We start from the raw sequence: 111,990 nt of genomic DNA on the forward strand, positions 1-111,990 counted from the left end.
GTTAGCGGATTTCGACGTTCCGGGAGCCTGCAAGCTTGGCGTGGAGCATTTCCATGAGCTCGGGGACGACCTCCCATGATCGGGCGAGCAGTTCTTCAGCCTGGGGGGTGAGGAGAGCACTGCGATCTTCGTCACTTATCATCGTGGTGCAGTGGCCGAGGATAGCGGTAATGGCGATGCCGATTTCGGGCTGAGCAAAGAACGGCTTCCAGTCGTCCAAGCTGAGTTGCATTCCGACGTAGAAGCCGTCGGCAAAGTCTTCGATCAGCACTTCACCTTCGTCGGTCCGCAAGAAGAGCGGTGCGTAGCGCCGGGGCCCTCCGGAGAGTGTGGCACCGATTTCGTTATAACGCTGGAAAAGCGTGTTGCGCGCGGATGCCTCGATCGTTCCTTCGTCTGCCCACGTGACCCGCTCGCCCAGGATCGGCTTGAGCCAATCTTCTGGCGGGATAAACCGGGGAGAGACAACGAGCGCAGCAAGGTAGCCGTCGATCATCGACAGGCCGGCTGCTGGCGGGTCAAGGCTGGCCAGCCAGTTCGCCAGCTGCTCGCGCGTCAGAACGCGGGCGCGGCGGGGACTAGCCGGGCGCTTCATGCGCGGACGATTGCTCATGCTGCCGAAAGTCCTTGAGCCATGCGCTCGTGCTGCCAGGCCGGTACCCAGTTCCATGCAAGCATGCAGCTGAGTTCGTTGTTCTTCACCTGCCCGGTGACGATGCGGGTCAGCACGTCGTTCAGCCACGTGTAGGGATCAAGGCCATTGAGACGAGCAGTCTGCAAAAGCGAGGCGAGGATTGCCCAGGTCTGGGCACCGCCATCACTTCCTGCAAACAGGCTCGACTTGCGCCCTTGGGCAATGCTTCGCATGCCGCGCTCGACGGTGTTGGTATCGACCTCGAGCCTGCCGTCCTCGATAAAGCGGTTCAGTCCCTGCCAATGCGCGAGCGTGTAGCGCATGGCTTTTGCAAGATTGGACTTTGGCGACAGATGGGGAAGCATCTCGTCGATCTCGGCCTTGATGCGCGCCATCGGCGCGCTGCTCTCGAATTGGCGAACCTGTTGCCGCTCCTGGGCGGTGAGGCCTTTGATGCGTGCTTCGACAGCGTAAACTTCGCCAATCGCAGCGATGATCCGCTCAGCCAGGGGGGAAGGAGACTTGCGCCAGGCATCGACGAATTTGCGACGAGCATGAGCCAGGCAGAATGCCAGATTGATCCTCTCGCGCGTCGGACCGGAGCGAGCCAAGGCCTGATAGGCATCATAGCCGTCCACCTGAATGGTCCCAGTATAGCTGCCAAGCTGCTCGCGTGCCTCGGCATGACCGCGCCCACGGGCATGGACATAGACGACGGCAGGACGAGCGGGTCCCCGCCACGGCCGGTCATCACAGGCGTGAGCCCAGAACTGCGTGTTCTTGACGCGTCTTCGGCCTTTCTCCTGGATTGGCATCCGGGTCTCGTCACAGAAGATCCGGGGCTGGCTGTGAATGTAGGCCAGCAGCATCTGATAGAGTGGTCGTAGCCACCAACTGAGCTTGCGCATCCATCGGCTCGGCGTGGAGCGGTCAAGCACGACGCCTTGACCGGCCAGCATCTGCAGTTGCCGATTAAGCGGAATGGACCAGGCAAACCGCGCGGTCGCCATCCAGGCAAGCGTCGAGGTCGTTACCATGGAGCCCGGGATAGCACGCGCTGGCATTGGTGCCTGGGTCACGCCTTCATGACACTTGCGGCAGCCGTAACGGGGACGGATGGTCCGGATAACCCGAACGATTGCCGGGACCCAGTCGAGCGCTTCGCTGGCATCCTCGCCGATGCGATGCAGTGTGCCCTGACAACAGGAGCATTCCAGGCTTGCAGGTTCGATTAAGGTCTCGATGCGCTCGAGGTGCACCGGCAATGCGCGTTCGCCCCGTTTACGCCGGGCCCTCGCAATGGGCACGACAACCGATCCGGCAGATGCCTCATCATCGTTGGCAGGAGAAGCCGCGTCAGAGGCAACAAGTGGCCCGAAGTCCTGGAGGTCAAGCAGTCCTTGGTCGCCGAACAGGGCGCTGGACCGTTCCGACCGAGTGCCAAAGGCTTGCTGCGCAACGCCTTTGAGAAGAGCGCGCAACTGCTCGTTCTCCGCCTGAAGTGCACGCACCAACGCCGCGAGTTTCTCCGGGTCCCGGGGCAGATCAGTGGCGCTGGAGGACATGCTCCTGCATAGCACAGATGCCTGGCATATCCGAACAAAAAGCCCGGGAATCAGCCATAAATCAGGGGCCTTCGCACCTCGGTAGCCGGCAATCCCGTCCAGTCCAGACCAGACAACAGCGCGGCACATTGCGGACCGCTCAGCACGATCGTTCCGTCCTGGATCGGCGGCCAGCAAAACCGCCCACGGTCCAGAACCTTGGCTGCCATGACGGCCCCTGTTCCATCATGACGGACCAGCCTGATCTTGTCCGCGCTCTTGTTGCGGAATACGAAGACGTCGCCTGCGCATGCCTCGTGGCCGAGAACATGGGTCACCAAGCCCATCAGTCGATTGATGCCGGCTCGAAAGTCGATCGGTCGCGTTGCGACGAAGATCTTCACAGAACCATCGATTGGAATCATCCGCGGATCGCCGCCAACACATTGCGCAGGCTCACGACATCAACGGCTCCGCTAACCCTGACGGTCACGTCGCGGATTATCAGTTCGAGCGCACCGGTTGGGTTTGTCGGCACTACGGTCCTCGGCGCAGGCGAGGTCCCCGTCGATGCCAGTGACACAGGCACGAAGCGCATCTCTTCCACAGCACCGACTGCCCGAGCCTGTCGCCGCCAATAGTGCAGCAATCCCAGCCCCACGCCATTGTCGCGAGCAACCTGCGACACCGTCCTGTCAGGCATGAAGCTCTCAGCGAGAATGCGTTCGCGTTCTTCGTCCGACCAGCGCTCGTAGCGCTTCCGTTCGCCATTTGCACAGATCCGCAAACCTGAGTTTGAACTGTGCGACGCACAGGTCAAATCACCCGTCAAACTGCTATCCAAAGCCACCCGCACCGCTCCCTTGTCAAACGACGAGAGCGTAGACGATCACATCAGCGCCAAAAACGTGGGGCCCGTGCAACGGTTACTCTGAACCAGAACGACCGCGGTCGCCAACTTTGCCGGGAAGCAATCGCTCAACCTTCTCCCACTGCTCATCGCTCAATCCATGTCGATCCAATCCAGCTCTCCCTTCGCCAGTCTTGAATCCGATCTCGCAAAAAAGGGAATCCCCTAAATGTCCACAGGCCTTAATTCACGCCACGAGTTGTGCCGAATGTTCTGACAACGGACTGCCTTCAATCACCCGTTCATCCTACTAACCTCACGCAATCCCGCTGGGTTGCGAACGCTATGGCCAGTTCGGCAAATTCCAGCAATTGCTCCGACTTCATTCATATAACCGCGCAAACGCTCTTCGGTCCGTCGACGCGGCCGCCTGCCAGACTTCAGATCGGCGACCAGCCGCGGGTCTCCAACTGCCAACCTGCCGAAGGTGCTTGGCGACGTCTGGGTTCGCGCCAGATATTCCTCGATCTGCTCCAGAAGCTCCATGGCCGTAGACTCGCTTTACCCTTGCGTTCTTGTTATGTTCTTACTAGGAAGGCTTCCTAGAGTCTAGGATCGATTTTCCTAGGCGCCCGCGATAGGACTGGCAGTCATGGACGACGCACGAAGAGCCCTGGACGAGTTGATCCAGCAACGAGGAGTGAACTATTCCTCGGTTTCGCGCCTGCTGGGGCGCAATGCCGCCTACATCCAGCAGTACATCCGGCGCGGCAGCCCGCGGCAGCTGGACGAGCAGGATCGCTCGGTTCTGGCGCGATTTTTCGGGGTCGATGAGAAAATTCTCGGTGCCCCCGCCCGTCGTTCAGGCCCGGTCGTCGAACTGGTCCATGTGCCTTTGCTCAATGTCGAGGCATCAGCCGGCCACGGCGCGCTCGCGGAGATGGAAGCCAAATCAGCGCAATTCGGCTTCGACGAGAAATGGCTACGCCGACTGACCGCGAGCAAGGCATCGAGCCTGTCGATCATCGCCGTGCATGGCGACTCCATGGAGCCCACCCTTCATGATGGCGACGAAGTGATGGTGGATCTCGGGGACGGCCAGGCGCGCCTGCGAGACGGGATCTATGTCCTGCGGATGGATGACATGCTGAGCGTCAAGCGGATTGCCCTCGAACCGCAGGGCAAGCGCGCCTCGGTTCTGAGCGATAACCCGGCCTATCCGAGCTGGCGCGGTCTCGAGAAGCGGACGCTCAATATCGTCGGGCGGGTTCTCTGGTTCGGACGAGCACTCTAAGGGAGCCACATGATACTCGCCTTGCTTGCCGCCTCTATCGTCGCCTCCGGACAGACATTTACCTGCACACCGACCCACGTCTGGGATGGTGACGGTCCGGTCTGGTGTGCGGAAGGTCCTCACCTTCGGATCGCCGGCATCGCTGCGCGGGAAATGGACGGCACCTGCAGGACCAATCAGCCCTGCCCCGCGGCCTCGGCAATTGAGGCGCGCGATGCGCTGGTACAGCTGATGGGCGGCGCGCGCGGAACGATCTCGACCGGTCATGTGGTGGTAAAGGGCCCGCGACTGACATGTCGCTCCGAGGGGGGCGCAGGCGGAAACAGGACCGCTGCCTGGTGCCAGCTGCCCTCAGGCGCAGATCTGTCATGCGCCATGATCAAGACCGGCACTGTCCTGCGCTGGGATCGCTACTGGAAAGGCCCGGCTTGCCGGTGAACAGCACCACGCATCTGACCGGCATCGTCGAGCGGGCGGCCAACGGGCCGGTGCTGCGAACCGATGGTGGCGGGACTTGGGAACTCGACAACACTCGCCAGGTACGCAAACTTATCGGCTCTCGCGTCGAAGTGGTCGGGGAGCGTTCGGGGTTCAACGGGTTTGTCTGCGAACAGATATGGCCGGCCGATCAGCCTCGTCCGACAGCATTTAAACTCCGCATCGAATTCCTTCTTGCCGCCGCCTTCGTCGCCTATGGCCTCTACGCGACGGTTAGCGCGGTCGTGAGCGCGCTAGGCTGATGCTCAGCGACTGGGAACTCTGGGCCTGCGCCAACCATGTCCTGCAAACACACGGCGATCAGGCACCCGTCCATGTCGCCGATCAGATTGGCGCGCTTGCGCTCGCGGGTGATGCCGCGGGAATTCAGACCTGGCAGGCTATAGCTGCGCGGATCGTCCAGCTGACGTCAGAAACTGCTGACCGGCCGCTCCAATAAGCGGCCACCACCACACTGCATCACTCACCCGATCGGCGACAGATCGCTAGGAAAGAGACAGGATTGCGCGCCTGCGCCGCCATGGCTGTCGCTTTCGATGGTGAAGCCGCGCATGCGTTCGACCAGATGACGAGCGAGATCGACCCTGGCGCTGCGCTGGGCGCGCGGATCATCGGCATTGAGACGAACGAGCGTGTGCTCCGGCGCAACGGCCAGCGCGAATTCGAGGTGCGTGAGAAGGATATCGTCGGAGATTCGTGGCATGGGCCGATGAGAACAAATAAAGAACTTCTCGTCAACCGGCAGTGTGCGGACGCATGGGGACAGCAGGTCGCTAGATGCCGATCTCGAATGGCTTGGTGATCGAACGGTCAAGCTCTGGCGGCTTGCGTTCCGGCGCAAGATCGACACGATCTTTGGCCTGCCCTTTGGACGCAGCGTCGCGGAGGAGATCGACCGTTTCCAGCGCCGAGCGCTTCATACCGGCATTGCGCTCGACCGCGGCTTCAAGCTTGCCAGCATTGTCGACATAGAGGGTGAGGCCATCGCGCAGCCGGGTGATCGTGACCAGAAACGTCTGCTGGTTGGCCAGATTGCGCTCGCGGCTGTCCATGACCGCAATGCCGCGATCGGAGGTCAGCCCCTGCGCCATATGGGCATTGAGCGCATAGGCGAGATCGAGACGGCGGAGCATCGGGTCGCCCTGCTCCAGCCTGTGCTCTGCGCCCAAGGATGTCTTCACGACGACAGCCTCCTTTTCGACTGCGACAATCCGGGCCTGGTCGGCATTGAGCAGGCCCCGATGGTGATCGGTCTCTGTCCACCGGATCTTGTCGCCGGTGTGAATGTCGAGGGCGCGGACTTCGAAAAGGCGTAGCGGATCTTGCTCACCTTGCGGCCTTATCTGACCGGGACGAAACTCGAACTGGCGGCCGCGCTCATTTTCGAGCGTGACCCGCTCGCGCGCCACATCGGTCCCGACCACCCGGTACTCGCCTGCTGCAAGGCCCTGGCTGCGCTGACGCCGCGCGACCTCGACCACCATGCCGGGGGCATAGGTGCTCGCGTATCGCAGCTCCTCGCGGGTGACATTGACGCGCGACATGGTCTGGAGCCGCATGGTTTCAGGACCGAGTTCCCCGCTCGCTTTAAGGCCCGTCTGCACTGCATCATTCACCGCACTGCGCAGGTTGCGGCCTGAAGCATAGATCGCGGTTGCCTCGCGCGCCGCTGACGAGAGCGACAACCAAGCGGCGGCGGCTTCGACAGCAGCATCGTTCCCCGCCTCGATCACCTGGGGTGCGAGATGGCGCATGGCATCCTCAATGCGCCCTTCTTGCGCTGCCTGTTGGGCTTCACGCAGGCCTTCGCTGCGCGCGCGAAGATTGGTGCTCATCACCGCAGTCTCGATCCCGGCCTGCTGCATCACATCGAACGGCTTACCCGCATCGACGGCACCCAACTGCTTGCGGTCACCGATGCTGGCAAAGCGGCCGAGTTCGAGCAGGTTCGCGAGGCGCACCAGCTTTTCCTTGTCGGCGTTGCCGACCATGGAGGCTTCGTCGAGCAACACGACACTGCCGCGCATATCGGCCCGAGCCTCGGCGAGGCGGTCCGCATCGGCCCCTTCGAGAAGATCGCTGTGCCGCGTGAGAAACCGCGACACCGTCATCGAGGGAATACCCGTATCCCGCTCCAGCATCTGAACCAGCGTGTTTTGCACCGCGAGCCCGAGCACGGCCCTGCCCTCCTCGCGCAGAATGTCCGCAACGGGCTTGAGGACCGTGCTCTTTCCTGCCCCGGCAACGCCCTGAATGGCGACGATGCGGTTGTTCGATCCAAGCAGCAGGCGTCCCGCCCCTTCCTGTCCGGCGTTCAAGGTGAGCCCGTATTTGATCTGGGAGAGTGCCTGCAGGCGGGGCCCGGCAAGGTCGGGAGATACAATCGCCGAAGCGGCGCCGCGCCCGCTTTCGACTCCGGCGATGATGCGCTGCTCAAGGCTGATGGCGTCGCGGGTGGTCAGCAGGTCCCGGTCTGCGCCTCTGCCCTTCTCCAGATATCCCTGACGGAGCAGTTGATCGACGCGATGCTCGACCGCGGCAAGCGATGTGGGGAGCGCAAAGCCAAGTGCGGTGCGGTAGATCTCGGTGCGCGTGAAGGCCGCTTCCCGCTCGCCCAGATGCCGGACAGCCGATGCGACCGCATGAATTGCGGCGACCTGCTCGACACTGCGATTGGTCAGCCGGGCAGGTATCAGAGGATCACCTTCCCGCAGGCCCAAACGCTCGGCAAAGGAAGTTGCGAGGGCGTGAGCATGGCGGACAAGGCCGCGCATCGTTGACCCCAAGCCTGCCACATTACCAAGATCCTGTGCGCTGCGGCCGTTGGCTCTGGCAATGATCGTGGCGGGATCAAAGCCAAGCCTGGCGGACGTTTCCTGCCACTGCTGTGTAAGCGCATCGCGATCCTCGATCCGGCCCTTGTTGGCCCGGGTCATCAAGGTTGCGGCATCAAGGACGCTCGGCCCTGAGAAGTTCATTTGAGCTGCTGCCTCCAGGATCTCTGCGCGCCGGGAACTGAAGGCATCGCGCACGGCCTTGGGCACCCCGACAGCTTCGAAATTGCCGTGCTTTCCGAACTCCCCAACTTCGTAACCGAGCTTCTCCACACCCAGACGAAACCGCGCCATCGTCATGGCATTGAGCAAGGTGTTGTGTTGCCAGAGCTTGTCGTTGCGCAGCGCCCGCCATTTGCCGTCGGCCCCTCTCGTCACATTGGCAATGACGGCATGAAAGTGGGCGTTGGGTTCCTGGTTACGGTTGGTGTCGTGCTGGAACAGCGCGATCGCAAGGTTGCCAGTCTGGACGGCACGCTCCCGGCCGCGAACCTCCATCCGGGTCTCGGCAAGGTTCTTTTCGGCCCAGCGCAGAGTTTCCCGCACAGCTGTGGCGTAGGCGTCGAGGATCCGTTTGTCGCCGCCCACCAGAGCAAGGACCGACCAGCTTTTCGGCATCGAAAAGGTGAGGTCGGTCCCCGCCCGGTGCGCCCTATTGTCACTGCCAACCCGGCTACCATCCGGCAGCATTCCTTTAAGGACTGCCTCGAACTGCCGCGCATCCACGGCCCCAACCAACCCCAAGGCGGCAGCGCCTTTACCCAGCCATTCGCCGGAGCGATCAGCGTCTGCGCGCGTGTAGTAGTTATCGGCAGCAAAGTAATTGGCCGCGCCGCCTGCGGTGCGGACATTGGCTACTGATAGCATCGCTTGTCCCCCGAGGCTGCGGCAATCGGCGGCATGATCACATCTCCATGTCGCCGAGGTCAGGACCCGGGATTGGCGGCGGTTCCTGCTCGCGCAGCCCATCCTCGAGCATCAGCTTGCGCGCTACTGCATCGCTGGGTCTTAAGCTCTTGGGGCCATCCTGCTTGCCCTCTTGCAGCGGATTTGCCTCCGTTGTTCCGGCTCTAGCAGTACCCTTGGGAGTGGCCGGCTGCTCCTGCGTCGGGGTGGTCTCGCCGGTAGGCAGGAGCGGGCGGGCGGAGGGGCCAGCCTTTCTCGGCCTTGCATCAGTTCGGGTTTTCGAAACGTCCCGGTTGGCCCTGCCCGCCTTCTCTTTCCCGGATCGGGCTGTTCGTTCCTGTTGCTTCGCCGTCTTGCCCGATGTGCTTTCAACAGCCCGCTGCAAGTCCTTTGCGGTCGCTTCGGGCTTCTGCCTCGACCCGGATTCCGGCGCATTGTCGAGAGCCAGTTCTCCCTGCTTGGGCACGACCGGCTTCCCTGCCCCGTCGTCGTTGGCCGAGGGATGCTCATTGCCGGCCGATGCAGCGGATGGCTCAGACTGCTCCGCCGACGGCCGGGGCTCAACGACGCTTGCCTTTGGCCCTTCCTTCACTCTTGCGATGAAGGTCTCCGCCCGCTTGGGACGGTCGACGGGAGTGAGCTTGACGGGCGCAGCAGGGAAACCATCGGGGAACTTGATGTACCCGGACAAGCGCGGCAGATTCATGAGCTGGTCGGGCAGCAAGAGCGGTTCAATGTGCTTCCGCGGGGTCAGGCTGACCGCATCACGGGCATTGTTGTACCCGTAGGTATAGCCCTCTTCCATGTCCCGGACCTGGCGATGGCCGATGAAGTCGGAGCACCAGGTTGCCGTTTCGCGATCGGCAGTTCCGAGGATCAGTTTCGTCCGGGCCAGCGATGCCAGCGTCATCGCCATGTTCTCGCCGTAGACTTCTTTGAGCTTGGCATAGGCGTGAAGGCCAAGGACTATCGCGCCGCCGAAATTGCGGGCCGTCTGCAAGCCCTTTTCGAGGGCTGGCAGGCGATGCAATGCGCCCAGTTCATCAACGAAGAACCAGCACTTGAGATCGCGCGTGCGAGGCATCGTCATCAGCGTGTTCATCGCGGTGTCGAGCCAGAGTGTGAGCAGCTGCGCGCAAACACTCATGTCGACATAGCGGGCCGAAATGAACAGGATCGAGCCTTCGTTTCGGGTGCTATCGGCTCCGTCCTCAATCCACTCGCGGACCGAGAAACGAGGACCTGCAGTCGGTAGCAGCTTGAGCGCCTTGGCGTTGACGTTGAAGACGGCCCGGATCGATTCCGCCATGCGCGCGGCTTCCGGCGCGGTCAGCGGATCGGCGATCGTTCCGCGCATCATGGCATGCACGCGCGAGAGATCCGCGGTCATCAGCTCGCGCGCCAGGGCATCATTGGTTGCCCTGCCTTCCGCCACGAGCTTGAGGCAGAATTCGACGAACAGGGCGCGGGCAGCGATCACCCAGAACTGGGCTTCCCCGCCCCCGTCATGGGGTACGAGGGCATCGGCAGCGGCCCAGAATTCGCCTTCGGTGCGGCATTCGTCGAAGAGACTCCACTGGGGGCAGCGCGCATCGAGCGGGTTCAAAATGATATCGCAATGGGCGGCATGGAAGTGCTCGATGAAGGCACCGGTCAGATCGAAAACCACGCAGCGCTGGCACTTGGCCCTTGCCTCCGCAATCATGTCCGAGATCGCCACGGTCTTGCCCATGCCGGTCGTGCCAATGAGCATCGCGTGGCTCTGTTCGAGCCGCCAGGGATAAGCCACCGTGGCGATATGCGATGGCCGGTAGGGAAAGACCCGGGCGATCTCTCGCGGCAGGCTGAGCCGCCACTTCCAGCCCATCGCGGAATCGAGCTCACGGGTGCGCTCGCGCCGGTTGTGGTTTGTCAGTTCATCGACGAGCTCGGGAAGCGTGACCAGCATGGCGCCGCGCTCGTGTTTGCGTTCCTTGGAACGACCACCGAACCGCTCGGCGAACCAGTAGAAGACGGCAAAGGCAGGGACCAGCAGGAGCCCCGATCGCCACAAGGCACTGGTCAGAAGATGTGTCAGCTTCTCCCACGCATGGACAACCGGTGGGTAGTGGTCGAGTTGGGCAATCGGAAACTGAATGGATGCGCCGAAGGCGGTTTCCAGCGTGATACGCTTGGCAGGATCGAACTCCATGAAACCGTAGATGGCGGCATAAATCCGCATCCAGACAAGGTAGACTTCGTGGTCGGTGAGCCCTGCCGAAATGGTCCACCAGGATGTCCATGAGATCACGAGCGCTGCAACGATCAAGGGGCCCTTGAGACCTGCAGCGAACATGAAGCTGAAGTGTCCGAGCAGCTGGCTGCCGCGCGTGAAATTGACGAGGTTACGCTTCATCGGAACCTCCCTCGCCGGTAGCGGTGGTGAGGCCGAGCTCCTTGCATTTGCGCACGTAAGCCTGGTGTGCCCGACCGCGCAAAGCGTGGTCGGGGTGCCCTGCCAGTAGCGCATCCACACCGACCATGAGGAACACCGAGCGGCGGGAAATACGTTCAACGGAAGCGTCGAGCCGGGAGGCAAGATCGTCCTCGGCGCAGGCATTGGCGAGCAAGGCACGCACCCATTCGCTCATGCTGATCCCCTTGGCCTTGGCAGCCTTGCGGATCAGCGAGCTGAGCTCGGCCGAGATGTAAACCTGGAGACAGATTGGCCGTGTCATGCACGGACTCCTTGTGGTCAGGAGCCCGGTTCACACTGCGAAAGGCAGGATCGAAGCTAAGTCAGATTCAAGAACATGTCAAGAACATAGAATTCGGCGAAATTCCGCCATTCGCTGCGCTGCTTGGGTCAAATCCACGTAACTCCCCTCGCCCACGTCATTTTTGACGGAGAAGCTGCCATTCCAGTATCCTCCGCACAAATATCTGTATCTTCGTGGTTTATTTCCCCATTTTCCTGCGACCCGTCGCGTAGGGCGTGCTCAACCGTCCCCAGCTGCGAGGACAGGAACCAGCCATTGATCCTGTAACGGATGATGCGGTCTGTGATGTCGGTTCGGCCGGTCCCTCTGCAGGTTGCCGATGCCTCGGATCCTAATAGGCACAGACAGGATCGATGCCTATGATGCGGGCATTACCCCGGGCAACAAGGAAGCACGGCATGGGCCAGGTCACATTGAGGGCGACACCGAAGGGCAACGGCTTCCAGGCGACAGTCACTTACCCGAACGGGGTGTCGATCAGTTCTTCCGAGGCTTTCCCGACGCAGGCAGAGGCAATCGAGGCCGCAGCGTTGAAGGTCCTGGATATGCCGGAGCGGCTCACCGATCTCGACCGTTCCGATACCCCCGACTGAAGCTTGCGACCCGCCTTCCTGTCCCGGCTGAGAGATGCCAAAACGGTCTGCGAGCAAAAAGAAAGGAGGAAGCCCTGACGGACTTCCTCCCAAACCGGCGGATCAGAATTCATCGCTGAGACGGCCCGGAACCGTGTCGATTACCCGGTCCAGCATGGCCTTCGGCAAGGCGCCATAGTCGCCTTCATCGACCGCGATGTATCCGGCCTCGTCATCGGTCAGGACATACTGCGTGTAGTAGCTGTGAAAGGACCGGGCATGGGCCTGATCCAGTGCGGCAACGAAGGCGGCCTGATCTGCCTTGAGACCGGCATCGGCAATGTTCAGCGAAGCGTACATGATCTTTCCTCCTGATGTTCGATGCGTCGCATCAGGGATTGCGAAAGATGTGGGTGACGGGCTGGGTCAGGGACCGCGTCAGCGGCCGCGAAGCGGCGATGGGGGCAACGATTTTTGCCGGGCTTGCCCGGTAAAAATGGTGGGGCCCCGTCGTCCTTGACGCAGCCCCAAAGCCCGCATCAGACTTGGTCTTTCTGCGAGATAGACCTCTCCAACGTCAGCGGGAAAGCGCTCCAATCGCCCCACAAACCGTTTTCCTACATGCGTCCGGAATGCCAATATCGTCAGCGGAGGGGACCAACGGCCAGCAAGAAGGAAACCCTATGGCCAGGTCCAAACCCACTGCGCGCGATGCGCTGAAGAAGCTGCGTGAACAGCGTGCGAGGCTCGAAAGCGAGGAAGCTCGTCTTCGCGAAGAGGCAGCGACCGAACTCGGCAGGCTGCTGATCGAGTGCGGCGCCGAGACGATCGAACCGGCAAAACTGCGCCAGATCGTGCGTGCATCGATGGCACTCGGGATCGACGAAACGCTGAAGCGGATCGCTGCCGCTTAAGGCCAACCCAGCGGCGGCAAGGGGTTCGATGCCCCGCGCCGCCGCATCGCCCCAGAGCAAAAGAAAAGGCCCCGATGGCATCCGCCACCGGGGCCTTGTCGTGGGGTAAGGACATTCAGTCCTCGTCGATATCGGGAGCGCCCTCGTTGCCGCCCGACCGGCCCTTGGTGAGGAAGTCGACCTTGTCGGCGATGATCTCGCAGCCGTAGCGCTTGGTGCCGCTCTGATCCTCCCACTGGGTGTAGTGGATGCGCCCCTCGACCGTCACGAGCTGGCCTTTGGTGCAGTACTTGGCGACGTTCTGGCCAAGGCCGTTGAAGCAGGTGATCCGGTGAAATTCGCTGTCTTTGGCAGTGTAGCCGTTCTCGTCCTTGTAGGTCTTGCCATCCTTGCGGGCGGGACGGTCGGTCACAACCGAGATCGAGGTGATGCTGGTTCCACCCTGGGTGGTGCGGGTTTCGGGGTCGCGAGCGATGCGGCCAACGAGGATAACGAGATTGGTCACGGGCTTTCTCCTGATCGAGCATTCCGGGTCCATCCCGGCTGCAAACCCGAGCAGAAGCGCCCCGCGGCGAAGCGCACCGAAGGGGAACCCGGAACTGGTCCGGGTGGTGCGGGCAGCCGGGCAAAGCCCGGCAACTCGGCCGGACCTGATCCGGGTTGCGCGTCTCGACGGGGGGTGATTCAGGGACAGGTTTGTATCGAAGCCGGGTGGAGCTGGATGCCGTGGACAGGTTTGCCCTGCCTCGTTTCCCTCCGGTCTTGGCCGGATCATTCCCACATCAGCCCTCCACCGGAGAACCCCTTCCTAGATCACGGTAGCACCGCTCCTCCAGCAGGTAGCCTGGTCCTGGACGCAACTGCTTCGCCGGGGACAGGCGTATCGATCGTCACCCCTTCAGCGCCGTCCAGAGGGTTGCCTCGAAGCATCCAGGCCTGCGGCGTGATCAGGCGCGCCCAGTCAGCAAAGGAGGGGATCGAGCCCAAGTCTTCGCGTACGTGCTGCTCGCCGACCAGACGCACCGGAACAACCCGGCCATCGGCATTCACGAGGGTCTCGCCGAAGATCGCCTCCAGCATGAATATCCCCTCGGCATGGTGCCGCAGCGCGCGATGTCGGGGGTCTGCCAGGATTGCCTTGGACTGGTCGAACCACTAGTGCAGCGGGAGATAGTCATCGACCGTGCCGCCCCATTTCCGGACCGACGAGAGGGCGTGGTAGTAGCAGTGTGCCATGCCGGGTCTCCTAGAGCTCGGTCGAGTGATCATCGGTCGCGGTGAAGCGTAGGCTGCAGTCGAGCACGAAGGTCGCTTCAGCCACATCGATCACGAGTGCGCCGCAGGCACCGTCGTTGATCTCCCAGCCAGGGTGGTGACGTTCGAGCGCCAGATAGGTCAGCTGCTCGAGAGCTTGCCCAAGCGACGGCAGCTGCTCGGAACCGGCACCATCCGCCGTATGTGTTTCGCCTTCCTGCAGCGTAACATCAGGGCACGCGATCGCCGCACCGGCTGCATCGAGGCAGACACATTCTTCGACCGCGCCGCTGTCGCCGCAACCGTCAAAGCGGATCTCGACGCGGGCGATGCCGGCTTCCTTCAAGCGCGGGAGAATGACGGTCTTGAGCTGCTGAATCTCTTCGATCACCTGGGTCTGCCGCTCAGCCTGGCGAACGGCAAAGTCGGCCATCACGGCTTCGATATCGATCATGGAATGCCTCCTGTAGAAAGAAGCCAACAACCATTCGCTGGCTCCAACCGACAGGCGCGCGCCTTTCCTCTGACGGACGACGCCAGCGCCGATCCGGCGCTGGCGCGAAGACAGACAGGGTCTCAGTCGGTCCTGACCGAAGTGTTCTTAGGATTGGTGCCGAGGGCGCCGCGGCGATCGACCACGGTGATCCGCCGCGCCTTGGCTTCGATGACCAGGCGTTCGAGTACGCCATTGCCCGGGAACGCGATGACGTAGCGCGGATCGAGTGAGAGCATCCGCTCGTTGCGCTTGAAACCGGCACGGGCGCCGAGACGCATATCGAGCGAGAACGTCACCTGCGGGATCCCGCGACGTTCAGCCCAGCTCGAAGCCAGACGGTCGACACCTTTGGTGTCGCCGCCATGGATGAGCACCATGTCCGGCACACGGTCGCGGACCTTGTCGAGCGTAGCCCAGACATTGTTGCCGAAGGTCAGCGCATCGGCTTCGGTTGCATGACGGGTACGCCCGCCGGCGAACACCACGGGCGTGCCTTCAGGCATGGCGGCACGGCGCTTGGCCTCGGCACGGGCACGCAGAAAATCGCGGCCTTCAACGAGCGCAGACGTCAGCATGGCGCCGTGATTGAAGCGCGAGCTCGAGACCGGCTTCCAGGAGGAACCGAACTCGTTGAGGTATAGGGCTGCTGCGACTTCGCGCATCTCTTCGAGCGCCAGCATCGCGCTTTCGGCGCATTGCGCCCGCTCGACCTGGGTCTCGAGTTCATGGGTGTGGACCTCGGATCCGTCAGCCGTCGCAAGCAGCGCGCGGACCTCGTCGGTCGCCCGGTCAAGGGCAGTCGATTTGCGCTCGGCGGAGCGGTGAAAGATGTTGACGAAGGTCCAGCCAAGATCCTCGGCGTCGGCTTCAAGAGCGGTCCCGGACACCATGGCGAAAAGATCGGACCAGACTGCTTCGAGGGTTTGGACGACCGCCTCCCGGACCGGGAAATCGCTGGTCGATACGGGAGCGGGTCCAATCGAGAATCCGGCGAGATCGAGCCCGGCGAGTTGATCGGCGAATGACGTGTGCATGGGATGTCCTCCTGACTGGCGTGAGGCCGACACACCCGTTCATGGCTGCGCCAGCGAGAGCCCGTCAGGGCCAGCATTCAGGCAGGGTTGCGCACCCGTCAGGGGAAACCTGGCTTGGCGGGCTGGCGCGGGCAGGCCTTGAGCCCGAAGGGCGAAGGCCAACACGGGCCCGACCAAGCCGGGTTGCGCAAGACTGGCGGCTGGCCCAGGGCCTCTCTCGCATGGCGTCAGTCCATGGGCGGTCGGAACAGACCACTGGCAAGGGCAAGCCCCATGCCTCATGCAGTGTTACGCCCAGCTCGGCTCAAGCCGCGCGTTTGGTGTAAACGCCTTCCCCGTTCGACATGTGTCCAAGGCAGTCGTAGTCGCCGAACACGGCATCGAAGCGGTGTGCGATCTGGGACAGCCAGCGCCGTGCCCGCGGTGAACGAGCCGTGCGCCAATCGGCGTCCCAATAGGCGCCGTCAGCACGTTCGACGATCCAGACAGCCACCAGCCAGCCGTAGACCGATACGCCGAAATCCGCATAGGCATTGCGCATGAGGATCCGATCTTCCCGACCGCGCCATCCGTCGTGCGGGATCAGCGACGGGAAGGCTCGGCCGGCCCGCTCGCGCAGGTCGTCACGTAGCCATTCATACTCGAAATCCCAGTCGTCCTCGGCTTCGACCTCGAGAGCCGTGAACGCGACGATTGCGCCGCTGGGATAGCTGACCGATCGGCCCATGATATCCTCCCTCAGGCAGCGAGCGCAGCGTCGTCTGACGCGTCGTCGAACTGTTCGAGCGTGGCCCTTCCGCCAAGCTTCAGCAGTAGGCTCGAAGCCTCCTCGGCCTTGGCGGCAGCGGTCAGAATGGCGCGGTCGTCATCCTTCAGAAGCTTGAGCCAATGCTCGATGTAGCTCGCGTGGCTGTCGAGATGCGTGACCGGCAGCCCCAGCTCAGCGCCGAGCATGGCGCTCGATAGCTCGGCTACCAGTTCCTCGGCGGCATAGGCCGCCGTGCCGAAGCGGTTCTTGAGATCACGCCCGAGGCGGCTGGCATGGCCGGTCCAGTGCGACAGCTCGTGGGCGAGCGTGGCATAGTAGTGGTCGAAGCCGGAAAACAGGCTGGTCGGCGGCATCGTCACGCGATCTGCAGTAGGTTCGTAATAGGCTTCAGAGCCTTGGTGGCGCAGATTGACGGGGATGGCGGCGAAGAAGGTATCAAGTTCGGCCTCGCGCCCTTCAGGCTCGACCAGCTCCAGGGTTGCAGCCGGATGGAAGCGCTCGGGCAGACCTTCGACCTGATCGGCATTGAAGACCGGATAGGCCTTCAGCACCCGGCGGGCCTCGTCGGTCTTTTCGCCGGTATTGGGAGCCTCCACCTCCTTGGTGTAGTTCTTGTAGAAGATCGCGATGGTCGACTTCTCGCCCTTGCGGACCTGGGCGCCAAGCGACTTGGCTTGGTTATACGTCATCCAGAACGGTGAGGCATAGCCGCACATGTCGGCGACCATCCACAGCCAGAACACATTCATGCCCCGGTACGGAATCCCGCAGGCCCGCAGGGGCCGCGAAACGGGCACGCCTCGCCACGGCTTGATCCACGGCTTCGTGCCAGCTTCCAGGCGTGAAATGATTTCCAGGGTAATGTGGGTAGCGGGCGACAAGCCGCTGCTCTGTCCCTTGCGATAGGCCATGATGGTTCTCCTGATCTTGGCATCTGGTCAGTCGGCGACGGGTTCGCCGGTCAGTGCCGCAGGTCCCCGAGCCCCCTCTGCTCTTCTTCCAAAAAGGAAGCGGCCCTCCGGCGTGAGCCGAAGGACCGCTTCGCGAGGTGCGAGTGGCCTTGCCTGTCAGGAGGAGGTCAGGCGGCCAACTCGCGGGGGGGCTGATGTTCGGTATCGACGCCTGGCTCAGCGTCAGTGGCGTCAATCTTGGGCTCGCCAGCATCCGGCGCAGCGGAAGCGAAGCGCATGACCTCAGGCACCCAGGCTAGAGCCTTCTCGCGCACCTCGACTTCGGTGATGTAGGTGCCGGCGAAGACGCGCTCGGCACTCATCGCGAGGTCGCCCTTCTTGACCGCAGCAAAGCGCGAGGAAAGCTCGAGACCGCCGACGTCGGTCAACGCGTCGAGGATCACCTGCTTTGACACTCGGTCGAAGTAGTTCGCCGAAGTCGGTCGCCACCACTGCGCCATGTCGATGCCGATCAGGCTGCCAAGGTGATCCTGGAACGGCAGCTGGCGCTCGCCCGCCATGTTGAGGCTCGCCTCGAGCGACCGGGCAACGACATAGCCAAGCCAAGCGGCACGGCTGTCGTCGGACAGCGCCCGGAAGAGGTCGAAGCGGGAAGTCGCATCAGTGCCCGCGCGCCAGCTTTCGTCGAGACTGGACCTGAGCTCGGCAAGCGCGCCGCTGGCCGGAGCATCCTTGGCCTCGAAGCCAATGATCGGCCCTGCCGGAAGAGGCGCACGCAGCGTGGTTGCGGCCCGCGCCCGCCAGTCGTGCGTATCGGCATCAGCCAGCGTGAAGACCATGATGTCGAGCGCAAGCCCGGGATCAGAGGCAACATGCAGGGCCAGGACGTCGCGGCGCTGCATGGCCAGCTCATCCACCAGGCGCTTGGACAAGGTGGTCCGGCGCTTGTCCGAGCCATCGTCCGCCGGAATGACTTCGATGCCGCTGTCGGCTTCAGCGGGTTCAGCCTGCCTCTCACCATAGAATACGGGCTGGAGAACCGGTGTGCCATCGCGCGAGAGGACCAGGATCATGCCCGCTTCGGCCTTGAGTTCGGCCGCGATGACTGGCGGGCGTGCGCGGATTTCCTGGCATTCGCGTTCGATGGCCTCGATAGCCGCTTCGGCTGCCGCCATGGCCTCCTCGGCACTGTCCTCATCTTCGAGGATCGCCGCATGTTTGTCATAGGAGGCATCGAGTTTGTCGAGCCTCGCCAGTTCCGCTTCAGTGAGCGGCGCCGGTTCGGCAGGAAGCCTGACCAGCCCTTCGACCAGATCGTGGCTGGCATAGGGATCGAGCGTGGTTTTGACCCAGGCTAGGCCCTGCTCGGCTGCGAGCGCCTTCGCCTGTTCTTCCATCTTCGCCGCCGCGAGGCTCTCGAGCAAGGCGACATCGCCCCAGGATTCACTGTCGTCGTCGTCGAACAGTTCGCGCTCGATCCGACCCCCGGCAGCGATGTAGGCATCGCGGCCAACAAGCCGGGCACGGGGATCGCTGCCTCGGACGGTCCCGGAGAGGACCATTCGCCGAATGCTGTCGGGATTGGGCGCATAGTAGGCCGAGGAAACCTGCTCGAAGACGCGGGCCTGGATTTCCTGGTCCGAGGTTGCGCCAAAGGCTTTGGCGATGTCGAGAGTGATCTGGCCGGAGGCCAGTGCCTCGAACACGACGGGCGCGAGCATCGCGAGACGCAGACGGCCCTCGACGAAGCGGACGGTCAGGCCGAAGCGGCGCGCAACATTCTCAACAGTCGCACCGCCTGTCACGATTGCCGCAAATGCCTGGGCTTCATCGGCAGGGTTCATGGCCAGGCGGTGGAAGTTCTCCGCGAGGCTGGTCTCGACCGCGGCTGCGGCGCTGTCCTCGAGCACGAGGCATGTGACTTCGTGATCGCGGGCGAGGAACTTTTCGTCTGCGAGTGCCAGCATTGCGCGGCGGCGGCGCTCGCCAGCTTCGACCTCGAACTTGCCCTTGGCGGCAGGCCGGACGATGAGGTTCTGCAACAGACCATGCGCTGCAACGCTGGCCTTAAGCTCGGCGTCTGCTCCCGGATCGCCGTGACGGCGGACATTGCGGGGAGACTGGACGAGCTTGTTCAGCGGGATCGACTTGATCATGGGACACACTCCTGATTGTGAGCCCGGCGCATCGACCATCGACGCCCAACTGGCTCAATCAGGGCAAAGCCAACTCCCCTCTCATACGGTCGTAGCAGATCCGCCTATGCGCGCTGCGCCTGGCTTCTGATTGAGTGCCTCGCGACCTCGCTCATGCTCGTCATGCCGCTCTATGCGGAGCTAAGCACCGCAGCCCCGAATTTCGCGCGGCTTTGCGACAGCGATGTCGCAGACGATGACGCTTAGAAATGAGCGAGCAAGGCCTTGGCCAGCGCGAAAAGGTCATGCGCCAGGTCACCGAATAGCGTGAGCGCGCCGGCCCATGTAATAGCCTTGATGCCGTTCTTGATGAGCTCGTCGACCGCCAGATCGCCTTTCTTGGCGAGCCATAGGCCGAGTTTCTTGCCCCATTGCTCGAATCGACGAGACTGGGTGGCAAGCACGGCGGCGTCGGGGTCGGCCTCAGCCAGTTCCGTACGCGTCTCGGCAATCGCCGCTTTGATCTCCGCCACTTCCTCGTCGCCGTATGGCGGCAGACCAATCTCTTCTGGCGGCGCATTGTGGCCAATATTGCCCGGCTGCCCAGGCGTTGCCGCGATCGCCGCTTCAAGCTGATCGAGACGATCCAGGATGCGGCCCGTCAACTCCACGCGCGTCGCTTCGGGCTCTTCGTCAGGTTCGCTGTCCGGATGCTCATAGAAGTCGCCGTGTGAGGTTGGCGCCCATTCGACTGGGCCGTCGCGCTCGATATGCTCGACCGCCGCCATAATAGTCGCTTCGTCGAACCGGTGTGAAAACTCGCCGTGGAGGACATCGCTTGCTTCGAACGGGCCACCCCACGGAAAGATGAAGCTCTGCTCCTCGCTGTCGCGAGGCATCTCGACTTGCGGATCTTCGAACTGCTCGAAGAACCACGTTTCCATGGCCTCTATGGCGTCAGCTCGTGCCTGCGCCGCTTTCTCTTCTTCTTCCCGCTTTTCGTCCTCAATCGATTCCCAATAGTGGCGCTCCTCCTCAGCGTCCTCCCACCGTTTCCTTTCTCGATCGTCATCTTCATCTCGCATGAATCCAACCTATGCGAAGGGACTTGCTCGACCAAGCCCCACCTTGACTTTGGAACGAATAGAGAACATTATTGAGCGGCTGTTGAGGACGCTTCGTCTCGTGTCGCGGCACCTGGAGCAGCGCGCGGACGTTTCACTTGCCTTGGCACGTCCTTGGCTTCACATCTGTCAAGCCGAGGCTGGCACCGAGGGGAAGGACAAACCTGGATGGGACACATATATTCAACCGACGCAAGGGCCGCATAAGCATGCGTCTCGCCCTTAACGATCCAGGGCCAGCGCTGGCGCCAATCTCGCCGCGCCGAGAGCTCGGCGCCTATGAGGCCCTGTGGCTGGAAAAGGGGGCGACCTTCAAAACCCTGGCCGATCGCTTTGCGCTCGATGCCGAAGCGCTTCCGTCCGACTTCGTGCCCGCCCAGCTTGCCGAGCAGTGCGCGGCCGAGGTGATGGCAAAGCTCAAGAAGGCCGGTGTCCATCAGTTTGGCGTCCGCATCCATCATGCCGGTGACTATCCCGCAAAGCTGCGCGACGCGCGCCACCCAGTCGAGCTTCTCTATTATCGCGGCGCCTGGGAGATCACCGAAACCCGGTGCGTGGCCGTCGTCGGCAGCCGCGAGGCCTCGCCCGAAGGTATCCGTCGCGCCGAGCGGCTTGCGCGCGAACTCGTCGATCGCGATTTCACGGTCGTCTCTGGCCTTGCCAAGGGCGTCGATTCGGCTGCCCATCGCGGCGCGATCGCGCGCGGTGGACGCACCATTTCCGTGATCGGGACGCCGCTTGGATCCTGCTACCCCAAGGAGAATGCCGATCTGCAAGAGGAGATCGCCCGCGATCATCTGCTGATCTCGCAGGTGCCGGTTCTTCGCTACGCCAAGCAAGCACCCCAGCATAACCGGCTTTTCTTCCCCGAGCGCAATGTCACGATGAGCGCTCTCACCGAGGGCACGATCATCGTCGAGGCTGGCGATACGTCGGGCACGCTGACCCAGGCGCGCGCCGCGCTCCATCAGGGCCGCAAGCTCTTCATTCTCGACAATTGCTTCCAGCGGACGGACATCACGTGGCCAGCCCGCTTCGAAGCCGAAGGTGCAGTGCGCGTGAAGACGCCCGACGACATCTGGAGCGCCCTTGGTTGACGGTGTCCGGCTCTCGCAGATCGATGAGACGAGCCGCGGGGATCATTATCACCTGACGGCCGAGGATCGGTGCTACTATCTCTACGAATATACCTCGCACCGCGACTATTCCTTCAGCGCCACCAACCAGCTGATCAGCAATCTCAAGAAGAAGCCCAGCCAAGCCGACCAGCCACATTACTGGTACAAGGGCCAAGCGATCGGCACGTGCGGCCGCGCGCTCGGCGCCGCGCTTAACCCGGCGTGGCTCGGCAATGCTACCCTCGTGCCCGTGCCCGGGTCGAAGGCAACAGATCACCCGGAATATGATGATCGCATGGAGCGCATCTGCCGGCTGATGCGCCAGCCTGCGCCCGACGTGCGCGCGCTCGTCCGTCAGGCTGCCTCGACCACCGCGTCGCACGAAGCGGGACAAGGTGACCGCGTCACCGTCGAACACCTGCTCGATCTCTACTCGATCGACGAAACCATTGCCGCCCCGGCACCGCAGGCAATCGGTATCGTCGACGATGTCCTGACAGCCGGAACCCATTACCGGGCCATGCACACCGTGCTTGCGGCCCGATTTCCGAATGTTCCGATCATCGGCCTCTTCGTCGCGCGGCGGGTCTTTCCCGACGATCCACTTGCCTTTGGAGGCCTGTGAGCATGGATCGACCAGGCCACGACGGACCGCCAGACCGTGTCAGCGACGTCCATGCGGCGACCGCGCTCACTCCGCCGAGCGCGGGCACGATCGACGAGGAGCGTGCCTTTCTCGCTCTCGCGACGGTGCGGGGCATTGGTCAGAAAACCCTGTTCGCCATGGCCGACGACAAAAGATCGTTCAGCGATGCGCTCGAATATGGGCCAGAGGCGTCCAACCCTGCAGGCAGCGACGGCAAGGCCATCTCAGAGCGGCACTGGTCGCGGGTTCGCGGGCATGCGCTTGAACAGGGTGACCGCCTGGCCGAGCATCTCGAAGCGCTCGGCATCGGTCTGCTCTTTCGGGGGTCGCCCGGCTTTCCCTCCGCCTTGCTCGACCTTGAACGCCCGCCGCACTGGCTTTTCGTGCAGGGCAGCGTCGAGCGCCTTGCCGAGCCGTCCATTGCGATCGTCGGTACCCGCAAGCCCAGCGCCGACGGCTTCTTCCTGTCACGCTATGTGGGCGCTTGTCTCGGCGAATGGGGTGTACCGACCGTCAGTGGCCTCGCGGCCGGCATCGATCAGCTGGCGCATGAACACTCGCTACGCGCTGGCGTGCCGACGATCGCAGTGCTGGGCACCGGCATGCTCGAAGACTATCCCAAGGGCTCAGGTCGACTGCGCGATCATATTCTGGCGACCGGCGGCGCGATCGTCAGCGAGTATCTACCAACAGCGTCCTACAGCGCAGAGAATTTCGTCCAGCGCAACCGGCTCCAGGCGGCGCTCGGCCGGATCCTGATCCCAGCCGAATGGAATCGCCGCAGCGGCACGGCCCATACGATCCGCTTCGCGACCGCGCTCGGGCGGCCTATTGCCTGCCTACGCTTGCCTGAGTGGCCGGACGAGCGCGTAGTGCTGGAGCGTGGCATGGGGCTTCCGACCGGCGAAATCTTCACCGTACCGCACGACCAGGGACGGTTCGACGCCTTCGTCCGGTCCGCGATCGGCAAGTCTTCACCCGCTCAGTTGGGCCAACTTTCGCTATTTGGGGATAGCTAGCCGTGCTCAAGGGGGCGATCTTTTCGCTGCACGATGTGCTCGTGACCAAGGGCACGATCAACGCGCCGTTGTTTGAGGAAACGCTGCGGCTGTTGCGCTATCTCAAGGCGCGGGGTGTCGAGCCGGTTTTCATTGGCAACCATGACTGGACGGTCACCAGTCCCGACCAGTCGAAGCCGTTCCGGACCCTGCTCGAAGAGCGGCTCGGTCCGATCAGCTATTATATCGGCGGCCAAAACGGGATGCCGTATAAGCCACGCGCCGATTCCACCGCGCATATCCTCTCCGACAAGGGCTGGCAGCGGAATGAGGTCCTTTATGTCGGCAACACAACCGACGATATGAAGACCGCTGCCAATGGCGGCCTGATGTTTGTGAACGTCATGTGGCACGGAGTGGCGAGCCCCTACGGCTTTCAATTCGACTCTCCACGCGACGTCGCGCGCTTTGTCGACTGCCTCTGTCTGGGACTCGACGGCTGGTTCTGGGCGCTCGAACAGGGCGATCTGCGGGTCTATGCGCTCGCGCCTTTCACAACGCTCTCGCCGCGCTACGCACAAGCGCATGCCTATTCTGAAAACGCCAAGGCGACCTCGAAACACGGTGCCGGTGATGCGAATTTCTGGGGCCGTCTGCTCGCGGCGCGCATCTACTTTTCAGGTCTCGCTGACGAGATCGACTATATCACCGCCTATCCCGGGCACGCGCCTACTTCCAACGCGACGGTGATCAGTGAGGCGCTTAACATCCTGGGGCAGTCACTGCGCAAGAGCTATCTGCCCGACCTCATTCTCCGTCACACCAAAGCGGTGAAATCGCAGACCGCGCGGGCCTCAGGGGGAAGCGTGGGCCTCGACAATCAGCTCAACACGATCCGGCTCAACCCTGCACCCGTCCGCGGCGTGGGCGGCAAACCCTATAAGTCGCCGCCTGCGCGCGGCGGCAAGCGTGTCCTCGTTATCGATGATATCTGCACCGAGGGTAACAGCTTCGAGGGTGCGCGGGCCTATCTGAGGGCCGCAGGAGCGCAAACGGTCTGCGTGAGCTGGCTCAAGACGATCAATAAGGACTATCGCGCCGTGTCACCAACCTTCGGCCCGTTCAATCCCTACATCGCGCAAACCTTCCCGACACCGATCGCGACCACAACGCACTGGTATTCGAGCGCGATCAGCTCGCATGCTGCGCCGACTGACCTCGCCGACGTCTATAATCGCTACTTCAGCTGGGCTTGGCCCGCCGATATATGAAGCAGGCGTTTTCACTGCAAAACGATCAGAAACGCCATTGCCCTCTCGGTTCCTTCCCTCTGAACGTCACTCGGCTAACGTCAGTTGTCAGCCTCACGCTTTCTGCTGTGATCGATGACGCCGAGTGCCATGATTGACGCTCTATGACGGTTTTGTCGTGGATGTGCCGGAAACACAGGTGCGCTCCCAATGTCGGCTATTGCTGCTTCGGCGCTCTGGAGCGGGCAGACAGCAAAATCGGCGATCGCTGTCTATTTCCTCAGCGCAAAGCGATCAACCGTGTCCTCGACCTCATCGTCTTCCCAGCCGTCGGGCAACACGCCGTGGTCCTCAAAGATAAGCAGCGAGATTGTCATTTCGTAATGGTCAGCAAAAATTGCGACTTCGCGCACCGGCCGGTTCCACCAGACGCCCGGCGGCAGGTCCTGCCCCTCGGGCGGGGGAGATGAGCCACCGCTTCCTGCGGCGAGAGACCCTCGCGGCAATTCCATGCCGGATGGGAAAAAGATGCGAGCGCGGCCCGCTGCTGCACTCCGGCGGCCCCACAACACGAAGCCGTTGGTGGCGACCACAACGGCGGCGCACAGACCGGTGCTTTCCAGCCACTTTAACGCAGCGGCCGTCAGCGATACATCATAGCGATCAGCGCAGTGCTTCAAGAGGTCCAGAGTCATGCGCTGTTTACCTACCTGGGCTCGGAAATCGGTGAGCGGCATCAACAGATAGGATGCGAACTTATCTGCCTCCCGCTCCTGCTGCCGCGATCCGCCCAGCACGTCGCTCTCACCACACTCGAATCCAGCGGGCGATTGCTGGCGGTGACACAGGTAATGTCCCCATTCGTGCCCGAGGGTGTAATTTATCCGCCCTGCCGAGCGGATGCCCGGATTATACAGGATGGCCCACCCGCCACGCTTTTTGAGCGGAGCAAGCGCGCCCTCGAAGCTCGGCACCGGCGCTTCAATGATGTCCAGGACGGGATCGCTGAATCGCTTGGAGTATTCGAGCGCGATTTGCCGCACATCTACCGGGAACCGCGGCCCCCACATCGTCACGAGGGTATTGGCCCACGCGCTTGGGGTGGTGGGATCACTTCTCATCGTCCAGCACGTCCAGAATCCGCTTGAGCTTCGCCTTCACATCGGGATCAGCTTTCTGAAATCGATGAAAGAATGCTGTGTCTTCCACATCCTCGGTCGGCTTGACCTGCGAGGCGTCAATCAGGAACGCGGACGTGACACCTAAAGCGTTCGCAATCCTCTCAAGTTTCTCGGCAGATGGGCGGGCAACGTCCTTATTTTCGATCTCCCACATATAGCTCTTTGAGCTGTCGGTCGCTTGCGCAAGCTGTTCAAGCGTGAGCCCGCGTTCCCGACGAAGTTCATTAATCTTGGTGCCGAGCAGGGATGGCATCTGTCCTCCGGTGCTGTTAGGGAAGTTCGGCGATAACCTGACTCCTTATGCTTGACAAGCGAACTCGTAGTCGCCATACACCGCGTATGGCAGTAGCGAACTCACCTGCCACGAGCACAAGGAGCGTTGATTATGGCAAAAGGTAAAAGTGGCGGTGGGCACTACCGCAGCGCAATCAGTGGACGCTACGTGACCTCGGCACACGGGAAACGCAGCCCGAGCACCACGGTCCACGAAGCGAGCGGCAAGAGCGGAAGCACCGGCGGTGCGTATCGCAGTGCGATCTCCGGGCGCTTTGTAACCTCCGCGCACGGCAAGCGGAGCCCGAACACCACTACCCACGAGAAATAAGCATTCAGTGCCGCCCGCTCACCCGGGCGGCGCTTCCTTTTCAGGAGACAATGCGAAATGGCCTTCCGTACATTTCGGTGGAAGAGGAACTACCGCAAGGTTCCCCCGCACGTTCTGACCGCGCTCGAAGAAGTTGAGGGCGATCTTATTGTGATTGCGGCCACGAAGAGGATTGCTCGCGCAGACATCGAACGGGGCGAGTACGCCCACATCGGATTGCGGGCAGCGGACGGCGCCATAATCATCGACGGGCCGGTAATGCCTCCCGCAGATGCCGGTAAATGGTCGGAGCGTAATGCCCACGGGTGGGATCGGAAGCGAACCGACTGGCCGATGGTCACGAAAACCTATGTATTCGAGACGCCGAATTTTGGGGACGCAGGCACATACGGCACCCACATGCATACATGGGATCGTGAGGTCTATCAGCATCAGGTGTTCGAACCGCAGGGGATGCTGATCCAACCGGAGGTGCTGCAAGACGGGGGCGGTGATTACGTCGCCATCAAATTCACCCTGACCCCTTACCTGGAGCGGGCCGAAAGCGAGTTCGATCTGATGCTACTGTGGTTCATAAATGTTCTTCAGGAGAACACGGGTGTAACGGGGGTTTTCGCGGCCGACGCCACGCGGGACGACTACATCGCCACCATTACCCTCGACTGGCAAATCTTCCCGCCGGGCACGATAGACGAGGTGATCGAGCGGCTGGCGCAACAACCAGTGGACCCGCGCAACGCACCGGACTTCGACAAGCATGTCCGCGACCGTGTGCGTCTTTTCGAGCGGCTGAACCCCACCGCATATATTCGCGGGCAAGGCGGCTTCGGCTCCTACTTCGGAGCTCAGTTCGCCGACGACCTGGTGGTGTTCGAGAACCTCAAATACGGAAATGCAGTTTACGTCCTCTACGAGGATTGGCCTATCATTTCGCAGCGCTCCCGCCTCGAACTGCTTCGCGACCGCGATGCCCACTTCGATCGGATCATCCACTCCGACGATTGGAGGGACCGCCTCCTGGTATTGATCCAGAAGGGGCTGGACGAGCGAGGGCTTGGGCGTCGTGGACGAAGGTTGTTCCGCTGATAAGAGGTGGCGCCTTCGGTCTGTGAGTTGGTCCAGTTCTTGAGTTTCGCATGAACGAAGGACAGCTATCAACGAACAAGCTACGGCTGCTCAATGAGCGCTTTGTTGGCGGTTCTTGCTATTTTCGCAGCGAAGCCGGCAGCTTCGGTGGACGCGCTGGACGCCGAACACTATCCTTCGCCGCGATGTTCCACCTCCATTGCACCAAGAAGCTGCTTGATCGGATTAAACCGGAAATCGTTGCGCCTGAGCCAAGCGACACCGCCTTGGGCAATTGGTATGCCACATTGTTGTTCTGGAAGCCGCAAGTCGCTTTGCTGGTTTCTGAGCGCACGCTGCTTCCCGTGCTTATGCCGCTAGCCCCAGCGGTCACGCTTGCTCGAAGACTCCCCGCACAATTGGCGCTGGTTCTGAGAGAGCACGGCGTCTCATCTGAATTCATCGCGCAGGAAGTGTGGCGGATGGACACCGTCCAGTATGCAAAGACCGCGAACCGGAGTGTCGTGGGCATCCTCAACGAGTTCGTTAAGCAGGCCGAATTCTGGCTGGCCGCCTATGCCTATGAAAAGGGTGATGATGACGACCTCCTAGCGATTTCGGCCAAGCTAGCGGAGACGCCATGTAGCCCGCTGTACAAGGGCCCGGTTTCGCCGGACAAAGCCCTTCATGAAATCGTGAAGGCTGGTACGCAGACTTGAGTCTGCTGGCCGGACACTGTGCTCCCAGATCCTACAACACTCGGCCGGAAGCCCAACTCACGCGGTCAGACGGGATCGGGCGGCAAGTCGACGATGCGAAAAACATCTCCCGAACCGGCATCACGGACAAGGTCAACGCGCTGGCCATCCCAGTGATAATCGAGGTGCCGTCCCTGCAAGGGATTTGACGCGCAGTCCGGGTAGAAGAGTGCGACGCACTCGCCACCAGGATGACGGATGCTAGGGTAGACAATGCCGTCGGATTCCGAGCCCCTGAGATTCGCAGCAAGAGCTTGAGATGCCGCGTAGCTGTCAGGGTCCAGCATCGGGGTCGGTTCTGCATCTGCAGCTCTGAGATCATGGAGGTCTGCATCGACCGCCATGACGATCTCCCGGAACTGCGAGGTCCAGCCAGGCACTTCCTTGGTTCGCGCCATGAAGCGGGCATGGTGGTGGATTGTCTCGAACAGAGCAGTTTCGAACCGGTCGCCCACGTAGAGCACGCCGTAGCTGCCATCGGTAAAACGGCTTGGCCGATCCGTGCTGACGTGGGTGAATGGCGCCATGAGGTAGGAGGCCCCGTTACCGCCGACGCGGCGATCGACCGGAACAAGGTCGAGATTGCCGATCGTCGCCATGATGCGAGGATTGGTCTTCTGCTCTGCCGAGATCAGCAGCGGCCAGTCGGCTGGATCAGCGATGTCCTCAAACAGGTCGATCGGTGGAAAGGCGCTGCGGATGATCCTGACAGAGCCCTTCCACTCAACTCGAGAAACGGGGATATCCGCCGTTTCGTTCACCAGCCACCACGCTCGGCGTCGAGGTAGCGACGCACCCGCATGATGTCGGTGAGTTCGCCCCCGAGCATCACGTCGAGCGCACTGGCTCCACCGAACGCATCGTTGGCCGACCTGATCCAGGCATAGCCCCGCGAGCTTTCCGAAAAGATGATCCGGAGCGCCTTGTGGATGCCCATGAGGTTGGACAGCCGAGCGCGGCCATCGCGCGAGACGCGCCCGGGGCCTTCGGCCTTCCAGCGGCGATAGGAGCGCACTGGCATGTCGAGCAGCGTTGCCGCCTGTTCGTCGGTCAACTCCCATTTGCCGAACAGATTGAGGATTGCCCGGAACATGGCAGCTGCCTCGTCCTGGCTAATCGGATCGGGACGGAAAGCGGTAACGGCAGTATCAACGGGTTGCAGAGCCAGCATGGCATTTCTCCATATGGCAGTGCATACGCTCAATAATGCCATTTGGCAACATTTTATGCGGATGATGCCAATCTGGCAATCACGCTCGGCGCGCCCTCGATCGGCACGAACAGCCGGGTCTGGTAGCGGATGATTTCCGTAAAGCAGCCTTGGGCCTTGTACCAGTCAAGGCGGGCTACGCTCCATCCGGTCAATTCAATTCGCTGTGAGCCATTGACCAGGCTGCGCTTGACCATGAGCTGCTCACGGCCGGCGAATTCCATGGGTCGGCCGGTCACCAGGACGGTCTGAACGATATCTTCGGCAGAGAGCGTTTGCTCGCGTGCCAGACCCAGCGCCCGGCACAGTTCCGGAACACAATGGACAGGAACCTCCCGGCCAAGGAGCGACCGGCCATCCGCCGCCGAGATTCGACCGACCCTCACGAAATCCGAAGGAAGCTTGTCCCAGACCGGCAGTAGGAGACCCGTCGCAAGATAGAGGCGCTCGCGCTTGTGTCTGGTCCGAGCTTCCTCGACCTCGGTTGACCACGCATTGCGGAGAGCGTCGACGGAGATATACTCCCAGCTGCTCTCAGTCAGCTGATCCTCGGTGATGTGACTGCGTTTGAGCGGACGCAGCAATTCGAAGCGGGCCACGCGCGTACCGTCATCGGCAAGAATACTACGGGCGGGGACCAGCAGGGCGACCCGACCAGAGCGGGCGTTACGAACCGGGCGCTGCCGCTGCCCGGTAAGCCCGTGAAGCTCCTCAAGTCGCTTCAGGGTGAGCGGCTTCAAGGCTCTGGCGATTTCCAGTTCCAGCAGATGGGTTGTTGCGCCCGAGGGCGGATCGGTGCGCAGCAACGTGTCGGACAGGACATTGAAGTCTTCGACCGCGATGGTCTCTAGGCCGAGGTCGAGTGTGCCGGCCTGTCGGGCGGCATCGATACGCGCCTCGACCAGCCCCATGAACTCGTCAAAGATCGCGTTCTGTAAGGCGATGGGAAGTGCGAGGATGCGGTTGAGCCAGCGCTGGATCGGCGGCAGGTCATCGACCATCGACCCGTCAGGGGCTTCGATCCTGAGACCTGTCAGCTCCTGAAAGCGCCCCAGACTTACCGCTTCAAGCTTGCCGGTAAATAGCAAGCCGAACCAGCGGTGGAGCGCCTCCTTGGCGTAGATGCTCTCGAGATTGTCAGCGGGATCGAACAGGTTCTGGCCACCAGTCTGGCGCTGCCCGCGCGTCAGAGCACCAAGGCTGTCCAGACGCCGCGCGATCGTCGAGATGAAGCGGCGCTCGCCGCGCACATCGGTGGTCACGGGCCGGAACAACGGAGCCGATGCCTGGTTGGTGCGATTGGTGCGGCCAAGTCCCTGGATTGCGGCGTCAGCCCGCCAGCCCGGCTCGAGCAGGAAGTAGACGCGGCGAGCCTGGTTCTTGGCGGCCAGATCGGCGTGGTAGCTGCGCCCGGTGCCTCCGGCATCGGAGAACACCAGGATGCGCTTGGCACCGTCCATGAATGCCTGGGTTTCAGCGACATTGGCGCGCGGCGAGCGGGATTGAAGTTTCTGGCGCCCATCGCGGCCGATAATGAGCCGACGTGTGCGACCGGTGACTTCCGCCACCTGGTCAACGCCGAAGCGCTCAATGATGGCATCGAGGGCGGTGGCAATCGGCGGCAGAGCGCAGAGCTGCTCGATCATCCGGTCGCGTGCGGCAAGCGCAGAGCGACAGAGCACAGGTGCGCCATCCTCGTCAGTCATAGGCTCGGAGCGAGGATTGCCGTTTTCGTCGGTGAACACTGCCATCAGGCGGACAGGAAAGCTCTTGGCGAGATAGTCGATCACATATTCCCGTGGGGAGAGGTCGATCTCGAGAGCTTCGCGTTCCTCGTTAGACAGGTCGGCAAGTCGTCGGTCGAGCATGGCTTCTGCGGTCGACACCAGCTGGACGACAACAGCGTGACCATCGGCAATCACCGTGTCGATCGCGGGCAGCAGGCTTGGGAGCTTCATCGACAGAAGCAGCTGCGCGAAGAAGCGCTGCTTGGTCCCCTCAAAGATCGACAGCGCTGCGGACTTGGCCCCGGAGTTGAGCGTCCCGCCGGTTTCGCTATCGACGATCCTCGTGGCCTCCAGCACTTCGCGCAGGTTGGCGTGGATGATCGCCCAGGCTTCAGCGTAGGCATCATAGACCGCGATCTGATCCTCGGTCAGGCGATGCTCGAGGATCTCGTATTCGACGCCGGCGAAGGACAATGCGCGCGCGGTGTATAGGCCGAGCGACTTGAGGTCCCGGGCGACCAACTCCATCGCTGCGATCCCGCCGTCACGAATGTCGGCGACGAACGCCTCGCGATTGGCGAAGGCGGTCTCCGGACCCCACAGGCCAAGGCGCGTCGCATAGGCCAGGTTGTTGACGTCTGACGCACCGGTTGCCGAGGCGTAGAGCACGCGTGCCCGCGGCAGGAGGTTCTGTAGGCGGACGCCAGCGATACCCTGCTCCGAGCCATTGACCTTGCCCCGCGATCCTTCTCCGCCAGCTGCATTGGCCATGGCATGCGCCTCGTCGAACACGATCACGCCGTCGAAGTTGTCGCCCGCCCAGGCGAGGATCTGGTCGAGGCGAGTCGCATCGTTTCGGCCCGAACGCAGGGTCGGGTAGGTCACGAAGAGAATGCCCTCGCGCATGGCGATGGGGGTGCCGAGCTTCCAGGATGCAAGCGGCTGGATGTCGATCGGCAGGCCGCCAAGCGCAGCCCAGTCGCGCCGGGCATCTTCCAGCAGCGCTTCATTCTTTGAAATCCAGATATGGCGCCGTTCCCCGCGCACCCAGCGGTCGAGAATGACGCTGGCAACCTGTCGGCCCTTGCCGGCACCCGTTCCATCCCCGAGGAAATAGCCCTGCCGGTAGGTCTGCCCTTCCGCTGATGCCTTGAGCGAACAGCCCTTGTCATCTGGCTCGAACCGGCCGGGCAGATCGCGCGCATGGGCGCTTGCAGCGTAGATCAGAGTCTCTGCCTGGGCAGCAGACAGCAGTCCCTTGGCAACCAGCCCGTCGGGCAGCTGCGGCACAGCTTCGGGCATCGGTGCGGCGATCGACCCCATAGCGACGGACTCAACGAGCGGCGTTGGATGCTCGGCCGCGCCATCGATCACGATCCTGCTCGGGCGATAGGGCAGATAGTGGCCGACCTGAGGGGCAAGCGGCGCAGGGGTTTCGAGCGAGTGGTAGGTGAGCGACCCGAAAGCGGTGGCTGCAGGAGTGATCCTTGCTGGTGTCGGCAATGGCCTGCGCGGCGCGGCCACCAGGCGAAACGGCGAACGAACTGGAAGGCTCGATTGCTCGGGAACAGCCTCCAAGCTGGCGCGAGCCGGCAAAGCATCGACAAGATCGACTAGCCGGCCGATCTCGTTGGTACGGATAGTGACCGCCTCCGTGGAGCCTTCCACCTTGTCGATGACCAGCAGCCGCGTGGTGATCCCGGTGCCATGCTTGACGAACGCACGTTCGACGGCGGCATCGAGCCGCAGCGAGATCGGCCCCTTCAGCCCCGTAAGAAAGCTCGCGCAATCGAACCATTCCGGCATAATCGCGACCATCCGGCCGCCGGACGCCAGACGGTTCCAGGCCGACCTCAGGTGGCGCAAGCCGGTGCGACTATCGTGCCCTCGCTCAATGCCGTGCGAATAGGGAGGGTTCATCAACACGACGCTCGGGATGATGGCTGGATCAAGCAGTTCGTCGATCAGCTCAGCGTCATGGCCGGCCACTCGGGCAGCCGGGAACACAGCATTCAGGCAGTCGCGGCGGAGCGGCGAGATTTCGTTGAGGGCAAGGCGCGAGCCGGCCTTGGCGGCCCAGACCGCGAGCATGCCCGTTCCGGCCGAGGGTTCGAGCACAAGCTCGCCAGTGGCCAGCGCGCAGGCCCGAGCAGCAAGCCAGGCAAGGCGCGGCGGCGTCGCAAACTGCTGCCATTCGATCTGCTCGTCGCTGCGATTGGTCTGGGTCGGCAATCGGGCATCGAGGGAGCTGAAGTACTGTTCCGCCTCGTCGACCGGAGCCGAGAGCTGGATCTGATCCGATGATTGCAGGTATTGAACCTGTGCCAGCTCAAGAGCTGCGTGAGCGTCACGAACTGACCAACGCCCGAGAGCATCGCTGCCCCCGAAGTGCTCCGTCATGATGCGCGTGACGTCGCTGCGTGAGAGCACGCGGCCTGCCGCCAGCTCAGAAGCCATGGTCTGGGCCGCCATCACAACGACGGGCGGAGATGGTTCATCGAATGCAAAGGCGAGGGAAGAATTGGACATGGGAACCTCCTGACGAGGTCCTGCGGCGGGCAGGCCTCAATCAGCCGAAGGCCCCCTCCCCTCTGCTGATGGATCAGGTTTTCGGGCAAGCCGCGACTTCAGCTCATCGTTCCAATCAAAACCGGACAAGGCTGGTGCTCGTGAGTGGATGACACGATTAGGCCCAGCGTAGGCTTGCACCGCTCGCTCCTGGGCGAGAGCGCCTCCGGCGTCATTGTCGATGAACAGGAAGAGCTCGCGCACGCTCTCCGGGATCGAAACGAGACCGAACCGCTCGTTTCCAAGCGTCGCCCAGCACGGGATCCCGAAGATCTGCATTGCTGACAGAGCGCTCTCGATACCTTCGGCAAGACCCAGACGCCCCTGCACCGGCGGCGCAAGTCTGACGGCACCACAGCCAAGGGTGCCAAGCGCACGCTTGGGCCGCTCGAAACCGGCCAGCTTGCCGCGCGCCACGTCGAGAAATGTCCTGTGTACTGCGATAATGCCAATGTCAGTCGTGACTGCCGCCAACATCGCAGGGATAAATTGAACAGCCCCGCGTGGCCCAAGCGGCGTACGGTCCAGGTAACGAAGTTGGCCAGATGCGTGCTGGAGACCGCGCTGTGAGAGATATCGTTCGACGGGGCTGCCTAAGATCGCCGAAGCCGATTGCCACAAGCGTCGCGCATTGGGACTGAAGTCACCCTGATTTTGCCGATCAGCGGTCCAGGCGCCAGAACCGTCAAAGAGCTCGCGGCTACGAACGCCTTGGCGATCCAACGCCGCAATGACATCCTCATTCGAACATCCGGCGAAGCAATGGAACAGGATGGCCTTTCGCCCAAGGGCCACGCTGAGCGACGGTGTGCGGTCATCGTGGGCGGGACAGCAGCACATGCCCTTGCCCTGGCGCCATGTTCCGTTGAGGCGTTCGACAATCGTGCGGGCGCGGCGTTCGAGTTGATGACTATTCTTTAGCTGGGGCATCGACCTTCTCCGGTTGAGGTGCCCTCCCCGTGCAGCCTCCGCTCTGCACCAGCGCCAAACCATTTTCCTACGCCCTATGTTCTTTATATGTTCTCTCTCGATTCGGCTATAGAAGGATCGAGAAATGCCACTGAAAATCCTGATGATCGGCAGCATTGGCATCGCCATCGCGTTTGCCACTCCTGCCAGCGCGCAAGACCTGCCAGCTCCTTACATGCCCGACGAAAGTGACAGCCGCTCCGATGGCATCCGGATTGCAGAGGCATCGAACGGGTTCCAGTTGGTCGAGCATGGACTCTGGCAATCGGCGCTGAATTCGACACCATCCAATCCCGAGATCGGCGCTGTAGGCCGGGTCCACCTTCCCTATCGCTACCAACCCAAGACTGGCGCGGGTCCATCCGGCTTTCGACGAGCAAGCTTTCTGCCTCACGTCTATGCCGCTGAAGCAAAGTACTCTTTGCCCACCGGCCTACTCGATGCACTTGTCTGGACAGAATCCCGATACAATCCACTCGCGGTGAGCAAGGCGGGCGCAGCTGGCCTCGGTCAGCTGATGCCGGCTACGGCCCGGGAACTCGGTGTTTCCAACCGTTTTGACCCGATGGCTAACATCTTCGGCGCTGCCCGATATCTGCGACAGATGCTCGACAAATTCGGCATGGTCCACTTAGCCGTGGCGGCCTACAATGCCGGTCCAGGTGCAGTTGAACGCGCGGGCGGTATCCCGCGGAACGACGAGACGCCGGGATACGTTCGCGACGTCCTCCGCCATTGGCGCTTTTAGCGAGGAAAGCAGTGAATACGAGCCGACGGCGCGTTGCCGGGCTACTGGGCCGGACCAGGCGCGGACTGATCCTTACGACAGAGATCAATGAGGTCTGGGTCATCGAGTACGACGAGCCATGCGATGAACTTATTGACTCCACCGTCATCGTGGATGGAGCCATGTCAGGTATTTACCGTTTGCGGGCCGACTGGATCGGCCCTGTCTGACCAAGTGCTTCAAGCAGCCCGCTTGCGTCCCTTGCTGATGTCCACAACCTTCCTTCCATCCAGAAAGTCCGCCCAATCCTGCATCATCCGCCGACGAGGGGCGAGATACTCCGCAGCGTTGTAGGCACCTCGGACATCATTCTTCTCTGAATGAGCGAGCTGCATTTCAACCCAATCCTCATGGTACTTCCGGATCCACATCGCCGGCTTGCCAAACTCAACCAGCTGCTCGTTCGCCCATGTGCTGGCGAGCCCTCGAAAGCCGTGGACGGTCTGCCGGCTATGATAACCGAGGCGGTACAGCGCATAGATCATCGTATTTTCGGACAACGGCTTGTCTGAGTGGGTCCCGGGAAACAGGTAATTACCGGTGGCCCTGGATACCATGTTTCTAGCAATTTGCGCGGCTTGAGCAGAAAGGGGAACAAGGTGTTCGCGCCCCATCTTCATGCGCGCAGCTGGAATGCGCCAAACCGGGTCCGTCCCATCGAGATCTTCGAACTCGGATTTGACGGCAAGCCGAAGCTCCTTTGTCCTGACCCAAGTCAGCAAGGCGAACAGTACCGCATCGCGGGTGATAGCCGAGCGTCGGTCACCTTCCTCCTGGTAGGCTCGCAGCTTTTCGAGGAAGGCAGGTAATTCAACCAAAGGAAGACGGCTCATGTGCTTCACCCTGGGCCGGGGCTTTAGAGCGCCGCGAAGATGAGCTGTGGGATCACTGGATGCCAGCCCGCAAGCAATCGCGAACTGAAAGACCTGCCCCACCCCTTGCTTGGCGCGTCGACTAATATCGAGGGCACCGCGCCCCTCGATCTTGCGGATCATCTCCAGAACATCAGGAGCTGTAATCTCGTGGATGAGTTTCTGGCCGATCGCGGGGAATACGTCCCTCTCCATTCTCGACCATACACGTTCGGCATGGGCCGGATTCAATGCCGACTGGCGGTTCTCATGCCAGCGTTTCGCCACCATGTAGAAGGTGTCGCCGTTCTCCGAGATTACCTCGCCCTTGGCCTTCATCGGATCCTTGCCCTCGGCAAGCAGCGCCTTAGCGGCTTTGCGCTTATCCCGGGCAGCCGCGATCCCCAGCGCCGGATAAGCTCCGAACGACAGCAGCTTTTCCTTACCTGCAAAGCGGTATTTCATCCGCCAAAGCCTCGTGCCGTTTGGCTGGACGAGCAGGAACAAGCCCTCGCTATCGGCGAGCTTATAAGCTCGCTCGCGGGGCTTGGCATTTTTGGCTTGAGTCTCCGTCAGAGGCATGGGGGTATCGCTCCTTTCCGATACTCCGCAAAACTACCCCCAAAATACCCCCACACCAAATCTGGCTGCATGTGGAAGACCATGGGCGCATGCGGACGCGAATCACCCGCAACCCTCTGCTTTTCTGTGGATTTTTGGAAAAATGCGGAAGCTGTCGGAAGCTTCCGGATAAAGGAATGGTAGCGGAGGAGGGACTCGAACCCCCGACACGCGGATTATGATTCCGCTGCTCTAACCGACTGAGCTACTCCGCCCCGAAGTGCGCGTGTCACGGTGGACCTTGCGCGGGGTAGGCGGCGCACATAGGGGGCGCGGCGGGGCTGGTCAACCGGGTAAATGCGGCTTTGCCAGAGCAATGCCGACGCAATGGCAGGCGCGCCCGATCAGCGCCGGCCGCGGAAGGTCCAGGCGCCGAGTTTCTCCCACGGGCCGCCGAGGTAGCGGTGCAGTTCGAGCCCGGCGAAGGCGAAGTCGCGCGGGTGGAATTGCGCGGCGAGCGCAGCCTGCAGCGTGCGCGCCTCGGCGGCGGTGACCTTGTTCTGCACGGTGACGTGGAGGCGCGGGGCGTGGCTGTCCTGCCCGGTCAACAGGCCGTGAAAGCGATCGGCGATCGCGTGGCGCACGTCGATCATCGCGGGGCTGGCGATGGCGAAGGCGGTGCCACCGCCAAGGTTCATGATCTTTTCCAGCCGGGCGGGCCGTGGCGGCGTTTCGGCGCAGAGGCGGGAGAGGAGTTCGCGCGCCTCCTGCTCGACCATCGCCGGCAGCGCGTGGAACAGCGTGACGTGGGCGGCAAGGTGGTTGCGCTCTGGCGGGAAGTGCGCGCGGCGCAGGCCTTCGGCCCAGCCCTGCAGCGTGGCCGGCAGCGTGGCGGTGACGATCAGCGGGGCGCGCGCGGCGCTCTGCTCGGTCACCGCCCCGCCCTCGCCTCAACCGGCGCGGAGGGCTTCGAGCACCTTTTCGGGGCTGGTTTCGCCATAGGGATCGTCGTCGGTGCCTTCGTCGTTGATGCCGGGCTCTTCAAACCAGGCGGTGACGCGGTTGTCGTCGATGATCGCGGCATAGCGCCACGAGCGCAAGCCGAAGCCGAGGTGGTCCTTGTCGATCAACATGCCCATGCGGCGAGTGAAGTGGCCCGAGCCATCGGGCAGGAGCTTGACCCGTTCGAGGCCGAGGTGCTTGCCCCACTGGTACATGACGAACGCATCGTTGACCGCGATGCAATAGACCTCGTCGGCCCCGGCGGCGCGCAGATCGTCGTAGAGCCGTTCGAACGCGGGGCATTGTTCGTTGCTGCAGGTGGGCGTGAACGCGCCCGGCAGCGAGAACAGCACGACCTTCTTGCCGGCAAAGGCATCGCGCACGTTCAGATCCTGCCAGCGGAAGGGGTTGTCGCCGCCGATGCTTTCGTCGCGCACGCGGGTCTTGAGGACGACGTCGGGGATGGGCTTTTCGATCATGGCGGACCTCTGCGGGGGAAATCGGGGAAGACGGTTGCCCCCCCAAACGCCGCAAGGCGCGATCGGTGCCGCGAGGACCTTGCGATCCGGGTCGGTCAGAGTTCGCCGCGCGCGCGGCGGATGGCGAACCACTTGGCGACGTTGGCGTTGTGCTGCTGCAACGTATCGGCAAAGACGTGGCCGCCGGTGCCGTCGGCCACCATGTAGAGCGCCTTGGTCTGCGCCGGATGCAGCACAGCTTCGATCGAATCGCGGCCGGGATTGGTGATCGGGCCTTCGGGCAGGCCGGTCATCGTGTAGGTGTTGTAGCCGTTGACCGCCTGGATCTCCGACTGGCGGATGCGGCGGCCCAGCGGCTTGCCCTTGGTGATCGGGTAGATGATCGTGGGATCGGCCTGCAGCAGCATGCCGGTGCGCAGGCGGTTGGAATAGAGCCCGGCGACCATCTTGCGCTCCGATGGCTTGCCGGTCTCCTTCTCGACGATCGAGGCGAGGATCAGCGCTTCGCGCGGGGTCTTGGCAACGGTGTCCTTCGCCCTGCCCGCCCAGAGTTCGGTCAAGGTGCGGTCCATCGCCTTCTGCATCCGCGCGAGAACGGCGGCGCGGGGTTCGCCGCGCTGGAAATCGTAGCTGTCGGGCAGGATCGACCCTTCGGCGATATCGCCCACCGGCCCCGTCAGCAGCGGCTGGGCGAGCAGGCGTTCGCGCACCATGATCGAAGGCATGCCTTCGGGCACGGTGACGAGGCGCTGGGTGACGCCTTCCTGGCCCTGCAGGATGCGCAGCACCAGCGATCCGCTGGCGCCGGCGGGGATGGTGAATTCGCCCGCCTTGATCGGCTCCTTGCCGCCCAGCAGGCGCGCTCGGGCGCGGAACGTGGCGGCCGAGGCGACCACGCCTTCGCGCTCAAGCTCAGGCGCGACGCTGCCGAGCGAGGCGCCGGCGGGAACCACGAACGCGGTTTCCTTGCCCAGCGGCCCAGGGCCGTACCAGCCATAGAAGAAGTGCACGAGCCAGCCCGCGCCGACGAGCGCCACGGCAAGAGCGATGATCGCGAGCTTGCCGGGACGCTTCTTCACGCGCGCTCTCCTGTTCGTGCGGCGGGCCAAGCGGCCGCTCAGATCGCCTTGACGATGACGCTGGCGTTGGTGCCGCCGAAGCCGAACGAGTTGTTCAGCGCGGCGCGCACAGTGCGCTTCTTGGCGACCAGCGGCACCAGATCGACGCCTTCGGTGCCTTCGTCCGGATTGTGCAAGTTGAGCGTGGGCGGCACGATCTGATCGCGGATGGCGAGGATGCAGAAGATCGTTTCGACCGCGCCGGCACCGCCGAGCAGGTGGCCGATGGCCGACTTGGTGCTGCTCATCGAAGCGCCCGACAGGTCATCGCCGAGCACGCGCTTGACCGCGGCGAGCTCGATCGTGTCGGCCATGGTCGAGGTGCCATGGGCGTTGACGTAATCGATGTCGCCCGCATTCAGGCCGGCCTTGCGCAGCGCCATGCGCATCGCGAGTTCGGCGCCCTTGCCTTCCGGGTGCGGCGCGGTGACGTGGTAGGCATCGCCCGACAGGCCATAGCCGACGACTTCGGCGTAGATCTTCGCGCCGCGCGCCTTGGCGTGCTCATATTCCTCGAGCACGACGACGCCCGCGCCTTCGCCCATGACGAAGCCATCACGGTCCTTGTCATAGGGGCGGCTGGCTTCGGTCGGGCGGTCGTTGAAGCTGCAGTTGAGCGCGCGCGCCTGGGCAAACCCGGCAACGCCCAGCGGGTTGATGGTGCTTTCCGCACCGCCCGCCAGCATCACGTCCGCATCGCCGTCCTTGATCATGCGCGCGGCATCGCCGATCGAGTGGGCGCCGGTGGAGCAGGCGGTGACGACCGCGTGGTTGGGGCCCATCAGGCCGTACTTGATCGACACCTGGCCCGAGATCAGGTTGATCAGGCGGCCGTGGACGAAGTGGGGGCTGACGCGGCCCGGACCCTTTTCGTGCAGCACGATCGATTCGGATTCGATGCCCGGCAGGCCGCCGATGCCCGAACCGATCGAGCAGCCGGTGCGCATCTTGAGGTCATCGTCCATGTCGACGAGGCCCGCGTCTTCGAGCGCCTGTCCCGCCGCGTCGATGCCGTAGACGATGAACGGATCGACCTGGCGCTGGATCTTGTGATCGACGCGCTTGCCGGCATCGAAGCCGTATTCGTGATCGGCCGGCTTCACTTCGCAGGCGATCAGGCACTTCTGCCCCGTCGTATCGAACCGCGTGATCGGCCCTGCGCCCGACTTGCCCGCGAGCAGGTTGGCCCAAACGGTCTCCACATCCGCGCCGAGCGGAGTGACAAGGCCAAGACCGGTTACGACGACACGACGCATATTGTGCTCCGAAACGACTTTGGAGGTTCAGGTAAGCCGAAGCGATCAAAGGGCAAGACGTAAAGGCCCGTGCATTCAATCACTTCTGGTCCCGACGGGCGCATTGCCCCAGAAAGACCAACAGGCCCAACCCGTCCGGGCTGAGCCTGTCGAAGCCCCGTCCTGCGCCTGATCAACCTTGTGGTGACCGCGGCGCGGGACAGCCCTTCGACAAGCGCAGGGCGACGGGGATTATCGGCGAAAAGCCGGGCGATCAGCCCTTGTTTTCGTCGATGTACTTGATCGCGTCCGAGACGGTGGCGATCTTCTCGGCCGCATCGTCCGGGATTTCGACGCCGAATTCTTCCTCGAACGCCATGACCAGCTCGACGATGTCGAGCGAGTCGGCGCCCAGGTCGTCGATGAAGCTGGCATCTTCGGTGACCTTCTCGGCCTCGACGCCCAGGTGCTCGACGACGATCTTCTTAACGCGGTCGGCGGTATCGCTCATTATTATGCCCCTTTGAGGAACTGGGTTGGGTATCTCGATCAGAAATCGCCCTAATGTCCCCTAACGGCGCTGGCAAGCGGGAAGGCTGTCATTCCACAGCCGCGCGCGGCAGGCGGCAGTGCCCGGGGCCTGGATCGACGGCGGTGTCGGCAGCCTGCCACCGGCTGCGCAGGCTTTCAAATCAGCAACATCGCAACAGTGCGCGCGGCCAAAAGAAACGGGGTTGCGCCGTGTGGATGACCGGCGCAACCCCGCAAGGCACAGTGCTGTTTATCGGTCAGTTATCGCTGGCGATCACGCAGCGGCTGCCCTGCGCCGCCGCTCCAGCGCAACGGCGCCGAGAACGAGGAGCATCAGTGCAAGCGGCAGGGTGCCCCCGTTGATCTCGGGCGCGCCGAACGAAATGTTGTCGAGCGCAAAGTGGTTGCCGCTACCGAAATAGCCGGCGCTGACCCCGCCCGACGACGTGAACACTGCGTCGCTGAGCCCGGCCCAGTCGAAGATGACATGGAGCGGGCTGAGCGTGTCTACCACGAAGCTCTTGTAGTAGGTGTCGGTACCATTGACCTTGCCGACGACATCGATCGTCAGGCCATTGTTCCAGGCCGCCGTGAAGTAGCCATCCTTCAGGGTGAAGCTGGATCCGGCGGCATGGATGGCCGCGGGATTGCCGAACGCGTTGAACGCGACGTTGCGGCCGCTCACCAGGCCATTGGTGTAGCCATTGGTGCCCTGCGTTCCATAATTCACTGCATCAAGGGCATAAAAGTTGTCCCAATCGACGCCGTTGTAGCCGTTGGGAATCTGGGCGTAGTAGCCACCGCTCGAAACGGTGTCGAAGTCAGGCACCTGCACGGGTTCCGCTGCGTGGGCGGCAGTGCCGATGGCCATTGCTGCCATGGCGGCAATGACAGGTTTGACGGAGCGATGAATTAATTGAGTTATTTTCACAGGTCGTTACCCCCGGCCCCAATTGACCATTGAAATATAGACAAAAAAATCCAAACGACTCCAAGTCTGCGCTTGGTTTCATCAACGACCGGGGATAACGTTATATTTACCGCTTGAGAGGCTTTATAATCGTTTGGAATATCGCTCTTCTTCTATCCAGTTCGGATAGACAAAAATTCAGCAATGTCGGTTGCTTGGCAAAAATTCGCCACGCACCATTTTTTGCAAATAGGATAATTACTGCCGGCCTGCTCCGATCTGCGGGAAAGTCTGGCCGGTCCTGATCGCTGCTATTGAGCGATGACACCATTGCCCGAACCGGGATCCCCTGCACCGCGCCGGCGGCGGTCGAGCGCTGCGACACCCAGGACAAGCAGCAACACCGCAAGCGGCAACTTGCCGCCATCGATTTCTGGCGCGCCGACACTGGGAATGCCGCAAGATGTACATTGCGGCGTGGCTTGATCGTCGCCGGTTCCGATGAGCACCGCTCCCAGGCCAAGAAACGCCGCTGCAATCGGCAACTTCATGTCGAGCATGCGCGATGCGTGCAGCGAGACATTGTCCATGGTGAATTGCGGACCGGATCCACCGTATCCAGCATTGGTTCCGCCGAAGGAATCGAACGTCAGTCCCGACAGGTTCTTCCAGCCTGAAAAGTCCTGATAGACGGGTCCTGATGTATTGACGACAATATCGCGCGAATAAGCATCGAGGCCATTGACCTGTCCCGTGACGTGAATGGTCAAGCCATCGTTCCATGCAGCTCCAAACCAGCCGCTCTTGATGGCAAAGCGGCTGTTCTGCGCCTTGATCGAAGCCTTTTCACCATTGACGTTCGAGGCGACGTCATCGCCCGATACCACGCCGTTGTGGTACCCGCCCGGAACTTGCCCGCGTCGATCGATTACAGAAAAGTTATTCCAGACCAGATCACGATAGCCGTTGGGAATGGCGGTGTTCGAAGGGAGATCATCGAATGTGGAAGTCATCACCGCTTTGGCGAACACCGGTACATTTGTGACGATTGTCGTAGCCAAGAATAGCGTAGAAACCCGGGTCACACCGCCAAATAAACGAAATACCTTCATAGCAAGTGCAACCCTCAGGAATCGCTGCCCGTCACTCAGCCAACAACCCGACTCCGTGAGGATTGATCCTAATCGTTATTAATTTATTTTATTAAGACTTTTTAAATCCTTAAACCTATTGGCTAGCATTCTAACTATAGTTCTAGCCTGTTTGTACTACGGCACTTAACGAACCTATCTGGCTCGTCTTTTCCCGCATAAGGATAGTTACGTATACGGTTGCGCCAGCCTCGGGTGCGGGTTCTGCACCGACGATTTCGCCGGTCGCAATCTTTGCATCCGATGATTGGCGCGGCGCGATCGAGACACGCCGGGACACGCTAAGGACGCGCAGCGGCACGCGGTCGCGGCCTTTATGGCCACGACCGCGTGCGCATCCGGCGATGCGATTTAGAAACCACGGCCGTACAACCGGGCGCCTTGATGCGCGCCCGGTCGCCTTCGGCTCAGCCCTTGGGCTGTTCGACCGCGCGCAGGCTCAGTTCGCGCAGCTGCTTGGGCTCCGCCGGCGTGGGCGCGCCCATCAGCAGGTCTTCGGCGCGCTGGTTCATCGGGAACAGCGAGATTTCGCGCAGGTTCTGCACGCCGCAGATCAGCATGACGATGCGATCGACGCCCGCCGCCATGCCACCGTGCGGCGGGGCGCCGTACTGGAAAGCGCGGTAGAGGCCGCCGAAGCGCTCCTCGACGTCAGCCTTGGTCAGTCCGACGATCTCGAATGCCTTGACCATCGTCTCGGGGCTCTGGTTGCGGATCGAGCCCGAGGCGATCTCGTAGCCGTTGCAGACGAGGTCGTACTGGAACGCCTTGATCGTCAACGGGTCCTGATTGGTCAGCGCGTCCATCCCGCCCTGCGGCATCGAAAACGGGTTGTGGCTGAATTCGACCTTCTTGTTGTCTTCATCCCATTCGTAGAACGGGAAGTCGACGATCCAGCACAGCTCGAAGCGGTCCTTGTCGATCAGGCCGAGCTGTTCGCCCACGCGGGTGCGCGCCGCGCCCGCGAGCTTGGCGGCCTGTTCTTCCTTGCCCGCAGCGAAGAAGCAGCCGTCGTCCGGCCCGAGGCCGAGCGCGTCATAGAGCGCGGCCATACGGTCCTCGCCGTGGTTCTTGGCGATCGGACCGCCGAACACGCCGCCCTTGCGGGTGACATAGCCGAGCCCGGCATGGCCTTCGGCGCGGGCCCAGTCGTTCATTTCGTCGAAGAACTTGCGGCTCTTGTCGGCGGTGTTCGGCGCCGGGATCAGGCGAACCTTGCCGCCCGAACCGACGATCTTCTCGAACAGGCCGAAGCCCGACTGGGTGAATTCGCCCGTCACGTCGCGGATGATCAGCGGGTTGCGCAGGTCCGGCTTGTCCGAGCCGTACTTGAGCATCGCTTCGTCGTAAGGAATGCGCGGGAAGCTGCCGGTGGGGGTGACCGAGCGCACCTTGCCATCGCGCGCGGCAAAGGCTTCGAACACGCCGCCGATCACCGGCTCCATCGTTTCCCAGACTTCTTCCTGGGTGACGAAGCTCATTTCGAGGTCGAGCTGGTAGAATTCGCCCGGCAGGCGATCGGCGCGCGGGTCTTCGTCGCGGAAGCACGGCGCGATCTGGAAGTAGCGGTCGAACCCTGCGACCATCAGCAGCTGCTTGTACTGCTGCGGCGCCTGGGGAAGCGCGTAGAACTTGCCCGGGTGGATGCGGCTGGGCACGAGGAAGTCGCGCGCGCCTTCGGGGCTGGACGCGGTAAGGATCGGCGTCGAATATTCGGTGAAGCCTGCATCTTCCATGCGGCGGCGCATGTCGCGGATCACCTTGGTGCGGGTGACGATGTTGGCGTGCAGCGTCTCGCGGCGCAGATCGAGGAAGCGATAGCGCAGGCGGATATCCTCGGGATATTCCTGCTCACCCGCCACCGGCAGGGGCAGTTCCTCGGCGGCCGAGATCACGGTGGCAGCGCGGGCGAACACCTCGATCTCGCCGGTCGACAGGTTCGGGTTGATCGTCGCCTCGTTGCGCGCCTTCACATCGCCTTCGATGGTGACGACGCTTTCGACGCGGACGCCTTCGAGGATGGCGAGCGCGGGGCTGTCGCTGTCGGCAACGATCTGGGTGATGCCGTAATGATCGCGCAAGTCGACGAACAGCACGCCGCCATGGTCACGCTTGCGGTGCACCCAGCCCGAAAGGCGGACGCTCTGTCCGACGTCACCGCGCACCAGTGCGCCGCAGGTGTGGGAACGATAAGGGTGCATCGAAACTCTTTCCAATCGCCCTGCAATCGGGCAGGGACAAGGGGCTGATATATGGGCGCGGCCAAGAGGCGATGGCCGCAGATTTGTCAAGCCGAAGGCCCCGGACGGGGCCACCACGAAAGGGCCGCACCGAACCGTCGGGACGCCCCAATACAGAAAAGAACGATGAAGATACACCCGCTGATCACCACGAGCGATGCGCTTGCCGAACTGTGCGAGCGACTGGCCAAGGCCAACTTCGTCACCGTCGATACCGAGTTCATGCGCGAGAACACCTACTTCCCCGAGCTCTGCCTGGTGCAGATCGCGGACGAGAACGAGGCGGCCGCGATCGACCCGATGGCGCCGGGGATCGACCTGACCCCGCTGCTGGACCTGCTGGTCGACAATGAAGACGTGCTGAAGGTCTTCCACGCCGGCGGGCAGGACGTGGAGATCATCTACAACCTGACCGGCAAGACCCCGCATCCGATCTTCGACACCCAGATCGCGATGATGGCGATCAGCCAGAGCGAGCAGATCGGCTATTCCAACCTGGTCGAAAGCTGGCTCGGCTTTTCCATCGACAAGGGCGCGCGCTTCACCGACTGGGCGCGCCGCCCGCTGACCGAACGCCAGATCGAATACGCGATCGGCGACGTCACCCACCTGTCCAGGATCTTCCCCAAGATGCTGCGCCGCCTGATCAAGACCGGCCGCGGCGAATGGCTCGATATCGAGATGGAGAAGCTGGCGGACCCGGAAAACTACCGCAGCGATCCCGACACGGTGTGGCAGAAGATCCGCGCGCCGAGCCGCAATCCGGCGGTGCTGGGCCGGTTGAAGGCACTGGCCGCCTGGCGCGAGGCCGAGGCGATGGACAAGAACATCCCGCGCGGCCGCATCATGCGCGATGAAACACTGGCCGACATCGCCAGCCATCCGCCGCGCGAACAGGCCGAATTAGCCAAGGTGCGCGGCCTCTCGAGCGGGTGGAAGGACAACGACATCGGCCGCCGCCTGATGCAGTGCCTGGCCGATGCCAAGCCGCTGACCGAAGCCGAAATGCCGCCCCGCACCCCGCGCGGCGCGCCGCTGGGCAAGGAAGGCGCGCTGGTGGCGGACCTGCTCAAGCTGCTGCTCAAGATCCGCAGCCGCGAGATCGACATCGCCGCCCGCCTGCTGGCGCGCAGCGACGATCTGGAGCTGCTCGCCGCCGGGCAGCGCAAGAACCTGCCCATCCTGGAAGGCTGGCGGTTCGAACAGTTCGGTCGCGATGCGCTCGAACTGGTCGAAGGCAAGCTCGCCTTCGCGGTGGTGAAGGGCAAGCTCAAGATGGCGCACATCGACAAGATCGCGAGCGATCGCGAGGATCCGGCCATCGTGGTCGACGATGCAGATGCGGACGCCCCCGTTGCGGTTGCCGAGGACACCCCGGAAGAGACGCCCGCGCAAGACTGATGAGCACCTACCTCCCCACGTTGAAGCAGCTGCAGTACCTTGTGGCGCTGCACGAACACGGCCACTTCGGCCGCGCCGCCGATTCCTGCTTCGTTTCGCAGTCGACGCTGTCGGCCGGGCTGCGTGAACTGGAATCGCTGCTCGGGGTGACTCTGGTGGAGCGCACGCGCCGCGTGGTGCGCTTCACGCCGCTGGGCAACCAGGTGGTGAGCAAGGCGCATCGCCTGCTGCGCGAGGCGGAGGAATTGTCCGAACTGGTCCAGAGCCACGGCGCGCCGCTGGCGGGTGAATTGCGGATGAGCGTGATCCCGACGATCGCGCCGTTCCTGCTGCCCCGCATCCTGCCGCGCCTGCGCAAGGAGCGGCCGCAGCTCAAGCTGTTCCTGCGCGAGGAGCCGAGCGCGGCGGCGATAGAATCGCTGCATCACGGGCGCGCCGACTGCGTGCTGCTCGCCCTGCCCTTTGCCACCGGCGAGGTAGAGGTGGAGCCGCTGTTCGACGATCGCCTGTTCGTGGCCTTCCCCAAGGACGATCCGCGCGATCCGCCCGAGGTGGTGAGCCCCTCCGTCATCGACGAGAACCGGCTGCTGCTGCTCGAGGACGGACACTGCCTGAAGGAACACGCGCTTGCCGCGTGCAACCGCCCCGAACTGCGCGCCAGCGCAACGATGATCGGCACGAGCCTGCACACGCTGGTGCAGATGGTCGACAATGGCCTGGGGCTGACCATGCTGCCCGAAATGGCGCTGGAAGCGGGTATCCTGCACGATACGCAGATCGTCGCCCGCCCGTTGAAGGCCGATCACGCCTATCGCGAGATCGCGCTCGTCTGGCGCAAGAATTCGCCCCGCAGCGAGGAATTCCGCCTGCTGGCCCATGAACTGCGCGCGGGCTGAGTCCTACCTACGCAATACTACGTAAACCTGCCGCACGGGCGGCTCATTCCGCCTGCGCTATCGATCCGGCCATGACCATCGTCGACAAGTCGCTGTTCCGCCCCACCCCGGTGCTGCGCCCGCGCCGCCGCAAGATGCTCGCGCCCGTGGTGCTGACGTTCGAGGACGGCACGACCTGCAGCGTGGTGGTCGAAAACGTCTCGGCGAGCGGCGTTCAGGCGAGCTGCGCGCAAGGGGCGCCGGCCGTCGGCACGCAAGTGCGGATCGCCCTCCCCGAAATCGCCGACCTGTGGGGCGTGGTCCGCTGGATCGAGGACACGCGGTTCGGGATCGAGGTCCATGCCCGTGGCGCCGCCCGCGAGAAGGCGGCAGAAAAGCCGGCGGCGCCATCGCAGCCGTTCAAGCTGCGCGGCTGACCGCGGTTCAGTCCATGTGCTTGAGCCCGACGCGAAGGTAATCCCACCCGGTGATCACGGTCAGCGCAGCGGCGGCCCACAGCGTCGTCAACCCCACCGTGTGCGGCACGTTCACCGCCAGGCCGCCCACCGTCATCATCCAGCCCGGCAGGGCATGGCCGAGGATCAACGCGCCGAGCGAAACGAGCTGGAACGTGGTCTTCCACTTGGCGAGCTTCGACACCGGGACCGACACCTGGATCCCGCCGAGAAATTCGCGCAGGCCCGAAACGGCGATTTCACGTACCAGGATCACCAGACCGGCGATGACGTGCATATCGCCGACGTAGGGTCCGCGCAGCACGCCTTGCGCCGACAGGACAAGAATCACGGCGGCGACCATGATCTTGTCGGCGATCGGATCGAGGAACACGCCCAGCTTGCTGACCGTCCCCTGCGCGCGCGCGAGGTAGCCGTCGAAGTAATCGGTGATCCCCATCAGGCAGTAGATCGCGAAGCCGAGGCCGTAACCCAGCGCCCAATCCGGCCACCACAGCAGCGCCGCCAGCAGCGGCACCGCGACGATGCGCGAAAGCGTCAGCAGGTTGGGCAGGCTGAGCATGGTGCGCGGTCGCGACGGCGCGCGGGGAGAGGCTTGGGACATGGGACCGGCCTTAACCCCGCTGCGTTGCGGTTGAAAGCATCAGATGCCTCTTGCCCATGCCTGCCATCGGGTTATGGGTCTGCGCGCTAAACGGGATGGTGACAAGACGCGAATGACGACATCGACGCACCTCGTTCGCCAGCGGCGCTTTCTTCCCCTGTTCGTCACCCAGTTGCTCGGCGCGTTCAACGACAACCTCTACAAGAACGCGATGGTGCTGTACGTCGTCTATTCGATCTACAGCAGCGAAGCGGCCGAAGCGCGCTTCTCGGCCATTGCATCGGGGCTGTTCATCCTGCCCTTCTTCCTGCTTTCGGCGCTGGCCGGCCAGCTTGCCGACATGCGCGACAAGGCGAAGATCATCCGCCTGGTGAAAGCGTGCGAGATCGGCATCATGCTGGTCGGGGGCAGCGGCCTGTTCCTTGCCTGGCAGGGCATCGGCGTGCAGACCTTCGCCATTCCGCTGATGCTGCTGGCGCTGCTGGCGATGGGCGTCCATTCCACCTTCTTCGGCCCGATCAAGTACGCAATCCTGCCCCAGCACCTTCACGGTGACGAAGTGCTGGCGGGCACCGGGCTGGTCGAGGCGGGCACTTATATCGCGATCCTGGCAGGCACGATCCTGGCCGGCTGGATTCCGGTGGAGATCGCCGCCGCGGGCGTGGTCCTCACCGCGATCGTCGGCTGGTTCGCCGGGCGGCAGGTGCCCCCTGCCCCGCCGCAGGTCGAAGGACAGCCGCTCGATTTCCACGTGATCCGCTCGTCCGTGGCACTGGTGCGGATGACCATGCGCCATCCGCGCGTGTTCCTGGCCATCGCCGCGATCAGCTTCTTCTGGACCGTGGGCGCGGTGCTGTTCATCCAGTTCCCGCCACTCGCCAAGAACGTGCTGGGAGCCAGCAAGGAAGTCGCCAGCCTGTTCCTGGTGGTGTTCTCGATCGGCATCGCGATCGGCTCGGTCTCGATCAACGCGCTGCTCAAGGGCACCGTTTCGGCCAAGTATTCACCGGCGAGCGTGATCGCCATGGGCCTCTTCGTCGTCGCCTTCCACTTCGTCTGCCGCAGCTGGATCGAACCTGCCGGCGGCAAGCTGATGGACGTGCCGACGTTCGTGGCACACCCGCATGCGCTGCCGCTGCTCGCCTGCCTGCTGGGCATCGCGATTGCCGGCGGCATGTTCGTGGTGCCGCTCTATGCGTTCCTGACCACGGTGGTCGACAAGTCGGAAACCGCGCGCACCATCGCTGCCAACAACATCGTCAATTCGGGCGCGATGGTGGTGGGATCGGTGATGGCCGTGGGACTGAGCGCGGCCGGGGTGGCGCTGGTCGACCAGCTGCTGCTGGGTGCTGGCATGTGCCTGATCTCGGCCTGGCTCGGCTGGCTGCTCTATCGCGCCGAACGCGCGCACATGGGCGAGATCGAACACCTGACCGAATGATACCTGCGGTGCGCTGCGGCGCTGGCAGCACGATCAGGTAATGAACACCATCACCGCCAGGAAGCACGCGCAGTAGGCCAGCAGGAAGTCCTTCACATCCTGCAGCGTCAGCTTGCGCCCTTCGACATCCTGCGACCGCAGCTCCGCCTTGCGCATCGCGGCGATCACCTCGGGCTCGAATACCGGCAGGCGCGAAAGCACGTGGGCGGGCAGGGTGCGACGGAACGGATGTCCGGCAAGCTCGGGATTGAGGGCGCGGGATCGGGTCATGGCGCAAGGTTAACGCCGTATTTACGATTTGGTATCCGCCTCCCCACAAAAAATTCCCCAGTCCCCGCGCGGCACAGATTGCAGTTCTCGCCGGATCGGATGGGAAAGGCGCAGACGCGAAAAGGGGCCGCCCCTTGCAGGACGGCCCCCGATCGTTGCCTCAGAATGGGCGGTCAGGTCAGATGTCGTCGCCCAGCGCGCCCTTGACCTTGCCAGAGACGTTCTGCGCATCGCCCTTGAGCTTCTGCGCCGCGCCTTCGGCCTTCAGGCGGTCGTTGCCAGTCACGTCACCAGCAGCCTCCTTGGCCGCACCGGCGATCTTGTTGCCCGCAGCCTTGGCGCGATCGGTCAGTTCACCCATGTTCTAACTCCTTGCGTTACCGGCGGATTTGCTCTGCGCCGGTTCGCAGGGAATACGATCGAACCGGTCAGACGGTTCCGCCGGCCATGTCGATCAAAAGAGCCCATTCCGGAGGCCGCACCGCAGAAACCGACAGCCGCGACAGCCGCAGCAGTTCCATTTCGGCAAGCTCCGGCGTGTCCTTGATCGTCTTGAGCGTGACCGGATGGGCAAGCTTCACCACCGGCTTCACCTTGACCGCGGCCCACTTGCCTTCGGGGTCGGTCGGATCGGTCAGTCCGCCCTGGCTGATCGTGGCGATGCCGACGATCTCCTTGCCGATGTTCGAATGGTAGAAGAACGCAAGGTCGCCCACCTGCATCGTGCGCAGGTTGCGCGCAGCGAGGTGGTTGCGCACGCCATCCCAGGTCCCCTCGCCCTCGGCCACCAGATCGTCCCAGCTGTACACGTCGGGTTCGGACTTCATCAGCCACAGCTGCTTGCCGGAAATGTCCGGCCCCTTGATTTTGGTCATGAATCCCCCGTCGAATCCGGCTAAGCCCGTGCCCCTTACGCCAAGACGCGCCAACAGGAAAACCATGTCCCTAAAGACCCTTCCGGTCCTCTCGCTCGCCAGTGATCCCGCCGAACTTTCCCGCGATATCGGCGAAAGCTTCCAGACCTTCGGCTTTGCCATGGTCAAGGATCACGGCCTCGACCCAGCGCTCGTCCAGCGCGCCTGGGACCTGACCGAAACCTTTTTCGCCCTGCCCGATGCCGAAAAGCGCAGCTATTTCATCGCGGGCCAAGGCGGCGCGCGCGGCTATACCCCGTTCAAGACCGAGATCGCCAAGGGCGCCAAGCTCCACGATCTGAAGGAATTCTGGCACGTGGGCCGCGATCTGCCGGCCGATCACCCGCTCGCCGGCGCATCGATGCCGCCGAACATCTGGCCCGAGCGGCCGGAGGGCTTTCGCGAAACGTTCGAACAGCTCTACGCTGCGCTCGATCGCGTGGGCGCCACGATCCTGTCGCGCATCGCGGTCTGGCTGGGGCTTGATGCCCACTGGTTCGATGACCCGATCGCGGACGGCAATTCGGTGCTGCGCCTGCTGCACTATCCGCCCGTGCCCGATGCCGAAGAAGGCGCGATCCGCGCCGGCGCGCACGAGGATATCAACCTCATCACGCTGCTGCTCGGCGCGCACGAGGCGGGCCTGCAACTGCTGACCAAACAGGGCGAATGGATCGACGTCGCCCCGCCCGAAGGCGCGCTGGTGGTCAACATCGGCGACATGCTGCAGCGGCTGACCAACCACGTGCTGCCTTCGACCACGCACCGCGTGCGCAATCCGGTGGGCGAGCGCGCCGCGCACAGCCGCTATTCGATGCCGTTCTTCCTGCACCTGCGCAGCGATTTCCGCTTCGAGACGCTGCCCGGTTGCATCAGCGCGGACAATCCCGACCGCTATCCCGTCTCGATCAGCGCCGACGATTACCTGCAGGAACGCCTGCGCGAGATCGGCCTGAAGAAGTAGGTCAGAACCGGGGCTTGCGGCGTTCGCGGAAGGCGGCAAGCCCCTCGGCGAAGGCCGCGCTGCCGAAGCCAGCGTCGAACGCGGCGTCGTGCGCCGGATCGTGGCCTGCGGTGTCGCGGGCGCTATCCCCCAGCGTCGCCTTCAGCGCGGCGATGCTGGCGGGCGCATTGGCGGCGATCTGTGCGGCGAGCGCGCGTGCCGCCGCGAGCGCATCGCTTTCGACCTGTTCGACGAGGCCGATGCGCGCAGCCTCTGCCGCATCGATTCGCCCCGCGCCGAACAGCAGGCGTGCCGCCTGCCCGCGCCCGACGAGCGCGACGAGGCGGTTCACATCCTCCTGCGGGTAGGAAATGCCCAGCTTGGCAGGCGTGATCGCGAAAATGGCGGCTGGCGCGGCGATGCGGATATCGCAGGCCAGCGCCAGCGCGACTCCGCCGCCGAAGCAATCGCCCTCCACCACCGCGATCGTTGCAAGCGGCAGCGTCTGCAGCGGGTCCATCGCCGCGCGCATCGCGGCGCGGAATTCTGGCCGCAGTTCGGGCTCGTTGGCCAGGCGGCCGATCTCGCGCAAGTCCGAGCCGGAACAGAAGCTGCCCGCCACGGCCGAGCGCAAGACGATGACCCGCGCGCCCTGCGCATGGGCCGCAGCCGCCGCGTCGGCAATCGCGCGCCAGTCGTCGAGCCCCAGCGCATTGCGCGTGCCCGCACGATCGAGCACGATTTCAGCGACATGGCCGGCGATGTTGCAATCGATCATGAACTTGCTCCCCCGGATGGGTGCGTGGTGCAACGCGGGGAGAAAAGCGGGAAATGGTGGAGCCTAGCGGGATCGAACCGCTGACCTCCTGCATGCCATGCAGGCGCTCTCCCAGCTGAGCTAAGGCCCCACATTTCCGGTGTTTCGCCCTGGGAAGGCGAACCGTCCGCGGCGTCTGTATCGCCGGGAGCCGCGCCTCTAAGGGAGGCCCGGACGGCTGGCAAGACCATTTTTTCGTGCCAGCCGATTTTTTTGCCGCGGCCTTCGCAACCCTGCAAAAGCCGCGGCCAAAGCGCTCAGGCTTCGTCGTCCTCGCCATCGTGGCCGGCGACGCCCAGATCGTCGTCGCCGCCAAGGTCGACGTCGTTGTCGGGCGAATCGCCGTCTTCGTCGATGTCGAGATCCTCATCCGCCAGATCGACGTCGGGATCGGCGACAACCTTCTCCTTCTGAATTTCTTCGTAGGGAATCGGCTGCTTCGACTTGAGCACCGGCTCGGGGTTCCAGGCGTACTTGCACTCGACGCAGGTGACCGGATCGTCCTTGCCGAGGTCGTAGAAGCGGGTGCCGCACTTCGGACAGCTGTGCTTGGCGCCCCATTCAGGCTTGACCATGAAAATTCCTCAAGTCTTGCCCCGGGCGACAGAAATGGGCCCGGGCCGCAGATACCAGTGCTTGATGGTCCCGCCTTGCCGCGAAATCAAGGATGCCGAAATCGGGTGTGACGGGGAATCAAGAGCGGCGCGCGCCTTGCCATAGCGGCGTGGCGCTGTCAAAAGCCGCGCGCTTTTCCCCTGTCCCCGCTCTCTGCCCCGCTGTTTGCCCAGCGCCAGCCCGGAAAGACGTTTCAGAAGTGTCGTCCCACGATCCCGCGCAGATGCGCCCCCGCCGCTTTGCAGCCCTTGGCCCCCTGACCGGCCGCATCCGCGTGCCGGGCGACAAGTCGATCAGCCACCGCTCGATCATGCTCGGTGCGCTTGCCGTGGGCGAAACCACCGTCACCGGCCTGCTCGAAGGCGAAGACGTGCTGTCCACCGCCGCCGCGATGCGCGCGATGGGTGCCACAATCGAGCGCGATGCAGGCGGCACGTGGCGCGTCCAGGGTGTCGGCGTCGGTGGGCTGCTTCAGCCGCAGGCTGCGCTCGACATGGGCAACTCGGGCACTTCGACCCGCCTGCTGATGGGTCTTGTCGCCAGCCATCCGATCACCGCCACGTTCATCGGCGATGCCAGTCTGTCGAAGCGCCCGATGGGCCGGGTGATCGATCCGCTTTCGCAAATCGGCGCCAGCTTCACCGCCGCACCGGGCGGTCGCCTGCCGCTCACGCTGCAGGGCGTGCAGCCGGCGATCCCGATCAGCTATCGCCTGCCCGTCGCGTCTGCCCAGGTGAAGAGCGCGGTTCTGCTCGCCGGGCTCAACACCGCAGGCATCACCACGGTGATCGAGCCGGTGCCGACCCGCGACCATTCCGAACGCATGCTGCGCGGCTTTGGCGCGCAACTCGACGTCGACGTCGAAGCTGATGGCACGCGGATCATCCGCCTGACCGGCGAGGCCGAGCTGAAGCCGCAGTCGATCGAAGTGCCGGGCGATCCGTCTTCCGCCGCGTTCTTCGCCGTCGCCGCGCTGATCGTGCCCGGTTCCGACCTGGTGATCGAGAACGTCGGGCTCAACCCCACCCGCGCCGCGCTGTTCGACGTGCTGCGCCTGATGGGCGGCTCGATCGAGGAGCTGGACCGCCGCGACGTCGGCGGCGAGCCGGTGGCAGACTTGCGCGTGCGCGCCTCGGTCCTGACCGGGATCGAGGTCGATCCCGCGGTCGTGCCGAGCATGGTCGATGAATTTCCGATCCTGTTCGTGGCCGCCGCGCTCGCGCAGGGCCGCACCGTGACCCGGGGCCTGGAAGAACTTCGCGTCAAGGAAAGCGACCGCATCGCGGTGATGCGCGTGGCGCTCGAACAAGCGGGCGCACGGGTGACCGAGACAGAGGATGGCCTGATCATCGACGGCACGGGCGGTGAACCGCTGCGCGGCGCCAATAACGCCTCCGTCGCCACCCACCTCGACCACCGCATCGCGATGAGCATGGCGGTGGCAGGGCTTGCCAGCCACGGCGGTATCGAAGTCGACGACACGCGCCCCATCGCCACCAGCTTCCCGGTGTTCGAAAGCCTGCTCGCCACCGCGACGGGGACCGCTGCATGATCATCGCGGTCGATGGTCCCACCGCATCGGGCAAGGGCACGATCGCGAAGGCGCTGGCAGCGCACTTCGGCCTGCCCCACCTCGATACCGGCCTGCTGTACCGTGCGGTCGGGCGGCAGGTGTTCCTGGATGGTGGCAACCCGGATGACGGCGGCGATGCCCTTGCCGCGACAAGCTTTCCCGAAGCCCTGCTGTCCGACCCGGAGCTGCGCTCGGAAGTCACCGGCGGGCTCGCCAGCCGCGTCTCGGTCCACCCATCGGTGCGCGCCGCGCTGCTCGAACGCCAGCAGGCCTTTGCCGGGCAGCCCGGTGGCGCCGTGCTCGACGGGCGCGACATCGCCACGGTGATCGCCCCCCATGCCGATGCCAAGCTGTTCGTCACCGCCAGCGTGGAAGCGCGTGCGCAGCGCCGCTGGCTGGAAATGAAAAGCCGCGGCGAGAACGTCGCGCGCGAAGCGATCGAGGCCGACCTTGCTGCGCGCGACGAACGTGACCGCAACCGTGCGGAAGCCCCGCTGCGCCAGGCCGAAGGCGCCGAATTGCTCGACACCTCCGCCCTGCCGCCGCAAGCCGCCATCGCCGCCGCGATCGCGCTGGTTGAAAAGCAGCTCGCCGCGCGGCGCTAGGCCATCAGGGCCGCTCGCGCGCGGCGAGCACACCCTTGATCACCAGCGCGAAGGCGGCGACCATCGCGAAGGACAGCACGATCAGCAGCGTGGTGACGAAGCTTTCCTGCCAGGCGGGGCCGCTATGGCCGGCCGCGGTGATCGGCATTGTCTGACCGCCCACGCCCCAGATCCCGGCGAGCAGCGTCGCCAGCCAGTTGGCAAGCGAGCCGAACGCCAGCAGCACGAACGTCGCCCGCGCCTGCCCCACGGGCAACCGAACGCGGCTCCATCCCGCGGCAAGCGCGAGGATCAGCGTTCCATTCATCAGCCCTTCCAGATGGGCGACCAGCCCCATGCGCGGATTGGCGAACGATCCCGAGACGAACCCGGTCAGCAGCCCCAGCATGACGAGAACGGCGCCCAGCACCATCAGGCGCTGCGCCATGCGGTCCGAACCTGCATCCATCGATTTTCCCCTTATCCCTTGTTCCCGGCGCAAGACTGGTCGGGTTGGTTGCTTTCGGCAAGCGGACACTTGCGTAAGAACCCTTAGCCGCCGCGCACCCCCTGAAAGGGTCCTGTGCGATCCCGTTCTTCCAGTCCGTAGTTAACGCGAACGTGGAGACGGACCATGTTTCTCGATTTTAGCAACGAAGCGCAGAACGTCGATGCCGCCAGCCTGCGCCGCGTGGAACGCATCGGTTTCGAACTTCCGGTGCGGTGTAAGCACGGCGTGGTAAGGTCAACGGTCATGCTTAAGGATCTCACCCCCTATGGCGCCCGCATCGATGGGCTGGACAAGCAGCGCATCGGCGAACCGCTGACGCTGTTCATCCCCGGCCTTCATGCCAAGACGGCCTATGTCGTGTGGTCGGAGCCGATGTCCTCGGGCCTGGAATTCGATCACCCGCTGCACCAGTCGGTGTTCGAAACGCTGGTGAGCGATTTTGCCATCGGCCACCATCGCAAGGCCGCGCGCCGCCCCGTGCGCCGCGCCGCCTGAGCGGTCATCCAACGGTTCCGAAGGCACCTGCCACCGCAGGAAAGCTTGCCGTTTGGGCCGAAAAGGGCCAATGAGCGAGCCAATGACGGGATCGCAGCTTTCGGACCAGCAAGGGCGCGCTGGCGCGCGTGCAAGCGTTGCATCGGGCCGGATGCACCACGTCGATGCGGCGCGGGCGCTGTTCCTTTTGCTCGGCATTCCCTTCCACGTCGGCATGATCGCGGTGTTCAATCGCGCGCCGGCGGTCCCCGGCTTCAAGCAGGCGGGCGCGATCGTCTTTTCGCTGACGTTCATCCACGCCTTCCGCATGTTCGCCTTCTTCATGCTGTCGGGCTATTTCGCCGCGATGGTGCGTGAAAAGCGGGGCAAGCGCCCGTGGCTGGAAGACCGGTTGACCCGGCTCGGCTTCCCGCTTGTCGGCAGCCTGTTCACGCTGGGCGTGCTGCAGCACTTCTTCCACCAGGAACTGCTGGGCGAGACGCCCGGCGGCATTCACGGCCTGCCCCTCGCCTTCGATCACCTGTGGTTCCTGTGCGTGCTGCTCGCCTTCGTCGGCACGTTCTACCTCGTTCCGGTGGAGCGGCTGCCCGCCGCAGGTAGCCGCTGGGGCAAGGCGATCGGCGACGCGCTGTGCCTTTCCGGCAAGGGCTGGCTCTCGTTCCTTGTCCTGCTCGCGCTGTGGAGCCTCGGCCAGGGCGCGCTCGAAGATGTCCTGCCCCGCCAGCGCGCGTTCGAGATCGACCTGCTGTGGCAGTACCTGATGCACGCGCCGGCCTTTGCCATCGGCGTGCTTGCCTTCCGGTTGCGCGTGGGCGAACGACTGTTCGACCTGCCGGGCAGCCGCCTGCCGCTCCTCGCCGCCGCGCTCTTTCCGCTCTACCTCATGCTCGCCCCGCTGATGCGCCCGGTGCTGGGCCTGTCGCGCGGGCTTTCGGCGGAATGGAACTTCATCGGCAACCTGATCGAATTGCCCACCGCGCTGGTGCTCTCGCTGCTCGCGCTGCGGCTGCTCGCCCGCGTGGCGGACCGGCCGAGCCGCACTGTCAGCTTCCTCGTCGATGGCGCGATGGCGATCTACCTGTTCCACATGATCTTCGTGATTGTCACGGTCGCGTGGCTGCCGCACCTGCCGCTGATCCCCGAAATCCAGTGGCTGGCAGGCTCGGCGCTCGTCCTCCTGCTCTCGCTTGCGGCGTTCCTTGCCGTGCGCGGCAATGCCGTGCTTGCGCTGATCTATTGCGGCAAGCCGATCGCCCCGCGCGAACCGGCCGCCGCGCCCGCCTGAGCCGGGTCCGGGCATCCGGGCATCCGGGCATCCGGCAGGGGTTGCATTGGCGGCAAAAACCGCTAAGGGCCACCGCTTCCCGTGAAAGGCACCACGCCTGCAGGGGGGAATCGAAGAAAGCCGGAGGGGCCCCGCAATCCCGCGGACAAGCCAGCGATCGGTTAGAATGATAAAGGACGCGAAAGCATGCCGCTTTACGAGCATGTGTTTCTGGCGCGCCAGGATCTGAGCCAGGCTCAGGTCGATGCGCTTGCCGCCACCGCCACCGAGATCGTCGAGAGCAACAACGGCAAGGTCACCAAGACCGAGACCTGGGGCCTCCGTTCGCTGGCCTACAAGATCCAGAAGAACCGCAAGGCACACTTCGTGATGCTGAACATCGACGCGCCGGGCGACACCATCGCCGAGCTGGAGCGTCAGACCCAGATCAACGAAGACGTGATCCGCTACATGACCGTCCGCGTCGACGAACATGAAGCCGGCCCGTCGGTGATGATGCGCAAGAACGACCGCGAGCGCACCCGCCGCCGCGAACGCGAAGGGGAATAAGACATGGCTCGTCCGTTTTTCCGTCGCCGCAAGAGCTGCCCGTTCTCGGGCAAGAACGCGCCCAAGATCGACTACAAGGACGTGCGCCTGCTTCAGGGCTTCATGTCCGAACGTGGCAAGATCGTGCCGTCGCGCATCACCGCCGTTTCGGCGAAGAAGCAGCGTGAGCTGGGCCAGGCGATCAAGCGCGCCCGGCACATCGGCCTCCTGCCCTACATCGTGAAGTAAGGAGCGCCAGACATGCAGATCATCCTGCTCGAGCGCATCGAGAAGCTGGGCACCATCGGTGACGAAGTCACCGTGAAGGACGGCTACGCCCGCAACTTCCTGCTGCCCAACAAGAAGGCGCTGCGCGCCAACGAAGCCAACCGCAAGGTCTTCGAAGCCAACCGCGCCCGCATCGAGGCCGAGAACGAAGCCCGCCGCGACGAAGCCAGCAAGGAAGCCGGCAACGTTGAAGGCAAGGAAGTCGTTCTCATCCGCGCTTCGTCGAACGCCGGCCAGCTCTATGGTTCGGTTTCGGTGCGCGACATCGTCGACGCGCTGGTCGAACAGGGCGCCAAGGTGACCAAGTCGATGATCGTGCTGGAACGCCCGATCAAGACCATCGGCGTCTCGACCGTCAAGGTTGCGCTCCACCCGGAAGTGACCGTCACCGTCAAGGTGAACGTGGCCCGCTCGCCCGACGAAGCCGAACTGCAGTCGCAGGGCGTCGACGTCATGGCGGCGATGTTCGACACCGACACCGGCGGCTTCACCGAAGCCTACGATCCGAATGCCGAACCGGGCGAAATCCCGACCGAGCTGCTCGAAGGCGGCGAGGAAGCCGAAGCCTGATCGCTTCGCGCTGACCAAGCATTCAAGGGGCGCTGTCTCGCGACAGCGCCCCTTTTGTTTTGCGGTCGCTGTTTGGGGGCGCCGTCGCAAGACAACGCCCCTTTTGCTTTGTGGTCGCTGTCGGGGGCACTTTCGCAGGACAGCGCGCCCTCTTCCTGGCGGCGTCTACTGAGCCTTGGGCTTCAGATAGCGGTCGAACCATTCGATCCGGCGCCGCAGCGAATCCAGCTGGTTCTCGCGCTTGTAGAAGCCGTGGCCTTCGCCCGGATAGAACACCACTTCAGCCGTTGCGCCCCGCGCTTTCAGGGCGTCGGTCACCTGCTGCGCCTGCCCGCGCGGCACGCGGATGTCGTTGTCGCCCTGAAGCGACAGCAGTGGCGCCTTGGCGGCCTTGAGCCAGGTCAGCGGCGAGGTGGCGTCGTACACCTTGGGATAGGTCGCCGGATCGCCCAGCAGCGACTTCTGGTATGCCTGCAGCCCGGCATCCTCGTGCTCCCACATCGTGCGCCAGTCGATGATGCCGAACATCTGCACGGCGGCGGCGAACGCGTCCGGCGCGCGGCCGATCGCCATCAGCGTCATGAACCCGCCGTACGATCCGCCCGTGATGCCCACCCGCGCGGGATCGACGTAACCGCTGGAAACGAGGAAGTCCTTCGCCGCCAGCACGTCCTTCAGATCGCCTCCGCCCAGGTCCTGGTAATTGGCGGACTGGAACGCCTGACCATACCCGGTGGAGCCGCGCGGGTTGGGCTGGATCACGAAATAGCCGCGGCTGGCAAAGGCGGCGACGACACCGGAAAAGCTGTCCAGCGCCTGCCCGGTCGGCCCGCCATGCGGCATGACGATCGCCGGATTGTGGCCATCGCGGCGCGCGTTGAACGGGATGGTCAGGACCGCACTGATCCGGGTGCCGTCAAAGCTCGGATACGTCACGATCGCCGAACCGGGCAACGTGGCGGGATCGAGGCTTGCAACCGCCAGCGGGAACGTGGCCGCCACCCCGCCGCTTGCAAGATCGATCACCGTCGGCTGGCCCGGTGCGTTAGCGCCAGAGCGCAGGACCAGCAGACGCTTGGAATCGGGTGAGAACGGCACCGCGCCAGCCGGCGCATTGACGCCCGGCTGCAGCGGCACCGGACGCACCGCCAGCGTGGCCACGTCCGCCAGCGCGATCTCGGTCCGCCCATCGGTGTTGGTGGTGACCACGAACGATTTGCCGTCCGGCGCCATCGCACCCGCTTCCTGGCTCCACGGCGTGGGGGCCAGCCAGCGCCAGCGCTTGTCCTTGATCGAATAGATCCCGGCGTGATCCTGGCCGGTCCCCGCGTTGCTCGTCACGCTCAGGACGGTGCCATCGCTGCTGGCGCCGCTCGCCTCGATGCGCGTCTTGGGCGCGCCTAGCAGCCGCCTTGCCTTGCCGCTGGCAATGTCGACCGCCCAGACTTCCCCTGCGCTGCTATCGGTGAAGCTGCGATTGGCGATCAGCGTGCGGCCCTGGTCCGCCCATGCCACCGGGCTCCAGTCCCACTGCGGATCAGCCTCTGCCGTCAGCGCACGAACCTTGCCGCTATCCGGGTCGAGCAGCGCCAGATTGGTCTGGCCCTGGCTGCGAAGCTTGGTCGATATCGCAATCGTCTTGCCATCGGGTGCGATCAGCGCACCGCTTTCGCGCACTTCGGGCGTGGCCGTCAGGTTGCGCACCGCGCCACCAGCGGTGGGCACGGCCAGGATGTCGTATTGTTCGTCCCCGCCGTGATCCTGCTGGAAGTAGAGCGTGCTGCCGTCGGGCGAAACGGCAAGCCCGCGCTGCGCTTCATCGGACTGGGTCAGCTGCACCGGCCAGCCGCCGGCCGCATCGACGCGCCAGATATTGTAGCGGCCAGTCAGGTTGGTGGCGAAGAACAGCTGCCGGCCATCGGCGCTCCAAGCCGCGGACAGCATGCCCCGCGTCGAAATCAGGTCCTCGAGCGGTATGGGCCTCGCCGCCGCGTTCTCGGGCGAGGTGATCGACTGCGGCGGCGTCAGCGGGCGCGGCGGCGTGGGCACCTCCGCGCTTGCCGGAACCGCCGCGATGACCGCAGTCATGGAAATGCACGCGAGTGCGACATGCCGCAGATCCTTCATCCAATCCCCCGTTCGAAAGTCATTGCGCGATGGTGGCGCAAGACAGCCGCAAGGTCGAGTGGCGACAATGCGCCCTGCGGACAAAGATAGCGACGCGCGGGCTCGGTCTATTTGCCCTTGTCGAGCCGCAGGAAGCGGGCGGCGTTGTTGTACAGGATGTCGCGCTTCTGTTCGGGGCTCAGATAGTCGGCGTTCTGGATGATCCCGATGGAATAGGCCATCAGCCCCGGCCAGACGAGCTGGTCAGTGCCGTACATCACCCGATCGCCGAAGCCCGCATCGACCAGCCGCTCGATGTACCGGTTCACCTCCTTGCGCGGATAGCTCCAGATCAGGCCGGCGATGTCCACATAGACATGGCTGTTCGCCTGAAGCAGTGTCAGCATGTTGTCGATCATCGGATAACCGGCGTGCATCACCTGCACCCGCAATTTGGGATGGCGGGCGAGCAGATCCTCCAGCAGCAAAGGGTTGCCCATAGATCCGCGATAGCCGGGCATGGCCACATTGGCGCGGCCCGATCCGCCCGTGCCCATGTGGATGGCAACCGGAATGTCGAGCTTTTCGGCAAGCGCGAAGTACTGGTCCACCCGCATGTCCGATGGCGAGATGCCTTCGTACTGCAGGCCGATTTCGCCCATCACCTTGAAGCCCTGCTGGGTGAAGGCAACCTCCAGCATCTTGAGCTGCCTCGCGGGATCGCTGCCCTCCACCTTGTCGAACGCCGTCCCAGGGATGATGCGCCCCGGCGCCGCCGCCTGCCACTTCTGCACGTCGGCGACATCGCCGAACACGACGCCCCGCACGTTCAGCCGCTCCATCTCGGCCAGCACCATCGACCGGTACTGCCCCTTGGGCGCGGGGTAGAGCTTGGGGCTGCACTCCTCCTTCGACCAGCCGAACGGCGCTTCGGGGCCGTCCTTGGGGTCCGATGCCTCGAACCGCGTCTGGTTGGGGCAGAACGGGACGGCGATGGGCACATCCTCCATGGCGTGCATGTGCACGTCGATCACCGGGGGAACGGTCGCCGTGGTGTTCTGCGCCGCCGCGCTGCCCGCCCAGGCGAGCGCGACGATCGCGACCGACGTTTGAATGATCCGCATTGCCTCACCTCTCCCTCATCACTTTGACAGCGTTATCATCAAGCCACGGCCGTCGCACAAGGGGCGTTGTCGGCGAAAGGGTGGCCGCCCTTCTTTCCAGCGTAACCCGCGCCCGCTAGACTCTCGCCGATGAACCAGGTTGCTTCGATCCTTTCCGCCCTTTCCCGCATCTATGACGAGGCCGTGGCCCGGCTGCGCGAGGATATCGCCCGCTTTGCCGAGGACGGCACGCTGCCACCACCGACCCGCCGGCACGACGGCAGCTACTGCTATCCCGAACTGCGCATCCGCCTGGCGAGCGAGCCCGACAATGTTTCCACCGGGCGATCGTTCGGCCGGCTGACCCAGCGGGGCACGTATGCCTGCACGGTGACGCGGCCCGAACTGTTTGCCGATTATCTGGGCGAACAGCTGGAGCTGATCTGCGGCGGCTACGACGTGTCGGTGACCGTCGCGGCCTCGCGGCAGGAGATCCCCTTCCCCTACGTGCTCGACGGCGCCTACGCCGCGCAGATCGGGCGGGTGAGCCCGCAGGAACTGGCGCGGCACTTCCCGGCGACCGAACTGGCCCACATCGGCGACGAGATTGCCGACGGCGACTACGCAATCGGCGACGGGCCGCTGCCGCTGTCGCTGTTCGACGGCCTGCGCACCGATTTCAGCCTCGCCCGCCTCGCCCACTATACCGGCACCCGGCCCGAGGATTTCCAGAAGTACGTGCTGTTCACCAATTACCACCGCTACGTCGACGAATTCGTCGACTGGGCCGGGCGGCAGCTGGGCAGCGAAGGCTATGTTGCGCTGTCGGGCGCGGGCGGGCTGTACCTCGATGGCCATACCGACGATGCCCGGGCCCGGCTTTCGGACACGGCGTGGCGGCGCCATCAGATGCCCGCCTACCACCTGATCGCGCCGGACCGGTCGGGCATCACGCTGGTCAACATCGGCGTGGGGCCATCGAACGCCAAGACGATCTGCGACCACCTGGCCGTGCTGCGGCCCGAAGCCTGGCTGATGATCGGGCACTGCGGCGGCCTGCGCCCCACGCAGAAGATCGGCGATTACGTGCTGGCCCACGCCTACTTGCGCGACGACCACGTGCTAGACCCCGTGCTGCCGCCGGAAATCCCGATCCCGGCCATCGCCGAAGTCCAGGTAGCGCTGGCGCAGGCGGCCGAGATGGTCAGCGGCAGCGGAGGCGCCGACCTCAAGACCCGGATGCGCACCGGCACGATCGTGACCACCGACGACCGCAACTGGGAGCTGCGCATTTCGCAGACCGCCAAGCGGCTGAGCCTGTCGCGCGCCGTGGGCATCGACATGGAGAGCGCGACCATCGCAGCGCAGGGCTATCGCTTCCGCGTGCCCTACGGCACGCTGCTGTGCGTGTCCGACAAGCCGATCCACGGCGAGATCAAGCTGCCGGGCCAAGCCAACCGCTTCTACGAAGAGGCAATCGCCGGGCACCTCGCCATCGGCACGACCACCTGCGCGCTGCTGAAGGCGCAGGGATCGCGGCTGCACAGCCGGAAGCTGCGGGCGTTTAACGAACCGCCGTTCCGCTGACGCGGCTGCGGCGGCGGTAACGAACCGCCGTTCCGCTGACGCGGCTGCAGCGGCGGCATCGAACCGCGGTTCCGGTGAGGTTCAAGGCCCCAAGTTGACGAAGTTGACAGACTTCTGAGGGAAAATGCGAAGGCTTGGGGCTTCGACCTCAAGCCTTTGTTTTTACGACAATACCCGCGAAAAACGCGCCGCTTCGCAGCAGCGCGTAGAACAACCATGGTCAAGTCGCGTTTCGGCATGGCCGCACCATGCCCATCGGAACCGGTGTAGGACAGCCCCGCCCCCCCCTCCTGCCACGGGAGGAGCGGGCCGGAAGTTGGGTCAGCGCGAGGCGGCGCTGGCGAGCTGGGGGGCGCGGCCCGGCGTGAAGGCTTCGCTGCCGATGGTATCGAGCGCGAGGCCGAAGCTCTTGACCACGAGCGCGAACACCGAGGGCTGGATGCCTTCGCCGGTGACGACGTCCCACGTCATGTTGACCGACTTGTCATCGCCCACCGAAACCGCGCCGAAGCGGTTGTCGCGCACGAAGGCGGCGGCCTTCTGCGCATCGAACGGACGGTCGGGCACGAAGCTGGCATTGAACTGCAGCGACTGGCAGCCTTCGTGGGTGATTTCGTTGCAATCGTAGAACACGACCTGCGTGCGCCAGCCGCCGATATCGGCCTGGACCAACGGGTCGCCGGACGAATCCGCAACGAGCTTGGCATCGTGGCCAAGGCTCTTGAGCGCGGCGACGACGCTTTGCGGCTGCATGGCGGAAACACTGGTGGTGGTGGCAACTGCAGGCGTTGCGACGGGTTGGGCCGCGTGGGCAGCGAACGGCAGGACAAGCGCGCCGGTCGCAATAAGCCTGCAAAACGAGCCGATCTTCGACTTCATCAGGGGCATCCTCAGGTTTTTTATTGTGCCCTGAACGTCTCACAAACAAAGGGGCGCGGCAAGCACCTTGATCGGCCTGCCGCGCCCCACCGGAACGTTGAATTTACGCGGGTTTTACCAACCGCAGTCCTTGCCCTTGTTCTGCGCGGCGAGCCACTTCTGCAGCGGGGCGAAGTAGCGAATCATCGCCTTCCCGCTCATTTCGCGGCTGCCGGTGAAGACTTCGAGCGCATCGGGCCACGGCTTGGACGCGCCCATCGACAGCATCGCGTCGAGCTTCTTGCCCACTTCCTTGTTGCCATAAAAGCTGCAGCGGTGGAGCGGGCCCTTCCAGCCGGCCTGCTTGCACGCCGCTTCGAAGAACTGGAACTGCAGCACGCGGGCGAGGAAGTAGCGGGTGTAGGGCACGTTGGCCGGGATGTGGAACTTGGCGCCCGGATCGAAGGCATCAGCGGGGCGTTCGGCCGGCGGCACGATGCCCTGGTACTTGAGCCGCATGTCGTTCCACGCGGATTCGTAGTTCGCCGGCTTGATCGAGCCGTCCATCACGCCCCAGCGCCAGCGATCGATCAGCAAGCCGAAGGGCAGGAAGGCGACCTTGTCCATCGCCTGGCGCAGCAGCAGGCCGGTGTCCTTGGCCGCCGGGGGCACCTTGTCGCGATCGAGCAGGCCGATCTGGACGAGGTATTCGGGCGTTATCGACAGCGCGATGAAATCGCCGATCGCTTCGTGGAAGCCATCGTTCGCGCCGTTGAGATAGAGCGTGTCCTGCTTGTTGTAGGCGCGCTGGTAGTAGTTGTGTCCCAGTTCGTGGTGGATCGTGGTGAAATCGTCGCCATTCACCTTGATGCACATCTTGATGCGCAGATCGTCCTTGTTGTCGATATCCCAGGCCGAGGCGTGGCAGACGACTTCGCGGTCCTGGGGCTTCACGAACTGCGAGCGCTTCCAGAACGTGTCGGGCAGCGGCGCGAAGCCGAGCGAGGAATAGAAGTTCTCGCCCGCCTTGACCATCTTGAGCGGATCGTAGCCCTTGGCCTGAAGCAGCGCGCCGACGTCGTAGCCGATGTCGCCCGCGCCCGCCGGGGCGACGATGTCATAGATGTTGCCCCATTCCTGGGCCCACATGTTGCCGAGCAAGTCGGCACGGATCGGGCCGGTCTTCGCCTGCACCGCATCGCCATACTTTTCGTTGAGCTTCGTGCGGGTGTAGCAGTGCAGCTGCTGGTAGAGCGGCTTGACCTCGCTCCAGATCTTCTCCGTCAGCGCGGCGAAGGCTTCGGGCGACATGTCGTAATTCGACCGCCACAGCGCGCCGGTATCGGCGAAGCCCAGCTCCGCCGCGCCGGCGTTGGAGATCTCCATCATCTTGACGTAGTCGGCCTTCATCGGCTTGCCGACGTTGTCGTGCCAGCTGAGCCACATTTCCTTGAGCTCGTCCGGGTTGCGGTTTTCGCCCATCGCCGCTTCGATGTCGCTGCCGTTGATCGGCTGCCCCTTCAGCGTGCCCTTGCCCTTGCCGTACATGCCCTGGATGCGGGCCTGGAGCGTGGCGAATTCCTCGGCCGCGCCGGGCGTGGTTGGCGCCGGCGAAGTGATCTGCGTGCGCATGATGGTGAGCTTGCGCGCAAGTTCGGGCGAGATGCCGCCGGCCTTGGCATAATCGGCGGCCTGTTTCGCCTGCAGCACCTGCAGCGAGTTGAACGAAGCGTTGGATTCCGCCGCCAGCGCCTCGGTATCGTCGGTGATGTAGGTTTCGTAGATCCATTCGTTGCGGCCCGAACGGACGGTCGCGTCGTAGAGGTCCTTTTCGGCGGACTTCACCCAATCGGCGGCAGAGGCCGGAGCGGACGCAGCCTGTGCAGGCTGGGGCGTGGCGGGTGCGTTCTGGGCAGTCTGGGCTGCGGCCGGAACGGCAAGGCTCGCCGCGGCAAGCGCGAGCACGGAAACGAGCGACTTCATCGATGAACACTCCCCAAGGGCATTGTCTGGGCGCCGGGCATTTGCGTGCGGCGCTGCAAGTCCTTGGTTAACCAGTGCCCTTGCGAGGTCAAGTGGTGAGGAATGAAACCATTTCCCGGCCCATCTCGGGCATGGTGACGCTGCTCATGTGCGTGCCGGGAATGGTTGCGCGGGTCGCATGCGACAACGTCTCCGCCAGCCGATCCGCCGAACCGTTGTCGTTGTCCTTGTCTCCGCAAAGGACCAGCGTGGGCATCGAGATCGCCGCCAGCTGGTCGGGCGCGGTATCCTCCATCGTCTGCAACAGCAGGCGGGCGGCGACGCGGTCGACGTCCATCGTCTTGAGGAACTGCTGCGAGACATAGGCCGGATCGCCCGGCCGGATCGTGCCGAAGCGGTCGATCACATCGATGAAGAAATCCTGCCGCCTGGCCCAGCCGGCCAGCCCTTCCAGCCCCATGCCGGCGAGGATCAGCTTGCGCGGGCGCAGGCCGCCGATCACCGCGCGGGCCGAGGTGCGCGAGCCCAGCGAGAAGCCGCCAAGGTCGAAATCATCGAGCCCGAGGTGCGCGACGAGCGCTTCGAGATCGCGGGCGAGCACATCGGGCGGATAATCGGCCGGATCGTGCGGGGCGGCGCTGTCGCCGTGGACGCGCAAGTCGGGCATCAGGCATTCGAACCCGGCCGCGACCAGCTGCGCGGCGGTGCCGAACTTGACCCAGTTGACATGGGCCGAGGAGAACAGCCCGTGCAGCAGGATCAGCGGGCGCCCCTCGCCTCCGGTCGGCCCGGCGCGGTGCAGGGCGAGGCGCGTGGCGCCGAAGCCTTCGTAATATTCGGTGGTGACGTCCATCAGCTGAGCAACTTGATCCCCGATGCCAGCAGGACAGCCGCCAGCGCTGGGCGCAGGATATGGTCGGGCGAGCGCGTGGACAACAGGCTTCCGGCCGCTACCCCCGGAATCGAGCCGATCAGCAGGTTGAGCAGCAGCGTGGGATCGACTCCGCCGATCAGCCAGTGCCCGAACCCCGCCACCAGCGTGAGCGGCACGGCGTGGGCGATGTCGGTGCCGACGATACGCGAGACGCGCAAGGCGGGATAGAGCATGAGCAGCGCGGTAACGCCGATCGCGCCTGCGCCTACCGAGGAGACCGAGACAGCCGCCCCAAGCACCGCACCAAGGACAATGGTGGGCAGGAGCGTGCGAGAATCGTCCTTGCGGTCATGCGTTTTGGCAAAGGTCGCCAGCTTCTTCTGGAACAAGGTGGCGATAGCGGTGACGATCAGCATGGTGCCGAGCACGGTCAGGATGACGTGGTTGGTATCGTTGCCGAACTTTCCGAACGTCGACACCGCCAGCAGCGTCAGCACCGCGGCGGGAACGCTGCCGATGGCGAGGCGGCGCATGATCTTCCAGTCGACGCTTTCGTGCCGGTTGTGGACGAACGAGCCGAAGATCTTGGTGATCGAGGCGAACAGCAGGTCGGTGCCGACCGCCGTCCCCGGATTGATCCCGAAGATCAGCACCAGGATCGGTGTCATCAGCGATCCGCCGCCCACGCCGGTGAGGCCGACCAGCGTGCCGACCAGCAATCCGGCGACGGCATGGAGCACGTCCAGGTGTGCGAGCATCAATCCCCCTTGGTCCCGTGGACGGGTCCCTCAAAGTGGGGGCCGCCATACCGGGCAGGGACCGCAGGCCGCAATGGGCGGAGCGACAATCTCTGGTTTGGCGGTTGGGATGAGAGCTTTAGTCCGCCCCGCTTGGGTCGGACGAGCCGAGCAGTATCGCCGACGAGGCGGTCTTATCCTCGGAACGGCGCCCGACAGCCTCCGTTGATCGAACCAAGGACGGGGCTAGCCCCTCGAGGAGAATTCGACATGACCCATAACCGTCTCATGACCACGCTGCTTTCGGCCAGTGCGCTGGCGCTGGCGCTGCCGAGCGCGGCCTATGCCGGCAAGGCTGACCGCGCCCGCGAGGCGATCGCTGCCGCACAGGCCAAGATCGACGCTGCCGCCACCGCCGGCGCGGGCGTGGAAACGCCGCACCAGCTGGCCGAGGCAAAGGCCGCACTGGCGCGGGCCCGCGAGAACCTTGCCTCCAGCCACAAGCCCGAGGCGATCGACGCCGCGATCCAGGCGCAGGCGCTGGCCGACGCGTCGCTGGGTGAATCCCAGAAGCGCAAGGAGCGCGCGATGGCTGCCACGCAGGTCGATGCCCAGGCACAGACCGCCGCGGCCCAGCAGGAAGCCGCCGAGGCCAACCTGCGCGCGGCGCAGGCCCAGCAGTCGGCCGCCGTTTCCGCCCAGCAAGCCGCCGATGCCCGAAATGCGGCGCTGACCGCGCAGGCGCAGGCCCAGGCGACCACCCCGCCTGCACAGGTCGAAACCACGGTAACCACGCAGGCCGCAACCCCGCGCAAGACCGCATCGCGTACCGTCGTGCGCAAGCGGGTGGTGAGCCGCGCCGCTGTTCGCACCACCACCACCGCCACCCCGAGCACGGCGGTAACGACGACGACCACGGTCAAGTCGCCGCTCTGACCCGATCGCGCTTTTTGAAAATGCGAAGAACCCGGCGCTCCCATGGGGAACGCCGGGTTCTCCTGCATCAGCGCTGTCGGACGCGTCAGCCCTTCTTGAGGTGACGGCGGCCGAGCAGTTCGGCGATCTGCACCGCGTTCAACGCCGCACCCTTGCGCAGGTTGTCCGACACGCACCAGATGTTGAGGCCGTTGTCGATCGTGCTGTCTTCACGCACGCGGCTGACGAAGGTGGCGAAATCGCCGACGCATTCGATCGGGGTGACGTATCCCCCGTTCTCGCGCTTGTCGATCAGCATGACGCCGGGCGCCTCGCGCAGGATGTTCTGCGCTTCTTCGGCCGAGATCTCGTTCTCGAATTCGATGTTGAGCGATTCCGAGTGGCCGACGAAGACCGGCACGCGCACGCACGTGGCCGTGACCTTGACCTTGGGATCAAGGATCTTCTTGGTTTCGGCGACCATCTTCCATTCTTCCTTGGTCGAACCATCATCCAGGAAGACGTCGATGTGCGGGATCACGTTGAAGGCGATCTGCTTGGTGAACTTCTTGGGCTCGACCGGATCGCCGACGAAGATGGCGCGGCTCTGTTCGAACAGTTCGTCCATGCCTTCCTTCCCCGCGCCCGACACCGACTGGTAGGTCGAGACGACGACGCGCTTGATCTTGGCGGCATCGTGCAGCGGCTTGAGCGCCACGACCATCTGCGCGGTCGAGCAGTTGGGGTTGGCGATGATGTTGCGCGCGGTGTAGCCGTCGATCGCATCCGGGTTCACTTCGGGCACGATCAGCGGAACGTCCGGATCCATGCGATAGAGCGAGGAGTTGTCGATCACCACGCAGCCCTGCGACGCGGCCTTGGGCGCATAGATCTTGGTCGGGGCAGAGCCGGCGGCGAACAGCGCGATGTCCCAGCCGGTGAAGTCGAAGTTTTCGACGTTCTGGACCTTGAGCATCTTGCCGGTGTCACCGAACTCGATCTCGATCCCCTGCGAGCGGGGCGAGGCGACCGCGGCGATCTCGTCGCAGGGAAACTCGCGCTCGGCGAGGATGTTCAGCATTTCGCGGCCCACGTTGCCCGTGGCGCCTACGACGACTACCCGATAACCCATTTCAAGCACTCCTATGGGGTCGTGGCCCTGCCCGCGCGCATCGCCCGGGCGTCTTTGCGGCCGTCCCTTAGCGGCTGGATCCCCCCAGCCAAGCCAATTGGCCTTTCGGCCACGCAATGTCCCGTTTCATGAGAGCGGCCCCGGCGCTTAGTGCCAAGACGCGAAAAAGGCGCCCCGGCAGTTGTGCCAGGACGCCTTTTCTACGGGGTTCGATCCGTTAGGGCGTGGGTGGTTTTGCCACCCGTCCTGGTCAACCTTCCGCGTTGGTCTTGGTGACCTTGCGTTCGGCGATACGCGCCGATTTGCCGGTCCGACCGCGCAGATAGTAGAGCTTCGCACGGCGCACGACGCCCCGGCGAACGACGGTAATCGAATCGATGTTGGGCGAGTAGAGCGGGAACACGCGCTCCACGCCTTCGCCGAACGAGATCTTGCGAACGGTGAAGTTCGAGCCGAGGCCACGGTTCGAACGCGCGATGCACACGCCTTCGTAAGCCTGGACGCGGGTACGCTCGCCTTCGACGACGCGCACGCCGACGCGCACGGTGTCGCCCGCGCGGAAGTCCGGGATTTCCTTCTTCGCCTTGAATTCGGCGATGGCTTCAGCTTCAAGCTGCTGAATCAGGTTCATTTTTCAATCGTCCTGCACTTCGTGCCGCGCACCAGAGGCAGACTGGACCCGAACGCCGGTGTGGCGCTCCCAAAGGTCCGGCCTGCGTAGCCGTGTATCGATCTCGGACTGTGACTTGCGCCAAGCCGCGATCTTCGCATGATCCCCCGATCGCAGCACTTCAGGGATCGTGCGCCCTTCCCACTCAGCAGGTCGGGTGTAGTGCGGATATTCAAGGAGGCCGTTCTCGAACGACTCCTCATGCCCGCTTGAAGGCGCGCCCATTACGCCGGGAAGCAGCCGAATGCAAGCATCGAGCAGCATCAGCGCAGCACATTCCCCGCCCGACAGCACGATGTCGCCGACCGACACTTCCTCGACATTGCGGCCCTCGAAGATGCGCTCATCGAAACCCTCGAAGCGCCCGCAGACGAGGATGACGCCGGGCCCTTGCGCCAGTTCGCGCACGCGGGCCTGGGTAAGCGGCTTGCCGCGGGGGGTGAGCGCGATGACCGGGCGGTCATTCCTCCCCGAGCTTGCCTCGGGGAGGGGGACCGCTGACGAAGGCAGTGGAGGAGGGGAATGCGGTGCAAGCGCCCCTCCACCACCCTGCGGGTGGTCCCCCTCCCCGAGCAAGCTCGGGGAGGATCGGGCGCGCGCGTGGTCGATGGCCCTGGCGAGCACATCGACGCGCAGCACCATCCCTGCGCCGCCGCCGGCGGGGGTATCGTCCACGGTCTTGTGCTTGTCGATGGCGAAGTCGCGGATCTGGACCGCCTCCATCGCCCACGTCCCCTCACGCAGCGCACGGCCCGCAAGGCTGACGCCGAGAGGGCCGGGGAACATCTCGGGATAGAGCGTGAGGACGGTGGCGGTGAAGGTCATGGTTCCAGCCAATGGCCTGCATCGATCACTTTCGCAATGTGGCCGCGCTCGAGGCGCTCTCTTTCAGCCCTTGGGCTCGAAGACGTATTTCAGCGATTGCAGGGTGATTGGCCTGGTCGGGGCGAGGATCAGGGTGCCGGTGATCTTTCCGTTGGCGCAGGGCCAGGTGAACATGCCGCTCATCGCGCCGTCGGGCTGGACGGGGGCACCGATTTCGCAGGGGCCGGATCTGGCCTTGGTCTCGGCGAGCACCTTCGCCCAGTTGGCAGCGGTGCGGTCCATCGGGAAGTTCATCGACACACGGCCTTGCAGCGGATCGACGGTGCCGGCGGCCCAGACGGCTTGCGCGGCGGCGTAGAAACTGCCGAGATCTTGCGATACGGGCTCGGTGCGCTTTGCGATCACGCCCTTTTCGCGCAGCAGGGCGGCGATGTCCCACACCGGCTGGCTGGGGCCGGAATAGGTCCTGTTGGTCAGCGCGAAGAAGGCGACGCCGAATTCGGGCAGGACCATGACGTGGCTGCCGTAGCCGGGGAAGCCGCCTCCGTGGGCGAGCACCGTGCCGTAGTCGCAATCGCCGATCACGCGCCAGCCCATACCATAGGACACCGTGCCGGGGCACTGCTTGTCGCCCCCGGTGGCGTAGCGGTGGAATACGGCGGCAAAATTCAGCCCCTGCGCCATGCGCCGCACGGTCGCGCGACGCGCCGGACCGGTTTCGGGATCGTTGCGGGCGGGCCAGGCGGAGAGGAGGAAGCCGAGCCACTTGGCATAGTCGGTGGCGCTGACCTCCAGCCCGCCCATGGAATTGAAGGCGCCGTCCTTCATGGTCGGCTCCTGCGCCCAGGCCTCGTTTTCCCAGCGATAGCCGATCGCGCGCTTGTCCCTGGGGTGGGCTAGGACGTCGAAGCCGCTCGCCGTCATGCCCAGGGGCGTGAGGAGGCGCTGTTCGACGTAATTGCGGTAGGGCGCCTTGGTCACGTTGGCGATGACGCGGCCGAGGATGGCGTAGCCGAGGTTCGAATATTCGTGGCGCTGCTCTGGCGCGCGGGTGAAGGGCACGCCAGCGCGCAGCAAGGTGGTGAACGCCGTTTGCGAGAGGGGCGTCTGTCGATCCCCCCATGGATCGTCGGTGACGAATCCGGCGGTGTGGGTGAGCAGGTCGCGGATCGTGATGCGCGGGGAATCACTGGTGGGATAGGTCCAGCCGCGCAGTTCGGGCACGTAACGGTCGGCCGGATCATCGAGCCCGAGCCGGCCTTCGTCGCGCAGCTTGAGGATGGAGAGCGCGGTGAACGCCTTGGTCATCGAGGCGATGCGGAACAGCGTATCGGGCGTGACCGGGCGCTTCTGCTCGATGTCCTGCACGCCTTTGCTTTTCACGTAGGCGAGGCGGCCGTCCCTGACCACGCCGAAAACGAGGCCGGGAACGTGGTTGCTCGCCATCCACTTCGTCAGGATGCCGTCGATCTGCGGATCGAGCGCGGCAATGTCGGGCTGGGCCTGTTGCGCCTGAGCGCTGAACGGCTGCAATGCAAGCATTGCCGCGAAAAGTCCGGTTGCCGTTCTCATATTGCCCCCTCCCCACACCATCGCAGGAGAGTGCAGCGCGCTAGCGGGGATGCCAACGCCTTTTCGAATCTAAGATCAGGCCTTGGGCCGCGTCGCACGCCAGGCGGCGGGCACGCCGACAACGAGCGCGACGATCAGGCCAAGCGCGAACACCGCGCCGAGCGGCACCAGCGTCGTCAGGCGATAGGCGCGCCAGACGGAAATGAGGCCGGGGGTAACCGGGGCAAGGCCGGCGGGCACGGCGGCGAGCGCGATGCGCTGCCAGCGCGGCCTGTAGGGGAAGCGGGCGGCGATGCCCCACGAAAATATGGTCGCCAGAACGGCGGGCAGACCGATCAGCACCAGTGCGGCGATGACGAAAGCCATGCCTTCAATCTTCCGCGAAGGCGGCTTCGATCAGCAGCCGCTCGTCGTTCCAGTCGGGCACGGCTTCAGGGCGCATCGGCACCATGAAGCGCCGGGGCTTCTTGCCGTCTTCGGTCGGCGGACGCTCGATTTCGAGCACGTCGCCCGCGCCGTAGTTGTCGACCGCGATGCAGGTGCCGAGCGGTTCGCCGGCGGTGGAAACCGCAGGCAGGCCGATCAGGTCGGCGTGGTAGTATTCGCCATCGGCCAGCGGCGGCAGCGCCGTGCGCGGAACGGTCAGCGCCGTGCCGCGCAAGCGTTCGGCCGCCGTGCGATCGGCGACTTCGGCGAAGCGGGCGATGGCCCCGCCCTTGCCATCGTCGCGCATCGCGCTGACCGTCAGCGTGGAATCGTTGAAGGCGCGGTAGCGCTTGAGCGCCGCCACGCCTTCACCGAACAGCTTCAAGCGGACCTCGCCCGTCACGCCGTGCGCACCGGTGATGGCGGCGAGCGTGACGGACCGATCGCGCAAGATCAGGCCTCGGCCTGCTCTTCGGCAGCGGCTTCAGCCGGAGCTTCTTCGGCCGGAGCAGCAGCAGCAGCGGCGGCAGCTTCTTCGGCTTCACGCAGCTTCTCGGCCTTTTCCTCGGCGCGCTCCTTGGCCTTCTTGCCGGGCTCGGCCTTCTGCGGGTTGTTGGTGGCGGCGCGTTCCTTGATCCCGGCCTTGTCGAGCATGCGGGCGACGCGGTCGGTCGGCTGCGCGCCGACGCCCAGCCAGTAGCGGACGCGGTCTTCGACGATGCGAACGCGGTTTTCGTCATCCTTGGCGAGCAGCGGGTTGTAGGTGCCGACCTGCTCGAGATACTTGCCATCGCGCGGGGCGCGGCTGTTCGAGACGACGATCTTGTAGTAAGGGCGCTTCTTCGAACCGCCGCGCGAAAGACGCATGGAAACAGACATTTACTTCACCTTTCCGAGTAACTGGATCAAATTCACTTCTTCTTGAGCAGGTCGCCCAGATTGCCCGGCATGCCGCCGCCCAATCCCGGAAGACCGCCAATTCCATTGCCGCCGCCGAGGCCTCCCAGACCGCCGCCAAGGCCGCCCATTCCGCTGCCCATCTGCTGGTCGAGGCCGGGCATGGCAGCGCCCAGGCCGCCCTTGCCGAACAGCGCGCCGAGGCCCTTCAGGCCGCCCATCTTCTTGATCTGCTTCATGGCCTTGGCCATTTCCATGTGCATCTTGATCAGCTTGTTGACGTCCTGCACCTGCGTGCCGGAGCCCTTGGCGATGCGGATCTTGCGCTTGGCGTTGAGCAGTTCGGGCTTTTCGCGCTCCTTGGGCGTCATCGAGCCGATGATCGCGTCCATGTGGAGCAGGACCTTGTCGTCCATGCCCGACTGGGCCATCGCCTGCTTGGCCTTCTTCATGCCTGGCAGCATGCCTGCCAGCATGCCGAGGCCGCCCATGTTCTGCATCTGGCGCAGCTGGGTGCGCAGGTCGTTCATGTCGAACTGACCCTTGGCCATGCGCGCGGCAAGCTTTTCGGCGTCTTCCTGCTGGATCGTCGCGGCCGCCTTTTCGACGATCGAGACGATATCGCCCATACCGAGGATGCGGCCGGCGACGCGTTCGGGATGGAAGGCCTCGATCGCGTCGAGCTTTTCGCCGGTGGCGGCGAACTTGATCGGCTTGCCGGTGACCGCGCGCATCGACAGCGCGGCGCCGCCACGGGCATCGCCGTCCATGCGGGTCAGCACCACGCCGGTAAGATCGACTTCGCCGGCGAAGTTCTGCGCGACGTTGACCGCGTCCTGGCCGGTCAGCGAATCGACGACGAGCAGCGTTTCCTTCGGACGCGACACGGCGGCGACCGCCTTCATCTCGTCCATCAGCGCCTGATCGACGTGGAGACGGCCGGCGGTGTCGAGCAGCAGGACGTCGACCGCCTGCAGCTTGGCCGCGTTGATCGCGCGGGTGGCGATTTCCACCGGCTGCTGGCCGACGATGATCGGCAGCGTGGCGACGCCCGCCTGTTCGCCGAGAACCTTCAGCTGTTCCTGCGCCGCCGGACGATTGACGTCGAGCGAGGCCATCAGGACCTTCTTGCCCTGCTTTTCCTTGAGCAGCTTGCCGATCTTGGCAGTGCTGGTGGTCTTGCCCGAGCCCTGCAGGCCGACCATCATGATCACGACCGGCGGCGCGGCGTTGAGATCGAGGTCGGCAGTGCCGCCGCCGAGCATTTCGACCAGCGCATCGTTGACGATCTTGACGACCTGCTGGCCCGGCGTGACCGAGCGGAGCACCTGCTGGCCGACGGCCTGTTCGGTAACCTGATCGACGAAACGGCGGACGACGGGCAGCGCTACGTCGGCCTCGAGCAGCGCGATGCGCACTTCGCGCATGGCGGCGCGAACGTCTTCTTCCTGCAGCGCGCCGCGACCACGCAGGCGATCGAATACGCCGCTGAGCCGGTCTGACAGACTATCGAACACGCGCCACACTCCTATCGGCCGCCAAACGCCAAAAACGCCGGTGTGCGAAACCTCGCAGACCAGCGTGTGGCATCATCGGCCATCGTCGAATCTGTCGCAGACACACCACGGGTGCAGCTGCGGACCCGCGCCCCCTATCCAACTGGCCCCGCCAACGCAAGCTTTTCCGCGCGCCACCCAGCCCCGTCAGGCCCACAGGAAAGGAGATTAACCGAAAATTGAGGACGTCATGCGTAGAGCTTCGGGGGGACTTGCGACGGGAACAAGGCAGTCGGGCATGGCGGGGAACGATGCAAACATGGCGGATGGGCAAGCACGCCCCGCGCCGCTCAAGCGTGCCGAACGCGATGTGGTGGCGCTGGGCATCCTCGTCGCGGCGATCCTGCTGTTTGTCGGCACCGGTTCGAGTGTACTTGCCCCGATCGTGCGCAATATCGCCTATGGCGACGGGCACGCCGATGCCGCGCTGGGCAATGCGCTGATCCTCAACATCGCGCTGATCATCTTCGGCTGGCGCCGCTATGCCGAGCTGACGCGCGAAGTGCACGAACGCCGCAATGCCGAGGAAACCGCCCGGCAGCTGGCCGAGACAGACGCGCTGACCGGTTGCCTCAACCGCCGCAGCGTCGACCCTGCGATCGAGGCGTTGATTGCCCGGGCCGCGCGCAGCGGCGACGACATCGTGCTGGCGGTGATCGACCTGGACCGGTTCAAGCGATCGAACGATCTCCACGGCCATCAGGCCGGCGATGCCGTGCTGGTCGAAACCGCCAAGCGCCTGCGCGCGCTGCTGCCCGATGCTTCGGTGCTGGCGCGGCTGGGCGGCGATGAATTCGTCTGTGCCGCCGCCTTCCCGCCCGGCCATGTAGCCGCGATCGAGGGCCTTGCCGCGCGGCTCAACCAGGCGATCGCGCTGCCGATCGCATGGAATGGCGCGACACTGGAAATCACCGGCTCGATCGGAATCGCCCGCAGCGACGTTCTGCCCGATGCAAGACCGAACGAGCTGTCACACCGACTGCAGCACCGCGCGGACCTTGCCATGTATCAGGCCAAGAAAGCCGGGCGCGACCGCTATTGTTGGTTCGATCCTTCGATGGAACGCGAGATCCAGTTCCGCTCCGAGCTGGAACGCGGCATCCGCGACGGCATCGAAGCGGGCGAATTCGTGCCATTCTACGAAAAGCAGGTCGATCTCGAGAGCGGCGAGTTGACCGGGTTCGAGATGCTGGCCCGCTGGAAAAGCCCGCGCTTCGGCCTGGTCAGCCCGGAAGTGTTCATTCCCATCGCCGAGGAAATGGGCGTGATCGCGCCGCTGTCCGAAGGGCTGATCCGGCAGGCGCTGGTCGATGCCCGCGACTGGGATCCGCGGCTGACGCTGTCGGTGAACATTTCGCCGATCCAGCTGCGCGATCCCTGGTTTGCGCAGAAGATCCTGAAGCTGCTGGTCGAGGCGAACTTTCCGCCCAGCCGGCTAGACATCGAGATCACCGAAACCTGCCTGCACGAAAACGTGGGCGTGGTGCGCTCGCTGATCACCAGCTTGCGCAACCAAGGCATCACGATCAGCCTGGACGATTTCGGCACCGGTTATTCAAGCCTGTCCCAGCTGCGCACCCTGCCGTTCGACAGGATCAAGATCGACCGCAGTTTTGTTTCGACGCTGGGCCGCAGCAAGGACAGCTCGACGATCGTCGAGGCAATCTCCTCTCTCGGACGCGGCATGGACCTTCCGATCACCGCAGAGGGAATCGAGAGCGACGTCGTGCTGGAAGAACTGCGCAAGTACGGCCGGTTCAAGGGCCAGGGCTTCCTTTATGGCGAACCCGTGTGCGCCGAGGACGTCAGCGCCGCGCTGGCAGCGCAGGGGCTGATGGCGCCGAAGCCCGAGGCCCAACCCCGCGACAGCGAAAGCACGCCGCCTTCGCGTTTCGCGCAGGGCTGAGCCGCCCCCGCCCGATCTTTCGCCCGGTCCTTTCCGGTCTGGCGCATTGCACCGCGCGGCAGACGCGCCTAGATCGCGCGCCATGCGCACGCCCTTTCGCAAGATGCACGGCCTTGGCAACGATTTCATCGTGATCGACGCGCGTGCGCGCGCCGTCGTCATGTCCAACGCCCGTGCCGCCGCGCTGGCCGACCGTCGCACCGGGATCGGCTGCGACCAGCTGATCGTGCTCGAACCGAGCGAGATCGCCGATGTGCGCATGCGCATCTTCAACGCCGACGGCGGCGAAGTGGAAGCCTGCGGCAATGCCAGCCGCGCGGTCGGCCTGCTGCTGGGCGGCGAGCAGCGGATCGAGACGCTTGGCGGGACGATCGCATCAAGCGCGGGGGCAGACGGCGTCAGCGTCGACATGGGCATGCCCCGGTTCGATTGGGACGCCATCCCGCTTGCCTACGCGATGGACACGCTGACCATGCCGGTCGGCTGGGAAGACCTGAGCGACCCGACCGCCGTCAACGTCGGCAATCCACACGTGATCTTCTTCGTGCCCGACTGCGATGCGGTCGACCTTGCCCGGCTGGGGCCGGTGATCGAGACCGACCCGCTGTTTCCGGCGCGCGTCAACGTCAACGTAGCGAGTGTGGTCGGCTCCGACCACCTGCGCCTGCGCGTATGGGAGCGCGGGGTCGGCCTGACGCGAGCGTGCGGCACCGGCGCCTGCGCCACCGCGATCGGCGCGATGCGGCGCAAGCTGGTCGGCCGCACCACCCGGGTAGACCTGCCTGGCGGCACGCTGACCATCGCCTGGCGCGAGGATGGCTCGATCCTGATGACCGGGCCTGCGGCGACGAGCTTCGAAGGCACCTTCGAGGATTCGGACTTCCCGGCATGATCGGCCCGGCGTGACGGTAGAGGTCGTGACTCTCGGCTGCCGCCTGAACCTTGCCGAGAGCGAGGCGATCCGTGCCGTGCTGGCCGATGGCCCGCCGACGGTGGTGGTCAATTCATGCGCGGTGACCGCCGAAGCCGTGCGCCAGTCGCGCCGCACGGTGCGCCGCCTGCGCCGCGAACATCCCGACGCCCGCCTGCTGGTGACCGGCTGCGCCGCGACGATCGAGCCGGACGCCTTCGCCGCGATGAGCGAAGTCGATGGCGTGGTGCCGAACGATGCCAAGAGCGATCCCGCCGCGTGGCGGGGCGAGCCGGCGGCCCTTCCCGCCGCGCTTGATCCGGCCACGCCCGATTCCGCCCCACTGCGTGCAAGCGCGCATCACACCCGCGCCTTCGTGCCGGTGCAGAACGGTTGCGACCATGCCTGCACCTTCTGCATCATTCCGCAGGGCCGCGGGGCGAGCCGCTCCCTGCCGGTTGCCGACGTCGTGCGGCAGGTGGAGCGCCACCTTGCGCTGGGCGTCAACGAAGTGGTGCTGACCGGCGTGGACGTGACCAGCTGGGGTGCCGATCTGCCCGGCGAGCCCAGGCTCGGCGATCTGGTGGCCGAGCTTCTGGCCGCCTGCCCCACCCTTCCCCGGCTGCGGCTGTCCTCGCTCGACGGCATCGAGATCGACGACCTGCTGTTCGAGCTGATCACCGGCGAGGCGCGCGTGATGCCGCACGTCCACCTTTCGCTGCAATCGGGCAGCGACATGATCCTCAAGCGGATGAAGCGGCGCCATAGCCGCGCGCAGGCGATCGCGCTGGTCGAACGGCTGCAGTCCGCCCGGCCCGGAATCGCGATAGGGGCAGACCTGATCGCGGGCTTCCCCACCGAGGACGCCGGCATGCATGCCGACAACGTCTCGATCGTGGCCGCCTGCAATATCGTGCACGGCCACGTCTTCCCCTATTCGCCCCGTCCAGGCACGCCCGCCGCGCGGATGCCGCAGGTCGCCCCGCCTCTGGTGCGCGAACGCGCGGCGGAAGTACGTGCCGCCGTGGCCGCGAACCGGGAACGCTGGCTGGCTTCGCGCGTCGGCGTTGCGGCGCAAGTGCTTGCCGAACGCGACGGCACCGGCCATGCCCCGGACTTCGCCCCCTATCGTCTGCCCGAAGGCACCCTGCCGGGCAGTCTCGTCACGTTGAAGCCTACAAGGATCGTCGAAGGAATGCTGGCATGAGTAGCGAAAGCTGGTCCGACCGTCTGCTCGGGGGCTTCCGCAAGACCTCGGAACGCCTGGTCGGCAACCTTGCCGGCTTTTCCGGCACGACCCGCCTGTCGGACGAGCAGCTCGACGATATCGAGGATGCGCTGATCCTGTCCGACCTTGGCCCGCGCGCCGCGTCGCGCATCCGCGAACGGCTCGCCGCCGCGCGGTTCGAGGCCGGGATCGACGATCGCGCCATTCGCGAGGCGGTGGCCGAGGAAATCGCCGCGATCCTGCGCCCGGTGGCCAAGCCACTCGACATCGTCGCCTTCCCGCGACCGCAGGTGATCCTGGTCATCGGCGTCAACGGGTCGGGCAAGACCACGACCATCGCCAAGCTTGCGCACCTGTTCCAGGAACAGGACTATGGCGTGATGCTGGCCGCGGGCGATACATTCCGCGCGGCGGCGATCGGCCAGCTCAAGGTGTGGGCGGACCGGCTGGGCGTGCCGATCACCACCGGGCCCGAAGGCGGCGATCCCGCCTCGATCGTGTTCGACGCGGTGAAGTCGGCGACCGAGACCGGGATCGACGCGCTCATCGTGGATACCGCCGGGCGCCTGCACAACAAGCGCGAGCTGATGGACGAACTCGCCAAGATCCGTCGCGTGCTCGGCCGGCTGAACCCCGAAGCGCCGCACGACGTGGTGCTGGTGCTCGATGCCACCAACGGCCAGAACGCGCTGCAGCAGATCGAGATCTTCAAGGAAGTGGCGGGCGTTTCGGGCCTGATCATGACCAAGCTCGACGGCACGGCGCGGGGCGGCGTGCTGGTCGCTGCGGCAGAGCAGTATGGCCTCCCCATCCATGCCATCGGCGTGGGCGAGAAGATCGACGACTTGCGCCCGTTCGATCCCGATCTCGTCGCCAAGGTCATCGCGGGGGTGTTCCAGTGAGCTTGCCCCCAAACCTCCGCCACCCCGCCCCGCTCGCCCTGAGCTTGTCGAAGGGCTGCCTTTTCCCTTCAGCGACGATGCGGTCACAAGAAGGACGGTCCTTCGACAAGCTCAGGACGGACGGTTTTGAGATGAGCCATGGCTGAAGCACCCAGTCCAAAGCCCAAGTCTTCTTGGATCAACCTCGCGGTCGATTACGGGCCGCTGCTGGTGTTCTTCCTTGCCTATCGCATGTTCAGTCCCAAGGGCGATGCGTATGGCGGCGCGGACCTCGGCTCTGCGGTGGCGGTGACCAAGTCTACGCTGGCGTTCATGGGCGCGACGGTGGTGGCGCTGATCGTGTCGAAGTGGCGGCTGGGCAAGATCTCGCCGATGCTGTGGCTGTCGACGGCGCTGATCATGGGCTTCGGCACGCTGACAGTGCTGCTGGGCGATCCGTTCTGGATCCAGGTCAAACCGACTGCGATCTACCTGCTGTTCGCCGCCGTGTTGTTCGGTGGTCTGTGGCGCGGCAAGGCCGTGCTGCGCACGCTGCTGCAAAGTGCGTTCGACGGGCTTTCCGACGAAGGCTGGATGAAGCTGTCGCGCAACTGGGCGTTCTTCTTCCTGTTCCTCGCCGCGCTGAACGAAGTGCTGCGGCATACGCTCAGCTTCGATGGCTGGCTGCAGGCGAAGCTGTGGGGGGTGACCGGTCTTTCGTTCCTGTTCACCTTCGCGCAGATCCCCATGCTGATGCGCCATGGGCTTGGCGAAGAGCAGGCGGACACGGTCGAGCAGAACCCACCGCATGATTGAAACGGCTTGTCGCACGGCCAAAAAGGTGTGACATTTTCCCCACGGCGGCTAGTTTCGCCGCGAGCAGTGGCGCTGCCAGTCGCCCATCTGCTTCAAGATACTGGAATTAGGGGGAAATAATGGCCAAGCTCTTCGGAAATCTGCACCTTATTCTCGGCATCGGCCTTGTCGCGGCCATCGCCGTGATGCTCGGCTTTGCCGACAGCGCGCCGGTCGACGGGAATTCGATCTTCCGCTGGCTGCACGTCTTCTTCGGGATCGTCTGGATCGGCCTGCTCTACTACCTGAACTTCGTCCAGGTGCCGACGATGCCCAAGATCCCGGCCGAGCAGAAGGGCGCGATCACCGGCCACATCGCGCCGAAGGTGTTCTTCTTCTTCCGCTATGGCGCGCTGCTGACGCTGATCACCGGGCTCGGCATCTCGATCATCGACGGCTATGGCCACGCCGCGCTGACCTTCAGCGGGGAAGGCAACGTGAAGCTGATCGGCGTCGGCATGTGGCTCGCCATCATCATGGCGTTCAACGTGTGGTTCATCATCTGGCCGGCGCAGAAGAAGATCCTCGGCATCGTCGAAGCGACCGCCGAAGAGAAGGCCGCCGCCGCCCCGCGCGCCCTGATCGCCAGCCGCACCAACCTGCTGCTGTCGCTGCCGATGCTGTACTGCATGGTCAGCGCCAACCTCGGCTGATCGCAGCCACCGAGCGCTTCGAGCGGCGCGTCGTCCCGGGCGGACGGCGCGCCGTTCGCGTTTTGGCGGAACCGTTTGGCGCGAGCGGGCGTTGGCGGGCCATGTCCGGCGTCACAGCGACGTCGGACGGGACCCATGTTCAGGGATTGGAGCAAGACCCCTTATGCGCAAGCTTTCCATCGCAGCCATGTCGCTCGCCGCCGCCGGTGCCCTTTCGCTCGCCGCCTGCTCTGAAAAGACGCAGGACAATGCCGCCGCCACCGCCAGCTCGGCCGCCAACGACGTCGGCAACGCAGCGGACAAGGTGGGTGATGTTGCCAAGGACAGCGCAGACGCCGTGGGTGCCGCGGCCAGCGACGCCGTCGACAAGGCCGATGCGGCCGCCGACAAGGCCGCTGTCGCCGCCGACAAGATGGGCAATCACGTGAAGGAAGGCGCGGCCGAAGCCGAAGCCACCATGCAGAACGAGCCCGTGTCGAAGTCCAAGAAGGACTGAGACCCCTAGGGTTTCAAGCGGCCGTGAGCCGGGCGAGTTCCTCGACGAGCGCGCCCGGCCGGTACGGCTTGGACAGGACTGTCACTTCGGCGAATTCGTCCTGCACCATTCCGTAACCGGTGGCGATCACATAGGGGACGCCCTTGTCCCGCAGGGCACGCGCCACGGGCGCGCCAGGCTCCCCGCCCAGGTTCCAGTCGAGCACCGCGGCATCCAGCCGCTCCCCCCCGGCGAGTTCGAGTCCCTCTGCCAGCGTTCCGGCGGGTCCGATCACCTGTGCGCCTTCGTCCTCTAGGATGTCGGCAATCATCGCCGCGACGATGAATTCGTCCTCGACGACGAGAATGCGTTTTCCGGTCAGGTTCACTTCGATCCTCCCAGGGGAAAGGCAAACCGGCAGACGAGCCCGTGTGGCGCGTAGTCGACGCTTGATTCCCCACTCAACTGGCGCTGTACCGCGCCTTCTATCATCCGCGAGCCGAAGCCCTTGCGCGACGGTGGCGCGACGGATGGGCCACCCAGTTCGCGCCATACCATGGCAAGACGGCCAGCGGCGGCATCGAGCCCCCAATCGACTTCGACCCACCCGCCATCGACCGACAGCGCACCGTACTTCATCGCATTGGTCGACAGTTCGTGCAGCACCATGATCAGCGGGACCGTCGGCTCTGCGGGAATGATGACCTGTGGCCCGGCTGCGCGGATCGTCCCGCGGCGGCATATCGCGGTACCCTGGCGCACGATCTCGTCAAAGGTGTTCCCGCCCCAGTTGGCGCGGCTGAGCATGGTGTGCGCGCCAGCGAGAGCGGAGAGCCGTTCGTTGAAAGTCTCGATCGGCCCGGTTGGCAGTCGCACGTCGCGAAAGGTCTGCTGCGCCATGGCCTGGACCACCATCAAGGTGTTCTTCACGCGGTGGTTGAGTTCGCCGATCAGCAAATCGTTGCGTTCTTCGAGCACCCGACGCTCGGTGATGTCGATCCCGGTCGATTGGGCGACGAGCAGGCGGCCCGCATCGTCGAATTCCAGCGCATGGTTGCGCCACAGCGTCCAGCGAGGGCCGGAACTGGTCTCGAACCGGTTCTCTATGGTTGTCTCGACATTGTCGGGCGCAAGCTGACCAAGCTGCTCCTGCACTGCGTCGCGATCCTCGTCCGAGACGAAATCCCAGAGCGAGCGACCGGCAAGCGCCTTCGGCTGTTCGCCAAGGCTATGCGCATAGGCGCGGTTCACGAACAGGATCGTTCCGTCCGCCTTGTACCGGCACACCATCTCGAGCTGCGCGTCGAGGATTTCCAGCAGCATTGCGGAATCCGACATGATTGCGAAGCTTTGTCCCCTGCGAAGAGGGTATAACTATCAGCTGTGCCCCCAAATCCAATGGGGTAGTGCATCGGAAATCGAATGGCTCTCAGATCTTGAGCTGGCTACCCAGTTCGACGACGCGGTTCGTCGGCAGGCGGAAGAATTCCATCGCGCTGGCCGCGTTGCGCAGCATCCAGGCAAACAGCTTTTCGCGCCACAGTGCCATGCCCGGCTTGTCCGACGGAATCAGCGTCTGGCGCGACAGGAAGAAGCTGGTCTTCATCATGTCGAACGCTTCGCCGCACATCGTCACGGTGCGAAGCGCCGCCGGCACGTCCGTTTCCTCCAGGAAGCCGAAGCGCAGGGTCAGGCGATAGAAGCCGTTGCCGAAATCCTTGACCGTCGAACGCTCAGCCGGCTCGACATAGGGCACGTCCTCGATGTGGACGGTCAGGATCACCACGCGCTGGTGCAGCACCTTGTTGTGCTTGATGTTGTGCAGCAGCGCCGACGGCACGCCTGCCACGGTCGAGGCCATGAACACGGCCGTGCCGGGCACGCGCGTGGCGCTCGAATGCGCGGACTTGGTGAAGACTTCGAGCGGGATCGAGCCTTCCGCCATGCCCTGGCGCATCAGCGCACGCCCGCGCGACCATGTGGTCAGCAGGGTGAAGATCGCGATGCCCATCAGCAGCGGCACCCAGCCCCCGTCGGGGATCTTGGTCAGGTTGGCACCAAGGTAACCGCCGTCGATCAGGAAGAACATCGTCAGCAGGCCGATGGCCAGCGGCTTCTTCCAATGCCACAGCTTGAACAGCACCACCGCGAGCAGGAAATTGTCGATCAGCATCGCGCCGGTGACGGCGATGCCATAGGCCGCGGTAAGGTTCGACGAACGCTGGAAGACCAGCACCAGCAGGATCACCGCGATCATCAGCGCGAAGTTGATCACCGGGATGTAGATCTGCCCGGCTGCGGTGGAGGTGTGCTTGATCGTCATGCGCGGGATGAAACCGAGCTGGATCGCCTGCTGCGTGACCGAGAACGCGCCCGAGATAACGGCCTGCGAGGCGATCACCGCAGCAAGGCTGGCGATGATCAGCAGCGGCCACTGGAACCAGTCGGGCGCGAGGAAATAGAACGGGCTTTCGAGCGCGGCCGGATTGCGCATCAGCAGCGAGGCCTGGCCCAGGTAATTGAGCACCAGCGCAGGCAGCACGAAGGCCAGCCACGACATGCGGATCGGGCTGCGACCGAAATGGCCCATGTCGGCATAAAGCGCCTCTGCCCCGGTCACCGCCAGCACGGCGGCGCCCATCGCCAGGAATCCGCGGAACGGATCGGCGAGGAACATTTCCACCGCGTGGTGCGGCGAAAGTGCGGAAATCACCTGCGGCATCTGCGCGATGCTGACGAGGCCGAGCACTGCGATCGTGGCGAAGTAGAACAGCATGATCGGACCGAAGAAGGTCGCAACCTTTTCGGTGCCGCGCGACTGGATCAGGAACAGGCCGATCAGGATCGTCACCACCATCGGCACGATCAACGGATGCATTTCGGGCTGGTAGACGGCCACGCCTTCGATCGCGCCCATCACCGAGACGGCCGGCGTGATCATCGAATCGCCATAGAAAAGCGCGGTTGCGAACACCCCCAGCAGGATGATGCCCTTGCCCCAGCGATTGCCGGTGGTGTGCTGGTTGATCAGCGCAAGCAGGGCAAGACTGCCGCCTTCGCCCTTGTTGTCGGCGCGCATGATCACCGAGACGTACTTCAGCGTCACGATGATCATCATCGACCAGAACATCAGGCTGATGATGCCATAGACGTGGAGCTGATCGAGCGGGAGCGGATGGTGCCCGGCGAAGGTATCGCGCAGCGCGTAGAGCGGGCTGGTACCGATATCGCCGAACACGACGCCGATCGCGCCGACCGCCATCTTGAGCAGGCTGCCCTGATGATGACCGGCTTGGTGACCCGCCTGCCCATCAGCATGCGCATGGCCGTGACCGCCCGCCCCTTCTCCGGATAGCGGCGCGTCCGCGTTTTCGGACCCAACAACGGCGTCGTTCATGCCAAGCGATCCCCGGCCATTGCCCAGTCCATTACGGCCCAGTCCTGATTGACCATGTCCGCCCGAACCCACAACGGGCCCGGACCGGCGCGGCGCTTAGCACTGCCCCCAAGCCCCCGCAATGGGAGTGAAGACGAGCCGTCGCGAAGGTGCAACGCCCTTGATTCATCGGGGTTCCGTGCGGGTTTCAGCGAGCGGACGTGCTGGCTTCGGGCGCCGGGGCCGCAGGCGGCGGCATTGCCTGCCCGCTCGCCGCCAGCATCTGGTCGAGTCGCGCAAGGCGGCTTTCGAGATCGGCACGATAAGGCGCATCGGCGGGCGAGCGGCGCAGCAGCTCGGCCCAGATGGCGCGCGCATCGGCCAGCTTGCCCGACTGCGCGAGGGCGAGGCCCATGAAGAACGGCGGCCCGGGGTGATCGGGTGCGATCTGCGCCGCCTTCTGGAAGGCGAACTGCGCGGCCGGCGTGATCAGCCCGTCGCTATGGCCGACAAGCGCATTGCCATAGGCAACCCACAGGTCGGCATCCTCGGGGTTCTTCTCCACCGCGGTCTTGAGCACGTCGGCGGCGGCACGGAACTGGCCTTGGCGCGAAAGCGCATCGGCCAGCGTCAGCCACGTCGCGCCCTTGCCGAAGGCATCGCCCATCTCCTGCCGCTGCTTGAGCAGTGCGGAATCGGCGGTCTTATCGGTTTCGACCGCTTGCTTGGGCGCGCCGGCATAGCCCGGGTGCCCCTGAAGCGCGTAACCGGCAACGCCGAACAACAGCGCAGCACCGGCGATCTCCCATCCCGCACGCGGGATCCTGAGCACGAAGGCGAGGATCGCGAAGACCGCAGCGGCGATGAGCAGGATCAGCATCCAGGTCATGGCTTGTCGCCTTCGTTGTCGGCCTTGCGGCGGAAGCGTCCACGCAGGAGCAGCGCGGCGAGCGCGAGGATCACCAGCGGCGCGGCGAACAGCGGCCAGGTGATCGGCTTCACCTGCGGCGTGTAGCTGACATAGTCGCCATAGCGTTCGATCAGCCACTGGCGGATTTCTTCAGGATCCTCGCCCGCAGCGATGCGGGTGCGGACCTGGTGGCGCATGTCGCCCGCCATCGGCGCATCGCTGTCGGCAATCGACTGGCTCTGGCACTTGAGGCAGCGCAGCGTTTCCATCAGCGCCTGCGCCTTGGCCTCCTTCGCCGGATCGTCGAGCTGGCGATAGGCGTAGGGCGCGGGCGGCATCGAATCCTGCGCAGGCGCGAGCGTGGGCGCGAGAAACAACGCGCACAGCACAATGAGCAGGCGCCGCATCACTTGCCCGCCTCTTCGAGCTTGGACAGGATCATCGGCACGTCTTCGGGCCGGATGTCGCCGATGTGCTGGTAGCGGATCACGCCCTTGCCATCGACGACGAAAGTCTCGGGCACGCCCGACGAGCCGATCGCGAGCTGGACCTGGCTCAGGTCATCCTTGCCGATGCGGGCGAAGGGGTTGCCGTTCTGGGCAAGGAATCGGGCGACGTCTTCCTTGCGGTCACGGATGGCGACGCCGTCGATCTCCACGCCCTGCCCGGCGAGCTGGGCGAGCTGCGGCGATTCGACCGCGCAAGGCACGCACCAGCTGGCAAAGACGTTGAGCAGGCGGGGCTTGCCCGCCTTGAACACCGACGTAGCCAGGCCGGGCCGCTCGTCGATCGCGGGCGGCAGGTCGAACTGCGGCAGCGGCTTGCCGATGAAGGCGCTGGCCACTTCGCGGTCGGCCGGGCGGACGAGGCCCCAGATCACCAGAGCGAAGAAGCCGGCGAACAAGATCAGCGGCAGCCACAGTGCAAGGCCGGGCTTCTTGGCGGGAGTCCGGTCGTTCACTTGCCCACTCCCAGCTGCGCCTTGCGGCTACGGCGGTAGGCGATCTTGCCGGTCGCGACCAGGCGGCGGACATCGGCGGCAACGCGGCCCAGCAGCGCGAGCAGGCCGCCGAACGCGATCAGCGCGCCGCCATACCAGATCATCGGCACGAACGGCTTCCACCAGAAACGCATCTGCCAGCGGCCATCCTCGCCCTCTTCGCCGAGCACGGCATAAAGCTGTCCGTTCCAGCGTGTTTTCAACGCGCTTTCGGTGCGGTTGCCCGGCGGGTTGGAGAAAGTGCGCGCCTGCGGGTGCAGGATCGCCGGCGCGGCACCGGAATAGCTTGCCGAAACGGTCGCTTCGAGCGCGGTCCAGTTCGGCCCGGCAACGGGGCCGATGCCTTCGAGCTTCACGGTGTAGGGCCCGACCTGCTGCGTATCGCCCGGGCGCATCGCGGCGAGCCGCTCGGTCGAGAACGCGCTTTCGCTTGCCATGCCGAACAGCGCCACGGCAATGCCGAAGTGGCCGAAAACCATGCCCCATGTGGCCAGCGGCGTGCGGCGCAGGTTGCGGCCGCGCAAGGGCAGGAAGCTCGCCGGAGCAAGCCCAGCGGCGATGGCAAGGCCCAATGCCGGCAGCAGCTTGATCTGCGGGGCCATGAGCTCGACGCCGAGCAGCACCGCCGCCGACAGCAGCGCACAAACGCCCACCGGCAGCGTGACGCGCCCGGCGCCCTTGCCGTCAAGGCTGTCCTGCCGCCAGCGCAGCAGCGGCCCCACGCCCATCACCAGCATCATCGGGATCGCGAACACGGCCGACACGGGGTTGAAGTAGGGCGGCCCCACCGACACCTTCACCCCCATCGCTTCGGTCAGCAGCGGATAGAGCGTACCGACCAGCACGATGCCGAGGATGCCGCACAGCATCACGTTGTTGAACACGAGGCTCGCCTCGCGGCTGACGAAGCTGAACCGTGCGCCTTCGGTCACGGTCGAGGCGCGCAGACCGAACAGCGTCAGCGCCCCGCCGATGTAGATGGCGAGCAGAGCGAGAATGAACGAGCCGCGCTCCGGGTCCACCGCGAAGGCGTGAACCGATGTGAGGATGCCCGAGCGCACGAGGAACGTGCCGACCATCGACATCGAGAACGCGATCACGCCCAGCATGACGGTCCACGCTTTCAGCGCATTGCGGCTGGCGAGCACCGAGCAGGAATGCAACAGCGCCGTCGCGGCGAGCCAGGGCATCAGCGAGGCGTTCTCGACCGGGTCCCAGAACCACCAACCGCCCCAGCCGAGCGTGTAGTAGGCCCAGTACGATCCAGCGGTGATGCCCAGCGTCAGGAAGATCCACGCCCCCAGCACCCAGGGGCGCATGGCGCGGGCAAAGGCCGGGCCGACATCACGCGTGACCTGCGCACCCACGGCGAAGCTGAACGCGATCGAAAGGCCGACGTAGCCGACGTAGAGAGTGGGCGGATGGAACGCGAGGCCTATGTCCTGCAGCAGCGGGTTCAAACCGGCGCCTTCGGGCGCGGGCTCGGGCAGACGCTGGAACGGGTTCGACGACAGCAGCAGGAAGGCGTAGAAGCCCAGACTGACGAAAGCCTGCCCGGCCAGCGTCGCAATCAGGGTGTTTTCCGGCAGTCTCTTTTCGATCAGCGCGACGAAGCCACCGGCGACCGCCATGATCGTGACCCACAGCAGCATCGAGCCTTCGTGGTTGCCCCAGGTCCCCGCCAGCTTGAAGATGAAGGGCTTCATCGAATGGCTGTTTTCCGCGACCAGCTTGACCGAGAGGTCCGTGGTCAGGAACAGCGTGATCAGCGCGGCGAGCGCGGCCGCGACAAGCACGCCCTGCATGACCGCAACGGGGCGGACAAGCCCAGCGATCTGCCGTCCTTCGGGCCGCAGCGCGAGAACACCCGCGACAAGCTGCAGCACCGCCAGCGCGGCGGCCATCCACAGGACGGCGAGGCCCAATTCAGCGATCATTTGGTTTCTGCCACCACCTGCTTGGCCTGCTGCGCGGTCATGTCCTTCATTTCGCGCGGCACATACTTTTCATCGTGCTTGGCGAGCAGGTTGTCGGCCACGAACGTCTGGCCTTCCATGCGCCCTTCGGCAACCACGCCCGAGCCTTCGACGAACAGGTCCGGCGTGATGCCGGTAAAACGCACCGGCACGCGCGCCTTGCCGTCGCCGACGACGAAGTTGACCGTCACGCCATCGGCGGCGTGGCTGATCGAACCCTTTTCGACCATGCCGCCCAGCCGGACCGCCCGGCCCGCTTCGGGCGGATGGGCGACGAGATCGCTGGGCACATAGAAATAGGCAGCCTGGTTCTTGAGCGCCCAGGCGGCGAGCAGTCCCGCGCCGATCAATGCGATCGCCGCAATGACGAGCAGCACAAGCCGCTGATGCTTGGCCTTGATCGCGCTCATCTACCCTTCACCTTGTCCCGGCGCTTTTCCGCACGCAGCATGGCGGCAAGGCTCCAGCCGACGAGCAGCAGCGTGCCGACAACGCCGATCGCCAGCGCGGCGTAGACATATTGCCACTGGTTGAGCCCTTCATGCATCGGTGCTTCCCCGCTTGCGCCCCGCCTTCATGCCATCGCCTTGCGGCGCAAGCGCGCCTCGGCCTGAATGTCGGCAAGCAAGGTGCGCATGCGCATCAGCACCACGCCGCCGAACACGAGCGAGAAGCCCACGGCGCCGATCAGCAGCGGCCACAGGAACGTGCCGTCGATGGCAGACTTGCCCATCGTGATCGAAGGCGGCTGGTGCAGGCTGTTCCACCACACCACCGAGCGGTTGATGATCGGAATGTTGATTGCGCCAACCAAGCCGAAAATCGCGGTCACGCGGCTGGCGCCGCCGCCCGCGGCAGCATCGCGCTGCGCAGCGCCGGCGAGCGCGATGTAGCCGAAATAGAGGAACAGCAGCACCAGGAAGCTGGTCAGCCGGCCGTCCCACACCCACCAGGTGCCCCACGTCGGACGCGCCCAGATCGATCCGGTGGCAAGGCAGATCGCGGTGAACACCGCCCCCGGCACGGCGGCCGCCCGCGCGGCAATGCCGGACAGCGGATGGCGCCAGACGAGTTCGACGATGCTGGAGATGGCGATGGTCGACCATCCGGCCATGCCAAGCCAGGCGGAGGGTACGTGGATGAACAGGATGCGCACGGTATCGCCCATCAGCCGATCGGGCGGCACGACGAAGAAGCCCCAGGCAAGCGCACCCAGCGCAAGGATCAGACCCGGCACCAGCAGTAGCGGCGTCAGCCAGCGCGCAAGGCGAAGGAAGCGGGCAGGATTGGCAAAACCGTGCATGGACCGGCGATACTGGCCTTGGGGGACTGGTCGAATCCGACGAAGCCGATGCGACCCCCGACGCCGGCTCGGGTCCGCCATTGCCACCAACCCCGCCCCGCGGCAAGGGTCTTGGAAGGGCAAGACCGCGCAAGAACATGCTGCCGGAGCGTGTCAGCTCCGCCGCGCAAAACCTTGATCAAGGGGAAGAATGGGGCGATCGAAGGGGTTCGAACCCTCGACCTCCGGTACCACAAACCGGCGCTCTAACCAACTGAGCTACGATCGCCACAAGCCACGTGGAGCGTTATCAGCAACGCTCCGTGCGGGCGAGCCCCTTTGCAGAACGCAGGTGAAATGAAAAGCGAAAACTTGCAGGCCGCCAACGATTGGCAGACCGCGCCGGTCAACGCCCGGTTTCGTCGCCCCAGCTGCGGAAGGCGATCCGTGCCGGGGTGACGCCGGTATCGACCAGCGCCTGCTCTTCCAGCGTGGTTGACGCCACGCGCACGGTCTGGGTCAGCAGGAACCAGCGGCTGCGCATGGTCAGCTGTCCAACCGGCACAGCGCCCACGCCAGTGCCGCCCACGCCGAGCATGCGTATCGCATCCGCGCTCGATTCCCAGCCAAGCCTTGGCCTTGCGCCGATAACCGCCCGCGCGCGGTCCGGCCTGATCGCCTGGGGCGCAAGCATCACCAGCAAGGGCGCCTGATCGAGCCGCAGCGTATTGAGCTGGATGGGCGAGAGATCGGGCGCCGGCAAGGCGCAGAGCCAGGGCCGCAGGCGCTGGTACAGCTGGCCGGTCATGCCGCGCACCGCGCGCAGCTCGGTGATATCGACGATCAGTCGGTTAGCGGTGCGGTAAGGCACCGGCATGGCGCGATAGGTTTCGTCCTCCGCCCCGTTGGTCAGCGGCACCGAATCACTGTCGATCCAGTCGGCCATGGCGTCGGACAGCCGCGCGCCCTCGTTGGCCTCTATGCCCACCTGCGCCATCAGCGCACGCAGTTGCGTCAGCGCGGCGACACGCAGTGTGAGCCGGCCATCGATGCCCTGTTCGACCAGCGAATTGACGTTGAAGCAGTTGCCGGCATCGTCGATCCGCACCGTCACCGTCGCCCCGGCGATCGGCACAGGCAGATCGCGCGACAGCAGTCCGGCCGGGTCGACCGTTCGGTCTCCGTTTGCCGAAACAAGCGCCTGCAATCGCGCCAGCGCCGCGCTTTCGGCGCTCATCGCGATCAGGCGCGCCCGCGTCATGCCCTGTGCATTGCCGGCCAGCCGCGTCGCGAGGTTGAGCCGGTCCAGCATCACGGCCGCCAGCACCGCCATCACCGCAACCAGCAGCAGCACCGAAAGCAGCGCCGCCCCGCGTTCGTTGTCGCGCTCCGCCGGCAGGGGGGCCGTCACTGGTAATTCACCCCGACGAGCGAGACCACGCGGAGCGGTTCGCCGCCCGGCTGCGGCAGCAGCAGTTCGACCGCCACCGGCAGTTCGGCCACGCGCAGCGGCTCCCAGGAATCGCGCCACACGCCATCGGCCGTGCGAAAGCGCAGGGTTGGCGGAGCAGCCAGGGGCAGCATGGCGCTTTCGGGATCGGGCGCGGCGCCATCGGGGAACGGATAGCCGCTGCGCACCAGCGCCTTGCCGTTCCAGCGCCATTCGACTTTCTGCAGGCTGGGCCGCGCGGCGCCATCGACATTGCTCCAGCCGCTGCGGACAAATCGCAGCAGCACCGCACCGCCCACCTCGAAGGCGGGATGATCGTTGCCCGCCTCGTCTCGCGCCGGACGTGGCGCGGCCTGGGCGAGATCGGCGTTCCAGACCGACAGGAAGCGGCGCTCTGCGGCCATCGCCTCGGTCTTGCGCCGTGCGCCGAGTTCGGCTTCGACGCTGAAGCGCAACAGCATCAGCGCGCCCCCCGCGATCAACGCGAAGACAGCAAGCGCGACCAGCATCTCGATCAGGGTGAAGCCCGCGTCGGATTTGCGCGCCGTCATGCCGCCGGCACCCTTGCAAACTGCAGCGTCGTCGCCTGGCTCTGCCGGCCCGAAGTCACTTCGCGGACCGACAGTGAGATCGCGAGCACGCCGAGCGCGGGATCGCGCGCCACGTTCCGTTGCCACTGGAACTGGCGCCCGGCATTGCGGATCGTGCCGCTGGCCGCGCCTTCGCCTGGCGGCAACGGGTCGGTCAGGATTTCGTTGGCCATATTCTGCGCCACCACTTCGCGCAGCAGCCGCTGGTCGAGATCGGCGGTCTGGCGCAGGCTCGCGCCTTCGAGCCGGACCAGCGCCAGCGCGGCCACGGCGAACACCGCGAGCGCGACGAGCAGCTCGAGCAGGGTGAAACCGCGCTCGGCCTCAGGACGCGGCATCGGCCCTCACCGCGCCGTCGCGCGCGATGGTGACGCTGCGCGTCGCCTTCCCCCGGGCAATGCGCAGGCGAAGCTCGCTGCTGGCAAGGCCGACGGGGTCGAACACGATGCGCGCGCGGCCTCCGCTCTGCCCGCCGGCCACCGCAACGGCGACGGTCGTGCCGTCGCTCCAGTTCGAAAGCGACAGCCCCTGCCCCTCGGCCGGGGACCAGGCGCCCGCACGTCGCACTTCAAAGTAATAGCCTGCCTCGCTCACCACCACGGCAACCGGCGCACCGCCGGCAATGGCTTCGTCCCGCGCGGCCGATACGCGCGCGGCGAAGCGTTCGCTCTCGCGCCGCAGCCGGTCGGCATCGCCCGGCAGCATCAGCACCACCACGCTGGCGAGCAGGGCCATCACGAACAGCACGACCATCATCTCGACAAGTGAGAAGCCGTTCGGTCTCGTGGAGCGGATATCAGCCATGCCAAGGGTGCTTACGCGTCCGCCGCGCAAACGAAAAGGGCGGCCCCGCAAGGCCGCCCTTCTGCTTTGTCTCGAAGCCTTGAAAGCGCCGATCAGCGCTTGAGGCTGAGGCCACCGAAGCGCTTGTTGAACTGGGCAACGCGGCCGCCCTGGTCCAGCTGACGCGTGCCGCCGGTCCACGCCGGGTGCGAGGTGGGATCGATTTCGAGCGCCAGCGTGTCGCCTTCCTTGCCCCAGGTGGAGCGGGTTTCGAACACGGTGCCGTCGGTCATCTGCACCTTGATGGTGTGGTAGTCGGGGTGAATGTTGGCCTTCATGATGCGCGCTCCGGTCGAGGACCGGTTCCGACCGGCCCCAATAATGGAAAGGCGCGCCCCTAACGGCAAAGGGGCGGTTTGTCGAGTCCCGCCCCTCCCCGTTTTGTCGGCGCTTTGCGATATTTAGCCGAACAGCTTCGCGGCTGTCTTCGCCACACGCTCGCCAAGGTAGCGGGCGCCGGCCAGCTCCACATCGCTCGGCTGGCGGCTGCCGTCGCCGTTGGCGATGGTGGTCGCGCCGTAGGGCGCGCTGCCATGGACGGCCGAATTGTCGAGCTGGCCCTGGAAGCCGTAGTCGAGCCCGACGATGGTCATGCCGAAGTGCAGCAGGTTGGTCAGGATCGAGAAAAGCGTCGTCTCCTGCCCGCCGTGCTGGCTGGCGGTGCTGGTGAACGCCGCGCCGACCTTGCCGTTCAGCGCGCCGCGCGCCCACAGGCCGCCCGCCTGGTCAATGAACGCAGCCATCTGGCTGCTGATGCGGCCAAAGCGCGTACCGGTGCCGACGATGATCGCGTCGTAGTTCTCGAGCTCGGCCACCGTGGCGACCGGCGCTGCCTGGTCGAGCTTGAAGTGCGCCGCCTGCGCGACTTCCAGCGGCGCGGTTTCGGGCACGCGCTTCACGTCGACTTCGGCGCCGCCGGCGCGCGCGCCTTCGGCAATGGCGTTGGCCATCGTCTCGATGTGGCCATAGCTCGAATAGTACAGGACGAGGACCTTGGTCATGGCGGTGATTCCTTACGTTGGCGCCGGTGGGGAGAGGGGTCCGGCGGAAAACCGATGCCGATATGACCCGTTCCCGCATTTCCGATAAGCCGGATAAACTGGCACGTTTCGTTCGATCTTGTCGAACGTTCGCCCACGCCGCGCCCGCAATTGCGCTTTTGCCGCTTTTCCCCTAAGGGCCTCGCTTCCACGCCCCGGCTCGCCCCGATGCGGTCGCCTGTCGCGACGGCTCGCCTTGCCGGGGCTTTTGATTTCCCGCGCGCGGTCTACGATGCGCGCAGGTCCTTGAGGGAAAGAATCGCCCATGTCGCGTCGCCGCCAGATCTACGAAGGCAAGGCCAAGATCCTTTACGAAGGTCCCGAGCCCGGCACCCTGATCCAGTACTTCAAGGACGATGCGACCGCCTTCAACGCGCAGAAGCGCGGCACCATCAACGGCAAGGGCGTGATCAACAACCGCATCAGCGAGTACGTGTTCACGCGCCTCGCCCACATCGGCATCCCCACGCACTTCATCCGCCGCCTCAACATGCGCGAACAGCTCGTCCGCCAGGTCGAGATCATTCCGCTCGAAGTCGTCGTGCGCAACGTCGCCGCGGGCTCGATCTCCAAGCGCCTCGGCATCGAGGAAGGCGAACCGCTGCCGCACACCCTGATCGAATACTACTACAAGGACGATGCGCTGGGCGATCCGATGGTCGCCGAAGAGCACATCGCCTGCTTTGGCTGGGCCAACAACGAAGAGATGCAGGACATGTCTTCGATGGCGATCCGCGTGAACGACTTCCTGTCGGGCATGTTCGCCGCGATCGGCATCCGCCTCGTCGACTTCAAGCTGGAATTCGGCCGCATCTGGGACGGCGACTACGCCCGCGTGATCCTGGCGGACGAGATCAGCCCCGATGGCTGCCGCCTGTGGGACATGGTCACCGGCGAAAAGCTCGACAAGGACCGCTTCCGCCGCGACCTCGGCGGTGAAGAAGAGGCCTACCAGGAAGTCGCCCGCCGCCTCGGCCTGCTCGAGAACGACGGCGGTCCTTCCGAAGTGCTCGACCTTGGCGCGCACCGCAAGCTGCGCACCAAGAAGTAAGCGAACCGCATCGCAGTTGATCCGAAGGGGGCCCGCAAGGCCCCCTTCCTGTTTTGGAGAGCCAGACCAACCCGAACGCTGGTTACGCGATCCGTAACTTACCGGAGGGCTCTCCTACCGAAGTCGTATCCCTCGGCCGACTAGGCAACGTTTGCCATATTGCTCCGGGGAACACCGTGACTGCCAACCAGAACCCGCCGCTCGACCTGACCGCGCAAGGCGCGGCGCTGCTTGCCGACAACCTGCTCGTGCTCGCCTTCGATGCCGCCAGTGGCGATCTGGTCGATGCGAACGATGCGGCGCGCAGCCTGCTGGCAGACGGCGCCGACGTCACCTTCGCGCAGGTCTTCCCCGAACACGACCTCGCCCAGGTCCTTGACGAAGCAATCGACATTGCCGGCCAGTTGCCGCTTGCGGCCGGCGGGCACGCGGCGATCAGCGGCGCCTGCGCGCGCACGTCGGGCCGGAAGGCGCAAGTGCTGTTCCTCGGCGCGCGCGGGTTCGAGGCGCCCATCGCGCCATCGCTGATGGTCCACCGCTTCGAGGCCATCAACCATGCGCTGGCGATCTGCCAGTACGCGCCGGACGGGTCCATCGTCGGCGGGAACGAACTGTTCTTCCATCTTGTCGGGCGCAGCGCCGACGATCTCGTCGGCCTGCCGCTCGGCGCGCTTGAGGCGGAGCTTGCAGCCGGCGATGCACCGGAAACCTTCTGGGACAAGCTGAGCGACGGCCAGTCGCACCGCTGCATTCGCCGCCACAAGACCAGCGACGGGCACGATGTCTGGCTGCGCGAAGTGTTCGTGCCGACGCGTGACCGGGCTGGCCACGTCGTTTCGGTGCTGAGCTACGCCTTCGATGTCACCGGCGAACAGACCGTCCGGATCGAGAACAAGAGCAAGCTCGATGCGATCGACCGCGCCTTTGCACTGATCGAGTTCGACCTGTCGGGCCGGGTGCTCGATGCCAATGCCAACTTCCTGTCCCTGATGGGCTATACGCTCGACGAGATCGTCGGCCAGCACCACCGCATCTTCTGCGACAAGGAATATGCCGGCAGCGCCGCACACCGCCAGTTCTGGCAGAAGCTCGGCAAGGGCGATTTCGACCAGGGCGAATACAAGCGGCTGCGCAAGGACGGCAAGGACGTCTGGATCCAGGCGAGCTACAATCCGGTGTTCGGGCTCGATGGCGAACCCGTGAAGATCGTGAAGGTGGCGATGGACGTCACCGAACAGCGCGTCGCCGCCGCCGAAGCGGCCGGCAAGGTTGCCGCGATCGATCGCGCGCAGGCGGTGATCGAATTCGCACTCGATGGCACCGTGCTCACCGCCAATGCCAATTTCCTCTCGGTGATGGGCTACGACCTCGATCAGGTCGTCGGGCGCAATCACAAGATCTTCTGCGAGGACGCCTACATCGCCTCGCCCGATTATGCCGAGCTGTGGTCCCGCCTGCGGGCTGGCGAATACGTTGCCGGCGTATTCAAGCGCAAGGCGGCGAACGGCCGCGAAGTGTGGATCCGCGCCACCTACAACCCGATCTTCGATCTGGAAGGGCGCCCCGCCAAGATCGTGAAGTTCGCGCTCGACATCAGCGACACGCAGCGCCGCAACCTGGAATTCGAAGGCAAGGTCAAGGCGATCGGCCGCGCACAGGGCGTGGTGGAATTCGCGCTCGACGGCACCGTGCTCGATGCGAACGAAAACTTCCTCGCGCTCACCGGCTACAAGCTAGACGAAGTGGTCGGACGGCATCACCGCATGTTCTGCGCGCCAGAGCTCGCAGCTTCGGCCGAATATGCCGCATTCTGGGAAAAGCTTGCCCGCGGCGATTATGATGCCGGCGAATACCGCCGTCGCACCAAGGAAGGGCGCGATATCTGGATCCAGGCGACCTACAACCCGATCTTCGATCTCGATGGGAAACCGGTCAAGGTGGTCAAGTTCGCCACCGACGTGACCGAGCAAAAGACCAAGTCGGTCGAATTCCAGGCGCGGGTCGATGCGGTCAGCCGCGCGCAGGCGGTGATCGAATTCGATCTCGATGGCAATGTGCTTTCCGCCAACGACAACTTCCTGCGCCTGATGGGCTATTCGCTGCGCGAGGTGACGGGCCAGAACCACGCGATGTTCTGCTCGCCCGACTACATCCGCAGCCTGGAATACCGCGATTTCTGGCTGCGGCTGAACAAGGGCGAATTCCATTCGGGCCGCTTCCACCGCGTCGGCAAGTACGATCGCGACGTCTATATCCAGGCGACCTACAACCCGTTGTTCGACGTTGCCGGAAATCCCGTGCGCATCGTCAAGTATGCCACCGACATCACCGACCAGGTGCTGCTGGAAAAGGACATCGGCCACCGCGCCTGCGAGATGACCGGGCTGATCGACCGGCTCGCCACCTCGATCCAGGCGATCAACGGCGCGACCGAACAGGCCGAAACGCTGGCGCTGCAAACCCGGGCCAACGCCGAAACCGGGCGCCAAGCGCTCAACGGTGCGATCGAATCGATCGAACTGATCCAGAAGTCGGCCTCGGGCATTGCCGAGATCGTCTCGATCATCGGCGAGATCGCAGGTCAGACCAACCTTCTGGCCTTCAATGCCGAGATCGAGGCCGCGCGCGCCGGCGAACATGGCGTGGGCTTCTCGGTGGTTGCGGGCGAAGTGCGCAAACTGGCCGAGCGCAGTTCGACCGCGGCGCGCGACATCAGCCGGCTCATCGACGAATCGATCGCCCGGATCAGCGAAGGCACCGGCCGCTCGCTCGATGCCAGCCGCGCCTTCGTCGGGATTTTCGAATCCGCCGAAAAGACCGGTGCGGCGATCGAGGCGATCAGCGAATCCGCACAAGCGCAGGATGTCGTCACCAGCGATGCCGTCCAGTTGATCCGCCAGCTGGGCGACGTTGCCCGGCAGGAGGGAGCCGCGCGGCAGTGATCGGGCGGGACACCCCGGGGCGCAGCGTCGCCTACGCGCTCGGTCAGCGCGCGGCTGCTTCCGTACCCGCGCCCCCGCCACCGCCCATGCAGGCAGATGCGCCTGCCGAGCCTTTGCCCCCCGGCGGCCCAACGCTTCCCGAGCTTGGCGGTCTGCACGGCATCTTCCGGGTCGGCAGTTCGCTGCTGGCGCTGCACATTGAAGCGATCCGCGAAGTCACGCCGCGCCCGGCCACGCTTGCCAGCTTCCCCTCGCGCCGGGACGACGTGATCGGCGCGCTGCACCTGCGCGGCTCGGTGATTCCGATCATGGACCTTGCCCGCCCCCTGGGCCTCGGCGCCAGCGACGGTACCATCATCCTCGTGCTGCGCACCGGCGGCGGCGTGATCGGGGTCCTCATCGATGAAATCTGCGGCGTCATCGCGCTCGAAGCGCGGGCGCTTTCGCCCTTGCGCGATGCCGGCGGGGCAGAATCCGGTCTCGTCAGCGCGGGCTTTGTCAACAACGGCACACCAGGCGCCGTGCTCGATCCACAAGCCGTCGCCCGCCTGCCCGGGCTGACCGTCACCACCGACATTCCCGTCGATCGTTCGCACAATGCCGAGGCGGGCGAGCCGATGCTGCTGTTCGATTGCGGCGATGTTCCGCTGGGGCTGCCGGCAAGTGCGGTCGATGCGACGGTTCCGCGTTGCCGCCTCGGTGCCCCGGCAGCGGACAGCCCGCTGTGGATCGGCGTGCTCGACCACAACGGACGGCGCATTCCGGTGGTCGATACGCTGCGCCTGCTCGGGCTGGGCAGCTCTGGCCGCCTGACCGAAAGCGCCAGCGTGGTGCTGCGAATGCCGGACAACCGCCTGATCGCGCTCGCGATCGACGAAGTGCGCGACATGCGCCGGGTACGGGCGCAGGAAGTGCTGGAACTGCAACGGTTTCGCCTTGGGGAACCGGGCATGCTGTGCGGGCTCTACCGTGCCGAGCGGGATCACCTGCTGCTCGATCCCCAGGCGTGCTGCAACGACGAACGGCTGGTCGCCCTGTCGCGGATCGAGGAGGAGGCCGCGCTGGCCAGTGTCGGCGGCGAGGGCGGCAGCCTCGGCCGGACAGAGCCATTCCTCATCGCCCAACTCGGCGGCGCGATCTGCGCCATCCCGCTGTCGCAAGTAGAGGAGATCATCCCGACGCCCGCCGCACGGATCAATCTCGATGGCATGCAGTTCGCCCGTGCCCTGATCGCGCACCGCGGGCGCGGCGTGCCGCTGGTCGATCTGCCCGCCCGGCTCGGCATGGCCGTGGCTGGCGAGGTACGGCCCTTCGCCATCCTGGCCGAAGACGGTGGCGATCATGTCGGTTTCCTGATCGACGGGCTCGTCGCGGTCGAACGCGTTGCGCTCCAGCGGCTCGCCGCGCGGGGTGACAACGCCCGCGTGCCCGCCGCGACCGTGCGCCTGCCCGATGGCAGGACCTGCGAAGTCATCGACCTCGCCGCAATCATCGCCGCCGAACGCGACGCGAGCGTCCAGGCCGCCTGAAGGCGCGCGCGGAACGATTTGCACCGAAGCGGCCGCCGGGGCACAACGCTTGGCGACATGCCTTTCGTTGCCCCGCTCCGCCTGCGCCGCGCGCTGTTTCTCGCTCCCCTCCTCCTTGCCGGCTGCGCTCCGCACCCCGCCACACTGCCGCCCGCGCCCCGGCCCGACTGGGCCTTCCAGCAGAGCGATCTCGCGCCCGACCCGGCCTTCCGCTTCGGCAAGCTCGACAACGGCATGCGCTTCGTCATCCGCCGCAACGCCACCCCGCCGGGCACCGCCGTGGTGCGGATGAACGTCGATAGCGGCTCGCTGGACGAGCGCGACAGCGAGCGCGGCTTTGCCCATTTCGTCGAGCATATGGCCTTCAACGGCAGCACCCACGTGCCCGAGGGCGAGATGGTCAGGCTGCTCGAACGCAATGGCCTTGCCTTCGGGGCGGACACCAACGCGCAGACCTCGTTCGAACAGACGCTCTACATGCTCGATCTGCCGCGCAACGATCCCAGGCTGCTCGATACCGCGCTGATGCTGATGCGCGAAACCGCCAGCGAGCTGCGCTTCGATCCCGCCGCCGTTGCGCGCGAACGCGGCGTTGTGCTGTCGGAACTGCGCGATGGGCAGGGCTATCCGCTCAACAACCTGAAGGACCAGCTGGCGTTTCTCTATCCGGCGGCCACCTACCCCCACCGCCTGCCGATCGGCACGGTGGAGACGCTGAACGCGGCGACGGCCGATAGCCTCAAGGCCTTCTGGGCGCGCGAATACGTGCCCGCCAACGTCACGCTGGTGGTTGTCGGAGACTTCGACCCCGCCGCGGTCGAAGCCGCGATCCGCGCCCGCTTCGCCGACTGGCAGGCCAGCGCCGCCCCGCCCCGCCCCGATCAGGGCAAGGTCCTGCCCAAACAGAAGGGCGTTACCGACATCTGGATCGATCCGCCGCTGTCGGAACGCGTCACCGCAGCGCGCCACGGCCCGTGGCTCGATGAAAAGGACACGGCGGCCAACCGCCGGCTCAACCTGCTGCGCCAGATCGGCTACGGCGTGATCAACCGCCGCCTGCTGCGCCTCTCACGCCAAGTCGCGCCGCCGTTCCGGGGCGCCGGGTTCGGCACTAGCGATGTGTTCAAGATCGGCCGCACCACCAACCTGATCGTCGATACCGAGGACGGCGGCTGGGCCAAGGGCCTCACCACGGCCGCGCAAGTGCTCGATGAAGCACTGCGCCACGGCTTCACCAATGCCGAGATTGCCGAACAGGTCGCCGGCATACGCACGGGAATCGAAAATGCCGCCGCCTCGGCCGATACACGCAGCAACGGCGCGCTGGTCGCCGCCGCGCTTGCGCTGGTGCGCGATGATCAGGTGCCGACCACGCCGCAAAGCGGGCTCGAACGCTTCAACGCCTTCGCGCCGTCGATCACCCCCGCCGCCGTGCTCGCCGCGCTGAAGACCGAAGCGGTGCCCCTGCGCGATCCGCTGCTGCGCTTTCAAGGCCGCAAGAGCCCCCAAGGCGGGGCCAAGGCCCTGCGCGAGGCATGGAACCACGCCTTTCGCGGCGGCGAACAGGACAGCGCCACGCTCGCCGCTACCAGCTTCGGCTATGGCGATGTCGGCCCGGCAGGCGCGGTCGTAGCCGATAGCGTTGATCCCGCCTTCGGCATCCGCCGCATCCGCTTTGCCAACGGCGTGCGTCTCAACCTCAAGCGCACCACGCTGGAAACCGACCGCATCCAGCTGCGCCTTTCGCTCGATGGCGGCGAACTGCTCGAAACGCGGCAGGACCCGACCGCCGTCGAACTGACGTCGGTGCTGGCGAACGGCGGCCTTGGCAAGCACAGCCAGGACGATCTGCAGACCCTGCTCGCCGGGCGCTCGGTGTTCAACGGCATTGCCGCCAGCGGCGACAGCTTCGTGGCCGGCGGCACCACCACGCGGCGCGATCTGGCGCTCGAACTGGGCGCGATCCTGGGCGACAACGACCCGCGCTTCACCGTCCAGCCGCAGGAGGCCTACCAGGCGCTGACCTTCGCCGGGCTCAAGCAGCGCATCGGGGACCGGCTGGCCAAGGGCGCCATCGAGATCGCGCTCGTGGGCGATTTCGACGAAGCGCAGGCGATCGACCTCGTCGCGCGCACGTTCGGCGCGCTGCCCCCGCGCGAAGCCGATTTCCTGCCCCACGCAGAGGCGCGCGAGCGCAGCTTCACGGCGAAGCGCGATCTCGCCGTGATCAGGCACAAGGGCGCGGCGAACCAGGCCGTCGTCCGCCTCGTCTGGCCCACCACCGACGACAGCGACCCTGGCGAAACACTGCGGCTTTCCCTGCTGCAGGAAGTCGCCGGGATCGAAGTGATCGACACGGTGCGCGAACGGCTGGGCAAGGCCTACTCGCCCGGCGCCAGCTCGGCGATGTCACGCGTCTACAAGGGCTGGGGCACTTTCACCCTCACCGCCTCGGTCGATGTGGCCGAAGTCGCCGCCACCCGCGCCGCCTTTGCGGAAACGGTGCAAGGGCTGCTCTCCGCGCCGATCGATGCCGACATCCTGCAACGCGCGCGCGCGCCGATGCTCGAAAGGATCGACAACGCGCTGAAAAGCAACGGCGGCTGGATGGCGCTGGCCGAACGCGCGCAGTCCCAGCCCGACCGGCTAGAACGGTTCGCCAAGGCGCGAGGGCGGCTGTCCGCGATTACGGCTGTCGAACTGCAGGCCACCGCGCGCAAGTGGCTGGCGGCAAGACCGGTCACCGTGCTCGTCCTGCCCGAAGGCGTGGCCGCCCCTACCAGCTAGGCGACGGTGTCCTGGTATCGGCGCACCGCGATCGTGCCCAACACCAGCAACATCGCCGCCAGCACGCCAAGCTCCAGCGCGGCATCGGCCAGCGTCCAGCCTTTCAGCATGATCCCGCGCACCAGCCGGATGAAGTGCGTTGTCGGCAGCACTTCCGCCACCCACTGCGCCCACAGCGGCATGCCGCGAAACGGGAAGGCGAAACCCGACAGCAGGATCGAGGGCAGCATATAGAAAAAGCTCATCTGCATCGCCTGCAGCTGGCTCTTGGCCAGTGTCGAAAGCGTGAAGCCCAGCGCAAGGCTCGTCACCATGAACAGCAGCGTCGCAAACAGGGTCAGCGCGATCGAACCCATGAACGGCACGCGGAACACGAACTGCGCTGCCAGCAGGATCACGCCCATCTGCACCACGCCGATGAACAGGTAGGGCACGATCTTGCCCACCATCACCTCGAACGGGCGCAGCGGCGTTGCCAGCAGGTTCTCCATGGTCCCCTGCTCCACCTCGCGCGTCACCGACAAGGCGGTCAGCATGACCATCGTCATCGACAGAACCACTGCCAGCAGCCCCGGCACGGTGTTGTGGCTGGTGATCCCTTCCGGGTTATAGCTGCGGTGGACCACCACCTCGACCGGCGAAGCCCCTTGCGCGCGCAACGCCAGCGGTCCGATCAGGTCATGGCTCAGCGCGCCGGCCACGGCCTGCTCGACCGACGAGAGCGCATTGCCCGTGGCCGCCGGGTCGGTCGCGTCGGCCGTCACCAGCAGTTGCGGGCGCGCGCCACGCACCAGGTCGCGTCCGAAATCGACCGGCACGGTCACCACGAACTGCACCTCGCCCCGCGCCAGCAGCCGCTCCCCCTCGCCCGGCGCGTCGATCACCCGCGTCACGCGGAAGTAGCTGGTGTTGCGCAAGGCGGCGACGACCGAGCGCGCGAAGGGCGAAACGTCGTTCACTTCCACCGCCATCGGCAGCGCGCGCGGATCGTTGTTGATGGCAAAGCCGAAGATCATCAGCTGGATCAACGGCATCGCCAGCATCATGCCAACGGTACCGCGATCGCGCGTCATCTGACGGATCTCCTTGAAGATCATCGCCAGGATGCGCTGGCTGGTGGCCTGCCAGCTGCTGCCGGCGATCATGCTGCGCTCATGGTGAAACCACCACCGAATTGTCCTGCGCCCCGCGCATCAGGTGGATGAACACGTCCTCCAGGCTTGGCTGCACCTCGCGCCATTCGATGCGGTCCGCCCACGGCGCCACTGCCGCGCGCAGGTCCGCCGCGTCGGGGCCGCAGACGTGGATCGCGGTGCCAAACGGGGCCGCCATCGCCACGCCCGGCCTGCCCTCGATCTCCGCCGCGAGCCGGTCCGCCCCGCGACCGTCGTCCAGCCGCCCCTCGCCCTGCAGCGCATGGAGGCGCGAGCCCGCGATCACCTCGTCGATCGTGCCGCGCGCCAGCATCCTGCCATAGGCGATATAGGCGATCTCGTGGCAGCGCTCGGCCTCGTCCATGTAGTGGGTCGAAACCAGCACGGTCATGCCCTGCGCTGCCAGAGCATGGATCTGGTCCCAGAACTCGCGCCGCGCCTGCGGATCGACCCCGGCGGTCGGCTCGTCGAGCAGCAGGATTTCGGGTTCGTGCAGCACGCAGGCGGCCAGCGCCAACCGCTGTTTCCAGCCGCCCGAAAGGCTGCCGGCCAGCTGCTGCCCGCGCGTTGCCAGCCCCAGCCGTTCCAGCGCTTCGGCCACGCGTTCGCGCCGCCGGTCCAGCCCGTGAACGCGCGCGAAGAATTCCAGGTTCTCGGCAATGGTCAGGTCTGCGAACAGGCCGAACTTCTGCGTCATGTAGCCGACGCGCGCCTTGATCGCCGCACGTTCGCGCAGCATGTCGAAGCCCAGCACGCGGCCTTCGCCGCCATCGGGGATCAGCAGCCCGCAGATCATCCGCAGCGTGGTCGTCTTGCCCGAACCGTTGGGGCCCAGGAAGCCGCAGATCCTGCCCCGACCGACCGAAAGGTCGACCGCATCGACCACCGTTCGCCCACCGAACCGCTTGGTCAGGCCGTGGACCGCGATGACCGGCGCGCCATCGTCCACGCCGCCTGCGCTCATTGCGGGGACACTGCCACCGGCAGCCCCGGCGGCAGCGGCTGGTTGGTGGGCAGTGCCGCCTCGACCATGAATACCAGCTTCGAACGCGCCCGTTCGCTGTAGATCACCGGCGGCGTGAATTCCGCGCGCGGCGCGATGTAGCGGATCGTTGCCGTGCGCGCGGGGCCGCAGCCATCGCAGGTGAAGTGCACCTGCGCCCCCGGGCGCAACGCGGCGATGCGCTCCTGCGGCACGAAGAAGCGCAGCTTGCGCCGGTCCGCCGGCAACAGCGCCACCACCGGCTGGTTGGCCGGCACCCATTCGCCCGGATTGAAGAAGATCTGCTCGATCGTGCCGCTCGCCTGCGCGGTGGGCGCGATCTCGTCGCGCCGCCGCTGCTGGGCGGACAGCGCCGCTTCGGCCCCGGCCACGCCCGCGGCGGCGGCGGCCTGTTGCTGCGCGCGGCCGGCGGTCAGCTCGCCGCTGCGCTCTTCGGCCTCTGCCTGGCGCAGGCTCGCCGCCGCCACATCGCGCGCCGCCCGCGCGGCATCGAGCTGGGTGCGGCTGGCAAAGCCCTTGGCGGCCAGCGCATCGAACCGGCGATAGTCGGCCTCGGCCCGCGCCAGTTGCGCCCGTGCCGAAGCCTGCGCCGCGCGCGACACATCGAGTTCGGGCGCGCGCTGCCGTGCTTGCGCCAGATCGGCCCGCTGCGCCTGCGCATTAGCCAGCTCGGCACGCGCCTGCGCCGTGGCGGCATCGGTCGTGCGCGGATCGAGCGCGAACAGCGGCTGCCCCGCCCGCACCGTGCCCCCGCGCTGCACCGGCAGCGTCGCCAGCGTGCCCGAAACCGGCGCGGCGACATACAGCGCCTCGCCTTCGACATAGCCGAGCCACGCGTCCGGCTCGTCGCGCGGGGCCAGCGCAAGGGCCGCCGCGCCTGCCAGCGCCAGCACGCCCAACACGATGACCGGGCGCGGCGGCGCTTTCACTTGGCCTTGCCTGGCGCGGGCTTGCCGGGGCGGGCGACGAGCCCGTCGATCACCATGTCGGCATGAAGCGCGGCCATCGCGTCCACGTCGATCGGCGGCGCACCTGCCGGCTCGAACACGTTCTTCCACAGCGCGGTCATGATCACCCCGCCCGCCACGCTGCGCGCCGCCAGCGCCGGATCGCTGCAGGCGAATTCGCCGCGCGTCACGCCGTGGCGGATGATCCGCTCCACCACGTCGAGCACGCGGCTCATTCCCTCGTCGTAGTATGTCTTCACCAGGTCGGGAAACTGCCGCCCCTCGCCCACGATCAGGCGGGGCAGGAAGGAAAGGTCCGGCCGTGTCAGCCGCACGAACGCCGCGCGCAGGAACCCGCGCAGGGCATAGGGCGCGGGCACGTTGCCCAGGTTCTCGGGAAGCCCCACCGGCAGCACTTCGCTCACCAGCGCGTGGACCAGCCCGCGGAACACCGCCTCCTTGCTGTCGAACATCAGGTATAGCGCCGGCCGGCTGATGCCGACCTTGGCGGCCACGTCCTCCAGCCGGGTGCCGGCAAACCCACGCTCGGCAAAGGCTTCGCGTGCGGCTTCGAGGATGCGGGAACGGCGATCGGCGGGTGTTACGCGGGGCATGAGCCGCTTATAACTGACAGGCGCGTCAGATAAAAGGGGGCTCTCATACCTGCCACGCCCCGCCTCGTAGCCCAGCCTTGTGGCCCCACCTCATCGCCGGCCCGCTTGCAGCGTCGCCCCCCGCCCTGTAGAGCGCGCGTCAAACCACCAAGCCATCCCCCGAAGGACCAAACATGGCCGCGCAATACGCCTACGTCATGAAGAGCATGACGAAGACCTTCCCCGGCGCGCAGAAGCCGGTGCTCAAGGACATCAACCTCCAGTTCTACCAGGGTGCCAAGATCGGCATCGTCGGTCCCAACGGCGCGGGCAAGTCCACGCTGATCAAGATCATGGCCGGGGTCGACAAGGACTTTACCGGCGAGGCCTGGCCGGGCGAGAACATCACCGTCGGCTATCTCGAGCAGGAGCCCCAGCTCGATCCGACCAAGACCGTGCTCGAAAACGTCAAGGACGGCGCGCGCGAAGTGGCCGACATGGTCGAACGCTTCAACGCGATCGGCATGGAAATGGCCGAGGAAGACGCCGACTTCGACGCGCTGGGCGCCGAGATGGCCGAACTGCAGGACAAGATCGACGCGGTCGATGGCTGGACGCTCGACAACCAGCTCGAAATCGCGATGGAAGCGCTGCGCTGCCCGCCGGGCGACTGGAGCGTGGAAAGCCTGTCGGGCGGTGAAAAGCGCCGCATTGCCCTCACCCGCCTGCTGATCCAGAAGCCCTCGATCCTGCTGCTGGACGAACCGACCAACCACCTCGACGCCGAAAGCGTGCAATGGCTGGAAAACCACCTCAAGGAATACGCGGGCGCGGTGCTGATGATCACCCACGACCGCTACTTCCTCGACAACGTGGTCGGCTGGATCCTCGAACTCGATCGCGGCTCGTACTACCCTTACGAAGGCAACTACTCGACCTATCTCGAGAAGAAGGCCAAGCGTCTGGAACAGGAAAGCCGCGAGGAGAGCGGCAAGCAGAAGGCGCTGCAGCGCGAACTCGAATGGATCCGCCAGACCCCGGCGGCGCGCCAGACCAAGAGCAAGGCCCGCGTGCGCAAGTTCGAGGAACTGCAGAACGCACAGGACAACCGCCCCGTCACCAAGGCGCAGATCGTCATCCAGGTGCCCGAACGCCTTGGCGGCAAGGTCATCGAGGTGAAGAACATCACCAAGGCCTATGGCGACAAGCTGCTGTTCGAGAACCTCTCGTTCACCCTGCCGCCGGGTGGCATCGTCGGCGTGATCGGGCCGAACGGCGCGGGCAAGTCCACGCTGTTCAAGATCCTCACCGGCAAGGAAACGCCCGACAGCGGCACGGTGGAGATCGGCTCGACCGTTCACCTCGGCTATGTCGACCAGAGCCGCGACCACCTCGATCCCAAGAAGAACGTCTGGGAGGAAATCTCCGACGGGCTCGACTACATGGTCGTCAACAAGCAGGACATGAGCACGCGCGCCTATGTCGGTGCGTTCAACTTCAAGGGCGCCGACCAGCAGAAGAACGTCGGCAAGCTCTCGGGCGGTGAACGCAATCGCGTGCACATGGCCAAGATGCTCAAGCAGGGCGGCAACGTGCTCCTGCTCGACGAACCGACCAACGACCTCGACGTCGAAACGCTCTCGGCACTCGAAGACGCGATCGAGAACTTCGCCGGTTGCGCCGTGGTCATCAGCCACGACCGCTTCTTCCTCGATCGCCTCGCCACCCACATCCTCGCGTTCGAAGGCAACAGCCACGTCGAATGGTTCGAAGGCAACTTCGAAGCATACGAGGAAGACAAGCGCCGCCGCCTGGGCGATGCCGCCGACCGCCCGACCGCGCTGGCCTATAAGAAGCTGACGCGCTGAGCGACGCGCTCAAGCCTGTCTGAAGAACCCCGTCGGACACCCTCCGGCGGGGTTCTTCGCATCAGGGGGATACCCAGCCACCTTGCCATGGCGTGTCGAGCCCCGCCCGCCGCAGCACCGCGCGGGTGCCACCGCGCGAATCGAGCTGCAGCCAGTCGATCTCCAGCACGCTCACCAGCAGCACGGCGAAGTTGGTCCGGCCCGCCTCGCTCTCCTCCAGCGTCGGCCTGCGCTGCCCCAGCGCCTGCGGCAACGTGGCGCCCGGCGCCGCCACCGGCACGCCCGGCGCGTGCTCTGCAAGGTAGCAGCGCCGCCCCATCGTCGAAGTCGCGGCCCAGGCGGCATCGGCCATCGGCCCCGCCCTTTCGATCCGCGCCACGCCCTTCATCCGCAACTGCACCCGCTCGTCGGGATCATAGGCAAGGACCGTCGCCGCTGCGCCGCGCGCGAAAAGCGCCGCCTTGGGCGAACGCGCATCGGTGTGGAAACGCAAGGTGGCCAATCCGTCGTCCACCCCGCGCAGCACCATGATACGCGCATCGCCTGTTTCATCAACCACCACCGGCGCGTGCATCGCATGGCGACGCGTGGCGATGGCGGCCTGCAGCCTCCGCTTTACGTCGCCCAGGATTTCTTCGGTCACCAGCATGGATCTATTCACTTTGACATAGAGAAACCTGAACGGGAAGCATCAACGAGGTTCAGGACCGTGACAGCGCCTCAAGCGTAGTACCACCGTACACAACGCCGCGAATGAATCGCGGCGCCGCGAAAGAACCGGAGAGATGGCCATGCGTGCCAAGTCCTTCCTCAAGACCGGTATCGGCGTCTCCATCGCCGTTGCCACCCTCGCCTCGGCACTGCCGGCGCAGGCCCAGGAGCGCGAGCGCGGCGACCGTCGCGAGCGTGCCGAAATGCAGGGCCGCGGGCCGGAGCGCGCTGCGCCCCAGCAGCAGCAACCCCAGTTCCGTCCGCAGCAGCAGCAGCAGCCGCAACCGCAGCCGCGCAACTTCTCGGGCGGCGAACCCAACCGGCCCCAGCCCGCATGGCGCGGCCAGCCGGGGGGCGATCGCCCGCAGCAGCAGGCGCAGGGCAACCTGCCCCAGCGTGGCTGGGACGGTCAGCGCTGGAACGGCGATGGTTCGCGCCAGGGCACCCCGCGTGAAAACTGGAACAATGGCGGCAATCGCCCGGGCTATGTCGACAACCGCAACGCCGATTGGCGCCGAGATAATGATCGCCGCGACAACGACCGTCGCGATGGCGACTGGCGGCGCGACAACGATCGCCGCGATGGCGACCGCTGGCGGAACAACGAAAGCTGGCGCCGCGATGCGGACCGTCGCTGGGACAACGACAACCGCTGGGGTCGGGATCGCGATCAGCGCTGGAGCGGGGGCGACTACCGTCGCTGGAACAACGATTGGCGTCGTGACAACCGCTACAACTGGTCGGCCTGGCGCAACCACAACCGCAACGTGTTCCGCGGCGGCTCCTATTATGCGCCCTACCGCGGCTACAGCTACAGCCGCCTGAGCATCGGCATCACGCTGGGATCGCCGTTCTACTCGGACCGCTACTGGATCAGCGATCCGTGGGCCTATCGCCTGCCGCCGGCCTATGGCCCGTATCGCTGGGTGCGCTACTATGACGACGTTCTGCTGGTAGACACCTATACTGGTCGTGTTGTTGACGTGATCTACGACTTCTTCTGGTAATATTGCCAGACCAGGCAAAGGAAAGGCCCCGCCGAACGCTCGGCGGGGCCTTTTTGCATCTCAGCCGCGATTGGTGAACCGGCACCGTAAATCTGCGCGCCGCTC

The 111,990-nt window shown here is 64.9% G+C and carries 114 protein-coding genes, 3 tRNA genes and 1 pseudogene; 41 read left to right on the plus strand and 77 right to left on the minus strand.

From position 1 onward, the window contains the following. Nucleotide 1: 1 nt before the first annotated feature. The 4 genes from AACH40_RS11925 to tnpA are packed head-to-tail and all read right to left on the minus strand — an operon-like array spanning nt 2 to nt 3,028. A complete protein-coding gene (locus AACH40_RS11925) occupies nt 2-613 on the minus strand; it encodes a UPF0149 family protein (protein ID WP_338642613.1) in 612 nt (203 codons plus the stop codon). Then, nucleotides 610-2,199, minus strand: a complete 1,590-nt coding sequence (gene tnpC, locus AACH40_RS11930; protein WP_338642614.1) for an IS66 family transposase — start codon at nt 2,197-2,199, stop codon at nt 610-612. The genes AACH40_RS11925 and tnpC overlap by 4 nt, the downstream gene beginning before the upstream one ends. 50 nt (nt 2,200-2,249) lie before the next feature. Then, on the minus strand, nt 2,250-2,582 hold the full coding sequence (gene tnpB, locus AACH40_RS11935; protein WP_338642616.1) for an IS66 family insertion sequence element accessory protein TnpB: 333 nt from the start codon (nt 2,580-2,582) through the stop codon (nt 2,250-2,252). Between the two features lie 17 nt (nt 2,583-2,599). Beyond that, nucleotides 2,600-3,028, minus strand: coding sequence for an IS66-like element accessory protein TnpA (tnpA, locus tag AACH40_RS11940; RefSeq protein WP_338642617.1), 429 nt, complete (start codon nt 3,026-3,028; stop codon nt 2,600-2,602). A gap of 652 nt (nt 3,029-3,680) precedes the next feature. On the opposite strand from tnpA, the gene AACH40_RS11950 reads away from it, so the two are divergent. From AACH40_RS11950 to AACH40_RS11965, 4 genes are read left to right on the plus strand one after another with little or no spacing between them, the layout of a single operon-like run. Next, entirely contained in the window at nt 3,681-4,322 is a 642-nt protein-coding gene (locus AACH40_RS11950; protein ID WP_096614344.1) for a S24 family peptidase, read from the plus strand. A 12-nt stretch (nt 4,323-4,334) separates the two neighbouring features. Then, complete coding sequence (locus tag AACH40_RS11955; protein WP_202902866.1) at nt 4,335-4,760, plus strand: thermonuclease family protein; 426 nt, start codon at nt 4,335-4,337, stop codon at nt 4,758-4,760. Next, nucleotides 4,757-5,062, plus strand: coding sequence for a DUF5818 domain-containing protein (locus AACH40_RS11960; RefSeq protein ID WP_338642618.1), 306 nt, complete (start codon nt 4,757-4,759; stop codon nt 5,060-5,062). The genes AACH40_RS11955 and AACH40_RS11960 overlap by 4 nt, the downstream gene beginning before the upstream one ends. After that, the gene (locus tag AACH40_RS11965) at nt 5,062-5,259 is read left to right on the plus strand and encodes a DUF6961 family protein (RefSeq protein WP_338642619.1); all 198 of its coding nucleotides are present in this window, start codon (nt 5,062-5,064) and stop codon (nt 5,257-5,259) included. Before AACH40_RS11960 ends, AACH40_RS11965 begins: the two co-directional genes overlap by 1 nt. Before the next feature lie 24 nt (nt 5,260-5,283). On the opposite strand, the gene AACH40_RS11970 is transcribed toward AACH40_RS11965, so the two are convergent. The 4 genes from AACH40_RS11970 to AACH40_RS11985 all read right to left on the minus strand — a co-directional run bounded on the left by AACH40_RS11970 (nt 5,284) and on the right by AACH40_RS11985 (nt 11,277). Further along, nucleotides 5,284-5,523, minus strand: a complete 240-nt coding sequence (locus tag AACH40_RS11970; RefSeq protein ID WP_338642620.1) for a hypothetical protein — start codon at nt 5,521-5,523, stop codon at nt 5,284-5,286. A gap of 70 nt (nt 5,524-5,593) precedes the next feature. Then, complete coding sequence (mobF, locus tag AACH40_RS11975; protein ID WP_338642621.1) at nt 5,594-8,521, minus strand: MobF family relaxase; 2,928 nt, start codon at nt 8,519-8,521, stop codon at nt 5,594-5,596. Between the two features lie 37 nt (nt 8,522-8,558). Next, complete coding sequence (locus AACH40_RS11980; protein WP_338642622.1) at nt 8,559-10,955, minus strand: type IV secretion system DNA-binding domain-containing protein; 2,397 nt, start codon at nt 10,953-10,955, stop codon at nt 8,559-8,561. Next, nucleotides 10,945-11,277: a hypothetical protein gene (locus tag AACH40_RS11985; protein WP_338642623.1), complete on the minus strand. Its 333-nt coding sequence runs from the start codon at nt 11,275-11,277 to the stop codon at nt 10,945-10,947. Before AACH40_RS11985 ends, AACH40_RS11980 begins: the two co-directional genes overlap by 11 nt. Nucleotides 11,278-11,717: 440 nt before the next feature. Here AACH40_RS11985 and AACH40_RS11990 point away from each other — a divergent pair, with 440 nt between their 5' ends. Beyond that, nucleotides 11,718-11,912, plus strand: coding sequence for a hypothetical protein (locus tag AACH40_RS11990; RefSeq protein WP_338642624.1), 195 nt, complete (start codon nt 11,718-11,720; stop codon nt 11,910-11,912). Between the two features lie 102 nt (nt 11,913-12,014). Here the strand turns inward: AACH40_RS11990 and AACH40_RS11995 are convergent, their stop codons facing one another. Continuing rightward, nucleotides 12,015-12,251, minus strand: a complete 237-nt coding sequence (locus AACH40_RS11995) for a hypothetical protein (protein ID WP_066120159.1) — start codon at nt 12,249-12,251, stop codon at nt 12,015-12,017. A gap of 323 nt (nt 12,252-12,574) precedes the next feature. Here AACH40_RS11995 and AACH40_RS12000 point away from each other — a divergent pair, with 323 nt between their 5' ends. Next, the gene (locus AACH40_RS12000; protein ID WP_338642625.1) at nt 12,575-12,805 is read left to right on the plus strand and encodes a DUF6437 family protein; all 231 of its coding nucleotides are present in this window, start codon (nt 12,575-12,577) and stop codon (nt 12,803-12,805) included. Nucleotides 12,806-12,920: 115 nt separating this feature from the next. On the opposite strand, the gene AACH40_RS12005 is transcribed toward AACH40_RS12000, so the two are convergent. The 8 genes and pseudogenes from AACH40_RS12005 to AACH40_RS12040 all read right to left on the minus strand — a co-directional run bounded on the left by AACH40_RS12005 (nt 12,921) and on the right by AACH40_RS12040 (nt 20,489). Next, complete coding sequence (locus AACH40_RS12005) at nt 12,921-13,310, minus strand: single-stranded DNA-binding protein (RefSeq protein WP_037445600.1); 390 nt, start codon at nt 13,308-13,310, stop codon at nt 12,921-12,923. Nucleotides 13,311-13,618: 308 nt separating this feature from the next. Beyond that, nucleotides 13,619-14,041 (minus strand): annotated as a pseudogene (locus AACH40_RS12010) (DUF6915 family protein). Nucleotides 14,042-14,051: 10 nt separating this feature from the next. Then, complete coding sequence (locus AACH40_RS12015; protein ID WP_338642626.1) at nt 14,052-14,513, minus strand: DUF6878 family protein; 462 nt, start codon at nt 14,511-14,513, stop codon at nt 14,052-14,054. 122 nt (nt 14,514-14,635) lie between these two features. Continuing rightward, nucleotides 14,636-15,589: a DUF2493 domain-containing protein gene (locus tag AACH40_RS12020; protein WP_338642627.1), complete on the minus strand. Its 954-nt coding sequence runs from the start codon at nt 15,587-15,589 to the stop codon at nt 14,636-14,638. Between the two features lie 304 nt (nt 15,590-15,893). Further along, nucleotides 15,894-16,316 (minus strand): hypothetical protein, encoded by a 423-nt coding sequence (locus AACH40_RS12025; RefSeq protein ID WP_338642628.1) that lies wholly within the window; start codon nt 16,314-16,316, stop codon nt 15,894-15,896. Between the two features lie 11 nt (nt 16,317-16,327). Then, the gene (locus tag AACH40_RS12030; protein ID WP_338642629.1) at nt 16,328-17,269 is read right to left on the minus strand and encodes an ArdC family protein; all 942 of its coding nucleotides are present in this window, start codon (nt 17,267-17,269) and stop codon (nt 16,328-16,330) included. 167 nt (nt 17,270-17,436) lie between these two features. After that, entirely contained in the window at nt 17,437-19,425 is a 1,989-nt protein-coding gene (locus tag AACH40_RS12035) for a ParB/RepB/Spo0J family partition protein (protein WP_338642630.1), read from the minus strand. Between the two features lie 242 nt (nt 19,426-19,667). Next, nucleotides 19,668-20,489, minus strand: coding sequence for a hypothetical protein (locus AACH40_RS12040; protein WP_338642631.1), 822 nt, complete (start codon nt 20,487-20,489; stop codon nt 19,668-19,670). Nucleotides 20,490-20,626: 137 nt separating this feature from the next. Between AACH40_RS12040 and AACH40_RS12045 the strand changes: the two genes are divergently transcribed. From AACH40_RS12045 to AACH40_RS12060, 4 genes are read left to right on the plus strand one after another with little or no spacing between them, the layout of a single operon-like run. Further along, entirely contained in the window at nt 20,627-21,625 is a 999-nt protein-coding gene (locus tag AACH40_RS12045) for a DNA-processing protein DprA (protein ID WP_338642632.1), read from the plus strand. Further along, the gene (locus tag AACH40_RS12050) at nt 21,618-22,271 is read left to right on the plus strand and encodes a hypothetical protein (protein ID WP_338642633.1); all 654 of its coding nucleotides are present in this window, start codon (nt 21,618-21,620) and stop codon (nt 22,269-22,271) included. Before AACH40_RS12045 ends, AACH40_RS12050 begins: the two co-directional genes overlap by 8 nt. A 2-nt stretch (nt 22,272-22,273) precedes the next feature. Continuing rightward, a complete protein-coding gene (locus AACH40_RS12055; protein ID WP_338642634.1) occupies nt 22,274-23,311 on the plus strand; it encodes a DNA-processing protein DprA in 1,038 nt (345 codons plus the stop codon). A 2-nt stretch (nt 23,312-23,313) separates the two neighbouring features. Then, nucleotides 23,314-24,561 carry a hypothetical protein gene (locus tag AACH40_RS12060; RefSeq protein WP_338642635.1) on the plus strand — a complete coding sequence of 416 codons (1,248 nt, stop codon included), beginning with the start codon at nt 23,314-23,316 and terminating at the stop codon, nt 24,559-24,561. A gap of 251 nt (nt 24,562-24,812) precedes the next feature. Here the strand turns inward: AACH40_RS12060 and AACH40_RS12065 are convergent, their stop codons facing one another. Together AACH40_RS12065 and AACH40_RS12070 are read right to left on the minus strand one after the other, a co-directional pair. Next, nucleotides 24,813-25,661 (minus strand): ImmA/IrrE family metallo-endopeptidase, encoded by an 849-nt coding sequence (locus AACH40_RS12065; RefSeq protein WP_011445847.1) that lies wholly within the window; start codon nt 25,659-25,661, stop codon nt 24,813-24,815. Further along, nucleotides 25,651-25,974 carry a helix-turn-helix transcriptional regulator gene (locus tag AACH40_RS12070; protein WP_338642636.1) on the minus strand — a complete coding sequence of 108 codons (324 nt, stop codon included), beginning with the start codon at nt 25,972-25,974 and terminating at the stop codon, nt 25,651-25,653. The genes AACH40_RS12065 and AACH40_RS12070 overlap by 11 nt, the downstream gene beginning before the upstream one ends. 408 nt (nt 25,975-26,382) lie before the next feature. Between AACH40_RS12070 and AACH40_RS12075 the strand changes: the two genes are divergently transcribed. Continuing rightward, nucleotides 26,383-27,411 (plus strand): hypothetical protein, encoded by a 1,029-nt coding sequence (locus tag AACH40_RS12075; protein ID WP_338642637.1) that lies wholly within the window; start codon nt 26,383-26,385, stop codon nt 27,409-27,411. Between the two features lie 50 nt (nt 27,412-27,461). Next, on the plus strand, nt 27,462-28,109 hold the full coding sequence (locus AACH40_RS12080) for a DUF6933 domain-containing protein (RefSeq protein ID WP_338642638.1): 648 nt from the start codon (nt 27,462-27,464) through the stop codon (nt 28,107-28,109). Nucleotides 28,110-28,174: 65 nt separating this feature from the next. Here the strand turns inward: AACH40_RS12080 and AACH40_RS12085 are convergent, their stop codons facing one another. From AACH40_RS12085 to AACH40_RS12100, 4 genes are read right to left on the minus strand one after another with little or no spacing between them, the layout of a single operon-like run. Next, entirely contained in the window at nt 28,175-28,909 is a 735-nt protein-coding gene (locus AACH40_RS12085) for an RES family NAD+ phosphorylase (RefSeq protein WP_338642639.1), read from the minus strand. Further along, nucleotides 28,906-29,319, minus strand: a complete 414-nt coding sequence (locus AACH40_RS12090; RefSeq protein ID WP_338642640.1) for an MbcA/ParS/Xre antitoxin family protein — start codon at nt 29,317-29,319, stop codon at nt 28,906-28,908. The genes AACH40_RS12085 and AACH40_RS12090 overlap by 4 nt, the downstream gene beginning before the upstream one ends. 53 nt (nt 29,320-29,372) lie before the next feature. Next, a complete protein-coding gene (locus tag AACH40_RS12095) occupies nt 29,373-33,614 on the minus strand; it encodes a bifunctional class I SAM-dependent methyltransferase/DEAD/DEAH box helicase (RefSeq protein ID WP_338642641.1) in 4,242 nt (1,413 codons plus the stop codon). Between the two features lie 36 nt (nt 33,615-33,650). Beyond that, nucleotides 33,651-34,583, minus strand: coding sequence for a DUF7146 domain-containing protein (locus AACH40_RS12100; RefSeq protein WP_338642642.1), 933 nt, complete (start codon nt 34,581-34,583; stop codon nt 33,651-33,653). 124 nt (nt 34,584-34,707) lie between these two features. Between AACH40_RS12100 and AACH40_RS12105 the strand changes: the two genes are divergently transcribed. Next, complete coding sequence (locus AACH40_RS12105) at nt 34,708-35,370, plus strand: lytic transglycosylase domain-containing protein (protein WP_338642643.1); 663 nt, start codon at nt 34,708-34,710, stop codon at nt 35,368-35,370. Between the two features lie 11 nt (nt 35,371-35,381). Further along, nucleotides 35,382-35,579, plus strand: a complete 198-nt coding sequence (locus AACH40_RS12110; protein ID WP_338642644.1) for a DUF5818 domain-containing protein — start codon at nt 35,382-35,384, stop codon at nt 35,577-35,579. A gap of 9 nt (nt 35,580-35,588) precedes the next feature. Here the strand turns inward: AACH40_RS12110 and AACH40_RS12115 are convergent, their stop codons facing one another. The 10 genes from AACH40_RS12115 to aspS all read right to left on the minus strand — a co-directional run bounded on the left by AACH40_RS12115 (nt 35,589) and on the right by aspS (nt 45,448). Next, nucleotides 35,589-36,842 (minus strand): tyrosine-type recombinase/integrase, encoded by a 1,254-nt coding sequence (locus AACH40_RS12115; protein WP_338642645.1) that lies wholly within the window; start codon nt 36,840-36,842, stop codon nt 35,589-35,591. A 177-nt stretch (nt 36,843-37,019) separates the two neighbouring features. Continuing rightward, nucleotides 37,020-37,096: transfer RNA gene (locus tag AACH40_RS12120), tRNA-Met, on the minus strand. A gap of 129 nt (nt 37,097-37,225) precedes the next feature. Further along, entirely contained in the window at nt 37,226-37,756 is a 531-nt protein-coding gene (locus AACH40_RS12125; RefSeq protein ID WP_338642646.1) for a 2'-5' RNA ligase family protein, read from the minus strand. Nucleotides 37,757-37,771: 15 nt separating this feature from the next. Beyond that, nucleotides 37,772-38,302: a peroxiredoxin gene (locus tag AACH40_RS12130; RefSeq protein ID WP_338642647.1), complete on the minus strand. Its 531-nt coding sequence runs from the start codon at nt 38,300-38,302 to the stop codon at nt 37,772-37,774. Between the two features lie 95 nt (nt 38,303-38,397). Then, on the minus strand, nt 38,398-39,381 hold the full coding sequence (gene mltG, locus AACH40_RS12135) for an endolytic transglycosylase MltG (protein WP_338642648.1): 984 nt from the start codon (nt 39,379-39,381) through the stop codon (nt 38,398-38,400). A 38-nt stretch (nt 39,382-39,419) separates the two neighbouring features. After that, nucleotides 39,420-40,676 carry a beta-ketoacyl-ACP synthase II gene (fabF, locus tag AACH40_RS12140; RefSeq protein WP_169492035.1) on the minus strand — a complete coding sequence of 419 codons (1,257 nt, stop codon included), beginning with the start codon at nt 40,674-40,676 and terminating at the stop codon, nt 39,420-39,422. A gap of 253 nt (nt 40,677-40,929) precedes the next feature. Then, nucleotides 40,930-41,166 (minus strand): acyl carrier protein, encoded by a 237-nt coding sequence (locus AACH40_RS12145; RefSeq protein WP_169492034.1) that lies wholly within the window; start codon nt 41,164-41,166, stop codon nt 40,930-40,932. A gap of 294 nt (nt 41,167-41,460) precedes the next feature. Next, complete coding sequence (locus AACH40_RS12150) at nt 41,461-42,066, minus strand: hypothetical protein (protein ID WP_338642649.1); 606 nt, start codon at nt 42,064-42,066, stop codon at nt 41,461-41,463. A 341-nt stretch (nt 42,067-42,407) separates the two neighbouring features. Beyond that, nucleotides 42,408-43,208: a hypothetical protein gene (locus AACH40_RS12155; protein ID WP_338642650.1), complete on the minus strand. Its 801-nt coding sequence runs from the start codon at nt 43,206-43,208 to the stop codon at nt 42,408-42,410. Nucleotides 43,209-43,654: 446 nt separating this feature from the next. Further along, complete coding sequence (aspS, locus tag AACH40_RS12160) at nt 43,655-45,448, minus strand: aspartate--tRNA ligase (RefSeq protein ID WP_338642651.1); 1,794 nt, start codon at nt 45,446-45,448, stop codon at nt 43,655-43,657. Between the two features lie 165 nt (nt 45,449-45,613). Between aspS and rnd the strand changes: the two genes are divergently transcribed. From rnd to AACH40_RS12175, 3 genes are all read left to right on the plus strand, one after another. Continuing rightward, nucleotides 45,614-46,888, plus strand: coding sequence for a ribonuclease D (gene rnd / locus AACH40_RS12165; protein ID WP_338642652.1), 1,275 nt, complete (start codon nt 45,614-45,616; stop codon nt 46,886-46,888). Continuing rightward, on the plus strand, nt 46,888-47,784 hold the full coding sequence (locus AACH40_RS12170) for a hydrogen peroxide-inducible genes activator (protein ID WP_338642653.1): 897 nt from the start codon (nt 46,888-46,890) through the stop codon (nt 47,782-47,784). The genes rnd and AACH40_RS12170 overlap by 1 nt, the downstream gene beginning before the upstream one ends. 71 nt (nt 47,785-47,855) lie before the next feature. Next, complete coding sequence (locus AACH40_RS12175; protein ID WP_338642654.1) at nt 47,856-48,200, plus strand: PilZ domain-containing protein; 345 nt, start codon at nt 47,856-47,858, stop codon at nt 48,198-48,200. A gap of 7 nt (nt 48,201-48,207) precedes the next feature. Here AACH40_RS12175 and pgsA read toward each other — a convergent pair whose 3' ends face one another. Next, complete coding sequence (pgsA, locus tag AACH40_RS12180) at nt 48,208-48,801, minus strand: CDP-diacylglycerol--glycerol-3-phosphate 3-phosphatidyltransferase (protein WP_169492124.1); 594 nt, start codon at nt 48,799-48,801, stop codon at nt 48,208-48,210. 154 nt (nt 48,802-48,955) lie between these two features. Here pgsA and AACH40_RS12185 point away from each other — a divergent pair, with 154 nt between their 5' ends. Beyond that, the gene (locus AACH40_RS12185; RefSeq protein WP_338642655.1) at nt 48,956-50,284 is read left to right on the plus strand and encodes an MFS transporter; all 1,329 of its coding nucleotides are present in this window, start codon (nt 48,956-48,958) and stop codon (nt 50,282-50,284) included. Between the two features lie 33 nt (nt 50,285-50,317). On the opposite strand, the gene AACH40_RS12190 is transcribed toward AACH40_RS12185, so the two are convergent. The 3 genes from AACH40_RS12190 to AACH40_RS12200 all read right to left on the minus strand — a co-directional run bounded on the left by AACH40_RS12190 (nt 50,318) and on the right by AACH40_RS12200 (nt 51,429). Next, nucleotides 50,318-50,554 (minus strand): hypothetical protein, encoded by a 237-nt coding sequence (locus tag AACH40_RS12190; RefSeq protein ID WP_338642656.1) that lies wholly within the window; start codon nt 50,552-50,554, stop codon nt 50,318-50,320. 178 nt (nt 50,555-50,732) lie between these two features. Next, nucleotides 50,733-50,915, minus strand: coding sequence for a CsbD family protein (locus tag AACH40_RS12195; protein ID WP_169492025.1), 183 nt, complete (start codon nt 50,913-50,915; stop codon nt 50,733-50,735). 67 nt (nt 50,916-50,982) lie between these two features. Continuing rightward, nucleotides 50,983-51,429 carry an EVE domain-containing protein gene (locus AACH40_RS12200; protein WP_169492024.1) on the minus strand — a complete coding sequence of 149 codons (447 nt, stop codon included), beginning with the start codon at nt 51,427-51,429 and terminating at the stop codon, nt 50,983-50,985. 64 nt (nt 51,430-51,493) lie between these two features. On the opposite strand from AACH40_RS12200, the gene AACH40_RS12205 reads away from it, so the two are divergent. Continuing rightward, a complete protein-coding gene (locus AACH40_RS12205; RefSeq protein ID WP_338642657.1) occupies nt 51,494-52,432 on the plus strand; it encodes an isopenicillin N synthase family dioxygenase in 939 nt (312 codons plus the stop codon). 1 nt (nt 52,433) lies between these two features. Here the strand turns inward: AACH40_RS12205 and AACH40_RS12210 are convergent, their stop codons facing one another. The 3 genes from AACH40_RS12210 to AACH40_RS12220 form a co-directional block, all read right to left on the minus strand. After that, nucleotides 52,434-53,189, minus strand: coding sequence for an enoyl-CoA hydratase-related protein (locus AACH40_RS12210; protein WP_338642658.1), 756 nt, complete (start codon nt 53,187-53,189; stop codon nt 52,434-52,436). Nucleotides 53,190-53,243: 54 nt separating this feature from the next. Beyond that, nucleotides 53,244-53,319: transfer RNA gene (locus tag AACH40_RS12215), tRNA-Ala, on the minus strand. A gap of 166 nt (nt 53,320-53,485) precedes the next feature. Further along, nucleotides 53,486-53,803, minus strand: coding sequence for an FYDLN acid domain-containing protein (locus AACH40_RS12220; RefSeq protein ID WP_169492021.1), 318 nt, complete (start codon nt 53,801-53,803; stop codon nt 53,486-53,488). Nucleotides 53,804-54,066: 263 nt separating this feature from the next. Between AACH40_RS12220 and aroA the strand changes: the two genes are divergently transcribed. After that, nucleotides 54,067-55,395 carry a 3-phosphoshikimate 1-carboxyvinyltransferase gene (aroA, locus tag AACH40_RS12225; protein ID WP_338646069.1) on the plus strand — a complete coding sequence of 443 codons (1,329 nt, stop codon included), beginning with the start codon at nt 54,067-54,069 and terminating at the stop codon, nt 55,393-55,395. Continuing rightward, complete coding sequence (locus AACH40_RS12230) at nt 55,392-56,021, plus strand: d(CMP) kinase (RefSeq protein ID WP_338642660.1); 630 nt, start codon at nt 55,392-55,394, stop codon at nt 56,019-56,021. The genes aroA and AACH40_RS12230 overlap by 4 nt, the downstream gene beginning before the upstream one ends. A 4-nt stretch (nt 56,022-56,025) precedes the next feature. Here AACH40_RS12230 and AACH40_RS12235 read toward each other — a convergent pair whose 3' ends face one another. Continuing rightward, nucleotides 56,026-56,469 (minus strand): hydrogenase, encoded by a 444-nt coding sequence (locus AACH40_RS12235; RefSeq protein WP_169492019.1) that lies wholly within the window; start codon nt 56,467-56,469, stop codon nt 56,026-56,028. Between the two features lie 165 nt (nt 56,470-56,634). Between AACH40_RS12235 and AACH40_RS12240 the strand changes: the two genes are divergently transcribed. The 5 genes from AACH40_RS12240 to rplI all read left to right on the plus strand — a co-directional run bounded on the left by AACH40_RS12240 (nt 56,635) and on the right by rplI (nt 59,677). Next, the gene (locus tag AACH40_RS12240) at nt 56,635-57,006 is read left to right on the plus strand and encodes a hypothetical protein (protein ID WP_338642661.1); all 372 of its coding nucleotides are present in this window, start codon (nt 56,635-56,637) and stop codon (nt 57,004-57,006) included. Between the two features lie 70 nt (nt 57,007-57,076). Next, nucleotides 57,077-58,291 carry an acyltransferase family protein gene (locus AACH40_RS12245; RefSeq protein WP_338642662.1) on the plus strand — a complete coding sequence of 405 codons (1,215 nt, stop codon included), beginning with the start codon at nt 57,077-57,079 and terminating at the stop codon, nt 58,289-58,291. 186 nt (nt 58,292-58,477) lie between these two features. Further along, entirely contained in the window at nt 58,478-58,840 is a 363-nt protein-coding gene (rpsF, locus tag AACH40_RS12250; RefSeq protein ID WP_169492016.1) for a 30S ribosomal protein S6, read from the plus strand. Between the two features lie 3 nt (nt 58,841-58,843). Then, nucleotides 58,844-59,068: a 30S ribosomal protein S18 gene (gene rpsR, locus AACH40_RS12255; protein ID WP_169492015.1), complete on the plus strand. Its 225-nt coding sequence runs from the start codon at nt 58,844-58,846 to the stop codon at nt 59,066-59,068. Nucleotides 59,069-59,080: 12 nt separating this feature from the next. Continuing rightward, nucleotides 59,081-59,677 carry a 50S ribosomal protein L9 gene (gene rplI, locus AACH40_RS12260; RefSeq protein ID WP_169492014.1) on the plus strand — a complete coding sequence of 199 codons (597 nt, stop codon included), beginning with the start codon at nt 59,081-59,083 and terminating at the stop codon, nt 59,675-59,677. Nucleotides 59,678-59,842: 165 nt separating this feature from the next. Here the strand turns inward: rplI and AACH40_RS12265 are convergent, their stop codons facing one another. Both AACH40_RS12265 and AACH40_RS12270 read right to left on the minus strand, forming a co-directional pair. Continuing rightward, nucleotides 59,843-61,804 (minus strand): S9 family peptidase, encoded by a 1,962-nt coding sequence (locus AACH40_RS12265; protein WP_338642663.1) that lies wholly within the window; start codon nt 61,802-61,804, stop codon nt 59,843-59,845. A gap of 107 nt (nt 61,805-61,911) precedes the next feature. Then, nucleotides 61,912-62,907: an amidohydrolase family protein gene (locus AACH40_RS12270; RefSeq protein ID WP_169492012.1), complete on the minus strand. Its 996-nt coding sequence runs from the start codon at nt 62,905-62,907 to the stop codon at nt 61,912-61,914. Between the two features lie 129 nt (nt 62,908-63,036). On the opposite strand from AACH40_RS12270, the gene AACH40_RS12275 reads away from it, so the two are divergent. Then, on the plus strand, nt 63,037-64,473 hold the full coding sequence (locus AACH40_RS12275) for an AMP nucleosidase (RefSeq protein ID WP_169492011.1): 1,437 nt from the start codon (nt 63,037-63,039) through the stop codon (nt 64,471-64,473). 321 nt (nt 64,474-64,794) lie between these two features. On the opposite strand, the gene AACH40_RS12280 is transcribed toward AACH40_RS12275, so the two are convergent. The 4 genes from AACH40_RS12280 to AACH40_RS12295 form a co-directional block, all read right to left on the minus strand. Then, nucleotides 64,795-65,352, minus strand: coding sequence for a YbjN domain-containing protein (locus AACH40_RS12280; RefSeq protein WP_338642664.1), 558 nt, complete (start codon nt 65,350-65,352; stop codon nt 64,795-64,797). A 114-nt stretch (nt 65,353-65,466) separates the two neighbouring features. Beyond that, nucleotides 65,467-67,314: a M2 family metallopeptidase gene (locus AACH40_RS12285; protein WP_338642665.1), complete on the minus strand. Its 1,848-nt coding sequence runs from the start codon at nt 67,312-67,314 to the stop codon at nt 65,467-65,469. A gap of 88 nt (nt 67,315-67,402) precedes the next feature. Then, complete coding sequence (locus AACH40_RS12290) at nt 67,403-68,167, minus strand: alpha/beta fold hydrolase (protein ID WP_206069334.1); 765 nt, start codon at nt 68,165-68,167, stop codon at nt 67,403-67,405. After that, complete coding sequence (locus AACH40_RS12295) at nt 68,167-68,946, minus strand: sulfite exporter TauE/SafE family protein (RefSeq protein WP_338642666.1); 780 nt, start codon at nt 68,944-68,946, stop codon at nt 68,167-68,169. Before AACH40_RS12295 ends, AACH40_RS12290 begins: the two co-directional genes overlap by 1 nt. A gap of 249 nt (nt 68,947-69,195) precedes the next feature. On the opposite strand from AACH40_RS12295, the gene AACH40_RS12300 reads away from it, so the two are divergent. After that, on the plus strand, nt 69,196-69,861 hold the full coding sequence (locus tag AACH40_RS12300; protein WP_338642667.1) for a hypothetical protein: 666 nt from the start codon (nt 69,196-69,198) through the stop codon (nt 69,859-69,861). Between the two features lie 85 nt (nt 69,862-69,946). Here the strand turns inward: AACH40_RS12300 and AACH40_RS12305 are convergent, their stop codons facing one another. From AACH40_RS12305 to ffh, 8 genes are all read right to left on the minus strand, one after another. After that, complete coding sequence (locus AACH40_RS12305; RefSeq protein WP_169492006.1) at nt 69,947-70,972, minus strand: aspartate-semialdehyde dehydrogenase; 1,026 nt, start codon at nt 70,970-70,972, stop codon at nt 69,947-69,949. Between the two features lie 250 nt (nt 70,973-71,222). Then, on the minus strand, nt 71,223-71,603 hold the full coding sequence (gene rplS, locus AACH40_RS12310; RefSeq protein ID WP_169492005.1) for a 50S ribosomal protein L19: 381 nt from the start codon (nt 71,601-71,603) through the stop codon (nt 71,223-71,225). A 3-nt stretch (nt 71,604-71,606) separates the two neighbouring features. Then, nucleotides 71,607-72,467 carry a tRNA (guanosine(37)-N1)-methyltransferase TrmD gene (gene trmD, locus AACH40_RS12315; protein WP_338642668.1) on the minus strand — a complete coding sequence of 287 codons (861 nt, stop codon included), beginning with the start codon at nt 72,465-72,467 and terminating at the stop codon, nt 71,607-71,609. Between the two features lie 63 nt (nt 72,468-72,530). Next, on the minus strand, nt 72,531-74,039 hold the full coding sequence (locus AACH40_RS12320; RefSeq protein ID WP_338642669.1) for a serine hydrolase domain-containing protein: 1,509 nt from the start codon (nt 74,037-74,039) through the stop codon (nt 72,531-72,533). A gap of 75 nt (nt 74,040-74,114) precedes the next feature. Continuing rightward, nucleotides 74,115-74,405 carry a hypothetical protein gene (locus tag AACH40_RS12325; protein WP_338642670.1) on the minus strand — a complete coding sequence of 97 codons (291 nt, stop codon included), beginning with the start codon at nt 74,403-74,405 and terminating at the stop codon, nt 74,115-74,117. Nucleotides 74,406-74,409: 4 nt separating this feature from the next. Next, entirely contained in the window at nt 74,410-74,916 is a 507-nt protein-coding gene (gene rimM, locus AACH40_RS12330; RefSeq protein ID WP_422394855.1) for a ribosome maturation factor RimM, read from the minus strand. Between the two features lie 2 nt (nt 74,917-74,918). Continuing rightward, nucleotides 74,919-75,344: a 30S ribosomal protein S16 gene (rpsP, locus tag AACH40_RS12335; protein WP_169492001.1), complete on the minus strand. Its 426-nt coding sequence runs from the start codon at nt 75,342-75,344 to the stop codon at nt 74,919-74,921. Nucleotides 75,345-75,376: 32 nt separating this feature from the next. Continuing rightward, entirely contained in the window at nt 75,377-76,879 is a 1,503-nt protein-coding gene (gene ffh, locus AACH40_RS12340; RefSeq protein ID WP_338642671.1) for a signal recognition particle protein, read from the minus strand. A gap of 277 nt (nt 76,880-77,156) precedes the next feature. Between ffh and AACH40_RS12345 the strand changes: the two genes are divergently transcribed. The 7 genes from AACH40_RS12345 (at nt 77,157) to AACH40_RS12375 (ending at nt 83,847) form a co-directional block, all read left to right on the plus strand. Beyond that, complete coding sequence (locus AACH40_RS12345) at nt 77,157-78,824, plus strand: putative bifunctional diguanylate cyclase/phosphodiesterase (RefSeq protein WP_338642672.1); 1,668 nt, start codon at nt 77,157-77,159, stop codon at nt 78,822-78,824. 82 nt (nt 78,825-78,906) lie between these two features. Further along, on the plus strand, nt 78,907-79,716 hold the full coding sequence (gene dapF, locus AACH40_RS12350) for a diaminopimelate epimerase (RefSeq protein WP_338642673.1): 810 nt from the start codon (nt 78,907-78,909) through the stop codon (nt 79,714-79,716). A gap of 10 nt (nt 79,717-79,726) precedes the next feature. After that, on the plus strand, nt 79,727-80,941 hold the full coding sequence (locus tag AACH40_RS12355) for a MiaB/RimO family radical SAM methylthiotransferase (RefSeq protein WP_338642674.1): 1,215 nt from the start codon (nt 79,727-79,729) through the stop codon (nt 80,939-80,941). Next, entirely contained in the window at nt 80,938-81,864 is a 927-nt protein-coding gene (gene ftsY / locus AACH40_RS12360; protein ID WP_169491996.1) for a signal recognition particle-docking protein FtsY, read from the plus strand. The genes AACH40_RS12355 and ftsY overlap by 4 nt, the downstream gene beginning before the upstream one ends. Nucleotides 81,865-82,002: 138 nt before the next feature. Continuing rightward, entirely contained in the window at nt 82,003-82,659 is a 657-nt protein-coding gene (locus AACH40_RS12365; protein WP_338642675.1) for an inner membrane-spanning protein YciB, read from the plus strand. Between the two features lie 119 nt (nt 82,660-82,778). Then, complete coding sequence (locus AACH40_RS12370; protein ID WP_169491994.1) at nt 82,779-83,351, plus strand: urate hydroxylase PuuD; 573 nt, start codon at nt 82,779-82,781, stop codon at nt 83,349-83,351. Nucleotides 83,352-83,514: 163 nt separating this feature from the next. Next, nucleotides 83,515-83,847 carry a hypothetical protein gene (locus AACH40_RS12375; RefSeq protein WP_169491993.1) on the plus strand — a complete coding sequence of 111 codons (333 nt, stop codon included), beginning with the start codon at nt 83,515-83,517 and terminating at the stop codon, nt 83,845-83,847. Nucleotides 83,848-83,860: 13 nt separating this feature from the next. On the opposite strand, the gene AACH40_RS12380 is transcribed toward AACH40_RS12375, so the two are convergent. From AACH40_RS12380 to wrbA, 17 genes are all read right to left on the minus strand, one after another. Then, nucleotides 83,861-84,214 carry a response regulator gene (locus tag AACH40_RS12380; RefSeq protein ID WP_169491349.1) on the minus strand — a complete coding sequence of 118 codons (354 nt, stop codon included), beginning with the start codon at nt 84,212-84,214 and terminating at the stop codon, nt 83,861-83,863. Beyond that, nucleotides 84,211-85,164 carry a sensor histidine kinase gene (locus AACH40_RS12385; RefSeq protein WP_338642676.1) on the minus strand — a complete coding sequence of 318 codons (954 nt, stop codon included), beginning with the start codon at nt 85,162-85,164 and terminating at the stop codon, nt 84,211-84,213. Before AACH40_RS12385 ends, AACH40_RS12380 begins: the two co-directional genes overlap by 4 nt. Nucleotides 85,165-85,255: 91 nt before the next feature. After that, complete coding sequence (locus AACH40_RS12390) at nt 85,256-87,223, minus strand: potassium transporter Kup (RefSeq protein WP_422394856.1); 1,968 nt, start codon at nt 87,221-87,223, stop codon at nt 85,256-85,258. Between the two features lie 187 nt (nt 87,224-87,410). Further along, entirely contained in the window at nt 87,411-88,091 is a 681-nt protein-coding gene (locus AACH40_RS12395) for a tetratricopeptide repeat protein (protein ID WP_338642677.1), read from the minus strand. Then, nucleotides 88,088-88,519 (minus strand): cytochrome c-type biogenesis protein, encoded by a 432-nt coding sequence (locus AACH40_RS12400; RefSeq protein ID WP_169491990.1) that lies wholly within the window; start codon nt 88,517-88,519, stop codon nt 88,088-88,090. Before AACH40_RS12400 ends, AACH40_RS12395 begins: the two co-directional genes overlap by 4 nt. Next, nucleotides 88,519-89,073 (minus strand): DsbE family thiol:disulfide interchange protein, encoded by a 555-nt coding sequence (locus AACH40_RS12405; RefSeq protein WP_169491989.1) that lies wholly within the window; start codon nt 89,071-89,073, stop codon nt 88,519-88,521. Before AACH40_RS12405 ends, AACH40_RS12400 begins: the two co-directional genes overlap by 1 nt. Then, on the minus strand, nt 89,070-91,049 hold the full coding sequence (locus AACH40_RS12410; RefSeq protein ID WP_338642678.1) for a heme lyase CcmF/NrfE family subunit: 1,980 nt from the start codon (nt 91,047-91,049) through the stop codon (nt 89,070-89,072). Before AACH40_RS12410 ends, AACH40_RS12405 begins: the two co-directional genes overlap by 4 nt. Further along, entirely contained in the window at nt 91,046-91,498 is a 453-nt protein-coding gene (gene ccmE / locus AACH40_RS12415) for a cytochrome c maturation protein CcmE (RefSeq protein ID WP_338642679.1), read from the minus strand. Before ccmE ends, AACH40_RS12410 begins: the two co-directional genes overlap by 4 nt. Next, nucleotides 91,495-91,635: a hypothetical protein gene (locus AACH40_RS12420; protein WP_169491986.1), complete on the minus strand. Its 141-nt coding sequence runs from the start codon at nt 91,633-91,635 to the stop codon at nt 91,495-91,497. The genes ccmE and AACH40_RS12420 overlap by 4 nt, the downstream gene beginning before the upstream one ends. Nucleotides 91,636-91,662: 27 nt before the next feature. Next, the gene (gene ccmC / locus AACH40_RS12425) at nt 91,663-92,391 is read right to left on the minus strand and encodes a heme ABC transporter permease CcmC (protein ID WP_169491985.1); all 729 of its coding nucleotides are present in this window, start codon (nt 92,389-92,391) and stop codon (nt 91,663-91,665) included. 191 nt (nt 92,392-92,582) lie between these two features. Further along, nucleotides 92,583-92,659, minus strand: a tRNA-His gene (locus AACH40_RS12430). A gap of 117 nt (nt 92,660-92,776) precedes the next feature. After that, entirely contained in the window at nt 92,777-93,781 is a 1,005-nt protein-coding gene (gene gspK, locus AACH40_RS12435) for a type II secretion system minor pseudopilin GspK (protein ID WP_338642680.1), read from the minus strand. Beyond that, nucleotides 93,778-94,371, minus strand: a complete 594-nt coding sequence (gene gspJ, locus AACH40_RS12440; RefSeq protein WP_338642681.1) for a type II secretion system minor pseudopilin GspJ — start codon at nt 94,369-94,371, stop codon at nt 93,778-93,780. The genes gspK and gspJ overlap by 4 nt, the downstream gene beginning before the upstream one ends. Further along, nucleotides 94,368-94,748 (minus strand): type II secretion system minor pseudopilin GspI, encoded by a 381-nt coding sequence (gene gspI / locus AACH40_RS12445; RefSeq protein ID WP_338642682.1) that lies wholly within the window; start codon nt 94,746-94,748, stop codon nt 94,368-94,370. Before gspI ends, gspJ begins: the two co-directional genes overlap by 4 nt. Further along, nucleotides 94,735-95,214 carry a GspH/FimT family pseudopilin gene (locus AACH40_RS12450; protein ID WP_338642683.1) on the minus strand — a complete coding sequence of 160 codons (480 nt, stop codon included), beginning with the start codon at nt 95,212-95,214 and terminating at the stop codon, nt 94,735-94,737. Before AACH40_RS12450 ends, gspI begins: the two co-directional genes overlap by 14 nt. 92 nt (nt 95,215-95,306) lie before the next feature. Further along, the gene (gene rpmE, locus AACH40_RS12455) at nt 95,307-95,531 is read right to left on the minus strand and encodes a 50S ribosomal protein L31 (RefSeq protein WP_169491980.1); all 225 of its coding nucleotides are present in this window, start codon (nt 95,529-95,531) and stop codon (nt 95,307-95,309) included. A 123-nt stretch (nt 95,532-95,654) separates the two neighbouring features. Beyond that, nucleotides 95,655-96,254, minus strand: a complete 600-nt coding sequence (gene wrbA, locus AACH40_RS12460; RefSeq protein WP_338642684.1) for an NAD(P)H:quinone oxidoreductase — start codon at nt 96,252-96,254, stop codon at nt 95,655-95,657. Nucleotides 96,255-96,558: 304 nt separating this feature from the next. On the opposite strand from wrbA, the gene purC reads away from it, so the two are divergent. The 4 genes from purC (at nt 96,559) to AACH40_RS12480 (ending at nt 104,602) form a co-directional block, all read left to right on the plus strand. Beyond that, a complete protein-coding gene (gene purC / locus AACH40_RS12465) occupies nt 96,559-97,344 on the plus strand; it encodes a phosphoribosylaminoimidazolesuccinocarboxamide synthase (RefSeq protein ID WP_169491978.1) in 786 nt (261 codons plus the stop codon). A gap of 176 nt (nt 97,345-97,520) precedes the next feature. Then, a complete protein-coding gene (locus AACH40_RS12470) occupies nt 97,521-100,286 on the plus strand; it encodes a PAS domain-containing methyl-accepting chemotaxis protein (protein WP_338642685.1) in 2,766 nt (921 codons plus the stop codon). Next, entirely contained in the window at nt 100,283-101,815 is a 1,533-nt protein-coding gene (locus tag AACH40_RS12475; protein ID WP_338642686.1) for a chemotaxis protein CheW, read from the plus strand. The genes AACH40_RS12470 and AACH40_RS12475 overlap by 4 nt, the downstream gene beginning before the upstream one ends. A 57-nt stretch (nt 101,816-101,872) precedes the next feature. Further along, complete coding sequence (locus AACH40_RS12480; RefSeq protein ID WP_338642687.1) at nt 101,873-104,602, plus strand: insulinase family protein; 2,730 nt, start codon at nt 101,873-101,875, stop codon at nt 104,600-104,602. On the opposite strand, the gene AACH40_RS12485 is transcribed toward AACH40_RS12480, so the two are convergent. From AACH40_RS12485 to AACH40_RS12500, 4 genes are read right to left on the minus strand one after another with little or no spacing between them, the layout of a single operon-like run. Continuing rightward, complete coding sequence (locus AACH40_RS12485) at nt 104,599-105,747, minus strand: ABC transporter permease (RefSeq protein WP_338642688.1); 1,149 nt, start codon at nt 105,745-105,747, stop codon at nt 104,599-104,601. The genes AACH40_RS12480 and AACH40_RS12485 overlap by 4 nt on opposite strands. A 7-nt stretch (nt 105,748-105,754) precedes the next feature. Then, nucleotides 105,755-106,720, minus strand: a complete 966-nt coding sequence (locus tag AACH40_RS12490; protein ID WP_338642689.1) for an ABC transporter ATP-binding protein — start codon at nt 106,718-106,720, stop codon at nt 105,755-105,757. Further along, nucleotides 106,717-107,688: an HlyD family secretion protein gene (locus AACH40_RS12495; RefSeq protein ID WP_338642690.1), complete on the minus strand. Its 972-nt coding sequence runs from the start codon at nt 107,686-107,688 to the stop codon at nt 106,717-106,719. The genes AACH40_RS12490 and AACH40_RS12495 overlap by 4 nt, the downstream gene beginning before the upstream one ends. Beyond that, complete coding sequence (locus AACH40_RS12500; protein WP_338642691.1) at nt 107,685-108,320, minus strand: TetR/AcrR family transcriptional regulator; 636 nt, start codon at nt 108,318-108,320, stop codon at nt 107,685-107,687. The genes AACH40_RS12495 and AACH40_RS12500 overlap by 4 nt, the downstream gene beginning before the upstream one ends. A 173-nt stretch (nt 108,321-108,493) precedes the next feature. Here AACH40_RS12500 and ettA point away from each other — a divergent pair, with 173 nt between their 5' ends. Next, nucleotides 108,494-110,167 carry an energy-dependent translational throttle protein EttA gene (gene ettA / locus AACH40_RS12505; protein ID WP_169491970.1) on the plus strand — a complete coding sequence of 558 codons (1,674 nt, stop codon included), beginning with the start codon at nt 108,494-108,496 and terminating at the stop codon, nt 110,165-110,167. 61 nt (nt 110,168-110,228) lie between these two features. On the opposite strand, the gene AACH40_RS12510 is transcribed toward ettA, so the two are convergent. Further along, complete coding sequence (locus AACH40_RS12510) at nt 110,229-110,816, minus strand: pyridoxamine 5'-phosphate oxidase family protein (protein ID WP_338642692.1); 588 nt, start codon at nt 110,814-110,816, stop codon at nt 110,229-110,231. Nucleotides 110,817-110,958: 142 nt separating this feature from the next. Here AACH40_RS12510 and AACH40_RS12515 point away from each other — a divergent pair, with 142 nt between their 5' ends. Continuing rightward, nucleotides 110,959-111,885 (plus strand): RcnB family protein, encoded by a 927-nt coding sequence (locus AACH40_RS12515; protein WP_338642693.1) that lies wholly within the window; start codon nt 110,959-110,961, stop codon nt 111,883-111,885. Nucleotides 111,886-111,990: the final 105 nt, after the last annotated feature.

Origin of the sequence: Novosphingobium olei (assembly GCF_037076535.1) — a bacterium.
Classification (GTDB): domain Bacteria; phylum Pseudomonadota; class Alphaproteobacteria; order Sphingomonadales; family Sphingomonadaceae; genus Novosphingobium; species Novosphingobium olei.

Coding starts and splice junctions, on each gene's coding strand:
- AACH40_RS12285 (WP_338642665.1), bottom strand. CDS start 67,314: ATGAAGTCGCTCGTTTCCGTGCTCGCGCTTGCCGCGGCGAGCCTTGCC.
- rplS (WP_169492005.1), bottom strand. CDS start 71,603: ATGAACCTGATTCAGCAGCTTGAAGCTGAAGCCATCGCCGAATTCAAG.
- AACH40_RS11985 (WP_338642623.1), bottom strand. CDS start 11,277: ATGACACGGCCAATCTGTCTCCAGGTTTACATCTCGGCCGAGCTCAGC.
- AACH40_RS12155 (WP_338642650.1), bottom strand. CDS start 43,208: ATGAAGGTATTTCGTTTATTTGGCGGTGTGACCCGGGTTTCTACGCTA.
- AACH40_RS12210 (WP_338642658.1), bottom strand. CDS start 53,189: ATGATCGATTGCAACATCGCCGGCCATGTCGCTGAAATCGTGCTCGAT.
- AACH40_RS12075 (WP_338642637.1), top strand. CDS start 26,383: ATGGCCTTCCGTACATTTCGGTGGAAGAGGAACTACCGCAAGGTTCCC.
- AACH40_RS12185 (WP_338642655.1), top strand. CDS start 48,956: ATGACGACATCGACGCACCTCGTTCGCCAGCGGCGCTTTCTTCCCCTG.
- AACH40_RS12320 (WP_338642669.1), bottom strand. CDS start 74,039: ATGAGAACGGCAACCGGACTTTTCGCGGCAATGCTTGCATTGCAGCCG.
- rpsF (WP_169492016.1), top strand. CDS start 58,478: ATGCCGCTTTACGAGCATGTGTTTCTGGCGCGCCAGGATCTGAGCCAG.
- rpmE (WP_169491980.1), bottom strand. CDS start 95,531: ATGAAGGCCAACATTCACCCCGACTACCACACCATCAAGGTGCAGATG.
- AACH40_RS12130 (WP_338642647.1), bottom strand. CDS start 38,302: ATGATCGAAAAGCCCATCCCCGACGTCGTCCTCAAGACCCGCGTGCGC.
- AACH40_RS12270 (WP_169492012.1), bottom strand. CDS start 62,907: ATGCGGATCATTCAAACGTCGGTCGCGATCGTCGCGCTCGCCTGGGCG.
- pgsA (WP_169492124.1), bottom strand. CDS start 48,801: ATGCTCAGCCTGCCCAACCTGCTGACGCTTTCGCGCATCGTCGCGGTG.
- AACH40_RS11965 (WP_338642619.1), top strand. CDS start 5,062: ATGCTCAGCGACTGGGAACTCTGGGCCTGCGCCAACCATGTCCTGCAA.
- AACH40_RS12305 (WP_169492006.1), bottom strand. CDS start 70,972: ATGGGTTATCGGGTAGTCGTCGTAGGCGCCACGGGCAACGTGGGCCGC.
- AACH40_RS12035 (WP_338642630.1), bottom strand. CDS start 19,425: ATGATCAAGTCGATCCCGCTGAACAAGCTCGTCCAGTCTCCCCGCAAT.
- AACH40_RS11950 (WP_096614344.1), top strand. CDS start 3,681: ATGGACGACGCACGAAGAGCCCTGGACGAGTTGATCCAGCAACGAGGA.
- AACH40_RS12080 (WP_338642638.1), top strand. CDS start 27,462: ATGAACGAAGGACAGCTATCAACGAACAAGCTACGGCTGCTCAATGAG.
- AACH40_RS12265 (WP_338642663.1), bottom strand. CDS start 61,804: ATGAAGGATCTGCGGCATGTCGCACTCGCGTGCATTTCCATGACTGCG.
- AACH40_RS12115 (WP_338642645.1), bottom strand. CDS start 36,842: ATGCCTCTGACGGAGACTCAAGCCAAAAATGCCAAGCCCCGCGAGCGA.
- fabF (WP_169492035.1), bottom strand. CDS start 40,676: ATGCGTCGTGTCGTCGTAACCGGTCTTGGCCTTGTCACTCCGCTCGGC.
- AACH40_RS12375 (WP_169491993.1), top strand. CDS start 83,515: ATGCGCAAGCTTTCCATCGCAGCCATGTCGCTCGCCGCCGCCGGTGCC.
- aspS (WP_338642651.1), bottom strand. CDS start 45,448: ATGCACCCTTATCGTTCCCACACCTGCGGCGCACTGGTGCGCGGTGAC.
- AACH40_RS12150 (WP_338642649.1), bottom strand. CDS start 42,066: ATGGCAGCAATGGCCATCGGCACTGCCGCCCACGCAGCGGAACCCGTG.
- AACH40_RS12230 (WP_338642660.1), top strand. CDS start 55,392: ATGATCATCGCGGTCGATGGTCCCACCGCATCGGGCAAGGGCACGATC.
- aroA (WP_338646069.1), top strand. CDS start 54,067: ATGCGCCCCCGCCGCTTTGCAGCCCTTGGCCCCCTGACCGGCCGCATC.
- ccmC (WP_169491985.1), bottom strand. CDS start 92,391: ATGCACGGTTTTGCCAATCCTGCCCGCTTCCTTCGCCTTGCGCGCTGG.
- AACH40_RS12275 (WP_169492011.1), top strand. CDS start 63,037: ATGAACCAGGTTGCTTCGATCCTTTCCGCCCTTTCCCGCATCTATGAC.
- purC (WP_169491978.1), top strand. CDS start 96,559: ATGTCGCGTCGCCGCCAGATCTACGAAGGCAAGGCCAAGATCCTTTAC.
- AACH40_RS12095 (WP_338642641.1), bottom strand. CDS start 33,614: ATGTCCAATTCTTCCCTCGCCTTTGCATTCGATGAACCATCTCCGCCC.
- AACH40_RS12105 (WP_338642643.1), top strand. CDS start 34,708: ATGCCACTGAAAATCCTGATGATCGGCAGCATTGGCATCGCCATCGCG.
- AACH40_RS12300 (WP_338642667.1), top strand. CDS start 69,196: ATGACCCATAACCGTCTCATGACCACGCTGCTTTCGGCCAGTGCGCTG.
- AACH40_RS11925 (WP_338642613.1), bottom strand. CDS start 613: ATGAGCAATCGTCCGCGCATGAAGCGCCCGGCTAGTCCCCGCCGCGCC.
- AACH40_RS12100 (WP_338642642.1), bottom strand. CDS start 34,583: ATGCCCCAGCTAAAGAATAGTCATCAACTCGAACGCCGCGCCCGCACG.
- AACH40_RS12025 (WP_338642628.1), bottom strand. CDS start 16,316: ATGGGCCGATCGGTCAGCTATCCCAGCGGCGCAATCGTCGCGTTCACG.
- AACH40_RS12325 (WP_338642670.1), bottom strand. CDS start 74,405: ATGGCTTTCGTCATCGCCGCACTGGTGCTGATCGGTCTGCCCGCCGTT.
- AACH40_RS12145 (WP_169492034.1), bottom strand. CDS start 41,166: ATGAGCGATACCGCCGACCGCGTTAAGAAGATCGTCGTCGAGCACCTG.
- AACH40_RS12245 (WP_338642662.1), top strand. CDS start 57,077: ATGAGCGAGCCAATGACGGGATCGCAGCTTTCGGACCAGCAAGGGCGC.
- rpsP (WP_169492001.1), bottom strand. CDS start 75,344: ATGTCTGTTTCCATGCGTCTTTCGCGCGGCGGTTCGAAGAAGCGCCCT.
- AACH40_RS12090 (WP_338642640.1), bottom strand. CDS start 29,319: ATGCTGGCTCTGCAACCCGTTGATACTGCCGTTACCGCTTTCCGTCCC.
- rnd (WP_338642652.1), top strand. CDS start 45,614: ATGAAGATACACCCGCTGATCACCACGAGCGATGCGCTTGCCGAACTG.
- AACH40_RS12065 (WP_011445847.1), bottom strand. CDS start 25,661: ATGAGAAGTGATCCCACCACCCCAAGCGCGTGGGCCAATACCCTCGTG.
- AACH40_RS12365 (WP_338642675.1), top strand. CDS start 82,003: ATGGCTGAAGCACCCAGTCCAAAGCCCAAGTCTTCTTGGATCAACCTC.
- rpsR (WP_169492015.1), top strand. CDS start 58,844: ATGGCTCGTCCGTTTTTCCGTCGCCGCAAGAGCTGCCCGTTCTCGGGC.
- dapF (WP_338642673.1), top strand. CDS start 78,907: ATGCGCACGCCCTTTCGCAAGATGCACGGCCTTGGCAACGATTTCATC.
- AACH40_RS12280 (WP_338642664.1), bottom strand. CDS start 65,352: ATGAAGTCGAAGATCGGCTCGTTTTGCAGGCTTATTGCGACCGGCGCG.
- AACH40_RS12030 (WP_338642629.1), bottom strand. CDS start 17,269: ATGGCCTATCGCAAGGGACAGAGCAGCGGCTTGTCGCCCGCTACCCAC.
- AACH40_RS12450 (WP_338642683.1), bottom strand. CDS start 95,214: ATGGCTGATATCCGCTCCACGAGACCGAACGGCTTCTCACTTGTCGAG.
- AACH40_RS12000 (WP_338642625.1), top strand. CDS start 12,575: ATGGCCAGGTCCAAACCCACTGCGCGCGATGCGCTGAAGAAGCTGCGT.
- AACH40_RS12395 (WP_338642677.1), bottom strand. CDS start 88,091: ATGACCTGGATGCTGATCCTGCTCATCGCCGCTGCGGTCTTCGCGATC.
- AACH40_RS12020 (WP_338642627.1), bottom strand. CDS start 15,589: ATGCACACGTCATTCGCCGATCAACTCGCCGGGCTCGATCTCGCCGGA.
- AACH40_RS12500 (WP_338642691.1), bottom strand. CDS start 108,320: ATGCCCCGCGTAACACCCGCCGATCGCCGTTCCCGCATCCTCGAAGCC.
- AACH40_RS12385 (WP_338642676.1), bottom strand. CDS start 85,164: ATGTCGGATTCCGCAATGCTGCTGGAAATCCTCGACGCGCAGCTCGAG.
- AACH40_RS12515 (WP_338642693.1), top strand. CDS start 110,959: ATGCGTGCCAAGTCCTTCCTCAAGACCGGTATCGGCGTCTCCATCGCC.
- AACH40_RS12235 (WP_169492019.1), bottom strand. CDS start 56,469: ATGGATGCAGGTTCGGACCGCATGGCGCAGCGCCTGATGGTGCTGGGC.
- AACH40_RS12190 (WP_338642656.1), bottom strand. CDS start 50,554: ATGACCCGATCCCGCGCCCTCAATCCCGAGCTTGCCGGACATCCGTTC.
- AACH40_RS12420 (WP_169491986.1), bottom strand. CDS start 91,635: ATGCATGAAGGGCTCAACCAGTGGCAATATGTCTACGCCGCGCTGGCG.
- AACH40_RS12410 (WP_338642678.1), bottom strand. CDS start 91,049: ATGATCGCTGAATTGGGCCTCGCCGTCCTGTGGATGGCCGCCGCGCTG.
- ccmE (WP_338642679.1), bottom strand. CDS start 91,498: ATGAGCGCGATCAAGGCCAAGCATCAGCGGCTTGTGCTGCTCGTCATT.
- AACH40_RS12480 (WP_338642687.1), top strand. CDS start 101,873: ATGCCTTTCGTTGCCCCGCTCCGCCTGCGCCGCGCGCTGTTTCTCGCT.
- AACH40_RS11990 (WP_338642624.1), top strand. CDS start 11,718: ATGGGCCAGGTCACATTGAGGGCGACACCGAAGGGCAACGGCTTCCAG.
- ftsY (WP_169491996.1), top strand. CDS start 80,938: ATGAGTAGCGAAAGCTGGTCCGACCGTCTGCTCGGGGGCTTCCGCAAG.
- mobF (WP_338642621.1), bottom strand. CDS start 8,521: ATGCTATCAGTAGCCAATGTCCGCACCGCAGGCGGCGCGGCCAATTAC.
- AACH40_RS12170 (WP_338642653.1), top strand. CDS start 46,888: ATGAGCACCTACCTCCCCACGTTGAAGCAGCTGCAGTACCTTGTGGCG.
- AACH40_RS12200 (WP_169492024.1), bottom strand. CDS start 51,429: ATGACCAAAATCAAGGGGCCGGACATTTCCGGCAAGCAGCTGTGGCTG.
- trmD (WP_338642668.1), bottom strand. CDS start 72,467: ATGACCTTCACCGCCACCGTCCTCACGCTCTATCCCGAGATGTTCCCC.
- gspJ (WP_338642681.1), bottom strand. CDS start 94,371: ATGACGGCGCGCAAATCCGACGCGGGCTTCACCCTGATCGAGATGCTG.
- AACH40_RS12070 (WP_338642636.1), bottom strand. CDS start 25,974: ATGCCATCCCTGCTCGGCACCAAGATTAATGAACTTCGTCGGGAACGC.
- wrbA (WP_338642684.1), bottom strand. CDS start 96,254: ATGACCAAGGTCCTCGTCCTGTACTATTCGAGCTATGGCCACATCGAG.
- AACH40_RS12295 (WP_338642666.1), bottom strand. CDS start 68,946: ATGCTCGCACACCTGGACGTGCTCCATGCCGTCGCCGGATTGCTGGTC.
- AACH40_RS12040 (WP_338642631.1), bottom strand. CDS start 20,489: ATGCGAGATGAAGATGACGATCGAGAAAGGAAACGGTGGGAGGACGCT.
- AACH40_RS12015 (WP_338642626.1), bottom strand. CDS start 14,513: ATGATCGATATCGAAGCCGTGATGGCCGACTTTGCCGTTCGCCAGGCT.
- AACH40_RS12510 (WP_338642692.1), bottom strand. CDS start 110,816: ATGCTGGTGACCGAAGAAATCCTGGGCGACGTAAAGCGGAGGCTGCAG.
- AACH40_RS12490 (WP_338642689.1), bottom strand. CDS start 106,720: ATGAGCGCAGGCGGCGTGGACGATGGCGCGCCGGTCATCGCGGTCCAC.
- ettA (WP_169491970.1), top strand. CDS start 108,494: ATGGCCGCGCAATACGCCTACGTCATGAAGAGCATGACGAAGACCTTC.
- AACH40_RS12345 (WP_338642672.1), top strand. CDS start 77,157: ATGGCGGGGAACGATGCAAACATGGCGGATGGGCAAGCACGCCCCGCG.
- AACH40_RS12220 (WP_169492021.1), bottom strand. CDS start 53,803: ATGGTCAAGCCTGAATGGGGCGCCAAGCACAGCTGTCCGAAGTGCGGC.
- rplI (WP_169492014.1), top strand. CDS start 59,081: ATGCAGATCATCCTGCTCGAGCGCATCGAGAAGCTGGGCACCATCGGT.
- AACH40_RS12240 (WP_338642661.1), top strand. CDS start 56,635: ATGTTTCTCGATTTTAGCAACGAAGCGCAGAACGTCGATGCCGCCAGC.
- tnpC (WP_338642614.1), bottom strand. CDS start 2,199: ATGTCCTCCAGCGCCACTGATCTGCCCCGGGACCCGGAGAAACTCGCG.
- AACH40_RS12205 (WP_338642657.1), top strand. CDS start 51,494: ATGTCCCTAAAGACCCTTCCGGTCCTCTCGCTCGCCAGTGATCCCGCC.
- AACH40_RS11995 (WP_066120159.1), bottom strand. CDS start 12,251: ATGTACGCTTCGCTGAACATTGCCGATGCCGGTCTCAAGGCAGATCAG.
- AACH40_RS11970 (WP_338642620.1), bottom strand. CDS start 5,523: ATGCCACGAATCTCCGACGATATCCTTCTCACGCACCTCGAATTCGCG.
- AACH40_RS12400 (WP_169491990.1), bottom strand. CDS start 88,519: ATGCGGCGCCTGCTCATTGTGCTGTGCGCGTTGTTTCTCGCGCCCACG.
- AACH40_RS11980 (WP_338642622.1), bottom strand. CDS start 10,955: ATGAAGCGTAACCTCGTCAATTTCACGCGCGGCAGCCAGCTGCTCGGA.
- AACH40_RS12485 (WP_338642688.1), bottom strand. CDS start 105,747: ATGATCGCCGGCAGCAGCTGGCAGGCCACCAGCCAGCGCATCCTGGCG.
- AACH40_RS12175 (WP_338642654.1), top strand. CDS start 47,856: ATGACCATCGTCGACAAGTCGCTGTTCCGCCCCACCCCGGTGCTGCGC.
- AACH40_RS12055 (WP_338642634.1), top strand. CDS start 22,274: ATGGATCGACCAGGCCACGACGGACCGCCAGACCGTGTCAGCGACGTC.
- AACH40_RS12370 (WP_169491994.1), top strand. CDS start 82,779: ATGGCCAAGCTCTTCGGAAATCTGCACCTTATTCTCGGCATCGGCCTT.
- AACH40_RS12390 (WP_422394856.1), bottom strand. CDS start 87,223: ATGAACGACGCCGTTGTTGGGTCCGAAAACGCGGACGCGCCGCTATCC.
- gspI (WP_338642682.1), bottom strand. CDS start 94,748: ATGCCGCGTCCTGAGGCCGAGCGCGGTTTCACCCTGCTCGAGCTGCTC.
- AACH40_RS12290 (WP_206069334.1), bottom strand. CDS start 68,167: ATGGACGTCACCACCGAATATTACGAAGGCTTCGGCGCCACGCGCCTC.
- AACH40_RS12195 (WP_169492025.1), bottom strand. CDS start 50,915: ATGGGTGAACTGACCGATCGCGCCAAGGCTGCGGGCAACAAGATCGCC.